This window comes from Niastella vici (assembly GCF_002077945.1).
Taxonomy (GTDB): Bacteria; Bacteroidota; Bacteroidia; order Chitinophagales; family Chitinophagaceae; genus Niastella; species Niastella vici.
On record NZ_LVYD01000058.1, the window covers coordinates 692059 to 807401 of the forward strand.

Below are 115343 nucleotides of genomic sequence, written 5' to 3' on the forward strand. Positions count from 1 at the left end.
CGTTGCCGGTGACCAGTTGAACCAGGCCCGCGAAACGAATGTAGCCAATTCATTAAGCGGCCGGGTGGCCGGCTTAAAAGTGACCGGTACCAATGGTGGACCGGGTGGAACTGTAAAAGTATTATTACGCGGTGTGCCAAGCATGGGCAGCTCGGGCTCGCCGCTTTTTGTTATTAACGGGGTACCGATGGATAATACCCAACGCGGCGCTTCCGGCGAATGGGGCGGTTCCGATAACGGAGATGGTATCGGGAACATCAATCCTGATGATATTGAGACTATGACCGTATTAAAAGGTCAGGCAGCATCTGCGCTGTATGGTTCAAGAGCTTCCAACGGGGTGATCCTCATCACCACCAAATCGGGCAAAAAAGGCGATTTCTCTGTTGACTATAATATGAACTATATGGTTGACAAGGCCATTGACTATACCGATTTTCAGTATGATTATGGTCAGGGAACCGGCGGTTTAAAACCTGCTACTGCAGCAGGTGCACAGGCAACGGGCCGGTTAAGCTGGGGCGCCAAGCTCGATGGGTCGCAGGTGATCCAGTTCGATGGCAATACCTATGCTTATTCAGCGCATAAAGACAATATCAAACATTTCTATCGCAGCGGTCCTTCCTTTACCAATACCGTTTCAGTGTCAAAAGGTGGCGAAAACGGTGCTTTCCGCCTGTCTTTATCGAACCTCGATAACCAATCGATCGTTCGCAACAGCGGGCTCAACAGAAAGACCATCAACCTCAATATTGAGCAGAACATTACCAGTAAGCTGTTGGTAAAAATGATGGCCAACTACATTGACGAAAAATCAACCAACCGGCCGCAGTTGAGCGATGGCCCGTTGAATCCCAATAACGGCATGTTCCTCGCTACCAACATTGATGAGAACATCCTGAAACCAGGCTTTAACCCCACAACCGGCGCCGAGGTGCAGTTCAGCGATGATGAATATGTTAGCAATCCCTGGTTTGTGGTGAACAAGTATGTAAACAACCTGAGCCGTAAACGGTTTATCACTTCAACGGCCGTAAGGTACAATTTCGCCAAATGGTTGTATGCACAGGGACGCGTTGGATATGATATTTTCCACGACCGTACATTTAAGGTAACACCCTGGGGAACGGCTTATTCAACCAACAAGGCTGGTGGTTTAGACGAACTGTCGACAAGAGAACGGTTTGAATTGAACGTGGATGGATTGATCGGCGCTACGCATAAATTAGCAGAAGACTTTAATGTAGACGTGGCTGTGGGCGCCAACCTGCGCAAGAACCAGACGGAGTACGTAAAGATCGGCGGTGGACCGTTCATTCTGCCTTACCAGTACAGTTTTAATAATGTGCAGAACTTCAACCGCGATTATCAATTTCAAAAGACAGAAGTACATTCTGCCTACTATACCCTTGATCTGGCTTACAAGAATTTCCTTACCATTGGAACTACCGGCCGGTACGATACTTATTCAAGCCTTCCGAAGAATAACAACGGCATTTTTGTGCCATCTGTATCAGCCAGTTTGATCTTTTCTGAATTAACGCATATCAAGAACCTTGATTTTGGTAAACTCAGGGCCTCTTATGCAGTTACCAGTGGTGAGGTTTCCTCGCCTTACCAAACCAATGTATATTATTCACTTGGCAACAATTTCAACAATGTACCTATTGGCCAGTTCAACACCTCCTTACCGAGCGGTTTGCTGAAGCCATTTACAACCTCCGAATTTGAAATTGGTACCGAACTGCGTATGCTGGGCAATCGCCTGAATGTAGACGTTGCCTACTACACAAAGAAAACAAGGCACGAGATCATGAACGCTTCCTTCGGTATTGCTACCGGTTTTACCAGTGGTTTCATTCCCAACGGTTCAACCCAGAACAAAGGATTGGAATTAATGATCAGCGGACAACCGGTAAAAACCAAAGACTTTACCTGGACGGCAACGCTCAATTTCACCAATATCAAGAACAAAGTGTTGCAAACAGATGCTGGCAATGGCCACGTAAACCTGGGTCAGGACCGTGCCACCCTGGGTAATGCTATTACCAGTTTTATCCCGGGAATGTCGGGCCCGCAGATCCTGGCATATGATTACAAACGCAGCTCAAAAGGCGAGATCGTGGTTGATGCATCAGGCTATCCCTTACGCGGCGATAGTTTACTTGCCTGGGGTAGTGTAATGCCTAAAAATTATGGGGGCCTCAACAATGAATTCACCTACAAAAACCTTAGCTTATCGTTCCTGATCGATTATAACTATGGCAACAAGATCCTGAGCGCTACCAGCTATTATTCCATATATCGTGGTTTGAACAAGATGACCCTCGAAGGCCGCGATGGCATCACAAAAGGGGTTACTGAAGCTGGAACAACCAACACAGTGAAAGCCGATGCACAGGGCTATTACCAGGCGCTGGCGCAACGGGTAACTTCAACAAGTATACTCGATGGCGATTTCATTAAACTACGCCAGGTACAATTAAGCTATAACGTACCATCGTCGGCTGTGAGCAAACTCGTGATCTTTAGTTCGGCACAGGTTTCATTTGTGGCCCGCAACCTGGCTACGCTCATGAAGAAGAGCAAAAACATTGATCCCGAAAGCCAGTTCGGTTCTAATGTGAACTATTTTGGTATTGAAGGTACCAGCCTGCCTTCCACCCGCACATATGGCGTAAACGTGAACCTGAAATTTAAAAAATAGGGAAGGAACGCAAGAGCAATTATTTAAACATTAAAAATTCCGCAATGAAAAGATCATTTTTATATACAGGTTTGGTGGTGTCTGCGCTGGTAACGGGGTGTACAAAAGATTTTGAAGAAATAAATACCGACCCAACCCAGGTAGCGCCCTCCAATTTCAATTCCGATTATTTCCTGTCGGGCAGCCAATATAATTATATCAATGGCATTACCGGTTATAATGGCGCTATCCTGTTCCAGAGTGGTTGGGTACAAACATTTGCATCCACTACGTCGGGCGCAGCCAACTATTATAGTAATATGGATAAGTATGTGTCATCGGGCAATACCAATGACTATGCAGGCCGTGGCTTCGACCTGGGTTATAAAAGTGCCCGGTTGTCGCAGGAGATCATAAAGAATTATGGGTCCAATGCCGATAAGGTAAACATAGTAAGCGCTGCCACCGTAATGAAAGTGCTGGCCCTGCATTACGTTACCGACCTGTATGGCGATATTCCTTATTCCCAGTCTTTACAGGCTGCTACCGGCGTTACAAGGCCGGCATATGATAAACAACAGGATGTATATAACTCTATGTTAAGCGACCTGGATGCAGCTTTGTCGAAATTCGATGCGTCAAAAGCAAAACCGGGCGCCGACCTGTTCCCCTACGCCGGCGATGTGGGCAAATGGAAAAGGTTCGGATACTCATTGATGCTGCGCATTGCCATGCGGTTAACAAAAGCCGATTTAGCTACTGCACAGAAGTATGCCGAAAAAGCAGCGGCAGGTGGCACCCTGGCTTCGGTTTCAGAAGATGCTTATATAAAAGGCGATAATACAAATGGCTACCGCAGTGAAAATTCACGCTCGCTTACCACAGCAGCCGATTTTTACCAGGTAAAATGGAGCAAAACGCTGATTGATTATCTGAAAGCAACAACCGATCCCCGGGTAAGCATCATTGCTGAATTGCCTCCGGCCGGGCTTTCTGCCGCTTCGGATCCTACATCCACAGCAGCCGGTGATAATACCTTTGCCAAACAACTGGGATTACCCAATGGATGGGACCTCAATGGCGGTTCAACCGATATCAGCAAAGCGCCCGGTTATCCTGGTGCATCTGGTAGTGGCACTAATGCTGACCCCATTGGTTTGTATTCACGGCCACGCACAGCTGTTTATGACGACCTCAACAGTCCTCAATTTGTATTGACCTATGCCGAGTCGGAATTGTTACTGGCCGAAGCAAAAGTAAGAGGCTGGAACGTAGGTGCTACCACCGCTGCTGCGCATTATGCCAATGGCGTGTCGGCCGCATTACAATCTTTATCGGCCTTTGGTTCTGCAGCTACCATCAGCGCTACAACCGCCAATGCCTATGCTGCGGCCAACCCGTTGAATGTTACTACTATGGCTGCATCATTAAAACAGATTAACGAACAATACTGGGCAACCACAGGTATACTGCTGAATTTTGTAGAAGCATGGAACAACTGGAAGCGGTCGGGTTATCCGGTGCTCACAGCCGTTAACTATGCCGGTAACTTTTCAGGCGGTGTAATTCCCAGAAGACAGGTATACCCAACAACTGAACCCAGCGGCAACCCGGCTGGTTATAAATCAGCCGTAAGCAACCTGACGGCCGGCGACAACTGGAATTCAAAGATGTGGTGGGATAAATAGAGTTTGTTGAAAAGTTTATAAGTTTATTATGGCGTGTCATGGTGAACAACTGTGGCACGTCTATATTTAGAATCCCCGGTATGAAACGATGTGCCATCATAACTACACTGTTATATTTTGCAGCCGCTACAGGCTTTGCACAAACGCCCCTGTTTGAATTATTAGCTCCCAAACAAACCAACATTCAGTTTGCCAACCGCATCAACGAAACAGAGTACCTGAATGTGCTGGCGTATGAATATTTTTATAACGGCGGTGGCGTGGCAGTAGGCGATATCAATAACGATGGCCTCGAAGACATCTTCCTGGTAGCGAATATGGGTGAGAACAAATTGTACCAGAACCTCGGCAACCTGCAGTTTAAAGATATTACCAAAGACGCGTGTAAAGAACTGGCCGGCCGCCCCGGGAGTTGGAAAACCGGGGTTACCATGGCCGATGTAAATGGCGATGGCTGGCTTGATATCTATGTTTGTTATTCAGGCAAAGTGTCTGACGATATGCGCCGGAACCAGTTGTTCATAAACCAGGGCAATGGCACATTCAAAGAAGAAGCAGCCGCCTATGGGCTCGATGATAAAAGCTACAGCACCCAGGCCGCTTTTTTTGATTATGATAACGATGGCGATCTGGATATGTTCCTGCTGAACCACAGTACCAAAAAGATCGATAACATGGAGCTGGCCCGTTATCGCGATGAAGTGGATGAACTGGCCGGAGACAAACTGTATGAAAACCAGAACGGTCATTTTGTTGATGTGTCAAAAAAAGCAGGCATCCGGCAAAACCCGTTGACGTTCGGGCTCGGCATCGCCATTGCCGATATTAATAAAGACGGCTGGCAGGATGTATATGTTACCAACGATTACAATGAACCCGATTACCTGTACATCAACAATGGCAACGGAACATTCACCAATACAGCCGATAAAAGTTTGCGATACCTATCCCAATTTTCAATGGGTGTTGATATCGCCGATTTTAACAACGACGCCTTACCCGATATCATTACGCTGGATATGCTGCCCGAAGACAACCGGCGTCAGAAGCTATTACAGTTGCAGGAGAACTATGAATCCTTTGCGCTGATGGTGAACCAGGGCCTGAACCCGCAGTATATGCGTAATATGCTGCAGCTGAATAATGGCGATGGCAATTTCAGCGAAATAGGCCAGCTGGCCGGTGTATCGAGTACCGACTGGAGCTGGTGCCCCCTGTTCGCCGATTATGATAACGATGGCTATAAAGACCTGTTCATTACAAACGGTTACCTGCGCGATTATACCAACAAGGATTTTTTGCGCTATTGGGGCGATTACAAAGTTAAAAAAGCGGTGGACCGCGAACCTGTTCAGCTAATGGACCTCATACGCGCCATGCCCTCAACGACTATTCCCAATTATATTTTCCGCAATAATCATGATTGCACCTTTACCAACCAGCAGAAACCCTGGGGAATGGATAAGCCGGCCATCTCATCCGGAGCGGTGTATGCCGACCTGGATAACGATGGTGACCTTGACCTGGTGATCAATAACATCAATGAGAACGCGTTTGTGTACCGGAATACTGCAAGGGAAAACACGAAGGCCGGCTATCTTTCCCTTACCCTACATTACAAAAAACCAAACTGGTTTGCCACCGGGGCCAAAGTATATTTATACAATCACAAGACAGTGCAATATGCCGAAGTGAACCCGGCGCGCGGTTATTTGTCGTGCGTTAGCAGCCGGTTACATTTCGGGGTCGACAGTGCACAAACCATTGACTCAGTAAAGATCGTGTGGCCCGATAGAACAACACAGGTGCTAACCAAAGTAGCAGCCAACAAACAACTTACTATTACCTACGAGCAACCGGTAACGCCTGTTATTGATGAAGACCCGGTGTATGCCGGCAAAACCATCTTCAAACCGGCCGATAAATTATTTACCTACAAACACACCGACCAAAGCGAGAACGATTTTAAACGCCAGCTGTTGATGTTGTTCATGTATTCAAAGACAGGGCCGGTTATAGCAAAAGGCGATGTGAACAAGGATGGGTTGGATGACCTGTTTGTAAGCGGCGATAAAGACAAACCCGGAAAAATTTATATCCAGAATACAAAAGGATCGTTTTATGTAGAACCCGGTTTGTTAATCGGGGATGAAACTACCTCCTCCATTGCAGCGGCCGCATTTGTTGATGCCGATGGGGATGGTGATATGGACCTGTATGTGGCAAAAGGCGGCTATGGCTTGTACGAACCTGGTAGCCCGGCCCTGCAGGACGAATTGTATTTGAACGATGGGCGCGGCGGGTTCAGGCTGGCAACGGACGCCCTGCCCAATGTGAGCGCCAGCAGTAAATCGTGTGTGCGGCCCTGTGATTTTGACGGCGATGGCGATATGGACATTTTTATTGGAGGCCGGGTAATACCCGGCCGTTATCCATCAGCACCTGCCTCCTATTTACTGGTGAATGATGGCAAGGGGAAATTCACTTCCATTGCTGTTCCGTTCGAGCATATTGGTATGGTCACCGATGCACAATGGGCCGATCTTGATAAAGACGGCCGAAAAGACCTGGTGCTCTGCGGCGAATTTATGCCGGTGATGGTTTTTATGAATACGCCTGGTGGTTTTGTTGACAAAACGAGCGCATATTTCGATAAAGCATTGAACGGTTGCTGGTTTACGTTGCAAGTAACCGATGTTGACCAGGATGGTTATGACGACATTATTGCCGGTAACCTGGGGTTGAACTCCTGCATAAAGGTATCAGAAAAGGAGCCCGGAGAGTTGTACTATGCCGATTTTGATAACAACGGTTCCATTGATCCTTTTTTTAATTTTTACATTCAGGGAGTGAGTTATCCGTTTGTAAGCCGCGATGAATTGAACGAGCAGATCTATCCCATGCGAAAGAAGTTCACTTCGTATGCAGCTTATTCGCAGGCTACCATAAAAGATATTTTTACAAAGGAGGAATTGGAAAAGGCAAACCGGTTAGCTATAACAGAGACCCGTACCCTTGTTTTTTTGAACAGGAACGGAAAAATGGTGCCGGCCCCATTGCCCATGCAGGCACAGTTTTCGGCAGTGACCAATATTCTGAGCGATGATTTTAATGGCGATGGAAAAAAAGACCTGTTGTTGCTGGGCAATCATAGCGACAACCGGTTAAAGATCGGCTGCATTAATTCGGGATATGGTTGTTTGTTGACCGGCGATGGCAAAGGCAATTTTGAATACGTGAGCCAGCCCCGGAGTGGGCTTTGTATCAAAGGCGATGTAAAAGGCGCAGCGGAAATAAACACTGGTAATGGCCGGTATATTTTAGCAGGCATCTGCAATGAGGCGATGCAATTTTATAAAGTACAGTAATATGCAACAGTTCGTAGTTCGTTTGTTTGATATATTGTCAGGCCGGCGCCTCAAGCTGGGCGCCGGTATTTTATTTGTTTTGCTGTTGGCATTGCAGCCGGCTGCCCATGCACAAACAGCAGCCAGGGCAACGGTAGTAAAGAAAGAGGACGTGGCGTTTACCCGTTATTTGCAGCCGGCCGTTTTTTCCTTATCAAAAATTATGATGCACGATGTGGTGAACCCGCCGGCTGCCGCCCGGTATTATGCCTATTGCATGCTGGGAGCGTATGAGATATTGAGCCAGCACGATACTACGCTGATACCGCTGCCCAACCTGTTGAAACAATATAAGCGCACCCTCATAACAACCAAACCCGGCGATTATGACCGTCGTATAGCAGCCATATACTGCATTATGGAAACGGGGCGGCTGATGCTGCCATCGGGTTATCGCTTGCAGGAAGAGGAAGAACAGTTTATAGCTGCACAACAAAAAGCAAAAATAAACCGGGCCCTGCTCGACAGCTCGGTTGCGGTAGCCAGTTACATGGCCGCCCGTATTGTCGATTATTCCAAAACCGACCGGTATGGCAAATTAAGCGCCCAGTTGCGGTATACACCGCTGAAAGGCGATGGGTATTGGTATCCCACACCACCGGCCTATATGGAAGCGGTGGAGCCCAACTGGAAAACGGTTCGTGGGCTCATGATCGATTCCTGTAACCAGTTTGTGCCAAAGCCCCCGGTAGCATTTAGTAAAGACAGTACCAGCGAATTTTACCGGCTGGCCAAAGAAGTGTATGACGTATCATTACACGCCGATAGTGGGCAATTGAACATTGCTTCGTTCTGGGATTGCAATCCATTTGTGGTGGCCACCTCGGGCCATATGATGATCGGGTATAAAAAGATCAGTCCGGGTGGGCACTGGATGAACATAGCCGCGCTTGCGGCGCAAAAAGCGCAATTGAATTTCAACGCCACTATAACGGTTCAAATGCTGACAGGCATTACCATCATGGATGCCTTTATCAGTTGCTGGGATGAGAAGTACCGCAGTAACCGCATCAGACCTGAAACTTATATCAACCGCTATATCAATATAAAATGGCAGCCGTTGTTACAAACCCCGCCCTTTCCCGAATATACCAGCGGCCACAGTGTAGTGTCCACCGCCGCGGCAGAAGTGCTTACATACTTATTTGGCGATCAATTTAAATTCACCGACAATTCGGAAGAATTGTTCGAGATCCCCGCCCGGTCATTTACCTCTTTCCGCCAGGCAGCGGCAGAAGCGGCCATTTCACGTTTATATGGCGGCATTCATTACCGCGATGCCATTGAGAATGGGGCGCAGCAGGGTAAGGAGATCGGGACGTTTATTGTTGGCAGGTTGCAGGGGGTAGGGTTGAGGCCGGTGAAGGGGAGTTATACTACAAAAAACTAAAACGGAGCCGTCCCGATAAATCGGGACAGCTCCGTTTGGGCCAATCCTGATTGCGTTCAGGAAGGCTAATTGATATATTATTGAATGACTCTTGAAACAACCGGCGAATAGCCCCGTTGTTTATTATAGCCGATGGCTACAACACGAAACCAGTATCGCTTTTCGGAAGTCAAACCCTGGAAGGTATGGCTACCTTCAGAACTGCCTTCCCCAACCCATACGGTGTTTGCACCGGGCAGTTCCATGGTGTACTGGTGTATATAGGCTTTAATACCCGTTACATTTTTTATACGGATAATTGCCTCGCCAGGGTGACCCAGCTCAACATCCAGTTGTCCGATAGAAGGAGGCTGATTACCACCACTTCGGTCGCTGGTAACTTCGAAACCACTTTGCAGGATCAGGGTTCTATCTCCTTTAGCGGTTTCCGTTACATAATCAGCCAGTACCTGCAGCAGATCAAGTCCAATTGCTTTCTTATCGTTTTTAATGGACACCATTATTTTATCGCGTCCTTCGGCATTAGAAAGCGCTGCTTGTAATTCAGGCAACAGCTTTTTGAGATCCGCCAGGGCAGCGGGTGGATTGGGAAAAACTGTATTGTTTTCCATATGTTCTAATACCCGTTGAATTATTTTTGTTAATTCATCTTCGCGTTTTTTGTATTTCGCTTTCATGATAGAAATTTTTAAAAAATTAAAAATTGATTTTTGTACGCGCTACCATCAATACCTGTAACCAGTTTACTTTATTGGCCAATAAAGTGACTTAACAAACGATCATTGCACTTATTCAAGCGGAAGCTACATTGTGTTCATCGTATCTGGTTTTCCCGATAGCTATCGGGATGAGCAGTTGTCCCGCTTTAGCGGGATTGTCGATTGCAAACTGCTAATTGATTTGTGGAACGAGAACGATAACGAACTATTTCAATCGTAGTACAGATCCGCTCAATTGCATTCTGGGAAGCACTACTGTGTATCCTTTACTCAAATTGCGGATACAAGTTGCCGTTCCGTTAGAAATAGAATGTTTGCAGGATCAAAATAAATGAAGAAGTAAATAAAAAGTTCAGTAAACCCATATTCGCTGGCGGATTTCCCATATTCGTACGGATTTTGGGAATATTCGTCGAATATGCCCTCCAAAAAATGCCCTCTGCTGCCCCCGCGAAGCTTATTTCAATGCCCTGACAGGGCTTATTAAACCCTGTATTATTCGGCCGAATTTATTTGCAATTGGAGAGTGTGCAGCAAATATTGCAGTTATTCGTGTGTGGTTTGCAGCTTCAAATGGGGTGTTTACAGTTTTTCGCGCATCGTTTGCTGCTGTAAATGGTATGCTTACAGCTTTTCGTATATGGTTTGCAGCTGTAAATGGTATGTTTATAGCTTTTCGTATATGGTTTGCAGCTGCAAATAATATGTTTACAGCTGCTTGCATATAGTTTACAACTGCAAATGGTTCGTTTACAGCTGCTCGCATATGGTTTACAGCTGCAAAAGGCGCACTAAAAGTTTTTCGCGCATGTTTTACAGCTCCAAAATGGGGAAGAAAAGTTTAAAAAATGTATCCAGCTTATTACGTTGCAGCTGCCAGAAAAAGCTTCCAGGTGGCGGAGTGTGTTTGTTGTACGCGTTTTCTGTTTTGCCTTAGGTTGCGATTTGCCGAATTTATTGGGCAAAAAGATAAACACTGTTTTAAAAATAAAAGGGGCATCCTGGTATAAAAAGCAGCGGTAAGTCTGAGTATATCGTCATCTTCGTTAAAGAACTATCAAAGAAGGTAATAAACCTAATTCCTGATACTTTTAAAGGTTTTAAAGTTAAAGCTGAGAAAAAGGGTATCGCCAGATCCCTCTGATAAACTCTTCAGCAGGCTCACTTTTTTATTCCTAATCTTTTATAGCGATTCCACTTCCCAAATTACCGTGTTTTCACTCTTGTTTCCTATGTAGTAGATACATTACATTTATATTACCATAGCCACCACCTGTAACTTTCTGCGGTTTTAATCCAATTCATCTTACAGTTTCATCGATCCTGCCAAAGAAAACAACTCCTTTGCCTGGCATTATAACGCATTATAAAACCGGAGGATGCCGAAAATCCGTTACAGAGTAGGCAATTAACCATTAATACAGTATTGTATGAGCGAAAAAAACACACATCAGCTGGTAGTAAACCTCGAAGGTTTAAAATTATCTGAAGACCACCTGCAACGCATTAATCAATCGATCCAGAAAGCAGTGATGACTGAGCTGGCGGGCATTGATCTCAATGGCACTCAGGGTGGTTTACTGGCCGGGTTCGACCCCCGAACAAGAGGTATCTGGTATATTAAGGACCTTCAAAAAATTGTAGGGTAAATGTCAGGGGCCAATAACACGCTTCAGACCTTATGCCCAAGTTCTAAATGCCGCGATGGATCTCTGTTATTGGGAATTGTAAAAGAAGATGGGCATGTTGATATGCTCGATCAGGCGATTCCCATCACTGAAGATTTTATAAATACGGCTATGCAGGGCCGGTTGCCCGAAATGCGTTTTCGCTTTGCAGGTACCTGCGCCAAAAATGGTTGCCGCCAGTGGACTGGTAGCCGTTGCGGAATCATTGATAAAATGCTTAATCATATTCAGGATGCCATGCCCGAAACGGATGGGCTGCCTGCCTGTTCCATTCGTTCACAATGCAGGTGGTACAATCAAAACGGTGCAGATGCCTGCAAACTTTGCCCCTGGGTGATCACCGAGGTTGCTGAAGCCGTGTAATTTACCGATCTCTAAGTTCCGCAGCCGGCGGAACTTTTTTTGTACATTTAGGGCATGGATGCCGACATTCATACCTTATACGAATCAGATTTCTACCGCATTATGGATTTTAAATGCCGGTGTACCGATTGCCGTACGTCCAAACCGGAATACAGCACGGCATTCTGCATCAGTTTTGTTCGCAAGGGGAATTTCCTGTTCAACGTATTTCGCCGGTCGCTCGATTCGTATAATGGTTGTGTGCTGGTAACCAAACCTGGTTATGAACGTACGGTGACCCATACCCATGCCATCCCCGACGAATGCACCATCTTTGAATTCAAAACAGACTTTTTCAATGCCCTGCTGGAACATTACGGGGGCATTCCTTTTTTCCAGGACAACGACTGGCATTCTACCCTCATAAAGACCAGTGCCGAAACGGAGTTCCTGCACTTTCATATTATTAAACTGGTCCTCACGCGCTCAGGTAGCAAACTGCAGATCGATAACGGGGTCATAGAAGTGATGGAGAAAGTGCTGGGAAATATAACCGACTACAAACCCGATAATCGCATTAACGCCCGCTTAAAACAAAACCATCTCATTACCATCGAAAGGGCCAAGGAATACATCGCCAATCATTTTACCGACGACATCTCCCTGATGCAGATCGCCGAATATTGTTATGTGAGTCCTTTTCATTTCAGCCGGTTGTTCAAAACCTTTACATCCGTTTCGCCTCATCAGTTCCTGCTCACCATCAGGCTCAAAAATGCCGAACTGTTATTACGCAACACCGCCCACCCGGTTGCCGACATTGCTTTCTCTTCCGGCTTCAACAGCGTAGAACACTTTACCGCCGCCTTCAAACAAAAGTATGATTGTCCACCCGCTGCCTACCGGCAACAACATGTAACTGCGTAGGCGCGTTCTGTTACTAATACCGTTAAAACACGGTATGTAAAGAAAAATAATCCCTGTATTTTTGGAATGGTAGCCCAAACCATATTTTATACCCCTCAATTCACTGTTATGAAAGCCCCTTCCATTCCACGGGATGAAATAATTTCTTTCAAAAAACTCCGTGCTTTTATTGGCTTTACCGGCATATTGTTGCCCATCGTTGTGGTGCTCGGGTGTTATTTGTTAGGAGCCGGTCAATATTCCTTTCAGCATTCTGTTAGTCATTATTATTACACTTTAATGCATATTGTTTTTGTAAGTATCTTATGTGTGCTCGGTGGATTTCTTATTACCTACCGGGGTAAGGACCATTGGGAAAGCCGGGTTTCGAACCTGGCGGGATTTAGCGCATTTGGCATCGCTGCATTTCCTACCTCATTTTTGGGTTTTCAACCCGAGCATGATGGAATGAATCAATATTTGCGATTGTTGAGGGGTGTAACGGGTTTTGGGGGATCTTTACATTATGCTTTTGCTTCCTTATTATTCATCTGCTTTATCATTTTTTGCCTGTATTTTTTTCAGAAACCCGATGAGCATTATACCGGGGTTGAGGAAGTAAAATTCAAAAGAAGGAAAATTGTATATACAATTTCGGGGTGGGTCATTATTATTAGCATTATAATGATCCCATTGATCGGCTTTGTGATCAAGCCGCAAAAAGGCATATTTGTTTACAGCACATTTATTTTTGAAACTACTTCGTTATGGGCTTTTGGTACTGCCTGGCTGGTAAAAGGGTCTGCAGCATTAAAGAAAATGCCCGTAGTGAGAAGACTGGTTCATCCACTACGATAATTATGTGTAGTTTTAACCCATGAAATGTATTGTAACTACCTGTACGTTCATAGGTGCCCTGTTTTTCCAAACCGTATTTTCACAATCTTCATTTAAAGTCATTCCGCTGGGCGTAAAAGGCGGTATCGATGAAAGCAATTTGTCGGCTTACATGATAGCCCCGCAGGAAAGCGATGCCTATGTATGTCTCGATGCCGGTACGGTGCACTACGGTATCGAAAAAGCCATACAGGCGAAGCTGTTACCCGGCACCGCAACTGATGTACTGAAAAGAAATATAAAAGGATTTCTCATCTCACACGCCCACCTCGATCACCTGGCCGGCATGGTCATCAATTCGCCGGATGATAGCACAAAGAACATTTATGGGCTTGACTTTTGCATCGATGTACTAAAGGATAAATACTTTACCTGGAAAAGCTGGGCCAACTTCGCCAACGAAGGTGATAAGCCGGCATTGGGTAAGTACCATTATTCCGTACTTACGCCCGGCACCGAAATGCCCTTGCAAAATACTGACATGCAGGTAACAGCTTTTCCGCTCAGCCATTCCAACCCTTCCCAAAGCACGGCCTTCCTGGTGCGGAATAATGAGGCCTATGTGCTGTACTTCGGTGATACCGGTGCCGATTCTGTTGAGCATTCAGATAAATTGCACCAGTTATGGCAGCAGGTTTCTCCTTTGGTGAAAGCAAAAAAATTAAAAGCACTGTTCATTGAAGTTTCTTTTGCCAACGAACAACCCGATAAACAATTGTTCGGTCACCTTACGCCGCAATGGTTGATGGTAGAACTACAGGAGCTGGCTTCACTTTCCGGTACAGAAGCATTAAAAGATCTTCCAGTCGTGATCACCCACATGAAACCCGGTGGTAACCGGGAGCAAATGATCCGTCAGCAACTGAAAGCATACAACCCGCTGCACGTTAAGCTAATTTTCCCTGAACAGGCTAAACTGCTTACGTTTTAAGAGCTGGGATCTTACAATTTCTTAATCTATATCAAACTCCCGTTCATGGTACTCTAATAAAAAGGGCTTACCTTTTAAGTAAATTTTGAGCCATGATCATAGTACACGACATTTTTGTTTGTAAACCCGGCAATGCCTCCAAACTGGCAAAACTTTTTAAAGAAGTGATGTCTGATAGCAAGGAGTTTGTGAATATACTCACCGATATGACCGGCCAGTATAACCGGGTTATAATGGTAAGCCAGTTCGACAGTCTTTCCGCTTTTGATAAAAGCTGGGAAGATATGGCCAAAGATGAAGAGAAGATGAAAAAAATGAAAGAGAAAATGGCCGGCTACACCGAGATGTATTTGACCGGCTCAAGAGAAATATACCGGGTTTGGTAATTCATCCAATAAGTTCCCGGATAGCCGCTGTATGATGGTCGTCATGCTCTGCGGTAAAATATAATATATCAATTATCCGCATGGGTTGCTCCAGTCGGGGATGCAAACTTGTATGGCTATGCTCCGGTACATTCATGCTATCGAGCAGGGATAATGTTATTTTTCTTTCTTCCCTGAATTTCCGGAGCAACGCTGCAATCGTATAATCGTTAAAACCGGCTTCTGAAGTTTTTTTATTGTCGAGATCAGTAGCTGTAAGCACCGCCTTTTTCTGTGTTATATCCTGAATGCGTGTACGCCATAAGGGTTCCAGTATGGAAAGATGGCCCACATGTTCTTTTACCGACCATTTACCATCCGGTTGGTACAACAAAATATCTTCGGGTATATGTAATATTATACTGGCCAGTATATCCGGCGCCTGTTGCAGGCGTTCATAAATAGCAGGGTATTTCCCGTTTCCAAAATTGAAATCAAACTTTCGCCCGAACCATTTTGCGGTGCTCATAAACGTAATCTTTATCTAAGTTTGGTTTGCATTACCTGTATTCGTACCTGGTTGCTTATGGCACGCAATTCCTGGCATACTATTTCAATTTCTTCTTCCGTATTATAATAATGCACCGATGCCCGAACAATGCCATCCAGGCCTTTCCGGTTCATATAATAAATGGTGGATTTAGCCAGGCCAATATGCACGTTGATGTTTTTTACTGCCAGTTTTGCCCTCACTTCTGTTGCTGGTATACCGGCTACCGAAAAAGTAACAATGCCACAAAGCTCATCGCCCTGGTCATGTACCGTAATGCCTTCTACCGCTTGCAGCCATTGCCTGAATAAAAATGCGAGCTGTTGTATCCGTTGCCATATACGCGCTATACCAATGTTCAACGCGTACTCCACTGCTTTTTGAAGGCCGAGCGTCACGGCGGGATTTTTTTCATACCATTCAAAACGCCGCGCATCTGCCCGCACCACAAAGTCCTGTTCACTCACATGACTAACCGTACGGCCATCAAAGAATAACAGTTTCAGCTTATCGATCATTTGCCTGCGTACATACAAAAAGCCTGAACCCCGCGGGCCGCGCAAATATTTGCGTCCTGTTACGGCCAGCATATCACAACCAATGGCCTGAACATCTACGGGCATTTGTCCGGCCGACTGGCAGGCGTCTAATAAATATACAATATTATTTTTGCGGGCTACTTCGCCTATGGCGGCTGCAGGCAATACATTGCCAGCCGTTGAGGGAATATGTGTCACCGCGATCAACTTCGTTCGGTCAGTAATGGCAGCGGCTAATGCGGGGATAGAAAAATTTCCTTCATCATCATTGGGGACCATTTTAATCACAATGCCATATAATTTTTGCGCATTCAGCAAACCCAGCACATTGCTCACATATTCCATTTCAGAAGTAATTACTTCATCACCGGGCTGAAAGTTCAGTCCGTTAAACGCAATGTCCCAGGCGGCGCTGGCATTTTCAACCAGGGCAATTTCATCGGCATGTGCATTGATCAGTTGTGCAATGAGGGCATGTGTATGATCGAGCTGTGCGCGGTATTTTGCTTCCACTTCATAACCGCCGTACAAAGCTTCCTCCCGCAAAAAATCAACCATGGTATTCACCACAATATCAGGTGGCAGGGAAGCGCCTGCATTATTCAGGTGAATGCGGTCAGCCGTACCTATGGTTTCCGCCCTGAGTGCCTGGATCTCTTCTTTCTTAAATGGTGTTATTTCCATACTATGCAAAATAACAGGATTGGCAAATGCGGGAACAGATGCAGATACGACAATTTGCACTATATCAGATGCTTCGGAAAATAGCAAGTTTCCTTAAGTGCCCTGGGAAACAGCTGTATAGCTTTGCTGAAAATAATGCATCATGAAAGATCAGTTAATAGAAACCATTGAAAAATCAAGGAATTACACACTACAGGTGGCAGAAGCCATGCCCGAGAAAGGCTACGTATATAAACCAGGAGGCGCCGGCTGGAATTTTGGTGAATTGTTGAACCATATTGCCTATGGCATTCAATGGTGGCAGGATAATTACATTATGGGTAATAAAAGCAGTTGGGACCCGCCAGCGGTTAAAAACAAAAAGCAGGAAGTGATTGCTTACCTGAACCAGGCATATGATGACCTGCAGAAAACTGTCAAAAGCCAAACGCTCACCGGCGAGGCCGGTAATGGGGTGCATGCCACCCTTGATCATATTACCCATCACCGCGGGCAGGCTGTTATTTATTTAAGAACTAACGGGGTTGAACCGCCGGAATATCTTTATTAATTGTTGTTTTTTTAAGTATTGTAATTAAAAAACCGGCTGCCTCTTTTTGGGCAGCCGGTCAATGTATTTATAATTTTAAAATCTTGTTTTGAGCTTTGCACCTTCCGGTTCTTCTTACTTCCTACTTCTTACCTCTGATCAACATCATCGCAAGGCCGAATATCAGAAAACCGCTACCTGTATATACATTAAGTTTACTTGAAACATTAGAGCCCAGCATCACATTGAACAACAGGATCAGGGATACTACCGAAAAGAACAGGCCAATGACAAATTGCAGATCGTTTAATTTTTTGTACATGGAAGCAATTTTTTAGTTAAAAGTAATATATGCAGTTGTAGAACATTTAATCTTCAGATAATTGAAAGCAAATCACAACCTTAGAAGAATATTATGTTCAACAATATAGTGATCGCCAACAGCACTAAACCCAGGGGCACCACACGCAAATACCATTTTTGCTCGTGGTATTTGGGCTTTTCTGTTAACGAATATACTAAACCTTTTAATTCTGAATCGGGTTTGGGTTTGGTGAACAGGCTCACTACGATGGTGGTAAAGAAGTTAAAGACCCAGGAAACGCCAGCCACGATAAAGGCCTGACCCATACCGCTTTTAATGGGATACCATTCTGCTATCCAGCCGCCTTTGCCTTCAGCAATAGTTAAGCCATGTGTAACAGCGGCTGCAGCGGTTCCGGCCACCAGTCCCCAAAATGCACCGTGACCGGTTGTGCGCTTCCAGAACATGCCCAGCAGGAACGTAGCGAACAACGGTCCATTCACAAAACCAAACACCAGCTGCAGAAAGTCGTTGATGTTGTTAAAGCCCCTGGCAATATAAGCGGTGGCAATGGAAATGAGGATACCCACCACCGTAACAGCCTTGCCCACAAACAGGTAATGCCGGTCGCTTTTGTTCTTTACAAAATAGGATTGGTAAATATCAAAGGTGAATACTGAATTGAAAGCCGTTACATTACCCGCCATGCCGCTCATGAACGAGGCAATAAGCGCCGTTATACCTACACCCAGTATACCGGTGGGGTAGTAGTGGGCAATGAGCGAAGGTAACGTCATGGTATAGTCCAGCTCGCCATTGGCGGTTGTGGGAATATGATAACCCTTTGATAACAATGCCGGCTGCATTAAAGTAATGGCGATGATGCCGGGCAATACCACGATCAATGGCATCATCATTTTGGGAATGGCTGCAATGATGGGAGTACGTTGTGCATCGCCCATATTGCGTGCGATCATGGCCCGTTGTACCACCAGGAAATCGGTACACCAGTAACCGAACGACATTACAAAACCCAATCCGAATATGAGCGACATAAATTGCAGACCCATGGGATTGTCATTGGCATTACCCATGTATTTCCAGGCATGCGTCATTTCGGGTTTTAATAAGGCTCTTATATTATCCCAGCCGCCTGCATCCTGCAGGGCAATGATCACCAATGGTGATAAACCGAGTACAATTAAAAAGAACTGTAGTACTTCATTATATACAGCGCTGGTTAACCCACCGAGGAAAGTATACACCATTACAATACCGGCCGATACCCAAATGGAAATATCAAAGTCCCAATGCAAAATGGTTTCCATAAGCTTGGCCAAAGCATATAAAGAAATACCCGAAGAAAAAACCGTCATAACGGCAAAGGAGATAGCATTTAGTCCTCTTGTTTTTTCATCGAAACGAAGCGACAGGTATTCGGGTACGCTGCGGGCGCGGCTTCCATAATAGAAGGGCATCATAAAAACGCCCAGGAAAACCATCGCAAAGATGGCGCCTACCCAATAGAAGTGAACGGTCATGATACCGTACTTGGCGCCGGAGGCAACCATACCTATTACTTCCTGTGCACCGAGGTTAGCCGAAATAAAAGCAAGGCTGGTGATCCAGAGAGGGATGCTGCGGCTGCTGGTCAAAAAATCATTACTTGATTTTATTTTCTTTTTGATCAGAAACCCTACACCAATTACAAAAATGAAATAAACGAGAATGATCAGGTAGTCGGCGAAATGTAAACTCATGCGCAATCGTTGTCTGTGGTAGATTATTTAGCAACCACAATATATTTCTTTCACCTCATTATTAATGATTTTGGCAGGGTTTTACAAAAAAATGTACGAATACGGTTGCGAAGGGTTAATTGGCTGCCCGCGTTGATTCCCGCTCAATCAACACAGAGGGTATCACCATATGCTCCTTACTCAAATCGAACGTACTTTTTTCAATTCCTTTAAAAAGCAGGGTAGCGGCAGCTTTCCCGATCTCAAAGGCTGGCTGGGTGATGGTGGTAAGCGGTGGATCAAGGATGGGGGCAGTATCCAACGTGGCAAAGGCGATCACTTTTACATCGTTGGGAATGTTGATATTGAGTTCATGGCAGGCAAGGTAAACCGGGGTAACAATTTTTTCAACGGAAGCGATGAGGCCATCGGGGCGGTTATCACTTTGCAGTATGGTTTTTATTTGTTTATACATACTGTCATTATCAGTACAATAAATGATCTGCCTGTCGGCATCGGGTATCCCAGTTTCCTGAAGCGCCGCTTTAAAGCCTTCTATCCGGTTCAAACAAATGGGCAGGCTTTCAGAAATGGAAAGGAATGCGGGTCGGCGGCAACCACGGTTTAGCAGGTGATTGGCAGCTATGAGGCCACACTCGTAATCATTGGTAGTAACGCGGGCAGTCTCAATGCTTTCCTCTTCCCGGTCGAAAAAAACAACGGGAATATTGTTAGCCTGTAATTTATGTATTTGATCACCTGACTTGGTTTCGCTGGAGATGGAGATCAGCACCCCATCGACCCGGCCGCTCTGGCAATCTTCGAGGATGGTTTTTTCGTTGGCGTATTTCTCGTGCGAAAGATAGATAAGTACATGATATCCTTTGGTTTCTGCAATTGACTGAATACCATTGATGGCCAGGGAGAAAAAATTATCAGCCACCTCGGGCAGCACTACTGCAATGGTCTTGCTTTTCTTTTTGCGCAGACTGCTGGCATAGGGGTTGGGGATGTAATTTAACCGGGTTGCCAACTCCATTACCTTCTTTTTTGTTTCATCACTGATCTCATAACTATCGCGCAACGCCTTCGAGATCGTTGAAACGGACAATTGCAACTCTTCTGCTAAAACCTTTATGTTTACTTTACTCATTGGGTAATTAACGCCTTAATTGTTTGTAATACAGACTATTTCACCTTGCAAATTGCTGCATATTCTCGCAACCGTTTTCGTAAATAAAGTTAAATCATGGCTAACAATCTTTAGCAAAATTTTAGAACTTAGTTTCCGAATCAACGCCAAATCTTAATAAAACCAGTCTTAATAAATAAAACGATTGCAATGGCAGCTCCTGGAAAATTCACAGAGAAAGAAATCAATCCGCTGGGCAGTTTAGATGAATGGGAAGAAGATGTACTGCAACGCTATCCTGACCCTGAAACCATAGCTAAGGAAAAATCAAAAGACGAATATCGTAATTATGAAGATCCCTCCCGGGACACCGTGAAAGAATTTTATCGACTCAACCATACACATCAGACTTTTGCTTTTGTTCAACAAAAGAGAAAGGAGTTCCTGCAGTTCAACCGTAAAGAAATGTCGGTTTGGGATGCATTTAATTTCCTGAACCAACTGGTTGATGATTCTGATCCTGATACGGATCTCGACCAGTTCCAACACCTGTTACAGGCATCGGAAGCCATTCGTGCCGACGGTCATCCCGACTGGATGGTACTCACCGGTCTTATGCATGATATGGGTAAAGTGCTTTGTTTATTTGGTGAACCACAATGGGCTGTTGTAGGTGATACCTTCCCTGTGGGTTGCGCGTATTCTGACAAAATTGTGTATCCTGAATTCTTCAAGAACAATACAGACTACACAGATCCCGTTTTCAGTACAAAATTGGGCGTATATGCTCAGGGTTGCGGACTGCGCAATGTAAACATGTCGTGGGGCCACGATGAGTATGTATACCAGATGCTGAAAGATTATTTACCTGAGCCCGGTTTGTATATGTTGCGGTATCACTCATTTTATGCCTGGCATCGCGAAGGTGCTTATGATCACCTGTTAGATGACCATGATCGTGAAATGTTGAAATGGGTTAAGCTGTTCAACCCTTATGACCTTTATTCGAAATGTCCTACACCACCAGACTGGAAACAGCTACGTTCTTATTATGAAGACCTGGTGGCTAAATACCTGCCATCGACCATAAAATTTTAATAATCGCAGTAACATTTATCGCAGTAAACTTTATTACGCAGTAACATCTCCATCCTGAACTTTATCCAATCCTTGTTTTATTAACATTGAGAAATACGCTATGTGCATACCTGTAGCAGCAGGTATACAATGATTCGCTATGCTATTCAAAACACAATCATCAGGTAGTTGTGTTTTTTTTACAATAACGTTCATAAATGTGACAAGTACATTTATTGACATTAAAAAACCAGAAGGAAGAATTAACACTTTAACCTAAAACTTAAGTTATGAGATTGCTCTGTCGGTCGCTCCCGAAAGGCGCGGGTATACGCCTATTGCTGCTGCTTTTCTTAACGCCACTCTGTTTGCTGGCACAATCCCAACTAATTACCGGAACAGTAAAAGACTCCACGGGTCACCCTATGGCAGGGATTTCGGTATCTATTAAAGGGAAGAACGTTGTTACTATTACAAAAGCGAATGGTTCATTCAACATTCCTGCTGAAACAGGTATGGTATTGATCTTTAGTGGGATCTCACTGGAAGATCAGGAAGTTTTGATTGGAAGTAAAACAAATTATGAAATCACCATGCTTGCATCGGCTCAGCAGATGACCGATGTGGTAGTGGTTGGTTATGGTAAAGCATCGCGCAAATCATTGACGAGCGCGATCACCACTATTAAACCCGATGAAATGAACAAAGGCGCCATCGCCGATGTTGGGCAGTTACTGCAAGGTAAAGTGCCGGGGTTGAACATCACCACCAGTGGTGACCCCAACCGGCCTGCTGCAGTGGTGTTGCGTGGTACTTCATCTATTAATAGTCCTGGCGGACCTTTCTATGTTATCGATGGGGTGCCCGGTGTTGACATCGCGCTGATTGCACCCGCCGACATCGCTTCAATGGACATCCTGAAAGATGCCGCTGCTACTGCTATTTATGGTAACCGTGCTGCTAACGGCGTTATCATAGTTACTACAAGAAGAGGTAGAAAAGGACAGGCTACCGTTTCTTACGACGGATTTGTAGCTATGGAAAAAGTAAGCCGCCGGCTCAAGGTAATGGATGCCGGTCAGTTGCGCGATTTCCTGGCAAAGAACGGCTCGGCTTTAACACCTGCTGATGACCTCGGCGCCAATACCGATTGGCAAAAAGAAACCCAACGAAACGAAGCTATATCAACCAGCCACAATATATATATGGGCGGCGGTGGCGATCATGGCACCTACAGTGCCAGCCTGAACTATCTCGCCAAGCCTGGTATCTTAATGAACAGTAACCTCAAGCGTATCATCGCCCGCCTGTCGGTTGAGCAAAGCCTGCTGAACGATAAATTGAAACTGGGCCTTAACGTTACCAACTCAAATAACGATGTGGATGATATTCCTTACCGCAATACGGTGCTGTTGCAATCTGCTACTTATTTGCCAGTATCACCGGTAAAGAATGCAAATGGCTCTTATTTCGAGAACTTTACAAGAACAGGTTATTACAACCCGGTGGCTATGATGAACCATAGCAAGTCGAACAATAAGATCAATTACCTGATGGCGAACATGACCGCTCAGGCAAAACTGCCTTTTGGGTTAACATATGATGTGAGCCTCTCTTATTTGAACAACTCGAACCTGTACGGTTCTTACCTCGACAAATATTTTACCACCAACTATAATGGTATGTACGATAACCCTGACCCTACTACGTATGGTCATGGTCTGCAGTCATTTGGCACCAATGGCCAGGCTAACAGACAATCTTATCGTAACACCAGCAAGATCCTGGAAACCTTTGTTACCTGGGATAAGATCATAGGCAAACACAATATCAATGCGGTTTTGGGTTACTCCTGGCAGGAAGATGAGATCGGCGATGGTTTCCAGGTAACTGCCTACAACTTCCCTGTAGACAATATCGGTTACCAGAACCTGGCTTTAAGCAACTCGTATGCTTATTCAACCAAAATTGGATTGGGTCAAGATCTGATTTACCAGAAAAAGCGTCTTATTTCTGATTTCGGCCGCGTTAAATATACTTACAACGACAGGTATATTCTGCAGGGATCTATCAGAAGAGACGGTAGCTCGGTGTTTGGCGCCAATAAAGAATGGGGTTATTTCCCCGCGGTGGCTGTTGGCTGGCGCATTAGCCAGGAAGATTTCATGAAAAACCAGGATATCTTCAGCGATCTGAAACTGCGTGCAAGCTATGGTATTACCGGTAATGCATTTGGTGTTAGCGCTTTTAGCGCACAGTTCATCATGGGCAGCCAGGGTACCTATTATTATAACGGTAGTGGCCTCGCAGCATTTGGCGCTACTGTAGCCGCCAACCCCAATCTGCAATGGGAAGAAGTGGCTACTACCAATGTTGGTGTTGATTTCACGATCCTGAAAGGCAAACTGGGTGGTTCAGTTGATGTGTATAAGAAGAAGACAACTGAGATGATCTTTAATTATAAAGTTGATGCCATGCTTGTGCCCGCAGGTAACATTTTGGCAAACGGTGGCAGCCTCGAGAACAAAGGTATTGAGCTGGCCCTTACTGCCAACATTGTATCGAACAGCCAGTTCTCCTGGACGAGTAACCTGAACCTGGCCCACAATGATAACAAGATCACCAGCATGAGAAGTCCGTTATTCGCGGGCGGCGACTCTGTTGCCACTGGTTATCCTGAAGGCGCCGGTCAATCGGGCAGCTCCCTGGAGTTGCAGAAAGAAGGCCATCCGGTTGGTCAGTTCTTTTCACTGGAATATGCAGGTAAGAACTCTGCCGGTGTATCACAATACGTAGCACAGGATGGAAAAACTTTAACTACCACTCCTATAACAGGTACCGATTATCATTACCTCGGCAGTGCGCAGCCTAAACTGTTACTGGGTTGGAGCAATACTTTCAAATATGGAGACTGGGACCTGAGAACGTCAATCCGTGGCGTATTCGGTAACAAGATCTTCAATGCTACCCGTGCAGATCTGTTCCGTCCCAACACCGCGCAATACACCAACATTTTGGTTGATGCGGCTGGTGAATCAACTGCCGACGTTAATTCTTACAAGTATTCTTCCCGTTTTATTGAAAACGGCAACTATATCCGGTTCGACAATGCTACGCTGGGTTACAATTTGAAAAATTTAGGCAACTATGTTAAATCAGTAAGATTATATGTAACTGGTAACAATCTTTTTGTAATTACTAAATTTAAAGGTATAGATCCTGAAGTGAACCAGGGTGGTAGTGTGCCAGGCATTGATTACAATAACTTCTATCCAAAAACGCGTACGATCCTGTTTGGAGCAAACGTAACCTTCTAATTTAACCAGCAAAATTGAGTATTATGAAAAAACGATTGATATATATAGCCGCTTCATTGATGGCTGCTGGCGTTGCGGTTTCGTGTCACAAGGTAACAGTGAAAGCAACCACCGAATTAACGCCCGATGTATTCCCGACAGATTCAGCTTCTTATATAACCGCCTCAGGCCCTGCCTATGTTGCATTAAGAGGTAACATGGCCGCCGAATGGTTCTTTCAGCAAACCTACAGCACCGATGAAGGCATTATGGAAGCCAGAGGCGGTAACTGGTACGATGGTGGCCAGAACATGCAAATGCACTTTCATAACTGGACCAGAGACAATGGCTATTTGAACGGTAACTGGTACTGGCTTTCTACCATCATTGGTACCGTGAACCAGCAGTTATCGATCCTGGGTAAAAATGAACCCGCCGGTGCAGCCAAGGACCAGAACCTGGCTGAATTGAGAATGGTGCGCGCCCTTGCTTATTTCTATATGATGGACAACTGGGGTAATGTTCCGCTCGATACGCTTTATGGTGATTTTACCCCACGCGATAAGACACCCCGGGCGCAGGTATTCAGTTGGCTGGAAGGTGAAATAAAAGCGCAGATCCCCAACCTGAGCACTACCGTTAGCACTGCCACCTACGGCCGTTTCACTCAATACGGCGCCTATGCCCTGCTGGCAAAAATGTACCTGAATGCGCAATATTATACCGGTACACAACGCTGGAACGATTGTATCGCCGCCTGTGACGCTGTTATCAGCTCCGGTAAATTCAGTATTGCCAGCTCAGCCAATTACCTGAAAGCATTCTATCCTTCAAACGGCCCAACATCTGTTGGCAGCAAGGAAGAATTCATTTTCGCGATACCTTACGATCCTTCATTCACCAATACCTTCCCCTTCCGTTCGCAACAATATCATGCCCGTTATGATGTACCGCGTTCGATGGGTAAGGTGGCTGCAGGAGCAGGATATAATTATTTTAATATTCCTTACACACCCGGTGCACCGGCCAGCACATTGCCCGAGTTCTATGCCAATTTTAATGATGCGAACGATGTACGCAACAAGCAGTGGCTGGTTGGCAAACAAACCCTGCCCGATGGTGTAACTCCGCTGATGATCACAACCACCAAAGGAGGTTATGATGAAATTAACTGGAAAGGTGACAATACACCTTACACGTATCAGTTGGAACTTACGCCCGATGTCGTGCTGCGTAAAAGTGTTGCTGCCTTCGATGCCGGTAACGACGAAATTGCCTGGAATATGGGTTACCGCAATATCAAGTTCTATCCTGATGCTTCATCTGCCACCAGAGACCAGAACAACGACGTTCCCGTTTTCAGGTATTCAGATATCGTGCTGATGAAAGCTGAAGCAATATTGCGTGGTGGTACTGCTACCCTGGGTGCAACAGCTTTGTCGTTGGCCAACAACCTGCGTGCAAACCGCACCACTTCAGCTCCCTGGACCAACATAACGCTGGATAGCATTTACAATGAGCGCAGCCGGGAATTTGCCTGGGAAGCATGGCACCGGAATGATATGATCAGATACGGTAAATACGAAGGCAAATGGGGCTATAAAACAAATACAGACCAGTATCGCAGAATTTTCCCGATACCAACCAATGCCTTTGCTGTGAACCCTAAGCTGACACAAAACGACGGCTATTAAAAATGCACCCCGTATTAATCCAATATACCTTACAAGCCCATTTGTTCTTTAGTAAGGGCACTAAGCCCTAAACTATACACTTTAGTTTTAGGAAAGGCGATGACTAGAGCGCCGGGCTCGCCCTTGGGGCCCGGCTTAATTGAATAGAGCTAAAGCGATTCTAAGATCCAATATCACTAAAAATCCGTAACCTTTTTTGCTAATAACTTTTTTTTCATAATCATGTAGCAGTAAATACTGACCCTCCGGGCTTTCCAGCCTGGAGTTTTTTTTCTTTGACCGCCGAAGTTTTAACGCAGGCGGTATTTGACCGCTAACCAATAAATTATGAAAATCATACGCCCACTGTACCTCTTATTATTGCAAAAGTTACTTTTATATACGCTGGCAACCAGCTTAACACTGAGTGTGTATAGCCAGGACCTGGTACAATACGTTCAACCCTTTTCGGGCACCGCCCCCTCCACCACCACTGCCGCCCTTAAACACAGTGAGGCCGGTTCTGAAAAGAATGCCAATACCATTCCGGCCGTGGGCCTGCCATTTGGTATGACGCAATGGACCCCACAAACGCGGGCAACCGAAACCAAATGTATTCCGCCCTTTTTTTATAAAGACAGTCTGATCAACGGTTTTCGCGGCACGCACTGGATCAGCGGCTCCTGTATGCAGGATTATGGCAGTGTAACCATTATGCCGGTGACGGGCGCCCTGCGCACCACCGCTTATGCCACGCCCTTTTCGCATGAGAACGAAACTTCGTTACCAAATTATTACAGTGTTCAATTACCCGCGGCTCATTGCCGTACAGAAATAACCGCCACTGCCCGTTGTGGTATGATGCGCTTCACCCCTGACCAGGCCGATAGTTTATACCTGCTGGTTATACCCAACAGCGACCGGGGCGAGGGCGGCATTCATATCGATGCTGCCAAAGGCGAAGTATGGGGCTATAACCCCGTGCACCGCATTTACCAGGGCTGGGGCAATAAGGCCGGGTTCAACGGCTATTTTTTTATCCAGTTTCAGAAAGTACCGGTACGTGCAGGCACCTTCCACGAAGCAGAAGTATTTACCATCGATTCTATCAGCAATCAAAAGAACAGTGGCGTATTTGCCGGCATTAAATTAAATAAGGGGGAGAAATTATGCATCCGCATCGGTACCTCGTTCAGCAGTGTGGCCGAAGCAAAAAAGAACCTGCAGGCTGAGATCACTAACTGGAATTTTGATGGGGTAGTGGCTGCGGGCCGCCAGGTATGGCAACAGGCACTTTCTCAAATACAGGTGCAGGGTGGCGAAGAAAAAGACAAACGCATTTTCTATACAGCCCTGTACCATGCCATGCAACATCCACGGTTGTTCAGTGATGCCAGTGGAAGCTATCCGGCATTTGCCGGCGGTTCATTGAAAAAAATGGCCAACGGACACTACTATGATGATTTTTCCATGTGGGACATCTACCGCGCCCAACTGCCCCTGTTACAGATACTGCAACCCACCCGGGTGAACCAGTTTGTATCATCGATGATCTTAAAAGGCCAGCAGGGTGGCTGGTTGCCCATTTTCCCTTGCTGGAACAGTTATACCGCTGCCATGGTTGGCGACCATGTAACCGCCTTTATTGCCTCTTCCTGGGCCAAAGGCATCAGGAATTATAATGCGGAAGCGGCTTACCACCTGATGCGGCAGAATGCTTTTGCCATGCCCAAAAGCGAAGATTATATAAATGGGAAAGGACGAAGGGCGCTGATCTCGTATTTGCAATACGGTTATATACCCATGGAAGACAGTGTGCCCGAAGCCTTTCATAAAAAAGAACAGGTTAGCCGTACGCTCGAGTATGCTTATGATGATTATGCTTTATCGGTAGTGGCCAAAGGATTGAATAAGACCGGCGATTACAAATTACTGCAAAAGCGGGTATTCAATTACCGGAACGTGTTTGATACCACGGTGGGGCTTGTACGGGGCAGGTATAGTGATGGCCGCTGGTACGAACCTTTTAACCCCGACAAACGCGAACCCTATATAACGGAAGGCACCCCCCGCCAGTATACATTTTATGTACCGCATGATGTGCCCGGACTGGCCAGCCTCATGGGCGGCGCCAGGGGGCTGGAGCATGCACTGGATACTTTATTTGCAAAAAATGAATACTGGCATGGGAATGAACCGGGACACCAGATCCCCTTTATGTACAATTACACCGAAGCCCCCTGGAAAACCCAGCAGGTGGTACGGAATATTCTGAAGGAAGAATACAGCGACGGTCCCGGTGGTTTAAGCGGGAATGACGATGCCGGCCAAATGAGCGCCTGGTATGTGTTTGCCGCCATTGGGCTTTACCCCGTTGACCCGGTTTCGGGTGAACATATCCTTTGTTCGCCCATTTTTGACAACATTACCCTGCAATTACCGGGTAATAAAAAATTGCAGATCGTATGTCATAAAAATGCGGCTGGCGATGGTTTCATTCAGCAAATAAAGCTGAATGGCAAGTCCTATACAAAGAATTTCATCACCTATGCCGATATCATGAAAGGCGGGGTGCTGGACGTTTATTTACAGGAAAAAGTAACAGCCTGGGGCGCGGCGGCTGCTGCCCGCCCATCGGGATTAACCCTAATAAAATAATCAACAATTAAACTCTTAAACATGATCCAAAAATTGATGGTTGCCGGCGTGGCATTGTTCATGACAATACAAAGCCCGGCACAACAGATATACAATGTAATGACCTATGGCGCCAAAGGCGATGGAAAAACAAATGATGCGGCGGCTATTCAAAAAGCCATTGATGCCTGCTCAAAAGGTGGGAGCGGCCAGGTGTTGTTCCCTGCCGGGCACGTTTTCATGGCCAGTCCGTTTAATTTAAAATCAGGGATCGATCTGCATGTAGAAGCCGGCGCAAAAGTGCTCGCCAATCCCGACGAAAAAGCGTACACCAACAGCGCCTTCAGGCAAAATCCCGGTGAAGGCACCATCTGGATCGGCGCTGAAAACGTTCAGGATATAACGATAAGCGGTACCGGTGAAATTGATGGCAATGGCGTTTCCTTTATGGGCAGTGAGCTGGAAGATTCGTATGTGCTGAAGCCATTCAATGTGCTCGATCCCCGCCCGCATGTGCTCACCATTATCAATGGTAAGAACATTCGCATGAAAGATATCCATATTGGCAACGCTGCCTACTGGACCGTTCACCTTGCGGGTTGTAAAGATGTGGTGATCGAGGGTATTACTATATTGAATTCACTGAAAGTACGCAACAGCGATGGCATCGATGTTGACCATAGCAGGAACGTACGCATCAGCGATTGTCATATTGAAAGCGGTGACGATTGCATTTGTTTAAAGAACCGCCGCGAGTACGAAGATCTTGGCCGTTGCGAAAACATCACCGTGAGCAATTGTACCATGACGTCGCGTAGTTGCGCCATCAAGATCGGTTCCGAAAATATGGATACCATCAGGCAGGTGGTCTTTAATAATTGTACCATCAGCAACAGCAACCGCGGGGTAGGTATCCAAAACCGCGATGAAGGGGTGGTGTATGATGTGGTATTTTCAAACATGACCATCGAAAGTCATTTGTTTTCCGATGTATGGTGGGGCAAGGCCGAACCTATTTATGTGACAGCTTACCGCCGGGCCAGGATCAATCACAAGGATGCCAACTGGCGTTTTTCCAAAGCGGAAACCGAAGGCAAGGTGGGGCCCGTGTACAATATCACTTTCCGCAATATTAAATGCGTAAGTGAGAACGGTGTTTATGTAAGCGCTGAATCGGCCGACAAAATTTCCGGCATCAATTTCGATTCAGTATCGGTGCAGATCAATAAGACCACCAATTTCCCCGGGGGCATTTATGACCGCCGTCCGGCCAATGTAGAAGGCTTTGTAAAAGGCCGTACATCGGGATTTTATGTTGAGCAGGCAAAGCAGATCAAACTGCGTAATTGTTCGGTACAATGGGGTAATAACAAGCCTGAATATTATGCCCATGCCGCCGAAACCCATGCGGTGGATGGTTTTGAAGTGAATAATCTGCAGGGAACGGCCGCATTCCCTGATAAACTGGCCCAGGTGAAACAGGAAGCGCAATAGCTTTTTGCCGGGAACCAATGAAGAAGACCTGTAAGGTGCGTCGCTGGGGACGTACTTTACAGGTCTTTTGCATTCCCTATGTTAACATTCTTTTGGCTCAAAATCCTGTTTTTGTCATTATTTTCGCCCCGATCAATTTGTAAAACCCACAACTATATTCTATGCGATCTTTTTTATGCCTGTGCCTGCTGGCCCTTTCTGTTGGCGCCCTGGCCCAGGATGAATCCTTACCTGATCTCCGGAACAAAAAAGAAAGCTTCTTAAAATATCCCAAAGGCGAAATTCGCGACGACCTGGCCAGTTTTACCATTGGGGGTATCGACGAACGCATCGGGAAGAAACCGCTTGAAAAATTACCTGCTACCGACTTCAACATGCACTCCATTACTTTTGAAGGCACTAATGTGAAAGTGGTGATCTCGAGCGGCAACTTTGAGGCTTCGAAGCACAAACTATTTTATTACTATGATAAGAAATACCTGGTTAAAATAGATGGTAAACCTTATTATGGCGATTATGGCACCATTCCCACAACAGCAATAACTTCGGTTATTGTTATACTTAATAACAAGGATACCGTGGCCGTTCCACCGGCTGCGTATGCCGACCTGTTCCATCCCGATTTCACCTATTCTGAAGGCGGAACGATAAAAACGCATAATGCGGTTTATTTGTCGGCCGACAAGAAGAAGATGTATATATATATGGTGAACAGCGAAGCGATCGGTAAGTATGAAGTGACCTGGATCTTGCAGGATAATAAATATGTTGGACGTGTTGTTGACTCAGGTATTATGAGATAGGAAGCTCTTTTTTGGCGGGCTCACCCCGTGAGCATGGTGCTTTTACAGGTACCCTGGTGTGATTTATTAATAGGTATAAATAACACATTGTCAGTTTGGAAGGCACTGAAACAACACCTGAAAAATTATTTTTTACCGCCAAACAATTTACGAAGCACGAACACCGTTAGTATATCGGTTTTTCATAGGATATTGGATTTTTAACGGGCCTGGATTTCTATCCGGGCCTTTCCTTTTTACAGCCTGTTAACAAAAAATGTAGAAATTTAGCAACAATACGATCCTTCCATCTGTAAATCTTCCAAAGGAAAAAGCAATCCGCCCCTGTAGCACGGTTTTTTACTAATAACAACAAAGCCTGCAAGTATGAATTGGGTTGATTTTTTGTTGCTGCTCATCGTAGGATATGGCATTTGGGATGGCTGGCAAAAAGGTTTTATTCTCGAATTACTCTATCTGATGGGGTTGATCATTAGTATTGCAGCTACTTTTTTATTGTATCCATATCCTACTGAATTTATCAACAAATACATTCCTGCTTTAGGCGCCTGGGCATTGCCCCTTTCATTTGTGATCACCTACGTACTTATGCGAGTGTTAACAAATGCACTTACCAATAAAACATTGCACAATATTCCGGTGGATGCGCATAGCCGCTGGGCAAATAAATTCCTGGGCATGGTGCCCGGTTTTTTCAATGGAGTTATGCATGCGGTGATCATGGCCGCCCTGTTGCTGGCCCTTCCCATCAGTAATAAGATCTCTGACAAAACCCGCGAAAGCCGCTTTGTAGGAAAGCTATCGGTTCCCGCCGAATGGATAGAAACAAAATTATCGCTGGTATTTACTGAAGTAGAAAGAACCATGAACCGGTTGACCATAAAACCCGGTTCAAATGAAACGGTCATTCTTCCCTTTAAAGTAATGGCGCCGCCGCCCCGGGCCGATCTGGAAGAACTGATGTTAAGCTGGGTAAATGCCGAGCGCATAAAAGCCGGGTTGAATATTTTGAAAGCCGATCGGGAATTAACGGCCGTTGGCCGCAGGCATTCGATAGATATGTTCCAAAAAGGGTATTTTTCACACGTATCGCCCGATGGCAAAGGCCCCTTTGACCGCATGCACAGCGATGGCGTGCAATTTACCAATGCCGGCGAAAATATTGCGCTGGCGCCCACCCTTGATATTGCACATAGCGGATTGATGCATTCGCCCGGGCACCGCGCCAATATCCTGCGTCCCGAATTCGGCCGCCTCGGCATTGGCATTGTGGATGGCGGCAAGTATGGATTGATGATCTCGCAGGAATTCAAGAATTAGTTACAGGTTTCATGTTCCAGGTTTCAGGGCCTCCGGGAATATGGTTTCCCCCGTATCTTGCAACCTGTAACCTGCAACAATGAGTTCTACTTCTTCCCAAACACCTTACTGATCAGGAAAAATATCCCTCCAATCACTAATACTACCAGAATAATTCCCCACCACATACCGGCTTTGAAAATGGTTTCAATGGCAGCGCAACCTGCATAAAACATAGTGATCAGCAACAGAATTAATCCATAATAGATTTTCATAACTCCAGTTTTGCTAATAATAACTAAAAGGGTATGCCTGCCACAACTGGCTGACATTCATTTGATTTCGTGGGGTTTCATGTAGAATTTTTTTCCCGGAATTGCTGAAGTAGGCAGGGTAAAAATGGAAACTTGGAGGCGGGGACCTAAATTTGCGCATGCAAAAACCGGTGATAGTTATTAAGCTGGGCACAGCGGTGATAACCGACGACGAAGGTGTAATTAGTCATACCATTATAAAAAAAGTAGCGGCAGAAATTTCGGAACTGGCCACCACCCACCGGGTGGTGCTGGTATCGAGCGGTGCGGTAGGCAGTGGAAAAGTATATATTCAGAATTATAAAGGCAGCATTACAGAGCGTAAAGCCGCGGCTGCAGTTGGCAATCCCCTGCTGATACAATTATACCAAAAGCATTTTTCCAAATTCGATATTCCCGTGGCCCAGGCCCTGTGCGAACGGCACCATTTCAGCAACCGGTTCCAGTTTGTTCAGTTAAAAGAAACTTTTGAAGCCTTTTGGCAGAACGGTATTGTGCCCATCGTGAACGAGAACGACCTGGTAAGCAATGTGGAGTTGAAATTCAGCGACAACGACGAGCTGGCTACGCTCATTGCCGTGGGGTTCGATGCAGAAACCCTCATCATTTGCACCTCTGTAGGCGGCTTTATGGACGATGCCAAAAACATAATTCCCCGCGTTGAAAAGATCGACAGCAAGGTAATGGGTTATGTGCAAACCGGTAAAAGCAGTCTGGGTTTAGGCGGTATGACCTCCAAACTCACTTTCACCCGCCTGGCCACCTCCCTCGGCATTCAGGTGATCATTTGCGGACTGAACGGGAAAGCGCCCTTTGCCGATGCGCTGGCTGGCAAAAACGGAACTACCTTTGTGTCGCAGTCTTCGAATTTAAAGGCCCGCCAGAAATGGCTGGCCAGCGGCTCCATTACCCTCGGCTCCATTTCGGTCGACAAAGGCGCAGTGAAAGCCTTGCGGCAGCGCCGGAGTTTGCTTACTGTGGGTGTTACCAATGTGCAGGGTAAATTTGCAGCAGGGGAGGTGGTGCAGCTAAAAGATGAAGAAGAGAACATCATCGGCGTTGCCAAAGTAAAGCTCGATACGGCTGCTGTTCGCGATGGTATTTCGCAAAAGAATGTACTGGCAGCGCATGCTGATGATATTGTAATATTTTAAAAAGGCGGGATGAATTCTATACAACCATTAATAATAAAGACCTGGAAAGCCGCCATCAATCTGCGGCAGGCGACCGATAAACAACTGAAAGCTGTGCTGTTGCAACTGGCCGATGAACTGGAGAAGAACAGCGCCATGATCCTGAAGGCCAATCAGCTCGATGTGGAAAAGCAGGACCCCAATAATCCGCGGGTCGACAGGTTGATGCTGAATAAAGAACGCATTGCCGGTATTGCCAACAGCATCAGGAAGATCAGCAAATTACCTAACCCTTCCGGTAAAACACTGGAAAAACGGCGGCTCGAAAATGGCTTGCTGCTGAACAAGATCAGCGTGCCGCTTGGTGTGGTGGGCGCTATTTATGAATCAAGACCAAATGTAACGTACGATATTGCCGCACTTTGTTTGCGCAGCCAGAATGGCTGTTTGCTTAAAGGCAGCAGCGAGGCGGAGAACAGCAACCTGGCCGCTATCAGGCTTATTAAAAAAGTACTGAAGGCAAATGACATTGACCCCGATTGTGTAACCCTGTTGCCAAGCGACCGCGAAACCGTGCAGGAATTGTTTGCGGCAACCAAATATGTAGATGTATTGATCCCCCGGGGTTCCGAATCGCTTATTCAATTTGTTAGAAAGAACAGCCTGGTACCGGTAATAGAGACCGGGGCAGGGGTTTGCCATGTATATGTTGAAAAAGAAGCTTCCATTAAAAAGGCTGTGAACATTGTAGTGAATGCCAAAGTATCGCGGCCTTCGGTGTGCAATGCAATGGATACTGTTCTGGTCGATGAAGCGGTGGCGCCGGCATTCCTAAAACAATTGCAACCGCTGTTCAACGAACACCAGGTGGAGGTATTTGCCGATACCAGGGCCCATAAATTATTAAAAGGGTATCCGCATTTGCAGAAAGCTTCTCCTGAAGATTTCGATCGCGAATTCCAGAGTTTGAAATGCGCTGTAAAAGTGGTGAAGAACATTGATGAAGCGCTTGACCACATTCGCGAGCATTCTACCAAACATTCTGAAGCCATCGTTTCGAACAATAAAAAACAATGCGCCCGCTTTTTACAGGAAGTGGATGCCGCCGCTGTATATACCAATGCCAGTACCCGTTTTACCGATGGCGAAGAAATGGGGCTGGGCGCCGAAATAGGTATTTCAACCCAGAAATTACATGCCCGCGGCCCCTTTGCATTGGAAAAACTGGTGACGGAAAAATGGTTATTGCAGGGGAATGGGAATATAAGATAGTTACCGGTTACTCCCGGCCAAGCCGGGACCAGTTACCAGTTATGACCACCGAACTTTCGAGGGTATTTACTTATAGCAAGTTACGAATTTAGGCCCCTAAACCGGGAACAGGTAACTGGTAACCTGTTTGTTTTTCCGTAAATTTACTGTTTACCAATACTGATTGTGATTGCCAATTAGAATGATCAACCGTTTACTGATAATAACGATAGCCTGTTTACTATTCCTTTATCCAGTATTAGCACAACCCGTGCAGTATCCCTTCCTGCATCTTGATGTTTCAAACGGTTTATCGCATAACCAGGTTAACACCATTATAAAAGACGCCAAAGGTTTTATGTGGTTTGGCACCGCTTCGGGGTTGAACCGTTACGATGGCTATGTATTCAGGACCTTTCGCCATAAAGAAAACGACTCCACTTCACTCAACGAAGACCAGATCGTAAAGATCCAGGAGGGGCCGCAAAATAAATTCTGGATCGATACCCGCAGCGGGCAATGCATCTTTGATCCCGTGTCGGAAAAAGCGATGACCAATACGCTGGCCTGGTGCCGTCAAGTATCATTACCAGCCGCATTTGTCAACGATATTGAAAAAGATAAACAGGGCTGTTTCTGGTTTGCACAAACCGGGTATGGCGCCAGCCGGTATAACCCTGCGGCGCATACGGTGCGCCGCTTTCCGCGGCAACCGGTTATCCCCAATACACCTGATATTGTAGATATGGAGGCCGATAACGCCGGTAATCTCTGGATCATGTACAGCGATGGCCTGCTGGAAGCATACAATACAGCCACAGAAAAAAAAATCTACAGCAATAGCGCTTTGTTTAAACAGCCCGGCACTTTGCGCTACCGGTTGTTTGCCGATGCAGAAAACGAACTGTGGATCTATACACAAGGCTATCCGCAAGGCGTATTTTGTTTAGGTAAGAACAATAACCTCACACATTATCACCGCGATGCTGCTTTCAGCAGGTTAAACAATAACCTGGTAACAGGCATACAGCAGGATAATAATGGGAATATATGGATCATCACCGACCATGGCGGCGTAAACCTGTTGAACAAAAAAACAGGAGCCATATCGTACCTGGAGAATAAACCGGAAGATGTAAAAAGCATCAGTCAGAACAGCGTGAACGCCATTTACCGCGACAATACCGGCATTATTTGGCTGGGTACGTATAAAAGGGGCGTGAATTATTACCACGAGAACATCATCAAGTTTCCCGTGTACCGGCATTTGTTATCCGATGCACATAGTTTACCATATGATGATGTGAACCGTTTTGTAGAAGATGATAAAGGTAACCTGTGGATAGGCACCAATGGGGGCGGATTGATCTATTTCGACCGCAGCAACGGTACATTCCGCACCTTTAAACACAATCCGGGCAATACCAATAGCATCAGCAATGATGTTATTGTAAGCCTTTGCATTGATCATAATAAGAAATTATGGGTGGGCTCGTATTATGGCGGTCTCGATTGCTACGACGGGCAGCGCTTTATTCATTATAAGAACGATGCGGCCGATACCAACAGCATTTCAGACAACAGCATTTGGGAGATCTTTGAAGATGCGCAACAGCAGTTATGGGTGGGAACCCTGACCGGCGGTTTGAACCGGTTTGAACCGAAAACAAATAATTTTTACCGTTACCGGCAGGGAACAAATGCATTGAACTCAACTTATATTTCTGCACTGGCCGAAGACCGGGATGGTAATTTATGGATCGGCACCGAATCGGGAATTAATGTCAGGAACAAACAAACGGGCCGTTTTATTTATTATTTGCACGACTCAAAAGACCCGCGCAGTTTGAGCAGTAATAGTGTCACCGCCCTGTTGCGCGACAGTCGCGGTAATATGTGGGTGACCACGCGCGACGGGTTGAACTTTTTTGATGAAACCAGCGGTTCCTTCCGTCATTTCACCCAGGCCGATGGTTTGTCTGAAAATAATATCCTCACCCTCATGGAGGATAATGAGCATACCCTATGGCTGGGCACCACCAATGGAATTTCAAGGGCCTGGATCCAACAATATGATCCGAAGGGTCATATGCAGATCCAGTTCAGGAATTATGATGAGCGCGATGGATTGCAGGGCCGCGAATTCAATGAGAATGCCGCGTTGAAAACAAGGCGGGGCGAACTCATCTTTGGCGGCGCCAATGGATTTAATATCATTAACCCCGATGCCATTTCCCATAATACCATTGTGCCCGAAGTGGTGTTAACCGATCTGCGGGTATTTGATAAAAGTTTGCAACCCGGTGAACTGGTCAATAACCGCGTGCTGTTAACAGCAGCTATTTCAGAAGTAAAAGAGATCAGGCTGAAGTATTATGAGAATATCTTCTCGTTAGAGTTTGCCGCCCTCAATTATTCCAACCCCGAAAAAAATCAATACGCCTACAAGCTCGAAGGGTTCAATAACGACTGGCTTACTACCGATGGAACGCATCGTACTGTTACCTATACCAACCTCGATCCTGGTACATACACCTTCAGGGTAAAGGCCAGTAATGGCGATGGGGTGTGGAACGAAAAAGGCACTGCCCTGGTGGTCACCATTCTGCCGCCCTTTTGGCGAACCATTCCGGCATTTATCCTTTACGCCTTGCTGATAGCCGGCATTTTGATTGCGGCGCGAAGGCTTACTATTCAGCGGGCGCATATGCGTTTTCAGCTGGCGCAACAAAAGAAGGAGGCGGAACGTGTACATGAACTGGACCTGTTGAAGCTGAAATTCTTTACCAACGTAAGCCATGAGTTCAGAACGCCGTTGTCGCTGATCATGGCGCCGGTTGAAAAAATGGTGAAGCACACCCATGAACCGGAACAGAAAAAACAATATCAGTTAATTTACCGCAATGCCCGGCGTTTGCTGGCATTGGTGAACCAGCTGCTCGATTTCAGAAAGCTGGAGATGCAGGAGCTGCGGCTTTATCCTTCGCACGGCGATATTGTATCGTTTGTAAAGGAGGTGGCGTTTTCTTTTACCGATATGGCCGGCGCCAAACACATCAACTTTAATTTTGCAACCGATATTCCTGCTTTACAGATCTCTTTTGATCCCGATAAGCTGGAACGCATTTTATTCAACCTGCTATCGAATGCATTCAAGTTCACGCCCGAGTATGGGAACATTGAAGTGCTGCTGGCGCTGCAAGCCGGTAGCGGCGGGCATCCCCATTCGCAATATGTATCTATCAAAGTAAAGGACAGTGGAATTGGTATTCCGGCCGAAGACCAGGAACGGATCTTTGAACGGTTCTTTCAGCACGATGTGCCGGGCACTATTTTGAACCAGGGTAGTGGTATTGGATTGGCCATTTCAAAAGAGTTTGTGCGCCTGCATCAGGGTACCATTGCCGTGGAAAGCGAACCTGGTAAAGGCACCTGCTTTACTGTTTTATTACCGGTAACTGCACCGGTTGAAAAACCGGTAACGGCGCCGGTTGAAGAAGTGCTGATGACACCCGAGCCGGCAGAAGAAACAGGCGACCAAACCGGCAAAGGGGGCCGCAAAAAGCCGGTGTTACTGATCGTGGATGATAATGAAGACATAAGGTTCTACCTGAAAGATAACCTGCGCCGCAACTATATGGTATATGAAGCCGTGAACGGGGCCGAAGGCTGGGAAAAAACAAAGCAGTTGCAACCCGACCTGGTGGTGAGTGATGTAATGATGCCGGTGATGGATGGCATGGAATTGTGCCGCACTATAAAGCACGATAAGCACACTTCGCATATTCCGGTGATCTTATTAACGGCCCGGTCGGCGGCAGAACCCAAAATGGAGGCGTTTCAGGTAGGGGCAAACGATTATGTGACCAAGCCATTCAGCTACGAAATGCTGCAATCGCGCATTAAAAACCTGCTGGCGCAACAGGAAGCCATGCGAAAGTTATTTCAGAAGCAGGTAGAGGTAAATCCTTCTGAAATAAGTGTTACTTCCGTTGATGAACAGTTCATTCGCCAGTCGATTGAAACGGTGGAACAAAATATTTCAAATCCTGATTTTTCGGTAGAAGACCTGAGCCGGGCCCTGCACATGAGCCGCGTGGCTTTGTATAAGAAGTTGCTGGCGCTTACCGGTAAATCGCCCCTTGATTTTATAAAGACCATCCGGTTAAAGCGGGCTGCCCAGTTGTTGGAAAAGAGTCAATTCAATATTTCAGAGATTGCCTATGAGGTAGGCTTTAATAATCCCAAGTATTTTGCCCGCACCTTTAAGAAGGAGTTTGGTGTGTTGCCCTCGGAATATGCTGCACGCCCCCGCCCCTAAAGGGGAGGGAGAACCCCCCGGCCCCTAAAGGGGAGGAAGAACATTTTATCTTTAGGAAAGAAACAATCCTTAGAACCCCTAATGGGGGGACGCAGTCTATATATCGCGAGTCCCGAAGTTAAATGATTCCCCCTTCAGGGGTTAGGGGGTGTGGCAAAGAATAAAGGCCGCTTACGGGCGGCCTTGTGTATGAGGATCCTGTGTTTTAATTTCTTTTTTGCTGTCCTGGTGCATAGGCCCGGGCTGATTTTTCGCCCGTGAGCTTTTTCGCTTGTCCCGGCGGAAGCCGGTGTGTGGCGGTGCGGTGGTTATTTACGATCACTACTTTATGGTGGTTGCAACTGCTGCCAGCCAGTAATAGTAGGGTCAGCACAAAAACTAAATAATTCATTCTTTAGGTATTGATCTTTTAAAAAAAGCCGCAATCTATAGGAAACAATTATAATATTATTTTTTTTATGATGCAATAGTAGATTTTCACCGTAAAAAGGGGCGTAGTAAACATTTTGATACCCTGAAAAACACTTTTTACTCCCTCCACATAATGAATGAGATAGTACATTAGTAACCTGGTTCTACAAGTAACCTGCCGGGCAGGTACTTACTCAAAACAACGATTGCTTTCCATGCCTTTTCCTTTTTCCAGGTTGCTGATAGTATTGGTAACCTGGATTTTTTTGCAACCTGGTGCAAAAAATACGGTTGTCCCGTGATATTTCTCCCTGTTTTCGCTAAAGGGCATTAGCCGTTGCAGAGCAAGTAGTTATCCCACCAAAGGCAGACTGTGCCGCTAATAAACTGTTAAAATAACAGTTGTAAGTTTTATGTTGTAACATAATTAAATAAGTCTTGTTGCGTTTAACATATGTGTAGGTAAGACCGGGGGCTATTGAGTAGAGCGGCGTACTGTTTAACCCCGGAGACTAAAGTATTATTCTTATTTAAACGTACTTAATTACCAGTAAGAGGCGTTATATAAAATACGCATTGAATAACAAAGAATATGTGTAAAGGCAATCAATGCTTCCGTGGCTTCAGGATCAATGTGCTTTCATCAATTTTAGAATTCCATTAATCAATAACTTAAGATGGCATATACCCCGTCTTTAACCCGTTATGACTCCATGACGTATAATCGTTGCGGCAATAGCGGCCTACTGTTACCGGCTTTGTCACTTGGGTTATGGCATAATTTCGGGGGTGTTGACGATTTTAAAAATGCACGTCGTATAGTACGGCATGCTTTTGACCAGGGCATGACGCATTTCGATCTGGCCAATAATTACGGGCCACCGCCCGGCTCGGCCGAAGAGAATTTCGGGGCCATGTTGAAAAAAGATTTTTCAGGTAACCTCCGCGATGAGTTGATCATCTCTACCAAGGCAGGTTATATTATGTGGCCGGGACCTTACGGCAATTGGGGATCGAGGAAATATCTGATGGCCAGTCTCGATCAAAGTTTAAAACGGATGCGGATCAATTATGTTGATATCTTTTATTCGCACCGGCCCGATCCCGAAACGCCCCTTGAAGAAACGATGATGGCCCTGCACGACATTGTGAAAAGTGGAAAAGCGCTGTATGCAGGCATCTCGAATTACAAGGCACCTGAAGCAAAAAGAGCGTTTGAAATATTAAAACAACTGGGAACCCCCTGTCTTATACATCAACCCAAATATTCCATGTTTGAACGATGGGTTGAAGACGGGTTGCTCGATGCGCTGGAAGAATATGGAGTAGGTTGTATTCCGTTTTCACCGCTTGCCCAGGGAATGTTGACAGACAAATACCTTAAAGGTATTCCCGACAATTCAAGGGCCTCAAAGGCGCATGGCTTTTTAAAGGCCAATGATATTACGCCTGAGAAGCTGGAGAAAATAGGCAGGCTAAATGAGATAGCTAAACGCCGTGACCAGTCGCTGGCACAAATGGCGCTAAGCTGGTTGCTGAAAGATAAACGGGTAACCACCGTGCTGATAGGCGTAAGCTCAACAGCGCAATTGGATAATAACCTGGCCTGCCTTGCCAACCGGCAGTTCACAGGTGATGAACTGAATGAAATTGAATTGATACTGAAGGGATAACAAGCAATGGTTAGCAAATTAGTAAGCTAAAACGGCATGTAAAATATAAGAACATTGAAAGGCTTAAAACGCTTAGACAAAACAAAATTTAGTATTATATTGCACCGTTCGTAGAAACTACCTATAGAGTTTCCTGTAATTAAATGTGCGTGGGGTTGTAAATACAACAGTTAATGTACCCTTACTGTTCAATACAGCATCACAAAACATGTTACAACTATAGGAACGTATAACCCCGCCACCAAAAACCGAAGAAAAGGATACAAGGTATTCATTCTTGCCGGCTGGTTATATTGATCTGTTTTGTAGTTTTTATAACGGTAAAGTCTGATATCTTATTTAGTAGCTACTTATCCATACACCTGAAATGAAAAAGACAATCCTGCATTTGTTGATCATGCATGGGATGATTACCCAGGCGCTTGCACAGGGAACAGCAACCCTCCCGCAATTAGGGACTATGAATGACCATGCTGCGTTGTATGGTCTGTACAGTTCCAACGATCGTGCCAATAACAATATTAGAGCGAAGATACCGCTGCCAGGCCTGCTGGGCCAGCAATGGCTTGGCTATGATGATGGCGACAACGCCAAACCGGTGGCCAACAGCAAGGCATTCGATTCTTATATAGAACGGGTGGTTATCGACGCTAAAGCATCTGGCAGTTTTTCCATGCAGGTGTTTAGTAAGGGTATACAAGCCAATCAATCGATCGAGTTTCAGGTACTGGACCCAACCGGAAAACCGTTGGCCGATGCTGTACCCGTAACCGCTGCAGAAAATGCAGAAGTTAAAAAGGAGTTTTCCATGATCAGAACATGGAACCCTGAGAACCCGCATTTGTACACCGCTGTATTAACCTTAAAAGACGCATCACAACAAGTATTATACACTTTTACTAAAAAATTCGGTTTCAGAACTGTTGAATCAAAGCCCGACGGTATTTACGTTAATGGCATAAAGGTGATCTTTAAAGGTATCAACCGCCGCAGTGCCGAGTTAGGCAATGCACGTTCCTCTGAAGAAGCATACCTCAGTGATATCAACACCATGAAGGACCTGAACATGAATGCCGTGCGATTGTCTTACTATCCTGTAGATCCGCATTTCTATGACCTTTGCGATTCTATTGGATTGTTTGTAATCAGCGAGCTTTCCGGCTCCGATGCAAAGAAGTTAATCAAGGATGTGGTGTTCAGTGGCCTGAACCACCCTTCAGTAATATGCTGGTCAACCGGTCCCGAAAATGCCAGCAATAAAGAACTGGATAAAGAATTCGCCACATACGATATTCAGGGCCGCTATGTAATTCACCCGGTGAGTAAAGGCGATAAAAAGAATTCCGATTTCAATTCTGTTGCCAATTCCATTCTGTACGGAACCGAAGCGTTCACGCCTACAGAGATCGGCAACGGTATCTATAATGGTGGCCGTGCGGCCGGGTTAGAAGATTTCTGGAACGAAGCGAGCAAGTCTTCCAAGTTCTCAGGGACCTTCCTGGCTTCGTACCGCGATGAGAATGGCATTGAATCGGCCAGCGGCTACGATCTGAAATCAAAAGAAAAGTGGGCAAGCTATTTTACCATCAAGGAATTATGGGCGCCGCTTGGTTTTGATCTCAACAACATCAGCCCTACCTGGAACGGTATCTTAACAGTTGAGAACAAATTCCTGTATACCAACCTCAGCAGGTTGAAGTTTGCCTGGAAACTCGCGCTGTTCCCCAAAGCCACCCAGAAAACGCTGGAGCCACTGATCATTGAAGAAGGAGTAATGCCATCGCCTTTTACGGGCCCTGGTGAAAAAGCCCAGTTGAAATTTACCTTTACCCAACAGTTCCAGTATGCTGATGCCCTGGTGCTCACGGTAACAGATAAAAATGATAAAGAGGTTTATACCTGGACTTTACCCATACGTAAGCCCGAAGATGTGGTGAAAACAAGCCCTGAAGTAGCTTCTATCTCCACCATCATGCGTACCGAAGAGGATGCTTTCCTGTCACTGGTGTGCGATGGTATCAACTATATCTTCGATAAAAAGACCGGTAATATCACCAAAGTATATGTAGGTAAACGTGACCTGGCTTTCACCGGACCGTTCCTGGCTGGCGTTTCGAATTATACCATGGCCGATTTCAAACACCTGGTAAAAGAGAATACCCATACTGTAGAAGTTACTTATAAAGGGGAGAATACCCTGTATGTAAAATGGACCTTCCACACCGGTGAACTGCCGAAAATGGAATACCAATACTCAATGAAACCAGCTGGTGAATATACCGGTATCACTTTCAAATATCCCGAAGAAAAGATCGTGGGTGTAAAGTGGATGGGCCGTGGTCCCTTCCATGTTTGGAAGAACCGCATTAAAGGTCAGCAGTTAGGCGTATGGGAAAAACCAAACAAGCCAAACACCACTTCTGAATTCAAAGGATGGCATGCCGACATTTACTGGGTGCAGTTCCAGACAAACATGGGTAACTTTACTTTATATACCGATCAGCAGAATGTATTCCTGCAAATGTTCAGTCCGCTGAAACAGGGCGCCCTGCTGAATGAGTTTGCTACAGCGCCTTTCCCTGATAATGGTAACATCGGCTTTATGAACCAGATCAGTGGTTTGGGTACCAAGCCTGCTGACAATGTAGCTTCAAAGAGCCTGAAAAGCGCTAATGACCAAATAGGCGGTACTATTTATTTCGATTTCAGATGGTAATGTAACACTACTAAAGTTTTATAATCTAAGTGTGGCACGGTGAGCAACTGTGCCACACTTTTTTTATGCCCGGAGTTTTACCTTTATAGCATGGAATATGTACAATTAGGAAAAGCTGACCTGCGTATCAGCCGCATAAGTTTTGGTTGTATGTCATTGGGTGATGATGCTGCTGCCAATGAAACCATCTTACACCGCGCGCTCGACCTCGGCATCAACTTCTTTGATACGGCCGATCTGTATGCGAAGGGCATGAATGAAGCGTTTGTTGGTAAGGCATTAAAACCCTATCGCGATAAAATATACCTCGCCTCCAAGGTGGGCAATCAATGGCGCGCCGATGGCAGCGGGTGGGATTGGAACCCGCGTAAAGAATATATTCTGGCCCAAATAGAGGGGAGCCTGAAACGCCTGCAAACAGATTACCTTGATCTGTACCAACTGCATGGTGGTACCATCGATGACCCCATCGACGAAACCATTGAAGCATTTGAATTGTTGAAACAGCAGGGCAAGATCAGGCATTACGGCATTTCCTCCATTCGCCCCAATGTGATCAGGGAATATATAAAGCGTTCGAATATCATAAGCGTAATGATGCAGTACAGTTTGTTAGATCGCCGGCCCGAGGAAACCTGCTTATCGTTGTTGCAGCAAAACAATATCGGCGTGCTGGTAAGAGGGGCAGTGGCGCAGGGCTTACTGGTAAATAAACCACTAAAAGCATATCTGAATTATTCGCCCCGGGAAGTTGAGAAGGCCGCTGCTGCAGTACAATCAATTTCAACCAATGAGCGTAATGCGGCCCAAACGGCTTTGCTGTTTGTGTTACAGCACCCGGCCATTACATCGGTGGTTGCGGGCATAAGGACCGTGCAGCAGTTGGAAGAAGCGGTGGGGGTGTTGGGTTCACGAAAACTTACTCCACAGGAAATGGAGTTACTGCAGCAGGCCGTTGTAGCTAATAAGTATGAACAGCACCGGTAAATGCAAGTTGCAAGTTACAGGTTACAGGGAATACAAAAACCATGGAACCTGTAACCTGAAACCTGAAACCTGTAACCAGCTGTTAACCCCCTCTCATCGTATTAAAGTAATATCGCCTGTTTTTCTAAGTTTCTTTCCGTCAAAGAATTCTACGTCTAACGTGTACGCATACACATCCATGGGTTGGGGCTGGCCATTATAATTTCCATCCCAGCCCGCATGCCGGTCTTCAGTCGCAAACACCAGTTTGCCCCAGCGGTTATAAATTTTCCAGCTCATTTTGGCAATACCAAACCCGGTTACGCTTATATAGCTGTTACGGCCAAAACGGCCGGGTGTAAAGGCATTGGGCACATCGAGCAGGGGATTAATAAGTGCATCTACCTGTTTACAGGCGGTATCGGTACAACCACTGGTTGAATACGCAACCAGGCAGGCCTCAAAAGTACCGGTAGCGTTATACTGATGGCTAACCGTATCCATCGTTTTCTTTATAACGGAATCGCCATCGCCAAAGAGCCACTTGTATTCAGCACCTCCGGTCGACAGGTTGGTAAAGATGATAGGCTTGTTCACTGTTGGCGGTACAGGTGCAAATGAAAAGCCGGCCACTGGTTTGGGATAAACGTTTATTTGCATGGAAGTGGTGTCGGCAATATTACAGGTATTTGAATCAACGGCTATCAGTGTAACCGTATAGGTTCCCACATTCGGGTAATCATGAATGGGGTTTACATCGTTTGATTGGCTGCCATCGCCAAAATCCCAGTAAAATGTTTGTCCTGCCAGCGAAGTGTTATTGAAAATGGCCGTATAGGGCGCACAACCCGTAGTGGGGGTTTCGAACCGGGCGTCAACCAGCGGCGATACCCGCAGGTCTTTGGTTACAGAATCGGGCGAGTTACAGTACGCCGTATCGTTTAAAATAAGTTTTGTTTTATAAGTGCCTGCCGTGGCATACGAATGCTGAATGGTTTGGCTGCCGGGCGTTACACGGGTGCCATCGCCAAAATCCCAGGTAAAGCTGCTGGCCTTGAAAGGCTTGGTAGCCGGGAAGGTTGACGTATTTACAAATTCGTATAGCAACGATTGACAGGGCGGTAGTTTGGTAACCGTAAAATCAAGATCGCTGGGGTCGTCCCGCACATGAATGTTCACATACGCAGTATCCGCGATGTTACAGGTTGCCGAGTCAATGGCAATGAGGCGGATGCGGTAGTTGCCTACTGCATTGAAGGTATGCGTAACATCGTAATTGGCAGTGGCAACATCGGGCGATCCGTCGCCGAAATTCCATATATAGCTTTTGGCATCCAGTACTGTATCCTTGAAGGTAACCGTAAAGGGAACGCAACCAACGGTATCGAATACCCCATTAAAGTAAGCCTTGGGGCCCGAACCTACACCCGCAAAATTGAATGCGATCTTCACGGCGCCCAGGTTGCAACCCATATCTCCGGCCCCGTTCCGGGGGGCCCATACCCCGCTTGTGGTGGGATAAGCCTTGGTTATTTGGCCGGCATTTGAGCCATAACAATTGGCGCAAATAGCCTGGTAAATGGCGCCCTGTTGATCGTAGCGGCTGGTACCGCCATCAACATGTTCGCCCAAACCGCCATCCTGGCCAAAGAAAGAACCGTATAATAAAGAGGACGAATTTCGTGCAAGCACTATGAAATAAAAATCGCGGTTATCCGTCACAGATTTCAATGCATCGGATGTAACAGGCATACCCGCTGTACCGGCGAGATCATAAGGATCTGCCTCGGCAGCCGGTGGTAAATACCAGCCGCCCCAACCAGATACATATACGTTCTCACAACGGTCAACGAGGAAAGCCACCGGCGAAATATTCGGTTTGGTGCCGCTTCCGAATACAGTGGAGTAGGCTATACTGGTTAGGTCGGGGTTCAATTTGGTTACGAACTGCCGGGCACTGGCATTGCTATAGGCTGCATTGATCACCGGCCAGTCACCGCGGGTTACACCTAATACGTAAGGAAAATTATTTCTGTCGAACTGAATGCCATAAATAATATCGGTCGCCGCAGTGCCCAGGTACATGGTGCGTTGAAGCGTAGTGCCATCATTTGAAATAATAGAAACATAGCCATCAATTGAACCGCTAACCTGGCTGCCGCTTAAAACCCCGCTGCTGAACCCGGAAATAGTACCCTTCAGGTCACTGCTGGCGGTACCGCCGGCTACATAGATCTCCTGGGTTGATGGGCGCAGGGCCAGTACAAAAGCCGCGTCATCTGCCGAGCCGCCTAAAAAGCTGCTCCAGATAACGCTTGAACAATTAGGGTCTATTTTAAGCACCACACCATCCTGACCGCCGGCCCTTGTTTTTTGAAAGGCATTCGCTGTGGTTGGAAAATCTGACTGCGATTGTCCGGCAACGTATATATAACCATTGCCATCCAGGATCACTTCGCTGTGCGAATCGTCACCATAGTTGCGGAGCAGGGAGGTTATCTTATGCCTGCTGGTCTCCATCTGGTCTTCAATATTCAAACCATCATTACCCGAACCGCCAATACGCAGCGAACCTATGAGGGCCGAACCGCTGGCGTTTAATTTGGTGACCACCATATCGCAGGCGCCGCCGGTTCCAACCAACGTGCCGGGATAGGAAACGTTTGAATAGGTTCTACCCAAGATGACCAGGTTGCCCTGGGGATCGCAATAAAGACTGTGTGGAAATTCATCGGCGCTGCCACCCAGGTAGGTAGCATAAACCCGGCTGCTGCCATCGGGGCTGAACTTAAAGATGCTCATATCGACCCCCTTTTGCCCACCGCGGGTATAGGTGGTTTTATAAGCGCCCGGTGAAGTAGGGAAGCCGCTTCCAAATACAATACCGCCTGAGAAGAACGAGCCATCAGGGCCCGGCGTGGCCGTATAACCCCATTCATCAATGGCGCTGCCTGTAAACGAGGAGAATATTATGGACGGGTCTATCACCAGCGTGCTGGTCTTTGAATAGTCGCCTGTTTTAAACCGCACAATATTTTTGCCTTCGATCTTATAGGCGCAGGGTGTTTCCTGTTTCCCATGCTGCGGGTCAAACTGGTACGAGTAAGGATACAATTCCCGCACATTGCCCACGCTTGTTTTAATGACCAGTTCGCTGTTCTTTATAGAAAGTTTATCGGCCCCATCGTATCGCATGGCAATATTGTTTACATCACCACCGGGGTTAACGATGATATCGTATTTCAACCGGCCGTTCTCGGAGTAATAGCGTACGTCAATATTGGGGTAAATATTTTTATACAACACCGCCCCGCAGCTTTTTACAAAGCTTCTCCATTTTGAAGGGTCGTTGCCGATAATATAATTGCTGTAACCAGGCAGTACTTTATCGGGCACTATCTCAGGATTTTCTGCCGCGCCAATAAATTGTACGGTATAAGCATGTGACCGTACATCGAAGCTTGAATCAAAACGCCGCAGCCGGGGATTGTTTAAAGGCTTTATGTTTTTGTTTGAAAGATTTGTACTGGCTCCGTTGGCTAGCTGTTGCTGGTGGTCGTCGCGTACCAGTTGCAGGTCATCTGTATTATGTTGTACAACGGTAAACCCGTTCTTTTGCAGGAAGAAGTTACCTGCAGGCAGTTGACCTTTGTATGTAACCTGTTTATCCCATTGCCCTTTGTTCTCGGTAAATTCAAATGTGGCAGGTCCTTGCGCAGCCAGCTGTATAACGCCGGTAATGAGCAGCGCTACAACGATCAGACTTTTCTTAACCAAAATTCGTGTTTTCAAAGTGTAATAATAGGAAGGTTGCAATGATACTGATTATGAACCACGGCAAAGGTTTAATATTTGAACGATGGACACATAGATTGTCTTCTGTCACCATTGTAATCATTATAGAATCCCGGCCGCATCAACGCAAATTCAAAAGCACCGCGGGAATGATTGTACTTGTTCAGGGAAGAAGTGGTAGCGTCATATGTAAACATGAGCCTGATCGCCTTCCATTCAAAGCCTATCATGGGAATAACCGCATCGCCGGCGCGATAATATAAACCACCTATAAGTTGTGTTTCGCCATCGCCCGATAAATTATACTGAACATTACCACCGGCTACCATTTCACTTGCTTTTGACGTGGTGCTGTAATAAGCCATTGGATTCAGGATCACCTGGTCGTTCAGTTTAAAGCTGGCGTTTACAAAAAGATTGTACCGGCGGGCAACCCGCGAATCGTACCCGCTTAATGAATCGGGCGTAGTAAAGAATGACTCGCTTGGCTGGTTGAGGTGCATCACAGAAATACCGCCATTTAAATACAGTTTATCGGTAGGGAAGTAAGCGTAGTTTACGCCCACCTGCATATCGAAATAATTAATATTGGGCGCATCGAGCACCACGCTGGTAGGTAAATTGCTGTCGAAGAATTTGCCATCGAACTGATCGGGAAATTTCAGATCGGTGGTATTGATGCGTTTATTGGCCCAGCCCACATTAAAGCCGAACGATAATAAGTGTGCTACCCCCAGCATTTGGTGATAGGCTGCAGAACCATATATTTTGGTAGAGGTCAGGCTGCCTGAACCGGCCACATCGCGCAAAATAAGGCCGCCAAGGCCCAGCCAGCCGCTTTCAATACGGTCTCTGAACACCTGGGCATCGCCCCAAATGCTCATGGTCTTGTATGGAACGCTCATGATCGTTGACCATTGGTTGCGATAGTTTATACCCAACCGGTAATCGGCGTCGGGTATAAACCCGGTGTTGGCCGGATTGGTTGTGAGCGGGGAGTTAAACCATTGCGAGAAATGAAGGTCCTGGCCAGCTGCCTGATAACAAAAACACACAGCACCCAATACGGGCAGCAGCGCCATTCTTAGATATCGGTTTATTGTTTCCCGGGTCACAGGAGGCCACACTGTTTGATTAGATATAAATTTTGTCATAAACCACCTGTCTAAAATTACAATTTGTTGAACTACGTCAAAGTATTTATCCCGCTTTAACGTATTATTTACTAAAGTATTCCACAGGTTATTGATTAATAGGAATCTCAATAGTGAATTAGCTACCTTATCAATGTTATATCCCCGGTTTTTCTGAGCTTTCTTCCGTCAGAAAATTCTACATCAAGTGTATATGCATATACATCCATAGGTTGCGGCTGACCCTTGTACGAGCCATCCCAGCCTATTTTCCTGTTATTGGTCTCAAATACCATTGTTCCCCACCGGTTATAAATGCGCCAGGTCATTTTCGCAATGCCAAACCCAACTACAGAGATATAGCTGTTCTTCCCAAAACGGCCCGGTGTAAAGGCATTGGGCACATCGAGCAACGGATCAATGACCGCCTGCACGGCATGGCAGGCCGTATCGCTGCATTCAAATTCGTTAAAGGTAATGAGGCATGCATTGAAGGTGGCTGTTTCATTATACTGATGGGCTACGGTATCCATGGTTGTTTTAGTGGTACTGTCGCCATCGCCAAATAACCACACATACCGGGTGCCACCGGTTGATAAATTGGTGAATACGGTGGGTTTATTGGTTTGTGGCGGAACCGGCGCAAACGAGAATTCGGCAGTTGGCAGCGGATGCACGCCAATATCCATTGACGTGGTGTCAGTGATATTACAGGTGCTGCTGTCAACAGCTACCAGCGTCACATGATAAGTACCGATGTTATTGTACACATGCACCGGGTTTACGTCGGTAGAGGTAGTGCCATCGCCAAAATCCCAAAAGAACTGCTGGCCAGCCAGTGAGGTGTTATTGAAGATGGCCGTATAGGGCGCGCAGCCCGATGGCGGTGTTTCGAACCGCGCATCAACCAGCGGCGATACCCGCAATTCCTTCGTCACCGAATCGGGCGTGTTACAATAGCTGGTATCGTTCAGGATCAGTTTTGTTTTATACGTGCCTGCCGATGCAAACGAATGTTGTATGGTTATGGGGCCTGGCGTTACCCGCGTGCCGTCGCCAAAATCCCAGGTAAAGCTGCTGGCCTTAAAGGGTTTGGTGGGCGGGAAGGTAGTGGTATTGTCGAACTGGTACAGCAACGACTGACAGGGCGGTAATTTCGTTGACAGAAATGCCAGATCGGCCTTGTCGTCGCGCACATGAATGGTTACATAGGCCGTGTCCCTGATGTTACAGGTGGTAGAATCAATACCGATCAGGCGCACCCGGTAGTTGCCGATGGCAGAAAAAGTATGCGTTACTTCGGTGTTGGTGGTAGTTTCATCGGGCGTACCATCATTGAACGTCCAGATATAAGTTTTGGCATTGAGGATGGTATCTTTCAGGGTAACCGTGAAAGGCACACAACCCAACGTATCAACCACATTGTTGAAATAAGATTGAGGCCCCGCAGCTACGCCGGCAAAATTAAAAGAGATCTTGGCTGCCGCCAGGTTACAGTTTGAGGTGCCGGTGCCATTGGTTGGTCCCCATACGCCTGGCGTTATGGGGTAGGGAACCGAAATAGCACCTACCGAGCTGCCAAAGCAGTTGGCGCAAATGGCCTGGTAAATAACTCCCTGGGCATCGTACCGGCTGGTGCCGCCATCTACGTGTTCGCCCTCACCGCCGCTTTGACCAAAGAAGCTGCCATACAACAGGCTGGCGGCATCTTTCTTTATAACTATAAAATAAAAATCGTGGTTATCGGTAATTGATTTTAAGGCATCAGGTGTAACAGGCATACCAGCTACGCCCGACATATTGAAGGGGTCGCGGCCGCTGGTCGAGATCCAGCCGCCCCAGCCGCTGATATATACATTTTCGCAACGGTCAACAAGGAAGGCCACCGGCGAAATATTCGGTTTGCCAGCGCCGGTGCCAAATGTGGTGGAATACGTAAAGCCCGACAGGTCGGGTTTCAGCTTGCCTATGAACTGGCAGCTTTTACCCCCATTATAAGCGGCATTTATAATGGGCCAGGTACCTTCGGTAATACCCATAATGTATGGGATACTCAATTTATCGAACTTGATACCATACACTGCATCAAAATTACCGGTACCCATATACGTACTGCGAATGATAGAAGAACCATCGTTCGCGATCTGGGCCACAAAACCATCTGTACCGCCCTGGCCGCCGGCCTGGTAAACGCCTGTTTTATTGCCGGGGAAATTACCACTGGTGGTGGCGCCCCCTACATAAATATCATTGGTGGCAGGGTCTACGGCTATAACAAAAGCGCCATCATCGCCTGAGCCGCCCAAATAGCTGCTCCATAAAACGCCGGTACAATTAGGATCTATTTTTATTACCACGCCATCCTGGCTGCCACCCGAAGTAGATTGAAATACAGGACCGATGGCCTTGAAATCACCGGAACGTGATTGGGCTGCAACATATATATTTCCCGCACCGTCGAGGGTAACTTCGCTGCGCGAATCGTCGCCATAAAAACGCAGGGTAGAAGTAAGGTTGATGGAACCGCCTTCCTGCAGGTCGCTGATGTTCACGCCATCGGCGCCCGAACCGCCAATACGCAGTGAACCAATGATACCGGTTCCGGCTGCATTTAATTTGGTAACGCAAATATCGGCGCCGCCGCCCGGGCCTATAAGTGTGCCCGGATAGCGGGATGAATAAGTTCTACCCATAACAACCAGGTTACCCTGCGGGTCACAGATAAGACTATGCGGATAATCGTTTCCTTCGCCGCCCAGGTAAGTGGCATAAACGCGTTGCGAGCCATCGGGGCTGAACTTGAATATGCCCATATCGTTACCGCCATTGGCCGAACCGCCCTGGTACGAGGTTTGGTAAGCGCCGGGCGATGTAGGGAACCCGTTCCCGAATACAATACCGCCCGAAAATAACGACCCATCGGGGCCGGGCGTGGCGGTAAAACCATATTGGCCCGCCTTGCTGCCGGTGAAGGAGGAAAAGATGAGGGAAGGGTCAATAATGAGCGTATTATTTTTTGAGTAGTTGCCTACTTTAAAGCGTACCGTGTTTTTATCGGCCAGCTCATAGGAGCAGGGTGTTTCCTGTTTGCCTTTCAGCTGATCGAACTGATAGGAGTAGGGGTACAGTTCCCGTACATCGCCTACCGAGGTTTTTACAATGAGCTCATTGTTCTTTATGACCAGTTTATCGGCCCCTTCGTAGCGCATAAGGATGCTGTTCACATTGCCGCCGGGGTTCACAATGAAGTCGTATTTCAGCTGGCCGTTCTCTGAATAATAACGGATATCAATATTGGGATAAACGTTCTTGTACAGCACTGCCTGAAAGATCTTTACGTTGCTGGCCCATTTTGATGGATCGTTGCCGATAAAATAGTTGCTGTAGGTTGACAGGGGTTTATCGGGTACTATTTCGGGACTGGCCGATGCGCCGGGGAACTGAACCTGGTAAGCATGTGACCGAATGATGAAGCTGGAATTGCCATCGCCATCGTTGCCCGGTTTTTGGGGTTGAAAATCGCCTTTGTGTTTACCGGTTCGCGCGTTGGACTGGGTAGAACCGGTATTGCCATCAACGGCGCCGTGTTGGCGTTGAAAGTAACGCAACAGATCATCAGTATTATGCTGCACAACAGTGAAGCCGTTTGGATGCAGGTAGAATTCGCCTGCCGGCAGTTCACCTTTGAATTTTATTTTGCTTTCCCACTGACCTTTATTTTCAGTAAACTCAAATGTAGAAGGCCCCCCTTGAGCAAGTGATTCAAGGGTTAAAGTGGTAAGAAGAAGTATGATCAAACTAATTCTGCCCAATGCCTGTCAGTTTTCAGTTATTAAAATAAACGTTTATTCTATTCACTTCTTACCTGCCTGCTTAATATTAAGCACATATTAAGCTCTTGCAGCGTATGATGAAATAGTAGAAGAAGGAATTAATTTAAAAGTACGATGCTACGCTTTCAACAGACCTTGATTCTTGTAAGCAGTTCGCATTTACAACTTACACCGATGCGTAAAATTGTAAAAATGCATAAGAAGCAGTGTTGGTTTATGATGCTCACATACCTACGAAATTTTGCTCCAGGCGGTTTTTCCTGTGAGCGATTGCAGGTAATTTTTAAGCTGCAAATTTGTTGCCGAAGCCAGATCAGGATCGGCTTCAAGCAGGCGTTCCGACATTTCGCGGGCAATCTCGAGCCACTTTTTATCCTGAACGATGCTGGCCAGTTTAAAATTCAATGCGCCGCTTTGCCGGGTGCCCTCAATATCACCGGGACCACGCAGTTCAAGATCTTTCTCTGCTATTTTGAATCCATCGTTCGTAGCACACATGATCTTTAACCGTTCCCGGGCATCATTGTTCAGTTTTGAACCGGATAATAATATGCAAAAGCTTTTTTCGGCTCCACGCCCCACACGGCCCCGTAACTGGTGTAATTGGGAAAGACCGAATTTCTCGGCATTCTCTATTACCATTACGCTTGCATTGGGCACATCCACACCTACTTCAATCACCGTAGTACCAACCATGATCTGAGTGTCGGCGGTCTTAAAACGTTGCATATTGGTAGTACGCACTTCGTTTGTTTGCCGGCCATGCACCATACTGATCCAATAGTTGGGTTCCGGAAAATATGCCTGCACATTTTCATAACCCTTCATCAGGTTTTCATAATCCAGTTTCTCTGATTCTTCAATGAGCGGAAAAATAATATATGCCTGTCGTCCCTTCGTAATTTCTGCCTTGATAAAACTCATTACCTGGCTGCGAACAGTCTCATAACGATGTACGGTTAAAATAGGTTTTCGGTTGGGTGGCAGCTCATCAATTATACTGGTATCAAGATCGCCGTAGGCCGTCATGGCCAGGGTGCGCGGAATAGGCGTGGCGGTCATCACCAGCACATGTGGCGGAACGGCCGCTTTATTCCATAACCTGGCGCGTTGCGCTACGCCAAAACGGTGCTGTTCATCAACAATGGCCAGCCCCAGGTTCTTGAATTGCACTGTATCTTCCAGCAAAGCGTGGGTGCCGATCAAAAAATGAATGGAACCTTCCTCCAGTTCCTTCAATATTTCTTTTCGTTCACGGGTTTTCGTTGATCCCGTCAGCATTCGCACTTTTAGCGGCAGTTCTTTTAACAGGCCGCTGATATTGTTGAAATGTTGCTGGGTCAGTATTTCGGTAGGCGCCATAAGGCAACCCTGGTAGCCGTTATCGATGGCCAGCAGGGCCACCAACAGGGCCACAATGGTTTTACCACTTCCTACATCACCTTGCAGCAGGCGGTTCATTTGTTTGCCGCTGCCTGTATCGCGTCTAATTTCTTTTATTACCCTTTTTTGTGCGCCGGTTAATTCAAATGGCAGATACTTCTCATAAAAGCTATTGAATATCTCACCCACCTGGCCAAACACTACGCCTCTTGAATAGCGGTGCCGCTGCTGTCGCAACAGGCCCATACGTATCTGTGCAATGAAAAACTCTTCAAATTTCAACCGGTCTATTGCCTTTTGCCAGGTTTCAGGGTCGGGCGGAAAATGCATGTTTACAAAAGCCTTGAAACGCGGCATCAGTTGCAGGGGTTGCAATATGGATTCAGGTAGTATTTCAGGAATATTATTTTCCTGTAACAATTTAATCAAAGTTTCTGTAAAATGCCCGATTTGTCTGCCTCCCATTCCCCGGGATTTTAATTTTTCTGTGCTGGAGTATACAGGCTCCAGGGAGCTTTTGCCTTCCATTTTTTCACGGCTGAAATTCTCCAATTCGGGGTGGGTGATCTGGGGCTGTCCCTGAAAAAAACTCACTTTACCGTAAACCAGGTAGGTTTGCCCAACAATGAGCATTTTTTGTATCCAGTTAATGCCCTGGAACCACACCAGTTCAAGCGTGCCGGTTGAATCCCTTATTTCGGCCACCAGGCGTTTACTTCTTTTTTCGCCCATGATGCCGGTGCTGGTAATTACGCCGGCTATTTGTATGAAATCGGTTTGGGGGGTGATCTCCCGCACCAGGTTCACTTTGGTTTTATCGATATGACGGTAGGGAACCAGTTCGAGCAGGTCTTTAAATGTGTAGATGTTCAGCTCTTTTTTGAGCAGGTCGGCCCGTTGCGGCCCCACACCCTTCAGGTACTCAATGGGATTGGCTAATATGTCGACAGTTCCTTTTATGGGGCAAAAATAAAGCAAAGGCAACGAGGCAACAAGGCTAAAGGCAACGAATACCAGAATGCAGTTGCTGCCTTTCGGTTGTAAACGCGATTACAGATAAATTACTGCACTACCCCGGCTTCGTTCCAGGGCCGTATTGGGGGCGTACCTGCACTACCCATTTCCTAAGGAAAGGGGTAGTAAATGGGTTAGTGTTTTCCTGGGGAAGGGGTAGTCAAAGAACGAAGAAGGTACGAACTGTCTTACTCCCTCATATTCAATGTTTTTATATAATGTTACTGCACTGTTAAGGAATGCGGATTGCAAACCTTCAGGCATTGCCTTTGTTTCAATTTTATATCCGGAATGTTAAAACCAGTCAGTTATGAAGAAAATAATAGTTACAGTGCTAATGGCCTCTGGCCTCCTTGCCCTCGCCAGTTGCAAAAAAGACCCGGTAAAGAACCTCCAGGGTGATGAAGGGCAAATATATATCACCAAACACGCCGATTCGGTGAATTTCGGTTCCTTTCACACCTTCAGTATCGCCGACTCGGTAGCCGTTATCAGCAACAACCAGTTGCAGGGTAAAGTGCTCACCGATGTAGATGCAGCCTATATTAATGCAGTGAAAACCCGGCTTGTACAGCGCGGCTATACGCAGGTATCCCGCGATCAGAATCCCGACCTAGGCATTACCATAAGCCGTATTTACAATACCTCAACGGGTGTGTTTGATTATGGCTCGTATTGGGATCCCTATTATGGCTCCTATTGGGACCCCTACTATTGGGGGTATGGCGGTTACGGGTATTATTTCCCCTCGTATTATTTGGGCACCTACTCCATTACCGAAGGGGCCATGTCGATCGATATTTTTAACCTGAGAGATGCCAAACAAACCAACAAAATAAGCGGCATCTGGAGTGGGCTTGTGAGGGGTTCGGGCGTCTTTAGCGTTTCAACCGCTAACAACGGCGTGCAGGCCCTCTTTGACCAGAGCCCTTATTTTAAAGTGTCGCAATGAATTCATCATGAACAATTAAAAGTGTAAGATATGAAAACGCAGTTGAGGACGGCTTTGCTATTGATAACCAGTGTATTGTTTGTAACGTATATGCCCTTTGCCACCAAAGCCCAGGAACGTGAATTACAACTCGATCTCAATTATTCCATTGGCATACCCTCGGGTTCTTTTAAAACTGATGCGGTTGATAAAACCTCCTTCCGCGGGTGGACGGCCAACCTGTTGTACAATATAACCGATAAAATATCTGTAGGGGTAGGGACCGGTTTCCAGGATTTCTATCAAAAATATCCCCGCGCCGTATATAAGCTGGCAGAGGGGGGCGAGGTATCGGCCGTATTAACCAATTCCATTCAAACCATACCCCTGCTGGCCGAATTTCAGTACCGCTTTATGCCGCACAATATGGTGCAACCCTATGTGGGTGTAGGCGTTGGTGGCAATATGATCGTGTTTGACCAATACCTGGGTGAGTTTGAAAATTCAAGATCTTCTTTCAAGTTTGCCGCCCGGCCCCAAGCAGGCGTGCTTATTTCGTTCAGGAAGGACGGTCCGGCCGGCATACATGTATTTGGCGCGTATAATTACATGCCGTATAAAGAAGAAGGCATCAATAACCTCAATAATTGGGGCGCTGGTGTTGGGGTGAAGTTCCCGTTGCATTAAGCAGGCCACACCCCCGCCCCTATAGGGGAGGAAGAAAAGAATTACAGGGGTCAGGGTACAGGTTGTTCAACTTGTACCCTTTTATGTTTTATGTATCTGCGTTGTATTCAGCGCCCCCTTTAGGGGGCTGGGGGGTATTAATTCAATTGCGGATCAACGGGGAAATTGGCCATCATTTCATAATCGCCACCAAGGTGCCGCAGCGATTCTTTCCATATTTCATCGGCCTTGCGGTGAAATACCAGCTTGCGGGTGGCCTGCGCGGTAAGCCATGATTTTTCTTTCAATTCATCATTGAGCTGGCCGCTGCCCCAGCCGGAGTAACCTATAAAAAAACGGATCTTTGTAGTGTCAATAGAACCAGCCTTGATGAGGGTAATGGCCGTTTCAAAATCGCCGCCCCAGTAAATACCATCCAGCACTTCATAGCTGCCTGGTATAAGATCGGGGTATTGATGCAGGAAATGAATGGTATCCATTTGAACCGGTCCGCCATAAAATACGGGTAATTTGAGCTCATCCAGATCGTTCATCAGCTCGTTCAGGGTGTGTCCGAATACCCGGTTTATTACAAAACCAAAGCTGCCTTCTTCCTGATGGTCGCAGAGAAAAACAACTGTTCGGCTAAAATTCGGGTCCTTCAAGAACGGTTCTGCAATGAGTAATATGCCTGGTCCTGGATTTACCATATTTCTAAATTAGCACATAAAACGGGTAACCAAAATGATTGTTCAAAAAAATTAGCGTTTCAATAAAACTTTTCTAAGTTAGCATCCCGCTTTGGCGGGATTGGTAAATCTAAGTTAAACCATAGGATACGAAATTCGTGTCCTCGGGAACACTAAATTCGTTTATTAAATTTGCCGGTTAAAATTATCTGCTATGAGAGGAGTGCTTCCCGTTTCAGGGAAGGAGAAAAGTTGTAAAAGAGAACCGGTAGATAATGACAACAGCGGCGATATTAAAACCATATAATTTGCAGTTAAGGAAGATTTTTCCTGTTATAATCGTGTTGATCAGCTTATCGCTGATAGGTACCATATACGTACAGTACAGCTGGTTGCGTACCATGCTCGTCGACAAGCACGAAGAATTCAAGTACAAGCTCATTCGTGGCATCAATGAAGTAGGCACTACGTTAATGGAGCAGAAGGGGTCTTTGCCTTCGCTGAAAAGTTATCGTACCCGTCCCGACTTTAGCTGGCCATCAGAGCAGTTCAAATCAGAATTGATGCGGCCGCCAACCATTGCCCAGAAATTCACTGAGCAGGAAGTGGCCGATAAATTACACAAAGCGTTTGCCACACAGGGGTTAAAGGATGTGAAGTTTGAATTTGCTATCACTTCTAATGTAAATCTGCTTTCATACGAAATAAAATCACGCGCCTTTTTAAACCAGGTAGAAGATACTGCCAGTGACAGAAACCTGGTATTGTATTATTTGTTTCAACCACCCAGCGGCAGCGACCTCGAGAACCTGGTGCCCGAAGAGATCATGACGGTGATAGTGCCCAACGTAAAAAAAGTGGTGCTGAGCGATATGCGCTGGATGATCGTGGGGGCTGTATTCTTCACCCTTATGATCATTACTGCTTTTTATATAACCGTAAATGCCTTGTTGCGGCAGAAAAAGCTGAGCGAAATAAAGAACGACTTCATTAATAATATGACGCATGAGTTTAAAACGCCACTGGCCACTATTTCGCTGGCGGTAGATGCCCTGCGTAATGAGAAAGTGGCCCAGGACCGCGAGAAAATGAACTACTTCAGCGGTATTATTAAAGAAGAGAACAAACGCATGAACAAACATGTGGAAACCATATTGCAGGCAGCTGTAATGGACCGCCAGGAAATTACGCTGAACCGGGTTCCGCTTCATGTGCACAATCTCATTCATGAGATCATGGACAACTACAAATTGCAGCTGGAAGAAAAAGGCGCCCGCGCCGAACTGAGCCTCGATGCCCGGTACGATTTTGTAGATGCCGACCCTGTTCACTTCCGCAACCTGATCTCGAACCTGGTTGATAATGCCGTGAAATATTCGAAAGAGAACCTCTTATTAAAGATCTCAACCTATAATACCAATAAATTCATAGGTATACGCATAGAGGATAATGGTATTGGTATGAGCAAGGAAACGGTGCGCCGTATCTTCGAAAAATTCTTTCGCGCCCATACGGGTAATATCCATAATGTAAAGGGGTTTGGCCTTGGCTTAAGCTATGTAAAGACCGTGGTTGATGCCCATGATGGCAAGATCAGGGTCGACAGCGTGCTGGGCAAAGGATCGGCCTTTACCCTCGAAATTCCGCTGAACAAGGAAAAAGTTACTGCCGCAACAGTAAACAGCCATCACCATAACTAAGAAAACGGAAATCATTCTCTAACGCATAAGAATAAATTTTTCGCCAGTCGTTGCCCACGAAAGCGGCCACCAGTAATAACAGGGTCGATTGGGGCTGGTGAAAATTCGTGACCAGCGCCTGGGGTATTTGAAATTTATAGCCCGGCGCTATCAGCAGTGAGGTTTTGGTAATAATGCGGTTCAACCCCTTTTTCTGCAAATACTGCAACAGGTTTTCCAACGCTGCTTTTGCTGGAACCGGCGTTCCATTCAATTCATACGGGTCCCACTGATGTACCACCAGTTCTTCCAATGGCAAATTGGGTTGCCGGCCTGCTTTTACACCCAGCCAGTACAGGCTTTCGAGCGTTCGCAGGGAGGTGGTTCCAACAACAGTGATTTGTTTATTGAGGTATTGGAGCAGGCATTCGAGCGTGCTGGTTGATACATCGATGAACTCGGCATGCATGGGATGTTCGCCCATGGTATCAGCCTTTACCGGTTTAAAGGTTCCGGCACCCACATGCAGGGTAACATATTCGCGGTGTATGTGTTTACGATCGAGTTCCGCAAACACGGCATCGGTAAAATGCAGCCCCGCAGTAGGTGCGGCCACCGATCCTTCTGAATTGGCGTAAATGGTTTGATAGCGTTCGCTGTCTGTTTGTTCTACCGTTCTTTTTATATAAGGCGGAAGGGGAATATTTCCAGCCACATGTAATACTTCGGCAAAGGTGAGCGAAACGGGCGACCAGGAAAGCTCAATGGCAAAGCTGTCTTTTTCCTTACCCAGGTACCGGGCCTGCAACAGCACTTCCTCACCGTTATACTCCATTCGTTTTTCCAGGATTTGACCAGGCTTCCATTTGGAAGCGCCGCCAATGAGGCAGATCCAGGTAACCCGGCCTTTCTGGTTCATGGCAGTGGTCATATCCGCGTATTGCGGGGGTGGTTCCAGGCAAAATATTTCAACCACAGCGCCGGTGGGCTTCTGGAAAAGCAGACGTGCCGCCACTACTTTGGTATTATTGAAAAGCAGGAGAGAACCGGGGGAAAGGAGCTCATGAATATTCCGGTAAATGTTCTCGCTAATGGCCCCGTCTTTATAGATGAGGAGGCGCGAACTGTCTCTTTCGGGGAGCGGGTACCGGGCAATTTTTTGCTCCGGCAGCTCATAGGTAAAATCGTGAACTGATAGATCTTTTGGATGCATCGGGCATGCGGCCAACTGCCGCTGTTTTGATGAAGGGCAAAGGTAGGGGATATGCGCGAAAATGTAACAATACCCAAAAACCGGTAGAGGCTGGGATGACTGGTAGTGTGCAGAAACACGCAAAGGTCCCTGAAATGTGGCGCTGGCAAGGGTTTTAGCAAACAATTAAGGGGCGCCATTTAACTAAAGAATGCGTAAATAAGAATAAACAATTAGCTAAAAGTTGACATTGATTTAGATTTTAATTTATTCCAATAAAATATTGACGCGTATTTAATTATTTCGTAACTTGGTGGCATAGGATAAGGTTTAATGGTTAATGGTATTTGATTAGTGCAGCCTCCCCTCCGGGAGGCTTTTTTATTGGTGGCCAGTGAGCAAAAGATGACATGGGTTAAACTGCCTGTTATATCGGTGCTTGCAGTGATGAGTGGTAATTGGGTTTGAAACGTTTCTTGATGAATACGCGTGAAAGTGTCAACGCACAGGCCGGCAATCGTGAATCCCCGACAAGTCGGGGCCGGCAGGCAACTATGAAATCCCGGCTTATGGCGGGGCGCAAGCTATCACTGAAAGGGTGAACTGTAAACTTCGAACTGGCAACGGGTAACTGGCTTTCATTATCAAAGTATCCCATTAATCCCTTCATCCCATTATCTCAGTCCTTTTCGCACTACCAATTTCAACGCGCTCCATTGCTCACTCACCGCGCAAACCTTTACATCGACCAGGTCGTGTTGCAGGGCATAATTGCGAATGGTATCTTCGGTAACATCGGTAGCAATGCCAGCACTTTTCTTGTACCAGCTGAACCAGATAATGACGTTAGGGTTGGTTTTGTAAACGGGTATCAGGGATTTAAAGATGGAAATGAATGCATTGGCAGAAGTTACAAAAGCATGAACCAGGTGAGGCGTTTCGCCGGCCGCTGCCAGTTGAGGGCTGATATCAGTGTGCAACCAGTTGAAATAATCTGTGGGGGCATTAATGAGCAGCACTTTCATGGCAGGGGTGATGCCCAGTTTTTTTATCAGTGGCGTACCGGAGTAACCAGCAGGCATGGAAGCTATTTTTTATCAAGGTAGCTGATTCCTCCGAACTGTAATCTTTGAACTGTTCACTTTGAACCGTGAACTGAAAACTGCGAACTATAAACTGCGAACTATAAACTGCGAACCGGCATCGGGAATCCCATCAATCCCGCGCATCCCATTATCCCAGTCCCATTTTTTCCCACCGGCAGGTGAGGAGCGAATAAAATTGACCCTTTTTCCCACCAGCGGGTTAAATCAGTGGCCCCTAAAGCAATCTTACACCCGGTCAATTCTTTGGGGGACCCTGAAATTTCCCCCCATTTTTTCCCACCAATGGGGTAAATCGCTGAAGTCTTCCCTTTTTTACCACCAAACCACCATAACTGGCATCCATTCCCTCCCCCGGTTTTAGTCAAAATTGGCGCATTTGTCGTACCTCTTTTTCCCACCAACAGGCAAATGAGGCCTTACTGAAATAGCATTTAGCCCATTTGCACCTCGCTAAATTGGCTATTCACAGCTTATGCACGGTTATGCACATTAATTCACAATGTTATTAACATGAAATGAGGATTCTGACAGTGTAAAATCGCTGGAAACGCTTGTGGGTCACCTATATACAAATAATAATCTTTGTGGAAAAAATAATTTTTCCAAATTCGGGCAAGAAAGTGGGAAAAAGTGTTATTTTGTGTAAGTATTAGTCAAGCAGCTGCAACTCATTGTAAATGATACAATTTCTCGGAGAATACGAAGCAACCCTTGACGCGAAAGGGCGTTTTCTCCTACCGGCAGGCATTAAAAAGCAAATGCCGGAGGATGCAGGTGACCAATTTGTCATAGCTCGTGGTTTTGAAAAATGTTTGACTTTATATCCTAAAAAAAACTGGGATCCCATATTAGCCGAACTGAGTAAAGTTAGTGAATACAAAGCCGAAAACCGGGAGTTCCTGAGATATTTTACAATGGGTGCTACGCTGAGTGAATTGGATTCTGCCGGGCGGATGCTGATACCACCGAATTTAAAAGCCCACGCAGGGCTCGAAAAAGATATCGTACTGGTTTCTGTTATCAATAAAATTGAGATCTGGGATAAAGTTAAGTACCAACAGTTCTTTGAGTCTTTTACACCGGAAAAGTACAGCGATCTGGCAGAGCGGGTAATGGGTGGTCAAAATACTACACAATTGTAATGTTATGAGTGAGCCTGTATACCATGTGCCGGTTTTATTGCAGGAAGTGATAGACGGACTGAGCATTCGCCCCAACGGGGTGTATGTTGATTGTACCTTTGGTGGTGGCGGACATTCCCTGGAAATTCTGAAACACCTGAACGCCGAAGGGCGGATGGTTGTTTTTGACCAGGATGCAGATGCCCGGAAAAATGTGCCCGATGATGATCGTATCATTTTTGTTCCGCACAATTTCAGGCACCTGCAACGGTTCCTCCGCTTGCATAAAATAACCCAGGTAGATGGCATTATGGCCGATCTGGGGGTAAGCAGCCACCAATTTGATACCGCCGACCGCGGCTTCAGTACCCGTTTCGAAGGCGACCTCGATATGCGCATGGACCAGCGGCAGCAACTGACCGCTTTTGAAGTGGTGAACACCTACACCGAACAGCAATTGCACAAATTGTTTGAACAGTATGGCGAGGTAACCAATTCAAAAACACTGGCAAAAACCATTGTTCAGGTCCGGAAAACGGCATCGCTTAAAACCATCACCAACTTCAAACAGGCGCTTCGCTCGGTAGTAAAAGGAAATCCTCACAAGTACTTTGCCCAGGTATTTCAGGCTTTACGCATTGAAGTGAATGATGAATTAGGTGCACTGAAAGAAATGCTCCAACAGGTTCCCCCCCTGTTAAAACCCGCCGGCCGTGTAGCCATCATTACTTTTCATTCCCTGGAAGACCGGATCGTAAAGAATTTCTTCCGTAAAGGAAATTTTGAAGAAGAAGAAGTGGACGTTGATCCGTTTGGTTTGCAAACAACAACGCCACCCCTCAAAGCAGTAACAAAAAAGCCAATCGTTCCAACTGAAGCAGAAATGAAGCGAAACCCCCGCGCACGCAGTGCCCGGTTAAGGGTGGCAGAGAAAGTAGAGGAATGAAAAACATTGAGTTCTTATTCTCATAATAAAGGGTATTAAAAATTGCAATGTTCTATTGAATTACGCCTCGTGAATTAAGCATTCATAGCGGTTAGACGGATAACACCTGTCTGACCGCTATTCGATTAAGAAAAAATGAGCGAAGAAAAAGAAATATCACGCAGGAAAAGACAACGCAAAAGGTTGTTCGGGTACAGGTGGATTGTGAAGAATATTCCCTTCTTCCTGTTCCTGGCGGTTCTGGCAATTATTTATATCTATAATGGCCACTATGCCGATAACACCGTACGCAGCATCAACAATGTCAACCGCGAGCTGAAGGAACTGCAATACGAATACAAAACACTGAAAAGTGAAGTGATGTACCGTAGCAAGCAAAGTGAGCTGGCAAGAGCAGTACAACCGCTGGGGCTAAAAGAGCTTACCGTACCACCGGCCGTGCTGGTTGATACGGTAGCTGCAAAATGAGAAACAGAGAAATTAAAGATAAAGGGGCTTATTCAACTTTGACAATTGACCATTGGAAGTAAAAAAGGACATATTATGGCGGGTGTATATGAGCTTTCTGGGCATAGTGGTGTTCAGCGTTGTAATAATGGGCCGTGCGGTTTATATTCAACAGGCACAGGGTTCGTACTGGCGTGAGCAGGCAAAGGAGCAACAGCAAAAATTTGTAGAGATCGATGCGCAACGCGGCACCATTTATAGTGAAGACGGCCGCATGCTCAGCACCTCAACGCCATACTTTGACATATATATTGATTTTGCAGCAGAAGGATTGCGCGATAAAAATGGCGCCCGCTTCGAGAACAACCTTGATTCACTGTCACTTGGACTGGCAACTATGTTCCCCGAAAAAAGCAGGGCATCGTGGCGCAGAGAATTAAAAAACGGTTATCAAAAGAAGAACCGTTATTATTTGTTAAAAAAGAACCTGACATTTCAGCAATACAAGCAGTTACGTAGTTTGCCATTGGTGCGGGAAGGAAAAAATAAAAGCGGCTTTATTGCAGATGTAAAAGATAAAAGGTTGAACCCGTTCGGCTTGCTGGCCAACAGAACCATCGGGTTATCACGCGAGTATATAGACAGTGGCGGTATCATGCGTAACATGAATGTGGGTTTGGAAAAAACATATGACGATCAGTTACGCGGTGAAAGTGGAAAACGCCTGATGCGAAAAATAGCAGCCGGCGTATTTGTGCCTGTAGACGGTTCTGAAATTGAACCGCAAAGTGGAAAAGATATCATTACCACCCTGGATGTGAACATCCAGGATATCACGGAAAATGCTTTGTTGAATGTGTTGACTACAAACGAGTGTGAATATGGCACTTGTATTGTAATGGAAGTGGCAACAGGAAAAATTAAGGCCATTGCAAACCTGAGCCGCCGCGAAGATGGCAATTATTGGGAAAACTTCAATTATGCCATTCAGACGTCGGAACCAGGTTCTACATTTAAACTGGCCACAATGCTGTCGCTGCTCGAAGATCAATTAATAACTTTGCAGCAACATATAAACCTGGAAGGCGGAAGCTGGAATGTGAATGGAAGAACGGTTTACGATACAGAAGATCATGGAACCGACGCAACAATAAAACATGCGTTTGAATTGAGCTCGAATGTTGGAATGGCGAAACTGGCCATGACCTATTATGGCAAGAACCCGACACGTTTTGTAAATCACATTAAGAAACTGCACTTCGATCAGCAAACAGGAATTGATCTGTTAGGTGAAGCGAACCCGGTTATAAAAACGCCCAAATCAAAGACATGGAGCGCAACGTCACTGCCATGGATGAGTTTTGGGTACGAAGTAATGGTAAGCCCGTTGCAAACATTGATGTTGTATAATGCAGTTGCCAATGGCGGTACCATGATGAAACCTTACCTGGTAAATGAAGTGCAGGAAAACGGAGTGGCTGTTCATAATAACCAGCCACAGGTAGTGGAAGAATCAATTTGCAGTGCAAAAACATTGAAACTGTTGCGCGAGTGTTTGGAAGGAGTTTGCATAAATGGAACGGCAGCAGAATTGTTCAGAGGTGCGCCCTATAGTGTTGCCGCCAAAACCGGTACCGCTTTAATGGCAAATGGAAACAAAGGATATTCAGAGCATATTTACCAGTCGTCCTTTGCAGGTTATTTTCCGGCCGACCATCCGCAATACAGTTGTATTGTAGTGATCCGTAACAAACCCTTTGCACCGGTTTATTATGGCGCAAAAATAGCCGGACCGGTATTTAAAGAGATCGCTGATAAATTATATGCGCAGAATTCGGATCAAAGCCGGGGAATAAAACAACTGGCGCTGAAAAAAGACAGCAGCAATTATTTATATGCCGGCGCATCGGAAGATATAAAAGAGGTGTTGGATAAGCTGAATATTAAATATCGCGATTCGGCCAAAACAGAAGAATGGGCGCGCATGTATGCGGTGAATTATCAGCCGGTGATCAGCAACAGGAGTGTAGCCAATAAGATTATGCCCGATATGCATGGCATGGGTTTAAAAGACGCCTTGTTCCTGCTCGAGAACAGAAAGATGAAAGTAGTGTTCCATGGAAGAGGAAAAGTGAGCAGTCAGAGTATTGAACCGGGCACCTATGTAAGCAATCATCAAACAGTGACTTTAGAATTGAATTAATAAATATATAACGTGACACTGCAGGATATATTATATAAAGTAAGCATTCGCTCGGTGCAGGGCAATACCGGCATCACCGTGCGCGACCTGCAGCTTGATTCGCGAAAGGTAAGTGCAGGATCGGTATTTATTGCCGTAAAAGGTTCAGCAGTAGATGGCCACCGGTTTATTGATCAGGTGATACAACAAGGCGCTGCCGCAGTGATCTGCGAAACATTGCCGGCCGAACTGAAAGAAGGGGTAACCTATGTGCAGGTTGAGAACAGTGGCGCAGCCGCGGGTTATATGGCGCATAACTTTTACGGGCAACCGTCTGAAAAAATAAAGCTGGTAGGTGTTACCGGCACCAACGGTAAAACCACCATCGCTACCATCTTATTCAAGCTCTTTACATCATTGGGATATAAATGTGGTTTGCTGAGCACTGTGCAGAATCATATTGGAGATGAAGTAGTGCCGGCCACGCATACCACACCGGATGCCATTAGCCTGAACGCCTTGCTGCAACAAATGGTGAACAGCGGATGTACCCATGTTTTCATGGAAACCAGCTCGCACGCCATTCACCAGCATCGCATTACCGGGTTGAAATATGCAGGCGGACTGTTCAGCAACATCACGCATGATCACCTGGATTATCACAAAACATTTGATGAATACATCCGGGTAAAGAAATCGTTTTTCGATCTGTTGCCTTCCGATGCATTTGCTATTTCAAATGCAGATGATAAACGCGGACAGGTGATGCTGCAGAATACCCATGCGCGCAAATACCTGTACAGTTTGCGCACCATGGCCGAGTTCAAAGGCAGGATCCTGGAGAACAGACTTACCGGTTTGGTAATGACCATCAACGACCAGGAAGTGCATTTTCGCCTAATTGGCGAGTTCAATGCCTACAACCTGCTGGCGGTATACGGCGCCGCAGTTTGTTTGGGAGAAGATAAACAGGAAGTGTTGCGTTGCCTGAGTGGGATCACCGGTGCAGAAGGACGATTTGATTATCTCATTTCGGCAAATCAAAAGATCATTGGCATTGTTGACTATGCACACACGCCCGATGCATTGCTGAACGTGCTGGCCACTATAAAAAAATTGCGCGAAGGACATGAGCAGGTCATTACGGTAGTAGGTTGTGGCGGCGACCGCGACAAAACCAAACGGCCGGTGATGGCAGAAGTGACCTGTGAGCACAGCGACAGAGTAGTGTTTACCAGCGATAACCCGCGCAGTGAAGACCCATTGCAGATATTAGCCGATATGGAAACGGGGCTCAACACGGCGGCCAAAAGAAAATATGTATCGGTGCCCGATCGAAAAGAAGCCATTAAACTGGCGGTGAGCATGGCAAAGCCGGGAGACATTGTGCTGATAGCGGGCAAAGGCCATGAAAAATACCAGGAAATAAAAGGGGTAAAATATCCTTTCGACGATAAGCAGGTGATGCGGGAAATGTTCGAGCTGTATGAAAAATGATGAGTAAGGCGTATACACCTAAATTAAACCAACATGCTGTACCATTTAATTGAGTGGTTAAAGGAAGCGGGGATCAAATTTCCGGGCGATGCACTGTTTCAGTTCATTACCTCCCGGGTATTGCTGGCAGTAATTCTGTCGCTGGTGATCTCGGCGGTGTTTGGAAAAAAATTCATCAACTACCTGCGTAAAAAACAGGTGGGTGAAACGGTGCGTGATCTGGGACTGGCCGGTGAGCAACAGAAAAAAGGAACGCCAACCATGGGCGGGTTCATTATCATCCTGGCCATTCTGGTTCCAACCTTATTGCTGGCCGATCTGCAAAAAGCCTATATCAGGCTCATGCTGTTTGCCACCGTATGGCTGGGGTTGATCGGTTTTATTGACGACTACCTGAAGCTGCGGGCCAAAAAACTGGCACAGCAACAAGGCATCGCTTATAAAAAAGGAGATAAGGACGGCCTCGCCGGCTGGTTCAAAATATTAGGACAGGTAGTGTTGGGTTTTGTAGTGGCCATGGTGCTGTTGTTCAATAACAATACGAAAGCATGGCGCGAATTTACCGGTACTACAGTGCCTGCCAGTGCCAGCAACAGAACGCATGTGGTGAAGTTTGATAACCAGGAAAGAGTATTTGTAGAGGCTGATGAACCTATTACCACCATTCCGTTTGTGAAGTCGCACGAGTTTAACTATTCAAAGTTATTACCGTCGGGTTTACGATCGCTTACCTGGGTCCTGTATGTAATCATCGTGATATTTATAGTGACTGCCGTATCAAACGGCGCCAATATAACGGATGGAATTGATGGGTTGGCAACGGGCACCAGTGCCATCATTGGAACGTGTTTGGGCATCTTTGCCTATGCCAGCGGTAACCTGCGGTTTGCGGAATACCTGAACATCATGTACATCCCCAACCTGGGTGAGTTGTCGATCTTCATTGGTGCGCTTATTGGGGCCTGTATCGGATTCCTTTGGTACAATGCCTATCCGGCACAGGTGTTTATGGGCGATACGGGTAGTTTAACCCTGGGTGGCATTATTGCGGCGCTGGCCATTATTGTAAGAAAAGAATTGCTGATACCTATATTCTGCGGTGTGTTCCTGGTAGAAGTATTGAGTGTAAGCCTGCAGGTATCATACTTTAAATACACCAAACGCAAATATGGCGAAGGCAAACGAATATTCTTAATGAGCCCGCTTCACCACCACTATCAGAAGCTGGGGTATCATGAATCGAAGATCGTTACGCGTTTCTGGATAGTGACCATTCTGTGTATCGTGTTCTCGATCGTAACATTGAAAATAAGATAACAACGACCTTAAAAATATAGTAAACGGATTACTGAAAAACCAACACTCTGAATTTCCACTTAAGGAAAACCAATCATAGTAGTAGGTAGGAGTGTGGTAGGGCAGTAAAGATCCAAAACTAGCGAAGAACCCCCTTTAATCCGGATTATACCTGATAGGTAACAATATATAAGTGATCCCGATAGCAGCGGGACCGTAATGGAGTTAGTAATTACATGAGTAAGCGATTGGTTATACTAGGTGCCGGCGAAAGCGGCGTGGGCACTGCCATCCTTGGCAGGCAAAAAGGGTATGATGTATTTGTATCAGACGGTGGAGCGGTTAAGGAGAAATACCAGGAAGAGCTGAATAAGTATGGCATAGCGTGGGAAGCAAATCAACATACCGAAGAGAAGATATTGAATGCAGATGAAGTAATGAAAAGCCCGGGCATACCCGAAAAGAATGAGTTGGTAAAGAAGATCAGGAAGAAAGGGATACCGGTCATCAGTGAAATTGAATTTGCATACCGTTACAAAGGCAACAGTAAGATCATTGGCATTACGGGCAGCAACGGAAAAACAACTACGACGTCGTTGATGTATCACATCTGCAAAACAGCAGGTTTTGATTGCGCACTCGTAGGAAATATCGGGTATTCATTCGCGAAGCAGATTGCTGAAGATCCTAAAGAATGGTATGTGGCAGAGATCAGCAGTTTTCAGTTGGATGATATCCATACGTTCAGGCCCGATGTAGCTATACTCACCAATATCTCGGAAGACCATTTGGATCGATATGATTACCGGTTCGAAAATTATATACACAGTAAGTTCAGAATAGCGGAAAACCAAACAGAACAGGACTATTTCATTTACTGTGCCGATGACCCGGTGACCATGCAATACTTAGAGAAATATTCCATCAAATCTAACCCATTACCATTCAGTATGAGTAAAGAATTACCCCAGGGCGGTTTTATCAGGAACGGACAGATGACTGTTACAGTTGATGACGAGCGCATGCAGATGAATGTGAACGATTTTACTTTAAAGGGCAAACACAACCAGAATAACACAATGGCAGCAAGTTTAGGTGGTGTAACAGTGGGTATTCGCAAAGAGAAGATCCGCGTAGCCGTTCAAACATTTGAATCGCTGGCACACAGAATGGAGCCGGTGAGCACCATACGCGGCGTTGAGTTCATCAACGACAGCAAGGCTACCAACGTAAACAGCACGTGGTATGCGCTGGAAAGCATGGAACGGCCTACTATTCTCATACTGGGTGGGGTAGATAAAGGAAATGATTATTCAATTCTTACAGACCTGATTCGTGAAAAAGTAAAAGCGATCGTATGCCTGGGAACCGATAACCGTAAGATACATGAAGCATTTAAAAATGATGTGCAGCTGATGGTGAATACCGCCAGCGCCGAAGAAGCAGTAAAAGCAGCATTTCATTTTGCCAGCCCGGGCGATACCGTGCTGTTGAGCCCGGCCTGCGCCAGCTTCGACCTGTTCAAGAACTATGAAGATCGTGGCGATCAGTTCAAGCAGGCAGTGCGGGAATTATAAGAACACTGGAAAAGATTTTTCTGTATAGATAAATGACAGGCGCAAATGACATATCGTTAAAGCAAACAAATGCAGGCGGCCTGCTGAGCAAAACCAGGGGCGACAAGGTCATCTGGGCTATTGTAGTACTGTTGGCACTGGTATCAATGCTGGCAGTGTACAGCTCAACCGGGTTACTGGCATACAAGTATAACCGCGGCAATACGGAAGTATACCTGTTTAAACAGGTCATCTTCACTGCTGTGGGGTTGGGGATCATTTATTTCTCACACCGGGTTAACTATACGTTGTATTCCAGGGTAGCACGCATTTTGTTCATGCTGTCGATCCCATTATTGATATATACATTATTCTTTGGACTGAAATTAAATGAAGGTAGCCGGTGGATCCGGTTGCCTATCATCAATCTTACGTTTCAAACCTCTGACCTTGCCAAGCTGGCGTTGTTCATGTACATGAGCCGACTGCTTAGCAAGAAACAGGAAGTGATCAAGGATTTTAAAAAGGGGTTTATTCCCGTGATTACGCCGGTTGCGATCATCTGTATATTGATTGTGCCGGCCAACCTGTCGACTGCATTGCTGGTAGGAGCTACCAGCATGTTGTTATTATTTATAGGCCGGGCCAGTATTAAACACATGTTGTTGATGGTTGGGTTAGCAGCCATACCCGTTGCAATACTGGTGATGCTGGCCGTAGGGTTCTATGACAAAAAAGAAGAGAAATGTTCTGAGCTGCCGTTCTTTTTACAGAAGGGTCGTATCCCTACCTGGATAAGCCGCGTGCAGAACTTTATATATGACAGCAAACAGGTCGATAAAGATGAGAACTACCAGATAAACCAGGCAAAGATCGCCATTGCAAAAGGCGGCTTGCTGGGGTTAGGACCAGGTAATAGCCAAACGCGGAACTTTTTACCGCATCCGTATTCAGATTTCATCTTTGCGATCATCATTGAAGAGTATGGACTGGCGGGGGGCGGTTTTATCTTGTTTGTATACCTGTTATTCCTGTTGCGGAGTATTAGAATATTTAAAAAATGCCCTTATGCTTTTGGGGCATTTCTGGCGTTGGGATTAAGCTTTACGCTGGTTATACAGGCGTTGATCAATATGGCGGTAACGGTAAATCTGTTCCCGGTAACGGGGGTAACCTTACCATTGGTGAGCATGGGCGGAAGTTCGTTCCTGTTCACCTGTTTGGCAATAGGTATTATATTAAGTGTGGCCCGCAATGTGGAGCAACTGGAAGCGCCCGCCGCTGACGGTACAGCAAAAGCAGCAACAAAAGAAAAGAAACCAAAGACAAAAACCGAAGAAGTAGAAGAGGAAGCAGAAGAAGAAAAAGAAGAGAAACCAGTGAAAGCAAAAAGGGAAAAAAGCTTAAAGAAGAAAGAAGCAGTGGAAACAACTGAAGAGAAAGCGGCAAAACTCAATGCGTTAAAACCGCTTACTGAGATAGCCATGAAGGACATGGAGCAAGGTAAATAGCCTTGAAAAGTAAAATACATATCCGTGAATAAAAAGATAATCATAGCAGGGGGTGGAACCGGCGGACATATTTTCCCCGCAGTGGCAATAGCAAATGCCCTGCGCAGAATGCAACCAACCATAGAGATATTATTTGTTGGGGCGAAGGGAAAAATGGAAATGGAAAAAGTGCCGCAGGCGGGATATAATATAAAAGGACTCGATATAGCCGGGTTTAACAGAAGCTCTTTGATCAAGAATATCGGATTGCCATTTAAACTGATAAAAAGTTTTTGGCAGGTGCGAAGCATCATCAAAACCTTTCAACCCGATGCGGTGATTGGCGTGGGTGGTTATTCAAGTTTCCCCGTGTTGCGGTTTGCGCAAACACAGGGCATTGCCACCTTTATTCATGAAGCCAATTCATTTGCCGGTAAATCGAACATCCTGTTGGGAAAAAATGCCAGCAAAATATTCGTGGCCACCGATGGAATGGAAAAATTTTTCCCGGCTAATAAGATCATGATCACCGGCAACCCGGTACGGCAGAATATAGTGACCAATACGATCAGCCGCAAGGAAGGCATTGAGTTCTTTGGATTAGACCCGGCGAAGAAAACAGTTTTTGTAACTGGCGGCAGTCTCGGGGCTAAAGGAATTAATGAAGCGGTAGATGCAGGCATTCCGGCGTTCACACAAAATGATGTGCAGCTGATATGGCAAACCGGTAAGCCATATGCCGAGAAAGCAAGTGCCCGGGCAGCGGAGAACAGGAACATTTGGGCCAATAGTTTTATAACGCAAATGGAATATGCCTATGCAGCCGCAGATATAGTGATCTCAAGAGCGGGCGCCATGTCGGTAGCAGAATTATGTGTGGTTAAAAAGCCAGTGGTATTTGTGCCCTTTCCGTTTGCAGCAGAAGATCATCAAACGGCCAATGCACAGAACCTGGTGAACAAACAGGCCGGCCTGATGGTAAAGGACAGCGAAGCAAAAGAGAAGCTGGTGCCAACAGTAATTGCACTGGCCCGTGACGAACAGCAGCAGCATATGTTGCGGGAGAATATTGGCAAGCTGGCTATAACAAATGCAGATGAAGTGGTTGCGAAAGAGATCTTGAGGATAATAAGTAATTAGGAATTGAGGAATGGCGCAATTCACCATTGACCATTCACCATTCACCGAAAAAAGAAAATGATCGAGATAAAAGATATACGGAAAGTTTATTTCATAGGAATTGGTGGAATTGGAATGAGTGCGCTGGCCCGCTATTTCAACTTTCATGGGAAAGAAGTGAGCGGGTACGATAAAACCGAAACCCCGCTTACCAAACAACTGGTCAATGAGGGCATACCGGTACACTATGAAGATAACCTGCAGCTGGCGCCAAAAGATGCACAATTAATAGTATATACGCCGGCCGTGCCAAAGAACCATACGGAGCTGTTGTACTATCAGCAAAACAACTATCCGTTGATGAAGCGAAGCGAAGTGTTGGGCGCTATTACAAGAAGTTCTTTTAATATCTGTGTGGCAGGAACCCATGGAAAGACCACCATCACTACCATGGTTGCGCATATTCTGCGGCACAGCGAATATGGTTGCAATGCATTTTTGGGTGGAATTGCCGTGAACTATAACAGCAATTACTGGAGCCATGAACGCGATGTGTGTGTAGTGGAGGCCGATGAATACGATCGCAGCTTTTTACGGCTGAGTCCCGATGTGGCAGTGATCAGCGCCATGGACCCCGATCATCTGGATATTTACGGCACCACCGCTGCCATGGAAGAAGCGTTCATTGAATTTGCCGGAAAGATAAAACCGAATGGTTTGCTGATCAGCAAATATGGCTTGCCGAGAGGGAAGGAACTGAAAGCGCCGAACCATTACACGTATCATTTGCAAAACACCCAGGCCGATATTTATGCGGGTAATATTCAAATGCAACATGGTACCTATGTATTCGATGTGCAGGTGAAAGACTGGCGCTTAACGAACGTAGTGTTGAACATGGGTGGGTTACATAACATAGAAAACGTAATAGCAGCCATCGCTATTGCTCACCGCCTGGGAATTGAGGATGAAAAGATAAAAGCAGCAGTGGAGGCATTCAGAGGAGTACGGCGCAGGTTTGAATATGTGATCAAGAACAGGGAAGTAACATTCGTTGATGATTACGCCCACCACCCCGAAGAATTGCGGGCCCTTATAACCGGCGCCCGGGGCTTGTTTGGTGATATGAAGTGTACGGTTATTTTTCAGCCGCACCTGTTCACCCGCACGAGAGACCTGGCAAAAGAATTTGCTGAAGTGCTTGACATGGCCGATGAAGTGGTGTTGTTGCCGATCTATCCGGCCCGGGAATTACCGATTGAAGGAGTGACCAGCAACACGATTCAGGAGAAGATGACAAACCAGCATGTGCAGATAATGACAAAGGAACTGTTGTTGCAATGGATAAAAGATAAAGCAGGCAGCAGAACCAACGACAATAAAGGTTGGTTATTGATCACAGCCGGTGCAGGCGATATTGATACGCTGGTGCAACCCATAAAGCAGATCATTGAAAAGAAATAGATGAAAAAGAAACGCTCTATCAGAAAATTGATCCTGGTGTCTTTCTGGCTGTGTATAGCAGCCGGCACTATGGTATTGCTGGTAGCGGCGATGAATGCGCAGAATAATAAGAATTGCAAAGGCTATTCGATCCAGATCAAAGGGAAGACCGACCAGTGGTTCCTCGATAAAAAAGATATTGCGGCCCTGTTGATCTCGCAGGGCGGTGTGCAGGGCAGGGCGGTAAAGAATTTTGATCTGCGCCGGATGGAGAACCAGCTAAAGAATAATGTGTGGGTAAAGGATGCAGAATTGTTCTTTGATAATAGCCGGGTATTGCAGGTACGCATAGAAGAACGCGTGCCCGTGGCCAGGTTATTTACGGTTACAGGTAACAGCTTTTATATTGACAGCAGCGGTGAAAGGCTGCCATTGTCTGATAAATTTTCAGCGCGTTTGCCTGTGTTCACCGGCTTTCCATCGGAAAGGGATAAGCTGAACGGGGCCGATAGTTTGCTGGTGCGTGAGATAATTAATATCAGCGATTACCTGGTGCATGATGAATTTTGGATGGCACAGGTTTCGCAAGTCGATATCCAGGCCGATCACACATTTGAGATGATACCCGTGGTAGGCAACCATATTATTCAGTTTGGTGATGGTACCGATTATGAGAAAAAGTTTAAACGGTTGCTGTTGTTTTATCAGCAGGTGTTGAGCAAAACAGGCATGGATGTGTACCAGAAGCTGAACGTAGGATTCGCAAGACAGGTGATTGGGGTGAAAAACCCTTCCCCATACAACAACTAAAAACAGGATACGTATGCAACACGAACAACAACCCATTATTGTCGGACTGGATATCGGTACGACAAAGATTGCCGCGATTGCCGGTCGAAAGAACGAATTCGGCAAGCTGGAGATCATTGGCTTTGGCAGGGCCAACTCCAACGGTGTTAAGCACGGACAGGTGCTTAATATCGACGAAACCATCAAGGCCATTAGCATGGCGCTTGAGAACTGCTATGCATCAAATCCCGGTTTGGAGATCAATGAAGTATATGTAGGTATTGCAGGTCATCATATAAAAAGCCTGCAAACCCGTGGTGACATTGTACGTCAGCAAACCGATGATGAGATCTCTCAACGCGAGATCGATCAGTTGATCTCGGATCAGTATAAAACGTACATTCCTGCAGGTGATCAGATCATCGATGTGATACCCCAGGAGTTTACAGTTGATAATTTTCAAAATATTCCTAACCCAATTGGCTATGGTGGCGTGAAAATTGGTGCTAATTTCCACATCATCACCGGCGACAAAAATGCCATCCGCAATATTACCCGTGCAGTGGAGAAAAGTGGCTTAAAGACAAAGGACCTGGTATTGCAACCACTGGCATCAGCCGCTGCAGTAATGGGAACTGAAGACCTGGAAGCAGGTGTGGCCATTGTTGATATTGGTGGTGGTACTACCGACCTGGCCGTTTTCTATGAAGGAATTTTGAAACATACTGCGGTTATACCGTTTGGTGGCGAAAACATCACCAATGATATCAAGACCGGTTTGGGTGTGCTGAAAACACAGGCTGAACAAATGAAAGTGCAGTTTGGCAGCGCCCTGGCCAATGAAGCCCGCAGCAATGCCTTCATTACCATTCCCGGTTTGCGTGGTATGCCAGCCAAAGAGATCAGTGTAAAGAACCTGGCCAACATCATACAGGCCCGTATGAGCGAGATCATGGATTTTGTGACCTATCACCTGAAGCAAGTTGGTTTGGATAGCCGGATGCTCAATGGCGGTATTGTATTGACCGGTGGCGGTTCTCAATTAAAACACCTCATTCAGTTAACAGAATATGTGACCGGACTGAATTGCCGTATCGGTTTTCCTACCGAGCACCTGGCAGCAGGTCATATTGAAGAATTGGCGCGTCCAACCTATTCAACCTGTATCGGTCTTATTTTAAAAGGTTACAGCGATTACGAACATCATCGCAAACAATTCGAGAACCAGTTCAGGAAAATATCCATACCTGAAAATCTGCGCCAGACAGAGTTGGTTGAAGAAGAAGTGATGGATGATGAGGAAATGCAGGCAGAAAAAGTAAGGAACCGCAAAGGCATCAAGGATTTCTGGGGCAAGTTCAAAGATGGTATCATTGAACTGTTCAAGGAAGAAGAAGATCACGCATTGTAAATAAATAAGACGTTTATCTCCCTCCCGGTTTGCCGGGGGGACCCGGGGGAAGGCCCCTGGCACAAGTAAAACACAAGTAACAGATAACAGACCACGTACATTCAACCTATTGAAAAGAAAATCCGGGGAATATGAAAAATACCAGCATGATAACGGAGCCCGGGTTAACCGGTCCGTTACAGTGCAAAATTGTTAAACTAACCCGTTATTCTTAATCTGGTCTCAGCAGCGTGTGAGGGTAGGCTGGTGGGGCTGTTAAACAGTAAGCTATGATTCATTTTGATTTACCGAAGGAAAAATCATCTATACTCAAAGTGATTGGGGTAGGTGGCGGCGGGAGCAATGCGGTTAACCACATGTATAGCCAAAACATTGAGGGTGTAAATTTTATTATTTGTAACACCGATGCGCAGGCTATTTCAAAAAGCCAGGTGCCTAATAAAGTGCAGTTGGGCCCCCACCTTACACAAGGTTTGGGTGCAGGAGCTAACCCCGAGATCGGCCGTCAGGCTACAGAAGAAAGCCTGGAAGAGCTCAGGCGTATTTTGGAAGTAAATACCAAAATGGCATTTATTACTGCGGGTATGGGTGGTGGAACCGGTACCGGTGGCGCGCCCATTATCGCCAGAATATGTAAAGAGTTAGGCATTCTTACTGTTGGTATTGTAACTACCCCATTTTCATACGAAGGACCAAAACGCCAGGCGCAGGCTGAAAATGGTATCAAGCAGCTGAAGCAATCTGTTGATACCCTGCTGGTGATCAGTAACGACAAGTTGCGTCACCAGTTCGGTAATCTGAAAATGAAGGAAGCCTTTTCAAAAGCAGATAATGTATTATCAACTGCCGCTAAATGTATTACAGATGTAATTAACAGCACTGGTCAAATAAACGTTGACTTTGCCGACGTATGTACCATTATGCGTAACGGTGGTGTGGCCATTCTGGGTAGTGCAGCTACCAGGGGAGAAGACCGCGCTATTCGTTGTATTGAAGAAGCGCTGAATTCGCCATTGCTGAATGATAACGACATTCGTGGCGCTAAATGGATCTTAATTAATATCAATTCTTCGGAAGGTGACCATGAGTTCACCATGGATGAAGTGGAGATCATTCAAAACTATTTATTAAGCCAGGCCGGGGATGATACCGATGTAATTTTGGGTATGGGCTACGATAACAGCCTGAACGACAAAATAGGTATAACCCTCATAGCCACCGGCTTTGAACATAAAGATCCTTTCAAGAAAGCTGCCGCTAAAACGCCGGAGCCTAAAAAGGATGAGAAGATCATTTTGTCGTTGAACCAACAAGCTGAGAAGCCTAAAAAGGAACAACCGGTTGCAGAGAAAAAAGAGGAAAAGGCTGCTGAGCCGGTTATTAAACCTGAGCTGGCGCCCAAGCTTATTGATACTGATACAAGTTCAGCTTCCATTGCGCTGGAGCTTTTTACGAATGAGGAAACTGGTAAAACTACTGTGGACAATGGCGTGGATAAAAATGGTGCGCCGGAAAAAATTGAATGGGTACTTTCGCAACCGTCTGATCCTGTTGAGAAATATACTGGTTCAACAGTAAATCAGCAACAGCAACAACAGCCTCAAAAGACTCAAAATAATTCTTCGACGTCTGCAGCGTCCGGAGGATACTTGGCCAAGCCTTCCAATATTTATGCAGAACCAAAACCTATAGAATCCAAACCGGAACAACAACATTCCCCTGTGAACGAACCTGTCAGAAATGCCGGTGCGAAACCAGTCCAGGAAGAAGATCCTTCCAATGACCTGCACCTGGTATTCAAAGATGATATTCCAGCGGCGGATGCGCCTGGGGCCTATCATGCTCAACCCCCTGTTAGTAGCGGCAACATTTCTGCTGAGGACCTGGCAATGCTAGACGAAGCAGAAGAACAAAAACGCCGTGCAGCTGAACGAATACAGAAATTGCGCAACCTTTCGTTCAATATTAACGGAGCTGACCCTAACAACGAGTTTGAAACTGTGCCGGCATACATCCGCCGCAATTTGGAACTGTACAACACGATCTCGAGCGTAGAAAACTTCTATAGCAAATACGAAGTAAAAGCCGACGAAAATAATAATGGCCAGATTTCCACGCTGAACACGTTTTTAGATGGAAAGAAACCAGATTAATAATAGTTGTTTTGTATCCTGTCCCCACCCAACGTGCTACCTGTTCGTTTTTAGAGTAAAGGTTTACTGAGCAGGGGCGCCGGGTCTAAATCGATTGTTTTAACACAGCGATTGTTGTTTTTAGTTGTAGTCCCCCCGACTAATCGGGGGGATTTTTTTTACCCCTACCTTTGTTCCATGGCAACCATTCTTATCACCGGCGGTACCGGCACCATCGGTAAAGCACTAACCAACGCCCTGACCGGTAAACAACACCAGGTCATTATTCTAACCCGTAATCCCCGGCAAGGTACAGACGCTGTTACCTATGCTGCCTGGGACCCGGCCAACAACTCCATTGATATAGGAGCGGTGCAAAAAGCCGATTATATCATTAACCTCGCCGGCGCCGGCGTGGCTGATAAACGTTGGACCAAAAAACGCAAACAGGAGTTGGTCGATAGCCGGGTGCAAAGCGGTCAGTTGCTGGTGAAAACCCTGCAGCAAAATGACAATAAAGTAAAGGCGGTGATCAGCATGTCGGGTATTGGCTGGTATGGCGATGATAAGAAGCGAGGCCCGCAACAAACCATGTTCAGGGAAGGCGACCCTGCCGATGAAGGCTTTTTAGGGCAAACCTGTGTAAAATGGGAAAATGCCATTAAGCCGGTAACGGCCCTGAACAAACGCATCGTTATTTTCCGCAGTGGCATTGTGCTCGCTAAAGACGGTGGTGCATTGGATGAGTTCAAAAAGCCGGTAAAGGCCGGTATTGCGCCCATCTTTGGCAGCGGCCACCAGGTTACCAGCTGGATCCATATTGATGATCTTTGCCGCCTGTTCCTGCTGGCCATCGATAATGAAAGAATTCGCGGTGAATACAATACGGTAGCTCCACAACCCGTCAGCAATAAAAACTTCATGCTTACGCTGGCAAAGAAAATGAAAGGAAGCTTTTATATTCCGATATATGTACCTTCTTTTCTGTTGAAATTGATATTAGGCGAAGTGAGCATCGAAATACTGAAAAGCGCCACAGTAAGTTCTGAAAAGCTCGTCAGCACCGGCTTTCAATTCTTATTTCCCACGCTCGAGGTGGCGTTGGACGACCTCATCAAAAAATAAACTACGTATTGACAGGTGTCTGCTTTTCATGGTAAAGGCTGGTAAATTCACCCACTATCGCCTTGCCGTTGTTGAAAAGCAATTTGTGCAATTTAAGGTCCTCAATATCGCTGGTAAGCACTTTGCGGTGAACCGGGTTTATGGTACCGCCGGGCTGGCCGGCTTTTGCGTTGGGTTCGTATTGAAAAGGTGGATCAACCAACGTACCGCGGGGATACATGATGCCGGGTGTTGCATGCCCTCTGATATCGAGGTTGGCAGGATGAACGAGCCCCAGGGTATGGCCGTATTCATGGGCTGCCGTGGTAGAGGTTTGTAACAGGTTATCGAGCTTGAAGTAACCGGTATTGGAACCAATACCATCTACAAACGAAATATTGCCAATGGCAAATTCTTCAATGCGAAAGAAATTAAAGCGGGGATTATCGTTGTACCACACTTTTTCGGGATCGAGGTCAGGTTCATAAATGCCATCAATATCGAACCGTACCGTGAACTGGTTGCTGCCAATACGGATGCTGGCATTCGGTTCATTCCAGTGGTTGCTGATATCGTTGGCTATTTGCCACGACAGGTCTTTGCTGGCCGCATCTCCATAAAAGAAGAATACAGAGTGAATGATGAGCTCATTGGTGATGGTATATAATTCAACTTCCCCCATTTGCTGGTTCCTAAGTTCTTAGTTTTTAGTTCTCTGATCTTTATTCGAGATTGTTGATATCATTTCGGGCATCACTAATTTAAAGAAAAAAGGCGCCCCGATGGTTCGGAACGCCGTTATTTTCTCATGTGACGCCTGATTATCAATTGCGGATAGGCTTTCCGCCTTTCAAAACGCTTTGGATCCTTTCCAGGGTTTTCTTTTCACCACAAAGTGATAGGAATGCTTCCCGCTCCAGGTCCAGTAAATATTGTTCAGATACTGCGGTAGGTTCGCTCAAATCGCCCCCGCACATAACATACGCCAGCTTTTTAGCTACCACTACATCGTGATCGGTTGCATACTGGGCGCGCCACATACCATTGATACCGGCATATAAAGCGCCTAATGCTGAACGGCCTAACACCTTAATATCTTTTCGTTGTACAGGAGTAACATAACCACTGTCAAAAAGTTCAACAACGCTTTTCTTCGCTTCTGCAATACGCCGGCCCTGGTTCAGCACTACTTCATCTTTCCCCTTGCGTAAAATACCCAGTTCAAAACCTTCCTGAGCCGAAGTGGCAACTTTTGCCGTGGCTATGGTAAGAAAACGGTTTTTAAGTGTAATGGTATCCGGTTCATCTTCATGCATTTCATCTGCGGCACGCAACACAAATTCTTTGGTGCCACCACCACCGGGAATAAGGCCAACACCCAGTTCAACCAAACCAATATAGGTTTCTGCAGCTGCACAAACTTTATCTGAATGCAGGCTTAACTCACAGGCGCCCCCTAAAGTAAGCGCATGTGGTGCAACCACTACAGGAACTGCCGAATACCTTGCGCGCATCATGGTGTTTTGGAACAAACGAACAGCCATATCCAACTCATCATATTCCTGTTCTATTGCAAGCATAAAGATCATGCCTACATTGGCTCCGGCGCTGAAATTGGCGCTGTCGTTTCCGATCACCACGCCTTTATATTTCTCTTCTGCTTTTGCTATTGATGTTTGAATGCCCTCGAGTACTTCACCGCCAATGCTGCCCATTTTTGTATACCATTCCAGGCCTAATACATCATCGCCTAAATGATAGAGGCGGCAGGCGCTGTTTTTCCATACGGTCTGGTTCTCAAAATTTTTCATCACTATAAATGCATCACCACCGGGCAATGATTTATAGGATCTTGAAGCGGCGTCATAATACAGCCGTTTACCATTCTCGACTTTATAAAAAGTCTTTACACCGGCTTCCAGCATCTCATTAACCCAGGGAGCTACAGAATAACCGGCTTCTTTCATTTTTTGTACAGTGCCGGCAACACCTAATACATCCCAGCTTTCAAAAGCGCCGATCTCCCAGCCAAAACCAGCCATCATGGCATCGTCTACGCGGTAGATCTCATCAGAGATCTCGGGGATACGGTGTGAGATATACGAAAACAGTCCGTAATGAAAATGACGATAAAACTCTCCGGCTTTATCGGCGCCGGCGCACAAAGCTTTTAATCTTGTGGCCAGATCATCGATCGGTTTTGCCGTTTCTACCGTGGCAAATTTTGCTTTAGACCGGGGTTTGTATTCAAAGGTTGTAAGGTCGAGTGAATAAATCTCCTTTTCTCCATTCCCGCCTTTCTTTTTTACAAAGAACCCCTGTCCGGTTTTATCGCCCAACTGGTTGCTGGCAACCATTTTTTCGAGCCAGGCCGGTATTTTAAATATATCGCGCTGCTCATCGTTGGGGCAATTATCGTATACGCCTTTGGCTACTTTAACCAGTGTGTCAATACCCACTACATCGGCGGTCCTGAAGGTGGCCGATTTGGGCCGGCCAATGATGGGCCCCGTCAATGCATCCACTTCATCAACACTCAATTTCATTTTTTCGACCAGGGAGAATATGGCCATGATACCATATACGCCAATACGGTTGGCAATAAATGCCGGCGTGTCTTTACACAGCACGGTGGTTTTGCCTAAATACAGGTCGCCATATTGCATTAAGAAATCAACCACTGCCGCATCGGTATGGGGCGTTGGAATAATTTCGAGCAATCGTAAATAACGGGGCGGATTAAAAAAATGCGTTCCGCAGAAGTGTTTTTTGAAATCATCGCTTCTGCCTTCGGCCATCAGGTGAATAGGAATACCCGATGTATTGGAAGTGATCAACGTACCAGGAGTGCGGTACTTTTCTACTTCGGTAAATATCTGTTGTTTAATATCGAGCCGCTCAACAACTACCTCAATGATCCAGTCGTAACCGGCAATTTCCTTCATATTATCAGTGAAGTTGCCGGTGGTGATCTTCTTCACCACATCTTTTGTATAAACAGGAGAAGGATTGCTTTTTAAAGCAGCCTGGAGGGCATCGTTGACCAGTTTATTGCGGGCAGTTTTGTTATCGCTTTCCACGGCTTCTTTCGGCACCATGTCTAATAACAACACCTGTACGCCAATACCTGCAAAATGGCAGGCTATACGGGACCCCATTACTCCACTACCCAGTACAGCTACTTTTTTAATGATACGTTTACTCATAAAAAAATAGTTAGCTAAACAACTATTTCCAAAGATAGGATAAAATCCGACGCCACCAAGAGCTTTTTATATTTTAGCAGGATTATTGGAAATTGCCGGCAGTACCGGTCCTGAGCTAAGTATCTGGCTTTAAGTTCAAATTGCTGTTAACCATGCGCAATCATGCACTTCAAATTTTTTCTGCGGCTGTGCGGGCCGTACAACCGCAATATTTATTACCCAGGCATATACGCAGGGAGAAGGACCAGCTGTGGTTGGGCGGGCAGGTTTTTACTCAAGCTGATATAAATAAACTATTTGTTATAGGGGCAGGTAAGGCCAGCGCCGCCATGGCGCGGGAAACCGAAATTGTGCTGGGCAATCGCATCGATGCCGGGGTTATTGTTACCAAGTATGAACACGCTTATAAGCTCAAGACCATTCAATGTATAGAAGCCGGGCATCCGGTGCCCGATGAGAACAGCCTGCTGGCCGGCCGGGAAATTACCCGGTTGCTGAAACAGGCCGGTGAAAAGGATGTGGTGCTTGCCCTCATAAGCGGCGGCGCTTCGGCGCTGATGGTCGATTGCCCGCCGGGGATCTTATTGCCTGAGCTGCAAACCGTATTTAACCGTTTATTACAATGTGGCGCTACCATTGAAGAAATGAATACCGTGCGCAAACATTTATCGGCCGGTATAAAGGGCGGACAACTAATGCGCACCGCCTCGCCGGCAACGGTTATCAGTTTTATTTTGAGTGATGTCATTGGCGATCCGCTCGATAGTATTGCCAGCGGGCCTACGGTGGCCGACGGTTCTACCTTTACCAATGCCTGGGACATCCTGCGCAAATACCAATTGATCGAAAAACTACCGGTAAGTATCATTCGCTGGTTGCAATTGGGGTTGAACCACCAGGTACCGGAAACGCCAAAACCCGGCGATCCTATTTTTGAAAAAGGCCATAATTATTTGATAGGGAGCAATCGCATAGCGTTGGAAGCCGCAGCTGAAGTGGCAAAGTCGTTACATTATACGCCAACTATATTAACCGATGCCCTGCAGGGCGAAGCCCGCGACAAAGCGCGGGAGCTGGTAGCACAGGTACGGCAATACGCGGGACCGCGACCGGCCTGTTTATTATTGGGCGGCGAAACAACGGTCACTATCAATAACCCCGGCAAGGGTGGCCGCAACCAGGAGTTTGCACTGGCTGCGTTGATGGCCTTGCAGGAAGCTTTTCCTGGCGCAGAAAATATGCCGGTATTGCTTAGCGCCGGCACCGACGGTACTGATGGGCCCACCAATGCCGCCGGTGCAGTTGTTGATAAAGGTGTTATACAACTGGCGGCACAACGGGCACTGTCACCTGAAAAATTCCTGGAGCAAAACGATTCCTGGAACTTCTTTCACCAGGCAGGCGGGCACATCATAACCGGCCCCACGCACACCAATGTGATGGATATTATTGTTGTGTTGATTCCCTGATGTTTACCCTGGGCGTCCTGAACGCATTGCCTGCCGAAGCCCTGGGCGCCTGCGCCAGAGCTTCAGCGCCGGAGCACAAAGGCGGGGAGTCGAAGGATCGAAGTGCTAATTAAGATCAGCCGCCTGCGACACCGTACACCAATCCTCATCAGGGCCTCTTTTTTCAATAAGCTGTTGCATATTGTGTTGCAGCAAACTCGCCAGGGGCATGTTTTGTTCTACCTGCGCCGCCTGTGACAATACCAGGTTAACATCTTTTAACCCCAGTTGCATGCTGAAGCCTGCCGGGGTAAACTGACGGTTCACGATGATGTTACCATAGTTCACATAAATAGGGGAGTTAAACAACGTTTGCGAAAAGAACGACCACATTTTGGCCACGTCAACCTGGCTCTTTGATGCCAGCGCCACGCTTTCACCTATGGCTTCCAGGGCAGCTGCAATCATAAAATTGCCACAGAGTTTAATGGTATTGGCAGCGGTGATAGCATCACCAAAATCCCAAACACCGGCGCCGCCTGCATCTTTTAACAGTTGCTCTGCCTGCTTCCGCAACTCGGCTTCGCCCGATATTACGAAATTCAGCTTACGGGCACGGGCTGCTTCGGGCCGGCCAAAAACAGGCGATGCCAGGTAATGGCTACCGTTTTGTGTATGTAGCCTGGTCAATTCTTCGGCGGTGAGCGGCAGAATGGTGCTCATGGAAATATGCACGCTGCCCGGTTGCATATTTTTGATCAGACCGTCGGGTCCCTCACTCACGCTTTTTAATGCTTTATCATCCGACACCATGGTGATAATGACTGTGCAGGCTTCCGTTAATTCTTTTATCGTTGCACAGGCGGTTGCGCCTTTATCTGTCAGGGGTTTTGTTTTGGCAACGGTGCGGTTGTAAACATATAAGGGATGTCCGCTTGCCAGTAAGTTCTCTGCGATGGGGGTGCCTAAATTCCCTAACCCGATAAATCCGATTTTCATCATAATTATAATATTAAAAAAAGAACCCCACTTGCTTTGCCATTGCGCAAAACAAGTGGGGCACAATGGTGAAAAATCTATTAACTCACAGAAGAGCCGTTGTCAATAGCATCGATGGGGTTCACGAAATGCAGTTTACCTGCTTTGTCTTCCGCCATCAGGATCATGCCATTGCTTTCAATACCACGCATTTTGCGGGGCGCCAGGTTGGCCACCACCACTACCTGCTTACCGGTAATGTCTTCCGGTTTAAAATGTTCGGCAATACCCGAAACGATGGTGCGCGTTTCAAAACCCAGGTCAACCTGCAGCTTCAACAGCTTGTCGGCCTTTGGTACTTTTTCCGCAGCTACAATAGTGCCTACCCGAAGATCGATTTTGGCAAAATCATCGTATACGATCCCGGCTTTAACAGGCGCCGGTTCTTTACCAGCGTCATTGGTATTATCCGGCTTTGTATTCGTTGCTTCCACAGGTTTTATCAGTCCTGACTTTAATTTGGCTATCTGTGCTTCTATCTCTGCGTCTTCAATTTTGCGGAACAGCAACTCAGGGGCACGTAAACTATAACCAACGCTCAGCAATTTTGTTTTACCGGCGTTTTCCCATTCCAGCATTTTTTCTACCACCTTCATCTTGTGCAGCATTTTTTTAGCTGTTGTTGGCAGAAAGGGGTGGATCAATATTGCCAGGTTAGCGGTTAACTGTAAACAAATATGAATGCAATTATCGATCAGTTTCTGATTGTCGGGCTTTTCAGCAAGTGTGTTGGCAACTTTCCAGGGTTCTTTTTCCTGCATGTATTTGTTGCCTTTTCTGGCCAGGTCAATTACTTCAGACAAGGCATCGCGGAACTTGAAGTTCTCCAGGCTTTCCTCCACCTTTCCTTTTGTAATTTCAAATTCGGCCAGCAGGGATTTGTCTGCGTCATCGAACACATCAGCATGTAATGGCGGCACTTTTCCGCCACACAATTTGTGCATTAATACAAATGCCCGGTTCTCAAAGTTTCCGAAAATGTCGCTCAATTCACCTTTTACCCTTTGCTGAAAGTCTTTCCAGGTAAAATCATTATCCTTGGTTTCCGGTGCATTGGCACACAGTACATACCGCAACATGTCTTCACAACCCGGAAAATCCTTAATATATTCATGTACCCATACCGCCCAGTTGCGGCTGGTTGATACTTTATCGCCTTCTATGTTCAGGAATTCATTGGCCGGCACATTATCGGGCAATACAAATCCGCCGTGCGCTTTCAACATTGCCGGGAAAATAATACAGTGAAAAACAATATTGTCTTTCCCAATGAAATGCACCAGTTTGGTATCTTCTTTACACCAGTAATCGGCCCATTCTTCAGTGAGCTCCTTGGTTGCGGAAATATACCCGATGGGAGCATCGAACCAAACGTACAGCACTTTGCCTTCGGTATCGGGCAACGGCACTTTTACGCCCCAGCTGCTGTCGCGCGTCATGGCGCGGCTTTGCAAACCGCTGTCAAGCCAGCTTTTACATTGTCCGTATACGTTATTCTTCCATTCGGTATGGCCTTCCAGGATCCAGCCTTTCAGCCAGTCCTCATAATTCTGCAGCGGGAAATACCAGTGTTTTGTTTTGCGTTTTACCGGTACAGCATCGCTGAGGGTGCTGCGCGGGTTAATCAGTTGTTCGGGACTTAATGAAGAACCGCATTTCTCACACTGGTCGCCATACGCATTGGGGTTGCCGCAAACAGGGCAGGTACCCGTAATATAGCGGTCGGCCAAAAACGTATTGGTTTTTTCATCATAATACTGTTCGGTCTCTTTTTCCTCGAACAACCCATCGTCGTACAGCTTTTTAAAAAAGGCCGCAGCCGTTTCGTGGTGTGTTTTGTTGGAAGTGCGGGAATAGATATCAAAAGAAATGCCCATTTGATCAAAGCTTTCCTTGATGAGGGCATGGTATTTATCTACGATCTGTTGCGGGCTAACGCCTTCTTTCATGGCGCGGATGGTAATGGGAACTCCATGTTCATCGCTGCCGCCAATAAATTTGATATCCCTTTTCTGCGCCCGTTGGTAACGCACGTAAATATCGGCCGGTAAATAGCAGCCTGCCAGGTGGCCGATGTGTACCGGACCATTGGCGTACGGCAGGGCCGCTGTGACTAAATAGCGTTTAAAATTGCTCATTTGTTTGATCGTCTTTAGTAATTCTAATCTTCGTTCCTTGCGCCTGTCCCGTACTTTAGTCGGGATCGCACTCTTGTACTGCATATCACTACGCAGCCGGGACGGGCAAAGAGAATTGCAAAAATAACCATTCGCAGGGAAGGGATGAAATCGGGTAAATAGATGGCTGCTGGCGTGTAAAAATGCACAAAGCCCCGCCCGGTTGTGACCGAAGATCAATCAATTGGCTTTATGCAACCGTACACGTTATCAGCGACTCTATAGTATTGACGAAGGGGAAGCTTGAAAAGGTTGGGAAAAAGAAAATTTATCAGGATAACCAGTAAACCAGGCCAGCCCATACGGCTATGAAGAACACGATTGCCATAACGTCGCTGGATATTTCTGAAAAGCGTTTTTTGCGTATCAGCAATTGATACACTACCCAGCCAACAAAGGCGATTGAAATGAAGAATGCCTGAATTAAGCGGAAGTACATGAGCTTAAATATAATATCCTGAATTGATAGTTACAAAGTTTCCGCTATATTTAAAAATCATATATTATTCATGAACCGAAAGCATTTTTTGTCTTCTTTCCTGGTAGCCGGCATTCCTTTTCGCGGCTGGCCGGCCCGGGGTGATAACGATGATCTTGATGCGCCGGCGCCTGTTCTGCCACATTATCTGAAGCCCGGCGATACCATTGGTATTACCTGCCCCGCCGGTTCCATTACCCTCCAGGAAATTCAGCCATCCATGATACAAATGGTGGAATGGGGGTTCAATATCAAGGTGGGAGATACGGTTGGGAAAAAAGATTTTACGTTTGGCGGAACCGATGAAGAACGGGCGCGCGATTTTCAACAAATGCTCGACGACCCGAAAGTAAAAGCCATTATGTGTGCCCGTGGCGGCTATGGTTTTGTACGCATTATTGATAAATTGAATTTCACCAAACTGGCGGCCCATCCCAAATGGATCATCGGTTTCAGCGATATTACCGTACTGCATTGCCACCTGAACCGGAATTTCGGTATCGCTTCCATTCATTCAAAAATGTGCAATAGCTTTCCCGACGACTGGAACAAGGCGGAACCTATTCAAATTGAAACCATCCTTTCCATAAAACAGGCACTCACCGGACAGAAAATGAAATACACGGTGCCGGTAAACGAGCAAAACCGTGCGGGAAAAGCCGAAGGGGTATTGGTGGGCGGTAACCTGAAGCTGATTGAAACGCTGGCGGGAACACGCTCTGACCTGCGCACCACCAACAAGATCCTGTTTGTAGAAGATACGGGTGAATACCTCTACAGCATCGATCGTATGTTCTGGAACCTGAAACGCACCGGCAAGCTGGAAAAACTGGCCGGGCTCATCATTGGTGGCTTTAAGATAAAACCCGATGATCCCGGCGAAGAATTCGGCCGTACCGTACAGGATATAGTGCTGGAAAGGGTAAAGGAGTATAAGTATCCTGTTTGTTTCGATTTTCCCGTTGGCCATCAACGAAATAATTATGCGTTAAAATGCGGTATAAGGCACCGGCTGGCCGTTTCAGCCGAAGAAGTAACGTTGCGGGAAATTTGACAGATGCGTGGTTTGCTTAATTTTGGGAATTCTAATCAATCAAAGAGTCAAAATTGTTATATAAGTCATGGTAAAAGTTCCTCCCTATTTACAAGCAGGTAACACCATTGCACTGGTATGTCCATCGGGGTTTATGGCCATCGAAAAAGCACAAACATGCATTGATGTGCTGCAACAATGGGGATATAAAGTAAAAGTAGGTACTACCGTTGGCAGTCAGTCGACCACTTATTTTTCAGGGACCGATGAAGAACGCCTGATCAATTTTCAACAAATACTCGACGATGATACCGTGCATGCCGTGTTATGTGCGCGTGGCGGATATGGATTAAGCCGCATCATTGATCAGATCAGTTTCAAAAAATTTAAAAAGCAGCCCAAGTGGGTGATCGGCTTTAGTGATATAACGGTGCTGCTGTCGCATATTTACACCAATTATGACATTGCTACCCTGCATTCGCCCATGGCTGGTGCGTTCAATGATGGCGGCTATAACAATGAATTTGTGCAATCATTAAAACAGGTGCTGGCTGGTAAGCACACCAAATATGAATGTGCTGTGCACGAGTTTAATAAAAAGGGCGAAGCAGTAGGTGAGCTGGTAGGGGGTAACCTGGCCATGTTGGCGCACATGGTAGGCACGCCATCTGATATTAAAACAAAAGGCAGGATCCTTTTTCTGGAAGATGTAGGCGAATACCTGTATAATATCGATCGCATGATGCGGCAGTTGAAACGCAGTGGCAAGCTCGATAAACTGGCCGGATTGATCATTGGCGGGTTCACTGATACAAAGGATACCGAGCGGCCGTTCGGACAAAACGCTTATGAAATAATTCGTGAGGTGGTGAAGGAATACGATTACCCCGTTTGCTTTGGTTTTCCCGTAAGCCATGATAAAGAAAATTATGCCCTGAAGGTGGGCGTAGGTTATAAATTGAAAGTGAGTAAGTCGAAAGTTACGTTGGAGGAGTAGCGTTCAAAGTTCAGGGTTTAAAGTTGCCGGTTTTCAGTTGGAACCGGTTCCCGTTTTCTGATCCAGGGATCGGTCATTCACTATAACTGTTCCACAAACGTTCCATATCAGCGTTTCACATTCAAAACTCCCGTTCCACGCCTCTTAACAATTTGGTAATACTGGTTTGCTTGTACGATTGAATAACTCCGTTATAACTTTGTATAACCAAAGACAGAATTATGAAAATAGAAGTACACAGAGGCCTTTGGAGTGAGATAGGATCATCACCGCCGGAAGTGATGTGGCCACCTCCCAGGGTAATTCAACAACAAATTCCCAAACCGGCCTGGGTAATACGAAATAAAGTTCTTGCGCTCATTGTATTGTTGTTAACGCTCCCGTTCCTTGTTAGTTCTTACCTGTACAAAGTTTTATCTCCTTTCGCATTAAACAGCCAACGCTTTTTAGTTTTCTTCCCACTACTTGCGATCAGTTGTATCATTTGTTTTGTCATTCTGCAACAGGAAAAAAGCCGCACATTAAATCCACTCGTTGCTGCACATTATCCTTCAAACGCTACAATTTTTCAGATCACCAGATTTCTGCACGGAAAAGAAAGGGCCATTCAGGCCGCAATTATCGATCTGTTACGAAGAGAGTTGCTGGTACTTACTACCGACCGGTTCTTTTTAGTAAATAAACACCGGTATATAAAGCCTGTAAAGGAACTGAATCCCCTGGTTGAATTCTTATTAAAGGAAGAACGCAGTTGTGTAAGCTATGAACGCATCGTATATGTGTGGGATTACGAAGCAACTGCAAACGATACGGCCATGCGTGCATTGAAATTGCTGGCCAATCACAAAGAGCCCTTCCTTAAAAGATATCATTTACTGCTTCTTCCTTATTTGGCTGGTATTGCCCGGCTCTTCCTGGAAATTTCAAATGGTAATAAACTCGACAATCTCATTATTGAAATGATGGCATTGGTGCTGGCGTGTATCGGGGTAATGAAAATTGTTTCCAGAAAAAGCCTGGTGAAGCGCAAAGTGAAGCAAATGATCAAAACACCAAAAGGCATCAGGCTTTTGCATGGCGATTACGTAGTGTATGAGTTTGCCCTGAAGCGAAAAGAGGTCATAGAGCGGTACGCCGATGGTATTGTACTGGCCGATATTTTTGGCCTGGGGCCTGTAGCTGACCGCATAAGCAATGCCATTTGGTTATTTCTGGAAGCTGCGAAAGAAGATGAGGATATTCCTTTTTCCTGGGACGGCAGCACAATAAAATGGAAATAAATTTTATATAACCAAAGACAGATGTATGAAAATTGAAGAACACAGTAGCCTTTGGAATGCAATTCAACAATTTCCCCTCGATGACCCCAATGCAGCAATTACCTTCTCACACAAATTAGCTGCAAAGCAAAAGTGGTCGCCTTTTTTTACTGAACGGGTTATTGAGGAATACCGGAAATTCCTGCTCTTATGTTGTATTTCTCCAAATGGCGCATCACCCTCACAAACGGTAGACGAAGCCTGGCACTTACACCTCACTTACACCAGATCTTACTGGACCGATCTGTGTAAGAACACCCTGAACAAAGACATTCACCACCATCCATCCCGGGGAGGGGATGAAGAAGATCACAAACACCACGATTGGTATGCAGCAACACTTGAATTATACCAATCTGTTTTTGGATCACCACCGCCCAACGACATTTGGCCACCACCCCGGGAACAGGAAACCACCATTCAGGAACCGGCCTGGGTTATACGAAAAGAAGTTCTCGCGCTTGTTGTAATGTTGTTAATGCTTCCTCTTATTATAAGCGCTTACCTGTACGGCGTTCTATCGCCCTTTTCCTTAAAAGGATCACAGTTCCTGGTTTTCTTTCCCTTACTGGCCATTACCTGTATCATTTGTTATGTAATTCTGCAGGATGAAAAAGGCCGCACACTAAAAGAACTGGTCGCCAGTCATTTTCCCACAAACGCTTCTGCTTTTCAGATCGCCCAGTTCCTTTACGGAAAACACCGTGCTGTTCAAACCGCCATTGTTGATTTGATCAGGCGTAACCTGATGGTGGTTACCCCCGACAAACGGTTTATGGTTTTTAAGAAAAGGTATACCGAACCGGCCGATGAACAGAACCCTTTGATCGCCGGGGTTTTAAATGATCAATATGACAGCATTAATTACGAAGGTATTGTCAGTGACTGGTACAATGAAGAGGCTGCCAAACACCCGGCTCTGCAGAAGTTATACCTGCTGGCATATCATCATGAGTCATTTTTTAAAAGGTACCATGTATTGATCATCCCATTTGCAGTGAGCCTGTGCCGGCTTGTTCAGGGAGCTGCGCGCGGCAAACCTGTTGGGTTCCTCATTGCAGAAACGGTTGCCCTGTTTGCCGCCTGTGCGCTTTTTACCATGCTTTTTTCGAGGAAGAAAATGATACTCGACAAAGCCAAAGAGCTGGCAAAGGATAACCAGATCGTTGGCACCAATAATAACGATACGGTGGTGACTGATTTTGCCATCTATGGAAATAACGCCGTCGTATTGTTTGCAGAGGGCGCCCTGCTGGCAAGCATATTTGCTCCTTATCCGATCCTTAATCATGGAATGAAAAGGGACACCAATTCTTCCTGCAGCAGCTGTGGCGGTGGCGGTGGTTGTGGGGGCGGCGGCGGATGTGGTGGTGGATGCGGCGGATGTGGGGGAGGTTAGTTTTTTAATTTGTAAGTTATTAAGTTAGAAGTTCACAGGTCATAGTTTAAAGTTCGCAGTTTTCAGTTCATAGTTCCCAGTTTTCAGTTCAACAAAAGATGATACGAAGCTCCCTGCTTCGTATTTGTGTTTTATAGGGACATAAAAAATGCCACCGTCCCCTTCAGGCATAGGTGGCACACTTTAACCTCAACTTATAATTTACTCCTGTGACCTATATATAAATCTGTGGTATGATTAGTTTGCTACACAAAACTTCAATAATTTCGGTAATAAATCAAATTGATTAATATTATAGAAGCATAGACAAAATCTATTTATGACTTTTGTACAATTGGAATATGTGGTTGCCGTTGATACCTACCGGCATTTTGCTACCGCTGCCGAGCATTGTTTTGTTACCCAGCCTACCCTGAGTATGCAGGTGCAAAAGCTGGAAGAGGAACTGGGCGTAAAACTCTTCGATCGCAGCAAACAACCAGTAGTGCCTACCGAAATAGGGGTAGAGATCATTGAGCAGGCCCGCCGCATCCTGTCTGAGAAAAATGTGATCAATGAACTGGTTCAGGCCAAAAAAGGCATCCTCACCGGAGAATTGCGCATTGGCATTATTCCCACCCTGGCGCCTTATTTACTGCCCCTGTTCATTCAAAGCTTTTATAAAAAATACCCGCACATCAAGCTTGTAGTACAGGAACTGATGACGGAATACATTATAACCCGCCTGCGCGAGGGGCGCATTGATGTAGGTATTCTGGTAACGCCCCTGCAGGAAAACGGCATTAAAGAGCATGTGCTGTTCTATGAAGAGCTGTTGGCCTATGTGTCGCGCAAGAATACAGCCTATAAGAAAACATATGTGCTGGCGCAGGACATTGATCCGGAGAAATTATGGCTCATGGAAGAAGGACATTGCTTCCGCTCACAGATCGTAAACCTTTGCGAATTGCGGCGGGCCAGTGAAATGGGAACGCACTTTGAATATGAGGCCGGGAGTATAGAAACCCTGCGCCGTATGGTGGAGCTGAATGATGGCATTACCATTCTACCCGAACTTACCACGCTCGATATGACGGCCCGCCAGCTGCAATTGATCAGGCATTTCAAAAAACCGGCACCCATGCGCGAAGTGAGCATTGTGGTGCACCGCGATTTTGTAAAGAAACGCCTTATTGAAGCCCTCAAGGAAGAGATCATTGCGGCGATCCCCGAGAAGATTAAGTTGAATAAAGATCAAAACGTAGTACCTATTTAGGATGTAACTCCTGGGGTAGTAGGGATCTGAAGTAAGAAATAAGCGGTAGGAAATAGGAAGAACCCGAAGTTTGGGCCGACCTTTTATTTTGGGGTTTAAAAATTAGTTCTCTTCATACCTCGTAATTCTTACTTCCTATTTCGGTCACTTAAGTAACGAATCTAACTTTGCTTTGACATCAGGATACGTCAGTAAATCATTGTGTTCTCCGCCTTCAACCGTAATAAACTCATCAGCAGGTTTTAAATACGGCTTCAATTGCTCCGAATTGCGGTAGGGTATAGTATGATCACTGGTGCCATGAAATATAATAACCGGGTTGGTAACTTCTTTCACATATTGCCAGGTAGGCAGTTTGAAATGGATCATGTTGTTGACCGGATATACGGGTAACCAGCTTCCGATAATGGAAGGAAAACTATAATAAGGCGCTTCCAACACCAGCGCTTTACAATCGCGAATAGTTGCCAGCTGGGCGGCAATGCCCGTGCCCATTGATTTTCCATAAATAATAATGCTGTCTTTCGAATACCGCGCCTGCGCCAGTTTGTAGAAGGTGAGCGCCCAGTCGTACAGCCGTTGCTCGGTAAAATCACCGGTGCTTTTACCAAAACCGGGATAATCGATCATCCATACATCGTACCCACGGCGGGTAAACTCCGGCGCAGCCTGGGCATAATGGGTAATATTTTGTTTGTTGCCATGGAAATACAACACCACGCCTTTGGGCTGCGGTTGGTTGGCGGCAAACTGAATGATATTGATCGTTGAATTTTTTGAATAAGGAAGATTAACCTCTTTAAAGGGGATTGGAAAACTGTAGGTGGAATCGGCCGCCACGGTTTCCGGATGGAAAAGCAGTTTATTCTGCCCGTAATAGATGGCAATACCAATTAAACAGTATACAAGCACAATGACTTTTATCCAGCGAAAGAGGATCTTCTTTTTCATAACAGGGGTGCAAGATAGGGCTAAGTTCGAAATCAGTATTTAAGAATATCCCTGATAAAATTATGGTATTCCGGAAAGGTGGGTAAGTTATTATGTCTACCGCCTGCAATACGTATCAGGGTGATCTTGTGGGGATTGATGCGCTGTAACTTTTCGCTGTGCCTTAATGGTATCAACCGGTCTTTAGTGCCATGAATGATATAGGTATGGCAGTTTACATGGCGTATCCATTTATCGGTGCGCAAATGATACCGTAGTACCCAGCGTATGGGGAGTATGGGCAGGAACCGTTCCACCACTATGCGAAAATTATAATATGGCGAGTCGAGGATCAGGTAGCGGGGTTTATTGTCCGATGCAATTTTTGCCGCAAACCCGCTGCCAATACTGCGTCCGTATACAATGATGTGGTGTTCGGGGTACTTGCCGGTGAGCACATTATAAACAAACTGCATATCGTTCAGCATGTCTTTTTCGCTGCGTTTGCCGGTGCTTTTGCCAAAGCCGCGGTAATCGACCAGCACCACATCATAATCGTACCGGTAAAAATCACGCGCATACTTAGCCCAGCCCTTTATGCTGCGGGTATTGCCATGAAAATACAGGATCAGTCCCTTGGGATCGGTTCGGTAGAAATGCAGTCCGTTGATGCGTACGCCCGGCGAAATATCAAAAAACAATTCATTGAACGGGATATCGTACCGGAATTGAAAATCGGGCGGCAGTTTTTCCGGCTTGAAAATAAACCGGTCCTGTACCAGGTAAACAATGATGGTTAACAGTAGCAGGCTACCGATAATATAGTAAACGAATATGGGCAAGTCGTTTGAAGCTTAAGGTATAATGTTTAAGATAATAAAAAAAAGGTAGCGAACTTCAATTTGCTCAGCCACCTTGCACCTTAAACTTTACACCCTGGCCTACAAAGCCTCTTCATCGCTGTGGTAAACTCTTTTCAGGCTTAAATTGGGCACCGGGGCAACAATGAGCGGGAATTTTTCGATGGTCACGTTGCTCACGTCGAGGCCAAATCCGCGTTCTTCCGACAAACTGTATTCTTTAACCATGAAATACAGCCGCATGATCATTTTTTCGAAGAAGGGGAGCTCGATGTCCTGGCTCAGGTATTTTTCCATTACTATGAACTGGAAGTCGCCCACTACGTTGTTCCGCTCCAGGCTTTCGTACCGGCTGGTAATATTCACCTCTTTATTGGCTACCAGGTCGGCCACTACTTTACGGAACATGAGGTTGATCTTCGGTTCCATCCTGAAACCTAACCTGAACTCAACGCGAATGATATCGTTGGGGATAATATGTTCTACCGTATACTCGCAGGTGTAGGGGTCGTCGAGGGTGTCAACGTGTACAAACCAGTAAATATCGGCCCGTTTGGGCTTTTTATTCAGGATTGAATAAATGATCTTATGCTCAATTTCCTTGGGGTTATTGGCGCTGGTAAGGTATACCAGGTGGGTGGCGTACTTGGGTACGGTTTTGTCGTTACTCAATTCCTGGATCTGCGGAATATAATGTTCGAGCCGTACAAATTCCACATACCGGTTCTTGATCTTGCGGCTGCGGTACCAGATGTACATTACAAAGAACAGGGCGCCGCCTACCAGCAGGGATACAAAACCACCATGCGGGAATTTTTCGAGGTTGGCGAACAGGAACGACAGTTCTATGGTAAGGTAAACGAGCAGGAACAGATAGATCCACACGGGTTTGGCCCGGCGCGAAACCAGGAAGTTGGCGAACAAAATGGTGGTGGCGATCATACAGATGGTGATGGCCAAACCATAGGCCGCATCCATATTCGAAGATTTTTTAAAGTATAGTACCATACCCACGCAACCTACGAACAGCAGCATGTTAATGCCGGGAATGTACAGCTGGCCTCTTTCTTCGGTGGGGTAATTGATCTTGAGCTTGGGCCACAGGTTCAGCCGCATGGCTTCACTGATAAGCGTAAACGACCCGCTGATGAGGGCCTGGCTGGCGATGATGGCCGCCGCGGTGGCAATCATAATGCCGGGGATCACAAACCAGTGCGGCATAATGGCATAAAATGGGTTGAACCCGTCGACCTGGATCATTTGCGGCGTGATCTTTTGACCCGAAAATTTGGCGAGCAGGAACGCCCCCTGGCCCAGGTAGTTCAGAACAAGGCAGATTTTAACAAAGATCCAGGAGTACCGGATGTTTTCCCGGCCGCAATGGCCCAGGTCGCTGTATAGGGCTTCGGCCCCCGTTGTACAAAGAAATACGGCGCCCAGTAACCAGAAACCTTTGGGGTAATTGGCCAACAGGTCAATCGCGTAATAGGGGCTAAGGGCCCTGAAAATATGCAGGTCATCTAACAGGTGTGAGGCGCCCAGCACGGCCAGCATACAGAACCAGCAGAACATGATGGGACCAAACATTTTTCCAATAGAAGCCGTTCCGAATTGTTGCAGAAAGAACAGGACGCTTAAAATAGCTATTACGATATAAACAATGGTTGAATCTTCAATGGTTCCCAGCGCCTTGATGTTACGTAAACCTTCGATAGCCGACGTAACCGAAATTGGCGGGGTGATCATACCATCGGCCAACAGGGCTGCGCCCCCCAGCATGGCGGGTAATACCAACCATCTTCTTTGCCGCCGAACCAGTGCGTATAACGAAAAAATACCCCCCTCACCGCGGTTATCGGCCTTTAAGGTAAGTACCACATATTTAAGGGTGGTTTGCAGGGTGAGTGTCCAGATAATGCAGGACAAGGAGCCCAGGATTAATCTTTCATCTATTGTCCGGCCGCTGGTAATTGCGTTTAGAACGTACAATGGGGATGTTCCAATATCGCCATAAATAATTCCTAACGCAATGAGTAAGGTGGCAACGGTAACTTTATTAATTTGTTTGCCCACGGTAGTGTCGCTTATCCCGTTATCAAAGGGTTTTTAATAAAATAATAGCACCCCGGTTAATCCGGGGCGCCTGGTACAAAGGTATACGTAAAAAAATTAATTCTCGATGCTTTTATAGGCCCAAATAATTAAGGCGACGGATTTTGTGTCTTTTGGGTTGCTTCTGAATCTATAAAAAATGAATGCTTAAATTTATATGGAAAGTTTGGGCAGCCGTCTAACAATCAGTAATTTGGCATATAACATGCACTGCAGCACCATGATGAAAACATGCAAAAAAATCAGGCAACGATTGCTGCTGGCAGCGATGATGCTGATTGCTTTTTCTTCAGTAAGTACCGCCCAGCGAATCACCTATTCTGAACCGGAACGGGAAGATAGCCGCCGTACCGATTTTGAAATAATCGGTAAAGTAGGCAACAACATCCTCGTTTTTAAAAACAACCGGAACGAAAATGCCATCAGCGTTTACAATACGGATATGAAGTTGCTCGACCGGGTAAAGGTCGACTACCTCGACGACCGCTGGATCAACGTTGATTTTGTGCCTTACGCCGATCACGTCTGGATGATCTACCAGTTCCAACGCCGGAGTATTGTGTATTGCATGGGGGTGAAGCTCGACGCCAATGCCAAACGCATGACAGAACCTGTTGAGCTCGATACCACCCGTATTGGCTGGGCTGCCAGTAACAAATTATACAGCACCATTTACAGCGACGACAAGCAAAAGATCATGGTGTTCAAGATCAATAATAAGAATCCCAAGAATTTTTTGTTCACCACCCTGCTGTTCAATGCCGAGCTTCAGTTGCAGAACAAACATCATATGAACATGGCCATGGAAGAGCGGAATGATTATTTTACCGATTTCCTGGTTGATAATGATGGCGATATGGTGTTTGGAAAATTCGTGCGCAAGAACGGGAGCGATTACATCAGTAACCTGGAGCTGATCACCAAGAAGGCAGGGGAGGAAAGGTTCCATATGCGCGATCTGAACCCCAAAGACGAGCGGGTGCTGGATGAAGTAAAGGTGAAGATCGATAATACTAACAAACGTTATTTGTTTTCGGCATTGTATTACAAACAAAAGCGCGGCAATGTGGAAGGCCTGTATACCGTGATATGGGATAAAGCGGCCGATTCGGTGCTCAGGGAAACCATGCTGGCATTTAATGATGACCTGCGCAAACAGGCCAAGGGCCCCGATGCCAACCTGCGCATTGCCTTTAATGATTATTTTATCAGCGATGTTATTATAAAACGCGATGGGGGATATATACTTACCGCAGAATCAATGTATACTACATCGCGGGGCGGAACGTTTAATAGATGGGATTATCTGTATTGGAACAATCCCTGGTCGTCGCCGCTCGATTATAGTTACTGGTCGCCCTACTATAGTCCCTGGCGGTCGCCCTGGAACCGGTATGGCGGGTCTGCTGCAACGCGGTACCATGCAGAGAATATTATGGTGCTCTCATTCGATAAGGATGAAACTTTGCAGTGGAGCAATGTGATCTCAAAAACGCAGTTCGATGATGAAACGGATGCGTTGGTGTCACATTCCCTGATGATCACCGGTGGAGAGTTGCACTTTTTGTTTAATTTATACGAGCGCAGGACCTTATTACTGAACGATCATAGTATTGGGGCCGATGGAAAGATCACCCGGCACCCAACGCTGAAAAATCTGGAAAGAGGGGTTGAATTCATGCCCCGGCTCGGTAAACAGATAAGTGCCGGCTCTATGATTGTTCCCTGTCAATACAGAAACTATCTTACTTTCGCCAAAATGGAATTTTAAAATTACTGTTTGAGTGACAGGAATATTCAAGCAAAAGACCTCCAGTAACATTTTGTTATTGCTGGTATATGGTCTGATTCTAAAATTTAATCGTTTTCTGAACCCTGCCGGTCCAGCACAACAACCGGAAGATCATTTTCTATACAATTGGCTCATTGGCGTGTTAAAGCCGCTGCATATAGCACCAGTACTGTATGTGCTGATCTCATTTTTACTATTATATGGTCAGGCGCTGTTGTTCAACCGCATTTGTAATGACCAGAAATTATTGCCACGGCCCAATTACCTGCCGGCCATGGCGCATTTGCTCACCACTTCGCTTTTTATTGAGTGGAATTATTTTTCGGCGCCCCTGTTGGCCAATACCCTCCTGATCTGGATCTATTACCGCATGACCACCCTGCCAAATATTCAAAAGCCGGGGCCTGCCATTTTCAGTATCGGGGTACAAATAGGCATCGTTACGTTATTATACCGGCCGGCCATTGTTTTTGTGGCCCTGGTACTGCTGGCGCTGTTTGTGATGCGGCCTTTCCGCCTGCGCGAATGGGCCATCAATATACTGGGTATTACCATGCCGTATTATTTCCTGGCTCTGGTGCTGTACCTCAGCAACAGTTGGGACTGGAATAAAATAAAACCGGTGTTCAGTATCAGTTTGCCCGCCATTCCTTCTTCAATATATCATACTATCAGCATCATTTTACTGGTTGTGCCCTTTATGATAGGGGGGTATTATGTGCAGGCCAACCTCAATAAAATGATGATACATGTGCGCAAAGCCTGGAGCCTGTTGTTGTTATACCTCATTATGGCCATGCTCATCATTTTGGCCGATGGAGGCAGCAATTTTGTAAGCTGGATGCTTTGTTCAATACCCATTACGGCTTTTCATGCCGCCATGTATTTTTACATCAATTCACGCCGGATGCCCATGATCATTCACTGGATTGTTTTTGGGTATGCCATATATGTGAATTACTGGCTTTAATTGTTTAATAATCAGTTTATTAATAATTCTTCTGGCAGTGGCTCATCTTATAGCTTATTAGCACATTTTTCTGTGTTATCTTTGCGGTTCATAATAAATACCCGCTAATGAAATTTGGTGTTGTAGTTTTCCCCGGCTCCAATTGCGATCGCGATATGCAGGATGCCTTGCAAAATGACCTCAATCAGGATGTGATCATGTTATGGCATAAAGAAAAGGACCTCAGTATGTTTTCTACTGAGGACTGTATCGTATTGCCTGGTGGTTTTTCTTATGGCGATTACCTGCGTTGCGGCGCCATTGCCCGGTTTAGCCCCATGATGCAAAGTGTGATTGAATTTGCCCAAAAGGGTGGTAAAGTGTTGGGGGTTTGTAATGGCTTTCAGATCCTGTGTGAATCGCATTTATTGCCCGGAGTATTATTACGCAATGCCAATCAGCAGTTTATTTGCAAGAACGTATACCTGAAAGGCGTGGGAAGCGATAAAGCATTGAAAATACCCATTGCGCATGGTGAAGGAAGATATCATGCCGATGAAGCAACACTCAATAAACTGGAAGCAAACAACCAGATCATATATCGTTATTGCAACGAGAATGGAGAGATCACGCAATTATCGAACCCGAATGGCGCCATTCGCAATATCGCGGGAATATGTAATGAAACACGCAATGTGTTTGGAATGATGCCGCATCCTGAAAGGGCAACATCTGACTCATTGGGCAATACCGATGGCCGCGTGGTGCTGCAATCGCTGATCATGGGCGTGCAGGCCACTGTCACAGAAAAAGCTGCGTTGGTCAATTTTTAGGTAATTATTAAGATTATTTCTTAGACTTTTGAGACAGGTAAACTGTTTTAATAAGTAAACAAAAACACATGAAGGTAACTCTGCTTTCCCTTTTGGTAACAATGATCAGTGTGGTATCGTTCGCACAGTCCAATACCCAGGTAAAATGGGCATTTTCGGCAAAGAAGGTAGCCGACAAAACATATGAAGTGCATGCCGTTGCAACTGTAAATAGTAACTGGCATATTTATTCTCAGAACGTAGGAGTAGACGGACCAATACCTACTTCCTTTACATTTACCAAGAATCCCCTGCTGGCAATGGACGGAACGCCAAAGGAAAACGGAAAACTGATCAAGAAGAATGAAGAAGTATGGGGTGGCGAAGTACGCTATTATGAAAACAAGGTTGAGTTTATTCAAACGGTGAAGGTGAAAGGCAGTGCCAAAACCAACCTGGCCGGTAAAGTTGAATATATGGTGTGCAATGATGAAAAATGTTTGCCGCCTGCTGAAACAACATTCTCTGTTGCTGTTGGTGGTTAACACATTGCCATGTAAATTAATAATAGATACAACGGGTTCTTGGTGCAAGAACTCGTTTGTTTTTTAAAATAAAACCAGGATTCTCTTTTATGAAACATTTTATATGGAGCCTGATAGCACTTTTCTGTATTAGCTCCACTGTGGTTAAGGGCCAGGATTCAACTGCTTATAAATGGGAAGTATCCGGTAAAAAAATTAAGGATAAAGTTTACGAACTGACTTTTGCTACTGTTGGTAACGGCAAATGGCAATTATATGGCCCCAATGAAGTAATCAGTGATGTGCCTGCCGTAGAGCTTGAACTGGCAGATTCGTCGATTCAAATAACAAAGCCTTTTAAAGAAGCAGGTGATAGTAAAACCTTCAAAAACCCGGTTTTTGACAATGCGGCTTTTAAGATATATGAAGGCCAGGCATCATTTACTGCAACAGTTACTTTTGCCGGCGATGTACCTGCGAATTTATTAGGTACGTTTCGTTATACTTATGGAAAGGGGGATGAATTCTATCCGTTAAATGCATATGCTTTTTCTGTACCGCTCGAAGGAGGCGTGGCCGCAACAGCAAAGATCAAAGTAACATCTTTTGATCTGAAAAATCCGGTTAACGCCTGTGGCGATGAAGATACCGGTGGTAAAAGCATGCTTAGTATATTCTTCCTGGGAATGCTGGGTGGTTTTATCGCTTTATTTACTCCCTGTGTATTTCCGCTGATCCCTTTAACTGTTTCATTTTTTACCAAAAAGAGTGAGGATAAAAAGAAGGGCGTTAGCAATGCTGTTATATACGGCTTATTTATTTTCCTGATTTATATATTGCTGAGTACACCGTTCCATTTGGTCGATGGTGTTCAACCCGAGGTACTCAATAATATTTCAACTAACATGTGGTTGAACATAATCTTCTTTCTCATTTTTGTGTTCTTTGCCATTTCCTTCTTTGGATATTTTGAAATTGGATTGCCCAGCGGGTTGGCCAATAAGATAGATTCGCGTTCGGGTATGAGTAGTTTGGGTGGCATCTTTTTTATGGCCCTTACATTAGCCATTGTTTCATTTTCGTGCACAGGTCCTATACTCGGTTCCTTATTGGTTGGGGTCGCAGGAGAAGGGGCCTGGCCTTTAACAGTAGGGCTGGCAGGCTTTGGCCTTGCATTGGCCCTGCCATTTGCTTTATTTGCCATGTTTCCAAGCTGGTTGAAATCATTACCCAAATCGGGCGGCTGGTTAACCAGCGTAAAAGTAGTGCTGGGTTTTCTGGAACTGGCCATGGCGGTAAAATTTTTATCAAATGCCGACCTGGTAAAGCAATGGGGATTTTTAAAAAGAGAAGTATTCTTTGGAATATGGGTTGTGATAGGCATTTTGATCGTGCTGTACCTGTTGGGTAAGATCAAATTTCCGCATGATAGTCCGGTTAAGAAATTCAGTAAAACCAGAATTACATTTATCGTCATTTTTTCGGCAGCTACCCTGTATCTTATACCGGGGCTTACCAATACGCATAATGCAAATTTGAGCCTTATCAGTGGTTTCCCGCCACCACTTTGCTATAGCATGTATAGTAACCCTGTGAATTGTGAAAAGGGTAAGTCAATTGAACCATTGCGCAACGATTATGAAGAAGCGCTGGCGCGTGCCAGAAAAGAGCATAAACCGGTGCTGATAGATTTTACCGGCTGGGCTTGTGTGAACTGCCGGCGAATGGAAGAGAATGTATGGACAAATGAAAAAGTAAGTGAACTGATAAGGGATAAGTTTATCATAGTATCACTTTATGTGGATGAGAAAAGGGCGTTGCCTGCTACACAGCAGGTTGACTTTACCACAAAAACCGGTGCTCAGAAAAAGATCATTACGGTAGGAGATAAGTGGGCTACTTTCCAGTCGGAGAACTTTGATGCGGTAGCACAACCTCAGTATGCAATTATTAGCCCCGATGAAAAAATACTCACCAAAACAAAAGGTTATACGCCGAAGGCCAATGATTTTGCGCAGTGGCTTGAATGTGGTATAGATGCGTATAAAAAAGGTGCCCAAACGGCATTGAAATAGACTGATTCTTAATAAAACACATCCCGCCCCTGGCTTCAGCTGGGGGCGGGATGTGTTGTTTTAATGTAGGGCCGCAAAAAATGGGAAAAAACTGTTTGTGTGAAAGGTACCTGAAGGGTGATTTTTGTATTTAACTACAGCGGAAAATAATTTATTTGCTGAAAATCAACTTATTGCACATCAATCGAAAACTCTTTCTGATTAAAAAGAAAGCCAATTCCTTTAAACGAAACGTCCATTAACGCAAAGGACTTTTAATTAAATCGGAAGACCATTTCGTTTAACTGAAAGCACTTTCAATTAAATCAAATGACCATTTCGTTTAACGCAAAACGCTTTTAATTAAATCGAAACACGATTCCGTTAAAAGGAAAAGGTGTTTAATTAAATCGAAACGCAATTCCTTTTGTCTGTTGCGTTTAACGAAAAGGACTTATAATTAAATCGGAATGCCGTCCCGTTTAATCCAAAGAACTTTTATTACCGGCGGTAGGCTTTTCACTGAACACTGACTTTGATCCAGGGCTGCACCGCATAGCCAACCCGGTTCCAACCCCTAAAAAGAAAAAACCCACTCGGCCCGAGCGGGTTTTTAATTAGGCGTCATTCTGTTCCAGCCTTCCGGCAAGCAAGCAATTCAGGAAAATGGGCCCGGATGGAGGGCCAGAATGACAATATTTTTTACTTTCTCGAAATCGTTATCTCAAATCTAAGCAGCTTGTTCCGTTCCCTAATCAGAAAATGCTGTTAAATTTTTTCTGAGTACCCAAAGTAAAAATACTACAAAGCGATCTTTTTTTGCAACATCATTTTGCGCAGGTTGATCAGGCCGTAACGCATTCTGCCTAATGCAGTGTTGATACTGCAATTGGTCAGAGCTGCGATCTCTTTAAAGCTCAGATCGGCATAATGACGAAGAATGATCACTTCGCGCTGATCATCTGGTAACAGATCAAGCATTTGACGAACGCGGTCATAACTCTGACGCTTCATCATTTTTTGATCTGCACCGTCCTCTGTGAAGTTAATCACTTCGAATATATCCCTGTCGTCGCTGGTTTTGATAGCAGGGGTACGTTTTACTTTCCGGAAGTGATCTACACACAGGTTGTGAGCAATACGCATTGCCCACGGAAGAAACTTACCTTCCTCGGTGTACCGGCCTCCACGAATGGTGTCAATGATCTTGATAAGCACATCCTGGAAAATATCTTCGGCGAGATATTTGTCCTTTACCAGAAACAAAATTGATGTGTACATCTTTTCCTTGTGGCGGAGGATGAGTGTTTCAAGAGCATACAAGTCTCCATCCTGGAAGTCCTGGATTAGCTCATGATCTGTCTTTTTACGTAGTGAACTCATAAACTTCTACGGGTTTTGAAGGTGATAGGATATTAATTAAAAATGGATTTTTATTTTTGAATGGTTTTTCTGAGTAGAAGTGTCCGTGCGATAGGCGGTGTGTTTAGTTTTCGTTTTCGTTGTACAAATTACCAACTAAAGATAGAGACTTTTTCGAAAAAAGCAAACTTTAAGCAATTTTTAGATTTTTTTACCCAATAACCGCTAAAGAAACTATTTACGAAAAGCCCTGTTATACAATAAATTTGTATCTACTATTATGGCAGTATCTACAAAGGCTAATACATTAGCAAGCATTGTGCCTAAAACTCCTGATAACATATATATAAAAGGAGCAAGGGTTCATAACTTAAAGGATATATCGGTTGAAATACCGCGAAATAAATTTATTGTGGTGACCGGGGTGTCGGGGTCGGGAAAATCTTCTCTCACCATCGATACCTTATTTGCCGAAGGGCAGCGCCGGTACGCAGAAAGCCTCAGCGCCTATGCGCGCCAGTTTATGGCCCGGATGGTAAAACCCGATGTGGATTACATAAAGGGGTTATGTCCGGCCATCGCCATTGAGCAAAAAGTGATCACCCGTACCCCACGCTCAACCGTGGGCAGTATGACGGAGATCTATGATTACCTGCGATTGTTATACGCACGTACCGGTAAAACCATCTCCCCCGTTTCGGGCCGCGAAGTAAAAAAAGACGATGTCAACGACGTCATTGATGCCATCGCCAACCGCAAGGCCGGCGATAAGGTTCTTATCCTGATCCCCTTTAAACAGCATAAGAACCGCAAACCGCTCGAAGAACTGAACATCCTGATGCAAAAAGGGTTTTCCAGGTTATATAACGGTGAAATTTTGCGCATAGAGGAGCTCATCGATGCGGCCAATGAAAAAGGTTCGGGCCCCAAACTCACCGGTGATGTTTATGTGCTGGTTGACCGGCTGGTGGTAAAAGAATTTGATGAAGACGACCGGCACCGTATGGCCGACTCCATTGGTACCGCTTTTTATGAAGGTGAAGGCGAATTGATGTTGGAAGTGAATGGTTCCACCAAATTGAATTTCAGCAACCGGTTCGAGCTCGACGGTATGCAGTTTGAAGAACCGGTACCCAATCTTTTCTCCTTTAATAACCCGTTTGGCGCCTGCCCTACCTGCGAAGGCTTTAGCCAGGTGCTGGGTATTGATGAAGACCTCGTTATTCCCGATAAACGGTTAAGTGTATATGATGGCGGTGTTGCTCCCTGGAAGGGCGAAAAGCTGGGCCTGTGGAAAGATCAGTTCATCCGTGGCGCCCGCAAGTTCGATTTCCCCGTTCATAAGCCCATTATTGACCTTACCAAACAGCAATACCGCATTTTGTGGGAAGGCAATGAATTCGTGAACGGCATCAACGACTTTTTTAAAGAAGTTGAGCAGAACCTGTATAAAGTGCAGTATCGTGTACTGTTGTCGCGGTACCGGGGTAGAACCCAATGTCCTGACTGCAATGGTTACCGCCTGCGTAAGGAGGCCTTGTATGTAAAAGTAGGCAACAGGCATATTGGCGAACTGTGCGAAATGCCGGTAAATGACCTAACCCTTTGGTTTGCTTCGCTGCAGTTGAGCGATTACGATAAACAGGTGGGCAAACGCATTTTAATTGAAATTCACCACCGGTTAAAGACCCTGCTCGATGTGGGACTGGGTTATCTTACGCTTAACCGGCTGGCCAATTCATTAAGTGGCGGCGAAAGCCAGCGTATACAGCTTACCCGCTCACTGGGCAGCAACCTCACCAATTCTTTATATATTCTGGATGAGCCGTCAATCGGTTTGCACTCACGCGATACCGAACGGCTGATACGCGTATTAAAAGAATTGCGCGACCTTGGCAATACGGTTGTCGTTGTTGAACACGATGAAATGATGATGCGCGAAGCCGATTATATCATCGACATGGGGCCGCTGGCTTCGCACCTGGGTGGCGAAGTGGTAGCCCAGGGTGATTATGATACCATTATCAAAAACGATAAAAGCCTTACGGGCAAATACCTGCGTGGCGATCTGAAAATTGAAGTGCCCCGCATCGTGCGTAAATGGAACCGGTCGGTAAGTGTGGAAGGGGCCCGGCAAAACAACCTGAAAGGCATTGACGTAACTTTTCCGCTGAACCTGTTATGCGTGGTAAGCGGGGTGAGCGGCAGTGGTAAAACAACCCTGGTAAAACAGATACTGTACCCCGCGCTTAAAAAGCTGAAGGGAGAACCGGTTGATAAAACTGGTTTGCATAAAGCCATCACCGGCGATATCGATTATATTTCGCAGATAGAAATGGTTGATCAGAACCCGATCGGCAAATCATCGCGCAGCAACCCGGTAACCTACATAAAGGCCTGGGACGAAGTGCGTGACCTGTACGCCAAACAACCATTGAGCAAGATCCGCGGATTTCAACCCAAACATTTCTCGTTTAATGTTGATGGTGGCCGATGCGATACCTGTAAAGGGGAGGGCGAACAGATCGTTGAAATGCAGTTCCTGGCCGATGTACACCTTACCTGCGAAGTATGCGGTGGTAAAAAGTTCAAGGAAGAAGTGCTGGAAGTGACCTATAAAGAAAAGAACGTGTACGAAGTGCTGGCGATGAGCGTTGATGAAGCCCTGGATTTCTTTAAAGATGAAAAAGACATTATCAATAAAATAAAACCCCTGAGCGATGTAGGCCTGGGTTATGTAAAGCTGGGGCAGTCATCCGATACCCTGTCGGGCGGAGAAGCGCAACGCGTAAAGCTGGCTTCCTTCCTGGGTAAAGGGCGCGCACAGGGGCATATCCTGTTCATCTTTGATGAACCCACCACCGGTTTGCATTTTCATGATATTAAGAAACTGCTGGCTTCTTTCAATGCGTTGATTGAGCAGGGGCATTCCATTCTGGTGATAGAACACAATACCGATGTTATAAAAAGCGCCGACTACATCATTGACCTGGGACCCGAAGCAGGTGATGGGGGCGGCCAGGTAGTATATGCCGGTGTGCCTGAAGGGTTGAAGAAGGTGAAGGAAAGTTATACGGGTAAGTTTCTTTGAGTTGAATGGCTTACCCTTGTTTTGGAACCTTTGGTTTTACAAAGAAGATAGTGGTAGTAAAAACCAGGCATAGTAACAAAGGCAATTGAAGATCGTTAAAGTACCAGTGTTTGTCATTAAATGCAATCGCCGCTGAAATGGCAACAAAGATTGAAATAATAATTTTAAAAGCCCGGTTCTTCAGAAGACTGGCTTTTGTAATAAGGTATATCACCTTAAGTAACAGGTAAGTCCCTGCTAAAAAGGTAAAAAACCATAGTAGCTCAAACAGCAGGAAGACAAAAAAGAACCCTTCCATAATACTACAATATTAATAACAAAAAACCCGTTCGCCAGCCGGCGAACGGGTTTTTTTCATGGATTAATGCTACTCAATGGTAACATTAAAATTTTATCTGATAATGGGTGTGTAATGACTCCCTGTTCTACTACTCATCACACCCTGAAAGGTGCCAAAGGGCGCCAATTAGTTTTTAACCAGCTTGAAGGTTTGTTCGCTGTTATTATTCCTGAATTTCAGGAAATACATGCCCTTGGGAGCTGTAGGATCAATAGAGATAGCATTAGCGCCAACCACTTTGAAGTTGACCATTTGACCACTCATATTGAACACTTTAATAGCGCCAGGGGTATTCAGGTCGCCAGAAGTAGCACCGATCAGCTGTACTTCACTGTTGAAAGGATTCGGGAAAATTTTAGTAACGATGCCAGCGCCTTTTTTGCTGTTTACGTATACCACTTTCGACAATTCAGCGTGGCCATCGACATCAACCATGTTCAAACGATAGAAATAAGCACCTGCACCTGGCAGTTGATCATTAAAGCTGTATTTAACTTCATCGAGTGAATTTCCGACAGCCTTAATGGTACCTACGGTAATGAAAGTTTTACCATCGGCACTTCTTTGTATTTCATATTTGAAGCTGTTTTCTTCCAGGGAAGAAGTCCAGGTAATGGTAGCATCTGTCTCTGTATTCAAACGGCCGTTTAAAGCTGATAATTTGATAGGGAGGGGAGCGGGTGCACCTGGTCTGTAATGGCACGATTTCAATAAGCCACCAACCCAATAGTTTATTTCAACATAATCAATATAGGTGCCATCGTAATTAATGATAGCACTGCCATTGTCCTGCATATAACTGATATTCGTAGTACCACTGCTGGTATACTGAGGAATAGCAGCACCATTGGCGGCTACTAATGATACAGAGGCTGGCGGATGAGAGCCTGTGCTGGCCAGCGTAGGACCACCGGTGATCCACAATTTATAAAATGGGGGAGTAATGCTGATTTGATAAGCCTGCATACTTAAAGTGCCCGGACAGTCACCGTTAAGGGGTTGTGCAAAGATTGTAGTTGCATAGCATACCAATGCCATGATTAAGAGGTAAAACTTTTTCATACATACATTTATTAGGTTCAGAAATAAAATACATTGCCTTTTCGCTGTTTGAAAAACATGCGAGTAACGGTTAGCGATCTACGATAACGGGATCGCCTGGGCTTTAGAAGGAGTGGATCAGTTTGGGAGTAATCAAATACCTAAACCGGTGGGATTTTCAGGATTCGGATTATACAATTAATACAATAACAGTAAAACAAAATGTTTCAAACAGGGAAAATGCAACAGGTAGGAAATTCGAATGATATTGGAATATGGCTGCTACTACGTCAGGGGATTGAACCAACTATTGGTTTCGTACGTATTAATGCTATTTTCTACGGGATGGGATACGAAGCCAAAAGTAATGATAAAATTTAGATTTCAAAATCATTTGCGAGATTAAATTGTGATAACGAGAGCGTTGGGGGTTTTACGAAATGGCTTAACCGAACTTTTACCGTAAAGCCGGCTGTCTTTTAACACAATGAATGCATTTGGAATCCTTACTTTGCAAAAATTATAGCAGAAGGAATGTATAAATTTTTAATTTCTTTTTTGTTGATAATCATCGGGATGAATACCTTCTCCCAACAGGTAGCCGTACCCCAACTTATCAATATGCTCGACTGGACGCCTAAACGAATTGATACCACGCTGAAAAAGGATGGGTATATATTAATGCAAAAAGATGTTGATTCAACCAGCTCTATGTACCAGTATTCCTGGTTCGATAAACAGGAAGATGGCAGAGCGGCAGCGCGTTCTTTGGTGTTTATGGATGCCCGGGTAAAGGACCTGCAAAGCCGGTTGATCACTTACCGTACCTATAGTAAAGATGAATACCAGGAGATAGCCTCCTGGCTGTTGGCCAATAACTATAAGTCAACAGCGAAATATGATTTCAAAGAAGCCCAGCATACCTTATATAGTAATGGCACCTTTACCATAAGAGTAAAAGTGACCACTACCCAGTTAAAGGATGGAAAGAAATATGTGGCGTATGAGTTGGAGCTGGGAAAATAATTAACGCAATCTATCAAGGCTCTTCACTAATTTCTCGTCTCTTCTGATCCCTCTTATTGCAAACAATAACAACACCGGAATGAAGATGGCGAACACGGCGGTAAGATCATACTTGCCTTCGCCGGGTACAAACTTTTGCGTTTGCGTAAAGAACAGCACCAGGTTAATGATGGATACTAACAGGGTTAGTAAAACGATGCGTAATTGCATCTTTCTGTTCTTGTATAAGAAGATAGCAATGAGGGACGCAATGCCTACACCGGCCGATAAGATCAACAGCAGCAAATTGCTTTGCGCCGTTAGTGATACAAATGATTTGGCCTGATTTTCACCGATCATATTGCCGCTGAAAAAAGAGAACTGCAAACTGCAAAAAGCAGCGGCGGCCGCCAGCAGTAACCAAATTGATTGTAGACGTTGGATCATAATGGTGAATGGTCAAAGGTGAATGGTGAATATTGAAATCGTGAATGGTCAATGGTCAATGGTGAGTGGACCTCTCAATTTTGAGCTTCGCTATTATTTAGAAGCTGCACTGTCGGGGACTATTCACCATTGACCATTCACCATTGACCTATCCTAATTCAGGATACAATGGGAACTGTTTCATGAAGGCATGTACATCGTGCTTTACAGCAGTAATGGTTGCTTCATTATCAGTGTCCATTAATATTTTATCGATCATGCTTACCACGGTTTCCATATGCGCTTCATTCATGCCCCTGGTAGTGATGGCAGGCACACCTACGCGGATACCGCTGGTAACGAACGGACTTTTATCATCGAAAGGCACTGCATTCTTATTGAGCGTAATGTGTGCTTTATCGAGGGTTTCCTGCGCTTTTTTACCAGTGAGGTTCTTGTTGCGCAGGTCAATGAGCATAAGGTGGTTATCGGTACCATTGCTGATGAGGTTGTACCCGCGTTTAACAAAAGAAGCAGCCATGGCCTGGGCATTTTTGATGATCTGCTCGCCATAGGTCTTGAACTCATCGGTGAGTATTTCACCAAAAGCAACGGCTTTGGCAGCGATCACATGCTCCAGTGGCCCACCCTGCATACCGGGGAAAACGGCCAGGTCGAGCAGGGCGCTCATGGGGCGAATGTTCCCTTTCGGGTCTTTTATGCCCATGGGGTTATCAAAATCATGACGCAGCATGATGATACCGCCGCGGGGCCCGCGCAGTGTTTTATGGGTGGTAGAAGTAACTATATGACAATGATCAAACGGATCGTTGAGCAAACCTTTAGCAATTAAACCGGCGGGGTGGGCTATATCGGCCATAACCAGGGCGCCAATTGAATCGGCAACGGCCCTGATGCGTTTATAATCCCAGTCGCGGCTGTAGGCAGAGGCGCCACAGATGATCATTTTGGGTTTTTCTTTTTTAGCAATGGCCTCCAGCTGGTCGTAATCTACCAAACCGGTTTCTTTATTAACGCCATACGACAAAGCCTGGTAGTTTTTACCGCTGAAGTTGGCGGGACTGCCATGGGTAAGGTGACCGCCCATGCTCAGATCGAGCCCCAGGATCTTGTCGCCCGGTTTTAAGCAGGCAAGAAATACAGCAACGTTCGCCTGAGCGCCTGCATGGGGTTGCACATTGGCCCAGCTGGCATTGAACACCTTTTTCAGGCGGTCGATGGCCAGTGTTTCAATTTCATCCACCACTTCACAACCACCATAATAGCGTTTGCCGGGATAGCCTTCCGCATATTTATTGGTAGGTACAGTGCCCATGGCCTGCATTACCTGGTAGGAAGTAAAATTTTCAGAAGCAATGAGTTCTATTCCATTTCTTTGACGTTCCAGTTCCTTTTTAAGAAGGTCAAAAACAAGCGTATCTTTTTGCATGGCGCAAAAATAGGTCAAAGAGTCAAAAAGGTCAAATTAGTCAGTAAGTCAAATGAACAGAAGCCGGAGATGACTCAATTACCCATTTTGACACATTTGATTGCTGTTACTTTTAGGACTAACAAACGCTGGTAAAATATTTTTTACTATTTTCACGGCTTTGAAAAAAACAAAACACTTGTTTTTCAGGAAATAACCAGGCCTGGTGAGCTTGATAAGAAAGTTGCAGAAAGTTAATATGCCTGGGTATTTGATCCGCCAGCTGGCGGATGGATGGAAAACAAATATTTTTCAAATGAAAGCAATCATTCCCGTAGCTGGAGCAGGCACAAAGCTGCGCCCGCATACGTATACGCAACCTAAGGCACTTATACCCCTGGCCGGCAAAACTATCCTTAGTATCATTGTTGACCAGCTGCGCGAAGCGGGCATAAATGAATTTGTATTTATCGTTGGCTATCTGGGCGATAAGATCCAGGACTATGTTAAAGAGAAATACCCCGAGCTGAAAGCATGGTTTGTAACCCAGAGCGAACGCCACGGCATTGGCCATGCCATACAACTTACCCGCGACATTGTTGGTGACGATGAAATATTCATTGTACTGGGCGATACCATTTGCGAGTACGATGTAAAGGAATTGCTCGATATGCCCTGCTCGGCATTGGGCGTAAAACGCGTTGATGATCCCCGCGATTTTGGTGTGGTTGAGCTGGGTGAAGACGGCTATA

The 115343-nt window shown here is 45.8% G+C and carries 82 protein-coding genes (2 of these 82 only partly in view); 55 read left to right on the plus strand and 27 right to left on the minus strand.

Annotation, left to right across the window (positions count from 1 at the left end; all coding sequences use genetic code 11):
- From A3860_RS26670 to A3860_RS26685, 4 genes are all read left to right on the plus strand, one after another.
- Positions 1–2707, plus strand: the 3' portion of a protein-coding gene (locus A3860_RS26670) for a SusC/RagA family TonB-linked outer membrane protein (RefSeq protein ID WP_081152007.1). 374 nt of this gene lie to the left of the window's left edge; 2707 of the gene's 3081 nt are visible here — the last part of the coding sequence; its start codon lies off the left edge, out of view; its stop codon occupies positions 2705–2707.
- A 44-nt stretch (positions 2708–2751) separates the two neighbouring features.
- On the plus strand, positions 2752–4374 hold the full coding sequence (locus A3860_RS26675; RefSeq protein WP_081152010.1) for a SusD/RagB family nutrient-binding outer membrane lipoprotein: 1623 nt from the start codon (positions 2752–2754) through the stop codon (positions 4372–4374).
- A gap of 80 nt (positions 4375–4454) precedes the next feature.
- Complete coding sequence (locus A3860_RS26680) at positions 4455–7742, plus strand: VCBS repeat-containing protein (protein WP_081152013.1); 3288 nt, start codon at positions 4455–4457, stop codon at positions 7740–7742.
- Position 7743: 1 nt separating this feature from the next.
- Positions 7744–9171: a vanadium-dependent haloperoxidase gene (locus A3860_RS26685; RefSeq protein WP_081152016.1), complete on the plus strand. Its 1428-nt coding sequence runs from the start codon at positions 7744–7746 to the stop codon at positions 9169–9171.
- Positions 9172–9248: 77 nt separating this feature from the next.
- Here the strand turns inward: A3860_RS26685 and A3860_RS26690 are convergent, their stop codons facing one another.
- Positions 9249–9848: a fibronectin type III domain-containing protein gene (locus A3860_RS26690; protein ID WP_081152019.1), complete on the minus strand. Its 600-nt coding sequence runs from the start codon at positions 9846–9848 to the stop codon at positions 9249–9251.
- A gap of 499 nt (positions 9849–10347) precedes the next feature.
- Complete coding sequence (locus A3860_RS26695) at positions 10348–10656, minus strand: hypothetical protein (protein ID WP_081152021.1); 309 nt, start codon at positions 10654–10656, stop codon at positions 10348–10350.
- 664 nt (positions 10657–11320) lie between these two features.
- On the opposite strand from A3860_RS26695, the gene A3860_RS26700 reads away from it, so the two are divergent.
- The 6 genes from A3860_RS26700 to A3860_RS26725 all read left to right on the plus strand — a co-directional run bounded on the left by A3860_RS26700 (position 11321) and on the right by A3860_RS26725 (position 15040).
- Positions 11321–11539: a hypothetical protein gene (locus tag A3860_RS26700; protein ID WP_081152023.1), complete on the plus strand. Its 219-nt coding sequence runs from the start codon at positions 11321–11323 to the stop codon at positions 11537–11539.
- Entirely contained in the window at positions 11540–11941 is a 402-nt protein-coding gene (locus A3860_RS26705; RefSeq protein ID WP_081152026.1) for a hypothetical protein, read from the plus strand.
- Between the two features lie 54 nt (positions 11942–11995).
- Entirely contained in the window at positions 11996–12847 is an 852-nt protein-coding gene (locus A3860_RS26710; protein WP_081152029.1) for a helix-turn-helix domain-containing protein, read from the plus strand.
- 108 nt (positions 12848–12955) lie between these two features.
- The gene (locus A3860_RS26715) at positions 12956–13684 is read left to right on the plus strand and encodes a hypothetical protein (protein ID WP_143774274.1); all 729 of its coding nucleotides are present in this window, start codon (positions 12956–12958) and stop codon (positions 13682–13684) included.
- Positions 13685–13703: 19 nt separating this feature from the next.
- Positions 13704–14654, plus strand: coding sequence for an MBL fold metallo-hydrolase (locus A3860_RS26720; RefSeq protein ID WP_081152035.1), 951 nt, complete (start codon positions 13704–13706; stop codon positions 14652–14654).
- Between the two features lie 92 nt (positions 14655–14746).
- Entirely contained in the window at positions 14747–15040 is a 294-nt protein-coding gene (locus tag A3860_RS26725) for a hypothetical protein (RefSeq protein ID WP_081152038.1), read from the plus strand.
- A 1-nt stretch (position 15041) separates the two neighbouring features.
- On the opposite strand, the gene A3860_RS26730 is transcribed toward A3860_RS26725, so the two are convergent.
- A complete protein-coding gene (locus A3860_RS26730) occupies positions 15042–15548 on the minus strand; it encodes a DinB family protein (protein ID WP_081152041.1) in 507 nt (168 codons plus the stop codon).
- Positions 15549–15559: 11 nt separating this feature from the next.
- Positions 15560–16792 (minus strand): aminotransferase class V-fold PLP-dependent enzyme, encoded by a 1233-nt coding sequence (locus A3860_RS26735; protein ID WP_081152044.1) that lies wholly within the window; start codon positions 16790–16792, stop codon positions 15560–15562.
- Between the two features lie 142 nt (positions 16793–16934).
- Here A3860_RS26735 and A3860_RS26740 point away from each other — a divergent pair, with 142 nt between their 5' ends.
- Positions 16935–17342: a DinB family protein gene (locus A3860_RS26740; RefSeq protein ID WP_081152047.1), complete on the plus strand. Its 408-nt coding sequence runs from the start codon at positions 16935–16937 to the stop codon at positions 17340–17342.
- Between the two features lie 121 nt (positions 17343–17463).
- Here A3860_RS26740 and A3860_RS26745 read toward each other — a convergent pair whose 3' ends face one another.
- From A3860_RS26745 to A3860_RS26755, 3 genes are all read right to left on the minus strand, one after another.
- On the minus strand, positions 17464–17643 hold the full coding sequence (locus tag A3860_RS26745) for a hypothetical protein (RefSeq protein WP_081152049.1): 180 nt from the start codon (positions 17641–17643) through the stop codon (positions 17464–17466).
- An 80-nt stretch (positions 17644–17723) separates the two neighbouring features.
- Positions 17724–19385 carry a sodium:solute symporter family protein gene (locus A3860_RS26750; RefSeq protein ID WP_081152051.1) on the minus strand — a complete coding sequence of 554 codons (1662 nt, stop codon included), beginning with the start codon at positions 19383–19385 and terminating at the stop codon, positions 17724–17726.
- A gap of 115 nt (positions 19386–19500) precedes the next feature.
- Positions 19501–20517, minus strand: a complete 1017-nt coding sequence (locus tag A3860_RS26755) for a LacI family DNA-binding transcriptional regulator (protein ID WP_081152054.1) — start codon at positions 20515–20517, stop codon at positions 19501–19503.
- A gap of 189 nt (positions 20518–20706) precedes the next feature.
- Here A3860_RS26755 and A3860_RS26760 point away from each other — a divergent pair, with 189 nt between their 5' ends.
- From A3860_RS26760 to A3860_RS26790, 7 genes are all read left to right on the plus strand, one after another.
- The gene (locus tag A3860_RS26760) at positions 20707–21594 is read left to right on the plus strand and encodes an inositol oxygenase family protein (protein ID WP_081152057.1); all 888 of its coding nucleotides are present in this window, start codon (positions 20707–20709) and stop codon (positions 21592–21594) included.
- A gap of 269 nt (positions 21595–21863) precedes the next feature.
- Entirely contained in the window at positions 21864–24890 is a 3027-nt protein-coding gene (locus A3860_RS26765) for a SusC/RagA family TonB-linked outer membrane protein (RefSeq protein ID WP_081152060.1), read from the plus strand.
- A 23-nt stretch (positions 24891–24913) separates the two neighbouring features.
- Complete coding sequence (locus tag A3860_RS26770; protein WP_081152063.1) at positions 24914–26563, plus strand: RagB/SusD family nutrient uptake outer membrane protein; 1650 nt, start codon at positions 24914–24916, stop codon at positions 26561–26563.
- A 327-nt stretch (positions 26564–26890) separates the two neighbouring features.
- Complete coding sequence (locus A3860_RS26775; RefSeq protein ID WP_081152066.1) at positions 26891–29200, plus strand: GH92 family glycosyl hydrolase; 2310 nt, start codon at positions 26891–26893, stop codon at positions 29198–29200.
- A 21-nt stretch (positions 29201–29221) separates the two neighbouring features.
- Positions 29222–30673 (plus strand): glycoside hydrolase family 28 protein, encoded by a 1452-nt coding sequence (locus tag A3860_RS26780; protein ID WP_081152069.1) that lies wholly within the window; start codon positions 29222–29224, stop codon positions 30671–30673.
- 161 nt (positions 30674–30834) lie between these two features.
- Positions 30835–31476 (plus strand): hypothetical protein, encoded by a 642-nt coding sequence (locus A3860_RS26785; protein WP_081152072.1) that lies wholly within the window; start codon positions 30835–30837, stop codon positions 31474–31476.
- A gap of 366 nt (positions 31477–31842) precedes the next feature.
- The gene (locus tag A3860_RS26790; protein ID WP_081152075.1) at positions 31843–32796 is read left to right on the plus strand and encodes a CvpA family protein; all 954 of its coding nucleotides are present in this window, start codon (positions 31843–31845) and stop codon (positions 32794–32796) included.
- A gap of 86 nt (positions 32797–32882) precedes the next feature.
- Here the strand turns inward: A3860_RS26790 and A3860_RS41550 are convergent, their stop codons facing one another.
- Positions 32883–33050, minus strand: coding sequence for a hypothetical protein (locus A3860_RS41550; protein WP_173820257.1), 168 nt, complete (start codon positions 33048–33050; stop codon positions 32883–32885).
- A gap of 158 nt (positions 33051–33208) precedes the next feature.
- Between A3860_RS41550 and proB the strand changes: the two genes are divergently transcribed.
- The 3 genes from proB (at position 33209) to A3860_RS26805 (ending at position 39794) form a co-directional block, all read left to right on the plus strand.
- On the plus strand, positions 33209–34243 hold the full coding sequence (gene proB / locus A3860_RS26795) for a glutamate 5-kinase (RefSeq protein WP_081152078.1): 1035 nt from the start codon (positions 33209–33211) through the stop codon (positions 34241–34243).
- Between the two features lie 9 nt (positions 34244–34252).
- The gene (locus A3860_RS26800; RefSeq protein WP_081152081.1) at positions 34253–35494 is read left to right on the plus strand and encodes a glutamate-5-semialdehyde dehydrogenase; all 1242 of its coding nucleotides are present in this window, start codon (positions 34253–34255) and stop codon (positions 35492–35494) included.
- A 181-nt stretch (positions 35495–35675) separates the two neighbouring features.
- Positions 35676–39794 carry a hybrid sensor histidine kinase/response regulator transcription factor gene (locus A3860_RS26805; protein WP_081152084.1) on the plus strand — a complete coding sequence of 1373 codons (4119 nt, stop codon included), beginning with the start codon at positions 35676–35678 and terminating at the stop codon, positions 39792–39794.
- A 205-nt stretch (positions 39795–39999) separates the two neighbouring features.
- Here A3860_RS26805 and A3860_RS26810 read toward each other — a convergent pair whose 3' ends face one another.
- The gene (locus A3860_RS26810; protein WP_081152087.1) at positions 40000–40185 is read right to left on the minus strand and encodes a hypothetical protein; all 186 of its coding nucleotides are present in this window, start codon (positions 40183–40185) and stop codon (positions 40000–40002) included.
- A gap of 697 nt (positions 40186–40882) precedes the next feature.
- On the opposite strand from A3860_RS26810, the gene mgrA reads away from it, so the two are divergent.
- From mgrA to A3860_RS26825, 3 genes are all read left to right on the plus strand, one after another.
- Entirely contained in the window at positions 40883–41878 is a 996-nt protein-coding gene (mgrA, locus tag A3860_RS26815) for an L-glyceraldehyde 3-phosphate reductase (protein ID WP_081152090.1), read from the plus strand.
- A gap of 367 nt (positions 41879–42245) precedes the next feature.
- The gene (locus tag A3860_RS26820; RefSeq protein ID WP_081152093.1) at positions 42246–44594 is read left to right on the plus strand and encodes a glycoside hydrolase family 2 TIM barrel-domain containing protein; all 2349 of its coding nucleotides are present in this window, start codon (positions 42246–42248) and stop codon (positions 44592–44594) included.
- A 90-nt stretch (positions 44595–44684) separates the two neighbouring features.
- On the plus strand, positions 44685–45581 hold the full coding sequence (locus tag A3860_RS26825) for an aldo/keto reductase (RefSeq protein ID WP_081152334.1): 897 nt from the start codon (positions 44685–44687) through the stop codon (positions 45579–45581).
- Between the two features lie 93 nt (positions 45582–45674).
- Here the strand turns inward: A3860_RS26825 and A3860_RS26830 are convergent, their stop codons facing one another.
- From A3860_RS26830 to recG, 4 genes are all read right to left on the minus strand, one after another.
- The gene (locus tag A3860_RS26830) at positions 45675–49337 is read right to left on the minus strand and encodes a DUF7948 domain-containing protein (RefSeq protein WP_245843634.1); all 3663 of its coding nucleotides are present in this window, start codon (positions 49335–49337) and stop codon (positions 45675–45677) included.
- Between the two features lie 68 nt (positions 49338–49405).
- Entirely contained in the window at positions 49406–50437 is a 1032-nt protein-coding gene (locus A3860_RS26835; protein WP_245843635.1) for a PorP/SprF family type IX secretion system membrane protein, read from the minus strand.
- 194 nt (positions 50438–50631) lie between these two features.
- On the minus strand, positions 50632–54300 hold the full coding sequence (locus tag A3860_RS26840) for a DUF7948 domain-containing protein (protein ID WP_081152098.1): 3669 nt from the start codon (positions 54298–54300) through the stop codon (positions 50632–50634).
- A gap of 252 nt (positions 54301–54552) precedes the next feature.
- The gene (gene recG / locus A3860_RS26845) at positions 54553–56682 is read right to left on the minus strand and encodes an ATP-dependent DNA helicase RecG (protein ID WP_081152340.1); all 2130 of its coding nucleotides are present in this window, start codon (positions 56680–56682) and stop codon (positions 54553–54555) included.
- A gap of 346 nt (positions 56683–57028) precedes the next feature.
- Here recG and A3860_RS26850 point away from each other — a divergent pair, with 346 nt between their 5' ends.
- Complete coding sequence (locus A3860_RS26850; RefSeq protein ID WP_081152101.1) at positions 57029–57670, plus strand: DUF4136 domain-containing protein; 642 nt, start codon at positions 57029–57031, stop codon at positions 57668–57670.
- Between the two features lie 30 nt (positions 57671–57700).
- A complete protein-coding gene (locus A3860_RS26855; RefSeq protein ID WP_081152103.1) occupies positions 57701–58336 on the plus strand; it encodes an outer membrane beta-barrel protein in 636 nt (211 codons plus the stop codon).
- A 137-nt stretch (positions 58337–58473) separates the two neighbouring features.
- Here A3860_RS26855 and A3860_RS26860 read toward each other — a convergent pair whose 3' ends face one another.
- Complete coding sequence (locus A3860_RS26860; protein WP_081152106.1) at positions 58474–59025, minus strand: YqgE/AlgH family protein; 552 nt, start codon at positions 59023–59025, stop codon at positions 58474–58476.
- Between the two features lie 287 nt (positions 59026–59312).
- On the opposite strand from A3860_RS26860, the gene A3860_RS26865 reads away from it, so the two are divergent.
- Positions 59313–60704 (plus strand): sensor histidine kinase, encoded by a 1392-nt coding sequence (locus tag A3860_RS26865; RefSeq protein ID WP_245843636.1) that lies wholly within the window; start codon positions 59313–59315, stop codon positions 60702–60704.
- Here A3860_RS26865 and A3860_RS26870 read toward each other — a convergent pair.
- Together A3860_RS26870 and A3860_RS26875 are read right to left on the minus strand one after the other, a co-directional pair.
- Positions 60667–61911 carry an S-adenosylmethionine:tRNA ribosyltransferase-isomerase gene (locus A3860_RS26870; protein ID WP_245843637.1) on the minus strand — a complete coding sequence of 415 codons (1245 nt, stop codon included), beginning with the start codon at positions 61909–61911 and terminating at the stop codon, positions 60667–60669. The two genes, A3860_RS26865 and A3860_RS26870, sit on opposite strands and share 38 nt — an antisense overlap.
- Positions 61912–62549: 638 nt before the next feature.
- Positions 62550–62957 (minus strand): hypothetical protein, encoded by a 408-nt coding sequence (locus A3860_RS26875; protein ID WP_081152115.1) that lies wholly within the window; start codon positions 62955–62957, stop codon positions 62550–62552.
- A gap of 701 nt (positions 62958–63658) precedes the next feature.
- Here A3860_RS26875 and mraZ point away from each other — a divergent pair.
- From mraZ to A3860_RS26950, 14 genes are all read left to right on the plus strand, one after another.
- Positions 63659–64123 carry a division/cell wall cluster transcriptional repressor MraZ gene (gene mraZ, locus A3860_RS26885; RefSeq protein WP_081152119.1) on the plus strand — a complete coding sequence of 155 codons (465 nt, stop codon included), beginning with the start codon at positions 63659–63661 and terminating at the stop codon, positions 64121–64123.
- 4 nt (positions 64124–64127) lie between these two features.
- Positions 64128–65048 carry a 16S rRNA (cytosine(1402)-N(4))-methyltransferase RsmH gene (gene rsmH, locus A3860_RS26890; RefSeq protein ID WP_081152122.1) on the plus strand — a complete coding sequence of 307 codons (921 nt, stop codon included), beginning with the start codon at positions 64128–64130 and terminating at the stop codon, positions 65046–65048.
- Between the two features lie 135 nt (positions 65049–65183).
- A complete protein-coding gene (locus tag A3860_RS26895) occupies positions 65184–65516 on the plus strand; it encodes an FtsL-like putative cell division protein (RefSeq protein ID WP_081152125.1) in 333 nt (110 codons plus the stop codon).
- A 52-nt stretch (positions 65517–65568) separates the two neighbouring features.
- Positions 65569–67698, plus strand: a complete 2130-nt coding sequence (locus tag A3860_RS26900; protein ID WP_081152128.1) for a penicillin-binding protein — start codon at positions 65569–65571, stop codon at positions 67696–67698.
- Positions 67699–67710: 12 nt separating this feature from the next.
- Positions 67711–69174 (plus strand): UDP-N-acetylmuramoyl-L-alanyl-D-glutamate--2,6-diaminopimelate ligase, encoded by a 1464-nt coding sequence (locus A3860_RS26905; protein ID WP_081152131.1) that lies wholly within the window; start codon positions 67711–67713, stop codon positions 69172–69174.
- A 33-nt stretch (positions 69175–69207) separates the two neighbouring features.
- Positions 69208–70491, plus strand: coding sequence for a phospho-N-acetylmuramoyl-pentapeptide-transferase (mraY, locus tag A3860_RS26910; protein WP_081152134.1), 1284 nt, complete (start codon positions 69208–69210; stop codon positions 70489–70491).
- Between the two features lie 215 nt (positions 70492–70706).
- Positions 70707–72047 (plus strand): UDP-N-acetylmuramoyl-L-alanine--D-glutamate ligase, encoded by a 1341-nt coding sequence (gene murD / locus A3860_RS26915; RefSeq protein WP_081152137.1) that lies wholly within the window; start codon positions 70707–70709, stop codon positions 72045–72047.
- A 32-nt stretch (positions 72048–72079) separates the two neighbouring features.
- Positions 72080–73537 carry an FtsW/RodA/SpoVE family cell cycle protein gene (locus tag A3860_RS26920; protein ID WP_081152140.1) on the plus strand — a complete coding sequence of 486 codons (1458 nt, stop codon included), beginning with the start codon at positions 72080–72082 and terminating at the stop codon, positions 73535–73537.
- A 24-nt stretch (positions 73538–73561) separates the two neighbouring features.
- Positions 73562–74656: an undecaprenyldiphospho-muramoylpentapeptide beta-N-acetylglucosaminyltransferase gene (murG, locus tag A3860_RS26925; protein WP_081152143.1), complete on the plus strand. Its 1095-nt coding sequence runs from the start codon at positions 73562–73564 to the stop codon at positions 74654–74656.
- Positions 74657–74713: 57 nt separating this feature from the next.
- Positions 74714–76099 (plus strand): UDP-N-acetylmuramate--L-alanine ligase, encoded by a 1386-nt coding sequence (gene murC, locus A3860_RS26930; protein WP_081152146.1) that lies wholly within the window; start codon positions 74714–74716, stop codon positions 76097–76099.
- The gene (locus A3860_RS26935; RefSeq protein WP_081152149.1) at positions 76100–76888 is read left to right on the plus strand and encodes a cell division protein FtsQ/DivIB; all 789 of its coding nucleotides are present in this window, start codon (positions 76100–76102) and stop codon (positions 76886–76888) included. It begins immediately after the preceding gene.
- 13 nt (positions 76889–76901) lie between these two features.
- Complete coding sequence (gene ftsA, locus A3860_RS26940) at positions 76902–78278, plus strand: cell division protein FtsA (RefSeq protein ID WP_081152151.1); 1377 nt, start codon at positions 76902–76904, stop codon at positions 78276–78278.
- A gap of 269 nt (positions 78279–78547) precedes the next feature.
- On the plus strand, positions 78548–80431 hold the full coding sequence (gene ftsZ, locus A3860_RS26945) for a cell division protein FtsZ (protein ID WP_081152154.1): 1884 nt from the start codon (positions 78548–78550) through the stop codon (positions 80429–80431).
- Between the two features lie 177 nt (positions 80432–80608).
- On the plus strand, positions 80609–81535 hold the full coding sequence (locus tag A3860_RS26950; RefSeq protein WP_081152157.1) for a TIGR01777 family oxidoreductase: 927 nt from the start codon (positions 80609–80611) through the stop codon (positions 81533–81535).
- 1 nt (position 81536) lies between these two features.
- Here the strand turns inward: A3860_RS26950 and A3860_RS26955 are convergent, their stop codons facing one another.
- Together A3860_RS26955 and A3860_RS26960 are read right to left on the minus strand one after the other, a co-directional pair.
- Positions 81537–82196, minus strand: coding sequence for a peptidase M10 (locus A3860_RS26955; protein ID WP_081152160.1), 660 nt, complete (start codon positions 82194–82196; stop codon positions 81537–81539).
- Between the two features lie 142 nt (positions 82197–82338).
- Entirely contained in the window at positions 82339–84720 is a 2382-nt protein-coding gene (locus A3860_RS26960) for a 3-hydroxyacyl-CoA dehydrogenase/enoyl-CoA hydratase family protein (RefSeq protein WP_081152162.1), read from the minus strand.
- Between the two features lie 152 nt (positions 84721–84872).
- On the opposite strand from A3860_RS26960, the gene A3860_RS26965 reads away from it, so the two are divergent.
- Complete coding sequence (locus A3860_RS26965; protein WP_081152165.1) at positions 84873–86189, plus strand: glycerate kinase type-2 family protein; 1317 nt, start codon at positions 84873–84875, stop codon at positions 86187–86189.
- Positions 86190–86294: 105 nt separating this feature from the next.
- Here A3860_RS26965 and A3860_RS26970 read toward each other — a convergent pair whose 3' ends face one another.
- Together A3860_RS26970 and metG are read right to left on the minus strand one after the other, a co-directional pair.
- Positions 86295–87170, minus strand: coding sequence for an NAD(P)-dependent oxidoreductase (locus A3860_RS26970; protein WP_081152168.1), 876 nt, complete (start codon positions 87168–87170; stop codon positions 86295–86297).
- Between the two features lie 77 nt (positions 87171–87247).
- Positions 87248–89344, minus strand: coding sequence for a methionine--tRNA ligase (gene metG / locus A3860_RS26975; protein ID WP_081152170.1), 2097 nt, complete (start codon positions 89342–89344; stop codon positions 87248–87250).
- Between the two features lie 548 nt (positions 89345–89892).
- Here metG and A3860_RS26980 point away from each other — a divergent pair.
- The 5 genes from A3860_RS26980 (at position 89893) to A3860_RS27000 (ending at position 95864) form a co-directional block, all read left to right on the plus strand.
- Positions 89893–90915: a S66 peptidase family protein gene (locus tag A3860_RS26980; RefSeq protein ID WP_081152173.1), complete on the plus strand. Its 1023-nt coding sequence runs from the start codon at positions 89893–89895 to the stop codon at positions 90913–90915.
- A gap of 67 nt (positions 90916–90982) precedes the next feature.
- Positions 90983–91891, plus strand: a complete 909-nt coding sequence (locus A3860_RS26985; RefSeq protein ID WP_081152176.1) for a S66 peptidase family protein — start codon at positions 90983–90985, stop codon at positions 91889–91891.
- A gap of 221 nt (positions 91892–92112) precedes the next feature.
- Positions 92113–93171, plus strand: coding sequence for a hypothetical protein (locus A3860_RS26990; RefSeq protein ID WP_081152179.1), 1059 nt, complete (start codon positions 92113–92115; stop codon positions 93169–93171).
- 25 nt (positions 93172–93196) lie between these two features.
- Positions 93197–94609, plus strand: a complete 1413-nt coding sequence (locus A3860_RS26995) for a TIGR04222 domain-containing membrane protein (RefSeq protein WP_081152182.1) — start codon at positions 93197–93199, stop codon at positions 94607–94609.
- Between the two features lie 319 nt (positions 94610–94928).
- Positions 94929–95864 carry a hydrogen peroxide-inducible genes activator gene (locus A3860_RS27000; protein WP_081152185.1) on the plus strand — a complete coding sequence of 312 codons (936 nt, stop codon included), beginning with the start codon at positions 94929–94931 and terminating at the stop codon, positions 95862–95864.
- Positions 95865–96008: 144 nt separating this feature from the next.
- On the opposite strand, the gene A3860_RS27005 is transcribed toward A3860_RS27000, so the two are convergent.
- From A3860_RS27005 to A3860_RS27015, 3 genes are all read right to left on the minus strand, one after another.
- Entirely contained in the window at positions 96009–96815 is an 807-nt protein-coding gene (locus A3860_RS27005; RefSeq protein ID WP_081152188.1) for an alpha/beta hydrolase, read from the minus strand.
- Between the two features lie 32 nt (positions 96816–96847).
- Positions 96848–97636, minus strand: a complete 789-nt coding sequence (locus A3860_RS27010) for an alpha/beta hydrolase (protein ID WP_081152191.1) — start codon at positions 97634–97636, stop codon at positions 96848–96850.
- A 99-nt stretch (positions 97637–97735) separates the two neighbouring features.
- Positions 97736–99727: a KUP/HAK/KT family potassium transporter gene (locus A3860_RS27015; protein WP_081152194.1), complete on the minus strand. Its 1992-nt coding sequence runs from the start codon at positions 99725–99727 to the stop codon at positions 97736–97738.
- Positions 99728–99986: 259 nt separating this feature from the next.
- Between A3860_RS27015 and A3860_RS27020 the strand changes: the two genes are divergently transcribed.
- From A3860_RS27020 to A3860_RS27040, 5 genes are all read left to right on the plus strand, one after another.
- Positions 99987–101537 carry a hypothetical protein gene (locus A3860_RS27020; RefSeq protein WP_143774275.1) on the plus strand — a complete coding sequence of 517 codons (1551 nt, stop codon included), beginning with the start codon at positions 99987–99989 and terminating at the stop codon, positions 101535–101537.
- Between the two features lie 13 nt (positions 101538–101550).
- On the plus strand, positions 101551–102528 hold the full coding sequence (locus A3860_RS27025; RefSeq protein WP_081152200.1) for a hypothetical protein: 978 nt from the start codon (positions 101551–101553) through the stop codon (positions 102526–102528).
- Positions 102529–102635: 107 nt separating this feature from the next.
- Positions 102636–103340 carry a phosphoribosylformylglycinamidine synthase subunit PurQ gene (purQ, locus tag A3860_RS27030; protein ID WP_081152203.1) on the plus strand — a complete coding sequence of 235 codons (705 nt, stop codon included), beginning with the start codon at positions 102636–102638 and terminating at the stop codon, positions 103338–103340.
- A gap of 68 nt (positions 103341–103408) precedes the next feature.
- Entirely contained in the window at positions 103409–103864 is a 456-nt protein-coding gene (locus A3860_RS27035) for a protein-disulfide reductase DsbD domain-containing protein (protein WP_081152206.1), read from the plus strand.
- An 89-nt stretch (positions 103865–103953) separates the two neighbouring features.
- Positions 103954–105918 carry a protein-disulfide reductase DsbD family protein gene (locus A3860_RS27040; protein ID WP_081152209.1) on the plus strand — a complete coding sequence of 655 codons (1965 nt, stop codon included), beginning with the start codon at positions 103954–103956 and terminating at the stop codon, positions 105916–105918.
- Between the two features lie 780 nt (positions 105919–106698).
- Here A3860_RS27040 and A3860_RS27045 read toward each other — a convergent pair.
- Positions 106699–107280, minus strand: a complete 582-nt coding sequence (locus A3860_RS27045) for an RNA polymerase sigma factor (RefSeq protein ID WP_014223477.1) — start codon at positions 107278–107280, stop codon at positions 106699–106701.
- A 259-nt stretch (positions 107281–107539) separates the two neighbouring features.
- Between A3860_RS27045 and uvrA the strand changes: the two genes are divergently transcribed.
- Complete coding sequence (gene uvrA, locus A3860_RS27050; RefSeq protein WP_081152212.1) at positions 107540–110350, plus strand: excinuclease ABC subunit UvrA; 2811 nt, start codon at positions 107540–107542, stop codon at positions 110348–110350.
- A gap of 466 nt (positions 110351–110816) precedes the next feature.
- Here the strand turns inward: uvrA and A3860_RS27060 are convergent, their stop codons facing one another.
- Positions 110817–111752, minus strand: coding sequence for a T9SS type A sorting domain-containing protein (locus A3860_RS27060; protein WP_081152218.1), 936 nt, complete (start codon positions 111750–111752; stop codon positions 110817–110819).
- Between the two features lie 513 nt (positions 111753–112265).
- On the opposite strand from A3860_RS27060, the gene A3860_RS27065 reads away from it, so the two are divergent.
- The gene (locus tag A3860_RS27065; RefSeq protein WP_081152221.1) at positions 112266–112757 is read left to right on the plus strand and encodes a hypothetical protein; all 492 of its coding nucleotides are present in this window, start codon (positions 112266–112268) and stop codon (positions 112755–112757) included.
- On the opposite strand, the gene A3860_RS27070 is transcribed toward A3860_RS27065, so the two are convergent.
- Positions 112758–113183, minus strand: a complete 426-nt coding sequence (locus tag A3860_RS27070) for a DUF4293 domain-containing protein (RefSeq protein WP_081152224.1) — start codon at positions 113181–113183, stop codon at positions 112758–112760. It lies immediately after the preceding gene.
- Positions 113184–113331: 148 nt separating this feature from the next.
- On the minus strand, positions 113332–114612 hold the full coding sequence (locus A3860_RS27075; protein ID WP_173820259.1) for a serine hydroxymethyltransferase: 1281 nt from the start codon (positions 114610–114612) through the stop codon (positions 113332–113334).
- Between the two features lie 295 nt (positions 114613–114907).
- On the opposite strand from A3860_RS27075, the gene A3860_RS27080 reads away from it, so the two are divergent.
- On the plus strand, positions 114908–115343 hold the start of the coding sequence (locus A3860_RS27080; RefSeq protein ID WP_081152343.1) for a sugar phosphate nucleotidyltransferase. The gene runs 563 nt beyond the window's last position; the window shows 436 of its 999 coding nt (coding positions 1–436); the start codon lies at positions 114908–114910; its stop codon lies off the right edge, out of view.

Excerpts from the sequence above, each read along its gene's own strand:
- ftsA (WP_081152151.1), top strand. The coding sequence starts at position 76,902 with ATGCAACACGAACAACAACCCATTATTGTCGGACTGGATATCGGTACG.
- A3860_RS27075 (WP_173820259.1), bottom strand. The coding sequence starts at position 114,612 with ATGCAAAAAGATACGCTTGTTTTTGACCTTCTTAAAAAGGAACTGGAA.
- A3860_RS27060 (WP_081152218.1), bottom strand. The coding sequence starts at position 111,752 with ATGAAAAAGTTTTACCTCTTAATCATGGCATTGGTATGCTATGCAACT.
- A3860_RS26745 (WP_081152049.1), bottom strand. The coding sequence starts at position 17,643 with ATGTACAAAAAATTAAACGATCTGCAATTTGTCATTGGCCTGTTCTTT.
- A3860_RS26855 (WP_081152103.1), top strand. The coding sequence starts at position 57,701 with ATGAAAACGCAGTTGAGGACGGCTTTGCTATTGATAACCAGTGTATTG.
- A3860_RS26965 (WP_081152165.1), top strand. The coding sequence starts at position 84,873 with ATGCGCAATCATGCACTTCAAATTTTTTCTGCGGCTGTGCGGGCCGTA.
- A3860_RS26685 (WP_081152016.1), top strand. The coding sequence starts at position 7,744 with ATGCAACAGTTCGTAGTTCGTTTGTTTGATATATTGTCAGGCCGGCGC.
- A3860_RS27070 (WP_081152224.1), bottom strand. The coding sequence starts at position 113,183 with ATGATCCAACGTCTACAATCAATTTGGTTACTGCTGGCGGCCGCCGCT.
- A3860_RS26950 (WP_081152157.1), top strand. The coding sequence starts at position 80,609 with ATGGCAACCATTCTTATCACCGGCGGTACCGGCACCATCGGTAAAGCA.
- A3860_RS26995 (WP_081152182.1), top strand. The coding sequence starts at position 93,197 with ATGAAAATTGAAGAACACAGTAGCCTTTGGAATGCAATTCAACAATTT.
- A3860_RS26710 (WP_081152029.1), top strand. The coding sequence starts at position 11,996 with ATGGATGCCGACATTCATACCTTATACGAATCAGATTTCTACCGCATT.
- A3860_RS26850 (WP_081152101.1), top strand. The coding sequence starts at position 57,029 with ATGAAGAAAATAATAGTTACAGTGCTAATGGCCTCTGGCCTCCTTGCC.
- A3860_RS26825 (WP_081152334.1), top strand. The coding sequence starts at position 44,685 with ATGGAATATGTACAATTAGGAAAAGCTGACCTGCGTATCAGCCGCATA.
- A3860_RS26920 (WP_081152140.1), top strand. The coding sequence starts at position 72,080 with ATGACAGGCGCAAATGACATATCGTTAAAGCAAACAAATGCAGGCGGC.
- A3860_RS26780 (WP_081152069.1), top strand. The coding sequence starts at position 29,222 with ATGATCCAAAAATTGATGGTTGCCGGCGTGGCATTGTTCATGACAATA.
- A3860_RS41550 (WP_173820257.1), bottom strand. The coding sequence starts at position 33,050 with ATGAAAATCTATTATGGATTAATTCTGTTGCTGATCACTATGTTTTAT.
- A3860_RS26955 (WP_081152160.1), bottom strand. The coding sequence starts at position 82,196 with ATGGGGGAAGTTGAATTATATACCATCACCAATGAGCTCATCATTCAC.
- A3860_RS26760 (WP_081152057.1), top strand. The coding sequence starts at position 20,707 with ATGGCAGCTCCTGGAAAATTCACAGAGAAAGAAATCAATCCGCTGGGC.
- mgrA (WP_081152090.1), top strand. The coding sequence starts at position 40,883 with ATGGCATATACCCCGTCTTTAACCCGTTATGACTCCATGACGTATAAT.
- A3860_RS26990 (WP_081152179.1), top strand. The coding sequence starts at position 92,113 with ATGAAAATAGAAGTACACAGAGGCCTTTGGAGTGAGATAGGATCATCA.
- A3860_RS26860 (WP_081152106.1), bottom strand. The coding sequence starts at position 59,025 with ATGGTAAATCCAGGACCAGGCATATTACTCATTGCAGAACCGTTCTTG.
- A3860_RS26800 (WP_081152081.1), top strand. The coding sequence starts at position 34,253 with ATGAATTCTATACAACCATTAATAATAAAGACCTGGAAAGCCGCCATC.
- mraZ (WP_081152119.1), top strand. The coding sequence starts at position 63,659 with ATGATACAATTTCTCGGAGAATACGAAGCAACCCTTGACGCGAAAGGG.
- metG (WP_081152170.1), bottom strand. The coding sequence starts at position 89,344 with ATGAGCAATTTTAAACGCTATTTAGTCACAGCGGCCCTGCCGTACGCC.
- A3860_RS26705 (WP_081152026.1), top strand. The coding sequence starts at position 11,540 with ATGTCAGGGGCCAATAACACGCTTCAGACCTTATGCCCAAGTTCTAAA.
- ftsZ (WP_081152154.1), top strand. The coding sequence starts at position 78,548 with ATGATTCATTTTGATTTACCGAAGGAAAAATCATCTATACTCAAAGTG.
- A3860_RS26720 (WP_081152035.1), top strand. The coding sequence starts at position 13,704 with ATGAAATGTATTGTAACTACCTGTACGTTCATAGGTGCCCTGTTTTTC.
- A3860_RS26775 (WP_081152066.1), top strand. The coding sequence starts at position 26,891 with ATGAAAATCATACGCCCACTGTACCTCTTATTATTGCAAAAGTTACTT.
- A3860_RS26960 (WP_081152162.1), bottom strand. The coding sequence starts at position 84,720 with ATGAGTAAACGTATCATTAAAAAAGTAGCTGTACTGGGTAGTGGAGTA.
- A3860_RS26770 (WP_081152063.1), top strand. The coding sequence starts at position 24,914 with ATGAAAAAACGATTGATATATATAGCCGCTTCATTGATGGCTGCTGGC.
- proB (WP_081152078.1), top strand. The coding sequence starts at position 33,209 with ATGCAAAAACCGGTGATAGTTATTAAGCTGGGCACAGCGGTGATAACC.
- A3860_RS26755 (WP_081152054.1), bottom strand. The coding sequence starts at position 20,517 with ATGAGTAAAGTAAACATAAAGGTTTTAGCAGAAGAGTTGCAATTGTCC.
- A3860_RS26810 (WP_081152087.1), bottom strand. The coding sequence starts at position 40,185 with ATGAATTATTTAGTTTTTGTGCTGACCCTACTATTACTGGCTGGCAGC.
- A3860_RS27020 (WP_143774275.1), top strand. The coding sequence starts at position 99,987 with ATGATGAAAACATGCAAAAAAATCAGGCAACGATTGCTGCTGGCAGCG.
- A3860_RS26970 (WP_081152168.1), bottom strand. The coding sequence starts at position 87,170 with ATGATGAAAATCGGATTTATCGGGTTAGGGAATTTAGGCACCCCCATC.
- rsmH (WP_081152122.1), top strand. The coding sequence starts at position 64,128 with ATGAGTGAGCCTGTATACCATGTGCCGGTTTTATTGCAGGAAGTGATA.
- A3860_RS26725 (WP_081152038.1), top strand. The coding sequence starts at position 14,747 with ATGATCATAGTACACGACATTTTTGTTTGTAAACCCGGCAATGCCTCC.
- A3860_RS26875 (WP_081152115.1), bottom strand. The coding sequence starts at position 62,957 with ATGCCTGCTGGTTACTCCGGTACGCCACTGATAAAAAAACTGGGCATC.
- A3860_RS26680 (WP_081152013.1), top strand. The coding sequence starts at position 4,455 with ATGAAACGATGTGCCATCATAACTACACTGTTATATTTTGCAGCCGCT.
- A3860_RS26835 (WP_245843635.1), bottom strand. The coding sequence starts at position 50,437 with ATGGCGCTGCTGCCCGTATTGGGTGCTGTGTGTTTTTGTTATCAGGCA.
- A3860_RS26765 (WP_081152060.1), top strand. The coding sequence starts at position 21,864 with ATGAGATTGCTCTGTCGGTCGCTCCCGAAAGGCGCGGGTATACGCCTA.
- A3860_RS26730 (WP_081152041.1), bottom strand. The coding sequence starts at position 15,548 with ATGAGCACCGCAAAATGGTTCGGGCGAAAGTTTGATTTCAATTTTGGA.
- uvrA (WP_081152212.1), top strand. The coding sequence starts at position 107,540 with ATGGCAGTATCTACAAAGGCTAATACATTAGCAAGCATTGTGCCTAAA.
- murD (WP_081152137.1), top strand. The coding sequence starts at position 70,707 with ATGAGTAAGCGATTGGTTATACTAGGTGCCGGCGAAAGCGGCGTGGGC.
- A3860_RS26740 (WP_081152047.1), top strand. The coding sequence starts at position 16,935 with ATGAAAGATCAGTTAATAGAAACCATTGAAAAATCAAGGAATTACACA.
- A3860_RS26715 (WP_143774274.1), top strand. The coding sequence starts at position 12,956 with ATGAAAGCCCCTTCCATTCCACGGGATGAAATAATTTCTTTCAAAAAA.
- A3860_RS26980 (WP_081152173.1), top strand. The coding sequence starts at position 89,893 with ATGAACCGAAAGCATTTTTTGTCTTCTTTCCTGGTAGCCGGCATTCCT.
- A3860_RS26790 (WP_081152075.1), top strand. The coding sequence starts at position 31,843 with ATGAATTGGGTTGATTTTTTGTTGCTGCTCATCGTAGGATATGGCATT.
- A3860_RS27000 (WP_081152185.1), top strand. The coding sequence starts at position 94,929 with ATGACTTTTGTACAATTGGAATATGTGGTTGCCGTTGATACCTACCGG.
- A3860_RS26690 (WP_081152019.1), bottom strand. The coding sequence starts at position 9,848 with ATGAAAGCGAAATACAAAAAACGCGAAGATGAATTAACAAAAATAATT.
- mraY (WP_081152134.1), top strand. The coding sequence starts at position 69,208 with ATGCTGTACCATTTAATTGAGTGGTTAAAGGAAGCGGGGATCAAATTT.
- purQ (WP_081152203.1), top strand. The coding sequence starts at position 102,636 with ATGAAATTTGGTGTTGTAGTTTTCCCCGGCTCCAATTGCGATCGCGAT.
- A3860_RS27065 (WP_081152221.1), top strand. The coding sequence starts at position 112,266 with ATGTATAAATTTTTAATTTCTTTTTTGTTGATAATCATCGGGATGAAT.
- A3860_RS26895 (WP_081152125.1), top strand. The coding sequence starts at position 65,184 with ATGAGCGAAGAAAAAGAAATATCACGCAGGAAAAGACAACGCAAAAGG.
- A3860_RS26985 (WP_081152176.1), top strand. The coding sequence starts at position 90,983 with ATGGTAAAAGTTCCTCCCTATTTACAAGCAGGTAACACCATTGCACTG.
- A3860_RS26935 (WP_081152149.1), top strand. The coding sequence starts at position 76,100 with ATGAAAAAGAAACGCTCTATCAGAAAATTGATCCTGGTGTCTTTCTGG.
- murC (WP_081152146.1), top strand. The coding sequence starts at position 74,714 with ATGATCGAGATAAAAGATATACGGAAAGTTTATTTCATAGGAATTGGT.
- A3860_RS26820 (WP_081152093.1), top strand. The coding sequence starts at position 42,246 with ATGAAAAAGACAATCCTGCATTTGTTGATCATGCATGGGATGATTACC.
- A3860_RS27005 (WP_081152188.1), bottom strand. The coding sequence starts at position 96,815 with ATGAAAAAGAAGATCCTCTTTCGCTGGATAAAAGTCATTGTGCTTGTA.
- A3860_RS27045 (WP_014223477.1), bottom strand. The coding sequence starts at position 107,280 with ATGAGTTCACTACGTAAAAAGACAGATCATGAGCTAATCCAGGACTTC.
- A3860_RS26675 (WP_081152010.1), top strand. The coding sequence starts at position 2,752 with ATGAAAAGATCATTTTTATATACAGGTTTGGTGGTGTCTGCGCTGGTA.
- A3860_RS26805 (WP_081152084.1), top strand. The coding sequence starts at position 35,676 with ATGATCAACCGTTTACTGATAATAACGATAGCCTGTTTACTATTCCTT.
- A3860_RS26695 (WP_081152021.1), bottom strand. The coding sequence starts at position 10,656 with ATGCGAGCAGCTGTAAACGAACCATTTGCAGTTGTAAACTATATGCAA.
- A3860_RS26785 (WP_081152072.1), top strand. The coding sequence starts at position 30,835 with ATGCGATCTTTTTTATGCCTGTGCCTGCTGGCCCTTTCTGTTGGCGCC.
- A3860_RS27040 (WP_081152209.1), top strand. The coding sequence starts at position 103,954 with ATGAAACATTTTATATGGAGCCTGATAGCACTTTTCTGTATTAGCTCC.
- A3860_RS27035 (WP_081152206.1), top strand. The coding sequence starts at position 103,409 with ATGAAGGTAACTCTGCTTTCCCTTTTGGTAACAATGATCAGTGTGGTA.
- A3860_RS26735 (WP_081152044.1), bottom strand. The coding sequence starts at position 16,792 with ATGGAAATAACACCATTTAAGAAAGAAGAGATCCAGGCACTCAGGGCG.
- A3860_RS26750 (WP_081152051.1), bottom strand. The coding sequence starts at position 19,385 with ATGAGTTTACATTTCGCCGACTACCTGATCATTCTCGTTTATTTCATT.
- A3860_RS26700 (WP_081152023.1), top strand. The coding sequence starts at position 11,321 with ATGAGCGAAAAAAACACACATCAGCTGGTAGTAAACCTCGAAGGTTTA.